Annotated in this window: 110 protein-coding genes and 1 riboswitch (2 of these 111 running past the window's edge); of the genes, 47 read left to right on the top strand and 63 right to left on the bottom strand. The window is 62.3% G+C overall.

The features are described from left to right. Window positions 1-365 carry the 3' portion of a cation:proton antiporter gene (locus FX984_RS17190; protein ID WP_027606049.1) on the top strand. 895 nt of this gene lie to the left of the window's left edge, so 365 of the gene's 1260 nt are visible here — the last part of the coding sequence; the start codon falls outside the window, past its left edge; the stop codon is at window positions 363-365. On the opposite strand, the gene FX984_RS17195 is transcribed toward FX984_RS17190, so the two are convergent. Together FX984_RS17195 and FX984_RS17200 are read right to left on the bottom strand one after the other, a co-directional pair. After that, window positions 359-1246 (bottom strand): formate/nitrite transporter family protein, encoded by an 888-nt coding sequence (locus tag FX984_RS17195; RefSeq protein ID WP_027606050.1) that lies wholly within the window; start codon window positions 1244-1246, stop codon window positions 359-361. The genes FX984_RS17190 and FX984_RS17195 overlap by 7 nt on opposite strands. A 76-nt stretch (window positions 1247-1322) precedes the next feature. Continuing rightward, window positions 1323-1727: an acyl-CoA thioesterase gene (locus tag FX984_RS17200; RefSeq protein WP_027606051.1), complete on the bottom strand. Its 405-nt coding sequence runs from the start codon at window positions 1725-1727 to the stop codon at window positions 1323-1325. Window positions 1728-1926: 199 nt separating this feature from the next. Continuing rightward, a riboswitch (S-adenosyl-L-homocysteine riboswitch) is annotated at window positions 1927-2033 on the top strand. Between the two features lie 21 nt (window positions 2034-2054). Between FX984_RS17200 and ahcY the strand changes: the two genes are divergently transcribed. From ahcY to rhlE2, 5 genes are all read left to right on the top strand, one after another. After that, window positions 2055-3464: an adenosylhomocysteinase gene (gene ahcY / locus FX984_RS17205; protein ID WP_027606052.1), complete on the top strand. Its 1410-nt coding sequence runs from the start codon at window positions 2055-2057 to the stop codon at window positions 3462-3464. 70 nt (window positions 3465-3534) lie between these two features. Then, a complete protein-coding gene (gene metF, locus FX984_RS17210; RefSeq protein ID WP_065938146.1) occupies window positions 3535-4380 on the top strand; it encodes a methylenetetrahydrofolate reductase [NAD(P)H] in 846 nt (281 codons plus the stop codon). A gap of 83 nt (window positions 4381-4463) precedes the next feature. Further along, window positions 4464-5546, top strand: a complete 1083-nt coding sequence (locus FX984_RS17215) for a hypothetical protein (protein WP_146477661.1) — start codon at window positions 4464-4466, stop codon at window positions 5544-5546. Between the two features lie 63 nt (window positions 5547-5609). After that, a complete protein-coding gene (locus tag FX984_RS17220) occupies window positions 5610-6401 on the top strand; it encodes a substrate-binding periplasmic protein (RefSeq protein WP_092355642.1) in 792 nt (263 codons plus the stop codon). Window positions 6402-6622: 221 nt separating this feature from the next. Beyond that, on the top strand, window positions 6623-8509 hold the full coding sequence (gene rhlE2, locus FX984_RS17225) for an RNA helicase RhlE2 (protein WP_027606056.1): 1887 nt from the start codon (window positions 6623-6625) through the stop codon (window positions 8507-8509). A gap of 303 nt (window positions 8510-8812) precedes the next feature. Here the strand turns inward: rhlE2 and FX984_RS17230 are convergent, their stop codons facing one another. Both FX984_RS17230 and FX984_RS17235 read right to left on the bottom strand, forming a co-directional pair. After that, a complete protein-coding gene (locus tag FX984_RS17230) occupies window positions 8813-9391 on the bottom strand; it encodes a YceI family protein (protein ID WP_027606057.1) in 579 nt (192 codons plus the stop codon). Between the two features lie 32 nt (window positions 9392-9423). Continuing rightward, complete coding sequence (locus FX984_RS17235; RefSeq protein ID WP_027606058.1) at window positions 9424-9975, bottom strand: cytochrome b; 552 nt, start codon at window positions 9973-9975, stop codon at window positions 9424-9426. A gap of 273 nt (window positions 9976-10248) precedes the next feature. Here FX984_RS17235 and FX984_RS17240 point away from each other — a divergent pair, with 273 nt between their 5' ends. Both FX984_RS17240 and FX984_RS17245 read left to right on the top strand, forming a co-directional pair. Beyond that, window positions 10249-11655: an adenosylmethionine--8-amino-7-oxononanoate transaminase gene (locus FX984_RS17240; RefSeq protein ID WP_027606059.1), complete on the top strand. Its 1407-nt coding sequence runs from the start codon at window positions 10249-10251 to the stop codon at window positions 11653-11655. Window positions 11656-11692: 37 nt separating this feature from the next. Further along, complete coding sequence (locus FX984_RS17245; RefSeq protein ID WP_027606060.1) at window positions 11693-12412, top strand: 16S rRNA (uracil(1498)-N(3))-methyltransferase; 720 nt, start codon at window positions 11693-11695, stop codon at window positions 12410-12412. A gap of 15 nt (window positions 12413-12427) precedes the next feature. Here the strand turns inward: FX984_RS17245 and FX984_RS17250 are convergent, their stop codons facing one another. The 3 genes from FX984_RS17250 to FX984_RS17260 are packed head-to-tail and all read right to left on the bottom strand — an operon-like array spanning window position 12428 to window position 14961. Further along, a complete protein-coding gene (locus FX984_RS17250; RefSeq protein WP_146477659.1) occupies window positions 12428-13327 on the bottom strand; it encodes a transporter substrate-binding domain-containing protein in 900 nt (299 codons plus the stop codon). 25 nt (window positions 13328-13352) lie between these two features. Further along, window positions 13353-13703, bottom strand: coding sequence for a RidA family protein (locus tag FX984_RS17255; protein WP_027606062.1), 351 nt, complete (start codon window positions 13701-13703; stop codon window positions 13353-13355). 10 nt (window positions 13704-13713) lie between these two features. Continuing rightward, complete coding sequence (locus FX984_RS17260; RefSeq protein WP_146477657.1) at window positions 13714-14961, bottom strand: D-amino acid dehydrogenase; 1248 nt, start codon at window positions 14959-14961, stop codon at window positions 13714-13716. A gap of 109 nt (window positions 14962-15070) precedes the next feature. Between FX984_RS17260 and FX984_RS17265 the strand changes: the two genes are divergently transcribed. Next, window positions 15071-15973, top strand: a complete 903-nt coding sequence (locus FX984_RS17265) for a LysR family transcriptional regulator (protein ID WP_027606064.1) — start codon at window positions 15071-15073, stop codon at window positions 15971-15973. Here FX984_RS17265 and trhA read toward each other — a convergent pair. Continuing rightward, window positions 15968-16585, bottom strand: coding sequence for a PAQR family membrane homeostasis protein TrhA (gene trhA, locus FX984_RS17270; RefSeq protein ID WP_027606065.1), 618 nt, complete (start codon window positions 16583-16585; stop codon window positions 15968-15970). The genes FX984_RS17265 and trhA overlap by 6 nt on opposite strands. 144 nt (window positions 16586-16729) lie before the next feature. Here trhA and FX984_RS17275 point away from each other — a divergent pair, with 144 nt between their 5' ends. Further along, a complete protein-coding gene (locus FX984_RS17275; RefSeq protein WP_027606066.1) occupies window positions 16730-17650 on the top strand; it encodes a LysR family transcriptional regulator in 921 nt (306 codons plus the stop codon). Between the two features lie 19 nt (window positions 17651-17669). Here FX984_RS17275 and madM read toward each other — a convergent pair whose 3' ends face one another. The 16 genes from madM to pilG all read right to left on the bottom strand — a co-directional run bounded on the left by madM (window position 17670) and on the right by pilG (window position 35568). Then, window positions 17670-18434, bottom strand: a complete 765-nt coding sequence (gene madM / locus FX984_RS17280) for a malonate transporter subunit MadM (RefSeq protein ID WP_027606067.1) — start codon at window positions 18432-18434, stop codon at window positions 17670-17672. 1 nt (window position 18435) lies between these two features. After that, window positions 18436-18840, bottom strand: coding sequence for a malonate transporter subunit MadL (gene madL, locus FX984_RS17285; protein WP_027606068.1), 405 nt, complete (start codon window positions 18838-18840; stop codon window positions 18436-18438). Window positions 18841-18907: 67 nt separating this feature from the next. Beyond that, on the bottom strand, window positions 18908-19807 hold the full coding sequence (mdcH, locus tag FX984_RS17290) for a malonate decarboxylase subunit epsilon (RefSeq protein ID WP_146477655.1): 900 nt from the start codon (window positions 19805-19807) through the stop codon (window positions 18908-18910). Then, window positions 19804-20400, bottom strand: a complete 597-nt coding sequence (locus tag FX984_RS17295) for a malonate decarboxylase holo-ACP synthase (RefSeq protein WP_108573374.1) — start codon at window positions 20398-20400, stop codon at window positions 19804-19806. Before FX984_RS17295 ends, mdcH begins: the two co-directional genes overlap by 4 nt. Further along, complete coding sequence (mdcE, locus tag FX984_RS17300; protein ID WP_027606071.1) at window positions 20394-21164, bottom strand: biotin-independent malonate decarboxylase subunit gamma; 771 nt, start codon at window positions 21162-21164, stop codon at window positions 20394-20396. Before mdcE ends, FX984_RS17295 begins: the two co-directional genes overlap by 7 nt. Continuing rightward, complete coding sequence (locus FX984_RS17305; RefSeq protein ID WP_027606072.1) at window positions 21161-22003, bottom strand: biotin-independent malonate decarboxylase subunit beta; 843 nt, start codon at window positions 22001-22003, stop codon at window positions 21161-21163. The genes mdcE and FX984_RS17305 overlap by 4 nt, the downstream gene beginning before the upstream one ends. Beyond that, the gene (locus FX984_RS17310; RefSeq protein ID WP_027606073.1) at window positions 21996-22295 is read right to left on the bottom strand and encodes a malonate decarboxylase subunit delta; all 300 of its coding nucleotides are present in this window, start codon (window positions 22293-22295) and stop codon (window positions 21996-21998) included. The genes FX984_RS17305 and FX984_RS17310 overlap by 8 nt, the downstream gene beginning before the upstream one ends. Then, window positions 22295-23128, bottom strand: a complete 834-nt coding sequence (locus FX984_RS17315) for a triphosphoribosyl-dephospho-CoA synthase (RefSeq protein WP_027606074.1) — start codon at window positions 23126-23128, stop codon at window positions 22295-22297. Before FX984_RS17315 ends, FX984_RS17310 begins: the two co-directional genes overlap by 1 nt. Further along, complete coding sequence (gene mdcA / locus FX984_RS17320) at window positions 23129-24799, bottom strand: malonate decarboxylase subunit alpha (RefSeq protein WP_065938129.1); 1671 nt, start codon at window positions 24797-24799, stop codon at window positions 23129-23131. Between the two features lie 275 nt (window positions 24800-25074). After that, the gene (locus FX984_RS17325) at window positions 25075-25329 is read right to left on the bottom strand and encodes a DUF6124 family protein (protein WP_092355663.1); all 255 of its coding nucleotides are present in this window, start codon (window positions 25327-25329) and stop codon (window positions 25075-25077) included. Between the two features lie 466 nt (window positions 25330-25795). Then, window positions 25796-26251 (bottom strand): chemotaxis protein CheW, encoded by a 456-nt coding sequence (locus FX984_RS17335; RefSeq protein ID WP_027606077.1) that lies wholly within the window; start codon window positions 26249-26251, stop codon window positions 25796-25798. Then, window positions 26244-32066, bottom strand: a complete 5823-nt coding sequence (locus FX984_RS17340; RefSeq protein ID WP_146477653.1) for an Hpt domain-containing protein — start codon at window positions 32064-32066, stop codon at window positions 26244-26246. The genes FX984_RS17335 and FX984_RS17340 overlap by 8 nt, the downstream gene beginning before the upstream one ends. Window positions 32067-32163: 97 nt before the next feature. Then, on the bottom strand, window positions 32164-34215 hold the full coding sequence (locus FX984_RS17345) for a methyl-accepting chemotaxis protein (RefSeq protein ID WP_027606079.1): 2052 nt from the start codon (window positions 34213-34215) through the stop codon (window positions 32164-32166). Further along, window positions 34212-34736 (bottom strand): chemotaxis protein CheW, encoded by a 525-nt coding sequence (locus tag FX984_RS17350; protein WP_027606080.1) that lies wholly within the window; start codon window positions 34734-34736, stop codon window positions 34212-34214. The genes FX984_RS17345 and FX984_RS17350 overlap by 4 nt, the downstream gene beginning before the upstream one ends. A gap of 12 nt (window positions 34737-34748) precedes the next feature. Next, window positions 34749-35114: a twitching motility response regulator PilH gene (gene pilH, locus FX984_RS17355; RefSeq protein ID WP_014720320.1), complete on the bottom strand. Its 366-nt coding sequence runs from the start codon at window positions 35112-35114 to the stop codon at window positions 34749-34751. Window positions 35115-35160: 46 nt separating this feature from the next. Further along, window positions 35161-35568: a twitching motility response regulator PilG gene (pilG, locus tag FX984_RS17360; protein WP_027606081.1), complete on the bottom strand. Its 408-nt coding sequence runs from the start codon at window positions 35566-35568 to the stop codon at window positions 35161-35163. A gap of 240 nt (window positions 35569-35808) precedes the next feature. Here pilG and gshB point away from each other — a divergent pair, with 240 nt between their 5' ends. From gshB to FX984_RS17395, 7 genes are all read left to right on the top strand, one after another. After that, the gene (gene gshB / locus FX984_RS17365) at window positions 35809-36762 is read left to right on the top strand and encodes a glutathione synthase (protein WP_027606082.1); all 954 of its coding nucleotides are present in this window, start codon (window positions 35809-35811) and stop codon (window positions 36760-36762) included. Between the two features lie 77 nt (window positions 36763-36839). Next, a complete protein-coding gene (locus FX984_RS17370; protein WP_027606083.1) occupies window positions 36840-37745 on the top strand; it encodes an energy transducer TonB in 906 nt (301 codons plus the stop codon). A gap of 88 nt (window positions 37746-37833) precedes the next feature. Beyond that, complete coding sequence (locus FX984_RS17375) at window positions 37834-38403, top strand: YqgE/AlgH family protein (protein WP_027606084.1); 570 nt, start codon at window positions 37834-37836, stop codon at window positions 38401-38403. Further along, window positions 38403-38840, top strand: coding sequence for a Holliday junction resolvase RuvX (gene ruvX, locus FX984_RS17380; RefSeq protein ID WP_005792259.1), 438 nt, complete (start codon window positions 38403-38405; stop codon window positions 38838-38840). The genes FX984_RS17375 and ruvX overlap by 1 nt, the downstream gene beginning before the upstream one ends. A gap of 83 nt (window positions 38841-38923) precedes the next feature. After that, complete coding sequence (gene pyrR / locus FX984_RS17385; protein WP_027606085.1) at window positions 38924-39430, top strand: bifunctional pyr operon transcriptional regulator/uracil phosphoribosyltransferase PyrR; 507 nt, start codon at window positions 38924-38926, stop codon at window positions 39428-39430. Window positions 39431-39454: 24 nt separating this feature from the next. Further along, on the top strand, window positions 39455-40459 hold the full coding sequence (locus FX984_RS17390; protein WP_027606086.1) for an aspartate carbamoyltransferase catalytic subunit: 1005 nt from the start codon (window positions 39455-39457) through the stop codon (window positions 40457-40459). After that, complete coding sequence (locus FX984_RS17395) at window positions 40456-41727, top strand: dihydroorotase (protein WP_027606087.1); 1272 nt, start codon at window positions 40456-40458, stop codon at window positions 41725-41727. The genes FX984_RS17390 and FX984_RS17395 overlap by 4 nt, the downstream gene beginning before the upstream one ends. Window positions 41728-41780: 53 nt before the next feature. Here FX984_RS17395 and FX984_RS17400 read toward each other — a convergent pair whose 3' ends face one another. Further along, window positions 41781-42209: an NINE protein gene (locus tag FX984_RS17400; RefSeq protein WP_027606088.1), complete on the bottom strand. Its 429-nt coding sequence runs from the start codon at window positions 42207-42209 to the stop codon at window positions 41781-41783. Window positions 42210-42459: 250 nt separating this feature from the next. Here FX984_RS17400 and FX984_RS17405 point away from each other — a divergent pair, with 250 nt between their 5' ends. Beyond that, window positions 42460-43095, top strand: a complete 636-nt coding sequence (locus FX984_RS17405; protein ID WP_027606089.1) for a C40 family peptidase — start codon at window positions 42460-42462, stop codon at window positions 43093-43095. A 138-nt stretch (window positions 43096-43233) separates the two neighbouring features. On the opposite strand, the gene FX984_RS17410 is transcribed toward FX984_RS17405, so the two are convergent. Then, complete coding sequence (locus tag FX984_RS17410) at window positions 43234-44268, bottom strand: type IV pilus twitching motility protein PilT (RefSeq protein WP_092355676.1); 1035 nt, start codon at window positions 44266-44268, stop codon at window positions 43234-43236. 57 nt (window positions 44269-44325) lie between these two features. Here FX984_RS17410 and FX984_RS17415 point away from each other — a divergent pair, with 57 nt between their 5' ends. The 9 genes from FX984_RS17415 to FX984_RS17455 all read left to right on the top strand — a co-directional run bounded on the left by FX984_RS17415 (window position 44326) and on the right by FX984_RS17455 (window position 50960). Next, on the top strand, window positions 44326-45012 hold the full coding sequence (locus tag FX984_RS17415; RefSeq protein WP_027606091.1) for a YggS family pyridoxal phosphate-dependent enzyme: 687 nt from the start codon (window positions 44326-44328) through the stop codon (window positions 45010-45012). A gap of 33 nt (window positions 45013-45045) precedes the next feature. Beyond that, entirely contained in the window at window positions 45046-45864 is an 819-nt protein-coding gene (proC, locus tag FX984_RS17420; RefSeq protein WP_027606092.1) for a pyrroline-5-carboxylate reductase, read from the top strand. Window positions 45865-45889: 25 nt separating this feature from the next. Next, complete coding sequence (locus FX984_RS17425; RefSeq protein ID WP_027606093.1) at window positions 45890-46477, top strand: YggT family protein; 588 nt, start codon at window positions 45890-45892, stop codon at window positions 46475-46477. A 125-nt stretch (window positions 46478-46602) separates the two neighbouring features. Continuing rightward, complete coding sequence (gene metX, locus FX984_RS17430) at window positions 46603-47742, top strand: homoserine O-succinyltransferase MetX (protein WP_146477650.1); 1140 nt, start codon at window positions 46603-46605, stop codon at window positions 47740-47742. Between the two features lie 7 nt (window positions 47743-47749). After that, window positions 47750-48370: a methionine biosynthesis protein MetW gene (gene metW, locus FX984_RS17435; protein ID WP_017735309.1), complete on the top strand. Its 621-nt coding sequence runs from the start codon at window positions 47750-47752 to the stop codon at window positions 48368-48370. Window positions 48371-48391: 21 nt separating this feature from the next. Further along, window positions 48392-48826 (top strand): DUF4426 domain-containing protein, encoded by a 435-nt coding sequence (locus tag FX984_RS17440; protein ID WP_027606095.1) that lies wholly within the window; start codon window positions 48392-48394, stop codon window positions 48824-48826. Further along, window positions 48823-49419 carry an RdgB/HAM1 family non-canonical purine NTP pyrophosphatase gene (gene rdgB / locus FX984_RS17445; RefSeq protein ID WP_027606096.1) on the top strand — a complete coding sequence of 199 codons (597 nt, stop codon included), beginning with the start codon at window positions 48823-48825 and terminating at the stop codon, window positions 49417-49419. The genes FX984_RS17440 and rdgB overlap by 4 nt, the downstream gene beginning before the upstream one ends. After that, window positions 49416-50618, top strand: a complete 1203-nt coding sequence (hemW, locus tag FX984_RS17450) for a radical SAM family heme chaperone HemW (RefSeq protein WP_092355683.1) — start codon at window positions 49416-49418, stop codon at window positions 50616-50618. The genes rdgB and hemW overlap by 4 nt, the downstream gene beginning before the upstream one ends. Window positions 50619-50636: 18 nt before the next feature. After that, window positions 50637-50960 (top strand): DUF3392 domain-containing protein, encoded by a 324-nt coding sequence (locus tag FX984_RS17455; RefSeq protein WP_010207241.1) that lies wholly within the window; start codon window positions 50637-50639, stop codon window positions 50958-50960. Window positions 50961-51100: 140 nt separating this feature from the next. Here the strand turns inward: FX984_RS17455 and trmB are convergent, their stop codons facing one another. The 4 genes from trmB to FX984_RS17475 form a co-directional block, all read right to left on the bottom strand. Next, on the bottom strand, window positions 51101-51826 hold the full coding sequence (trmB, locus tag FX984_RS17460; RefSeq protein WP_065923853.1) for a tRNA (guanosine(46)-N7)-methyltransferase TrmB: 726 nt from the start codon (window positions 51824-51826) through the stop codon (window positions 51101-51103). A 9-nt stretch (window positions 51827-51835) separates the two neighbouring features. Then, window positions 51836-52630, bottom strand: a complete 795-nt coding sequence (locus FX984_RS17465) for a thiazole synthase (protein WP_027606099.1) — start codon at window positions 52628-52630, stop codon at window positions 51836-51838. Between the two features lie 60 nt (window positions 52631-52690). Beyond that, a complete protein-coding gene (gene thiS / locus FX984_RS17470; protein ID WP_049711100.1) occupies window positions 52691-52891 on the bottom strand; it encodes a sulfur carrier protein ThiS in 201 nt (66 codons plus the stop codon). Window positions 52892-52962: 71 nt separating this feature from the next. Further along, window positions 52963-53343 carry a DUF423 domain-containing protein gene (locus FX984_RS17475; protein ID WP_065938111.1) on the bottom strand — a complete coding sequence of 127 codons (381 nt, stop codon included), beginning with the start codon at window positions 53341-53343 and terminating at the stop codon, window positions 52963-52965. A 74-nt stretch (window positions 53344-53417) separates the two neighbouring features. Here FX984_RS17475 and mtgA point away from each other — a divergent pair, with 74 nt between their 5' ends. Continuing rightward, the gene (mtgA, locus tag FX984_RS17480) at window positions 53418-54140 is read left to right on the top strand and encodes a monofunctional biosynthetic peptidoglycan transglycosylase (RefSeq protein ID WP_146477648.1); all 723 of its coding nucleotides are present in this window, start codon (window positions 53418-53420) and stop codon (window positions 54138-54140) included. A gap of 46 nt (window positions 54141-54186) precedes the next feature. Here the strand turns inward: mtgA and rpoH are convergent, their stop codons facing one another. The 4 genes from rpoH to ftsY all read right to left on the bottom strand — a co-directional run bounded on the left by rpoH (window position 54187) and on the right by ftsY (window position 58237). Continuing rightward, entirely contained in the window at window positions 54187-55041 is an 855-nt protein-coding gene (gene rpoH, locus FX984_RS17485; RefSeq protein WP_003176698.1) for an RNA polymerase sigma factor RpoH, read from the bottom strand. Window positions 55042-55170: 129 nt separating this feature from the next. Continuing rightward, window positions 55171-56193, bottom strand: coding sequence for a permease-like cell division protein FtsX (ftsX, locus tag FX984_RS17490; protein ID WP_065923857.1), 1023 nt, complete (start codon window positions 56191-56193; stop codon window positions 55171-55173). Continuing rightward, the gene (ftsE, locus tag FX984_RS17495) at window positions 56190-56861 is read right to left on the bottom strand and encodes a cell division ATP-binding protein FtsE (RefSeq protein WP_003213784.1); all 672 of its coding nucleotides are present in this window, start codon (window positions 56859-56861) and stop codon (window positions 56190-56192) included. The genes ftsX and ftsE overlap by 4 nt, the downstream gene beginning before the upstream one ends. Further along, window positions 56858-58237 (bottom strand): signal recognition particle-docking protein FtsY, encoded by a 1380-nt coding sequence (gene ftsY / locus FX984_RS17500; RefSeq protein WP_027606104.1) that lies wholly within the window; start codon window positions 58235-58237, stop codon window positions 56858-56860. Before ftsY ends, ftsE begins: the two co-directional genes overlap by 4 nt. A gap of 232 nt (window positions 58238-58469) precedes the next feature. Between ftsY and FX984_RS17505 the strand changes: the two genes are divergently transcribed. From FX984_RS17505 to FX984_RS17520, 4 genes are all read left to right on the top strand, one after another. Next, the gene (locus FX984_RS17505; RefSeq protein ID WP_027606105.1) at window positions 58470-59825 is read left to right on the top strand and encodes a M16 family metallopeptidase; all 1356 of its coding nucleotides are present in this window, start codon (window positions 58470-58472) and stop codon (window positions 59823-59825) included. Continuing rightward, window positions 59818-61308 (top strand): M16 family metallopeptidase, encoded by a 1491-nt coding sequence (locus tag FX984_RS17510; RefSeq protein ID WP_027606106.1) that lies wholly within the window; start codon window positions 59818-59820, stop codon window positions 61306-61308. The genes FX984_RS17505 and FX984_RS17510 overlap by 8 nt, the downstream gene beginning before the upstream one ends. Then, window positions 61308-61925 carry a 16S rRNA (guanine(966)-N(2))-methyltransferase RsmD gene (gene rsmD / locus FX984_RS17515; protein WP_146477646.1) on the top strand — a complete coding sequence of 206 codons (618 nt, stop codon included), beginning with the start codon at window positions 61308-61310 and terminating at the stop codon, window positions 61923-61925. Before FX984_RS17510 ends, rsmD begins: the two co-directional genes overlap by 1 nt. Before the next feature lie 61 nt (window positions 61926-61986). Then, window positions 61987-62982, top strand: coding sequence for a hydrolase (locus FX984_RS17520; protein WP_146477644.1), 996 nt, complete (start codon window positions 61987-61989; stop codon window positions 62980-62982). A gap of 56 nt (window positions 62983-63038) precedes the next feature. On the opposite strand, the gene FX984_RS17525 is transcribed toward FX984_RS17520, so the two are convergent. Together FX984_RS17525 and FX984_RS17530 are read right to left on the bottom strand one after the other, a co-directional pair. Further along, on the bottom strand, window positions 63039-63893 hold the full coding sequence (locus tag FX984_RS17525) for a sulfurtransferase (RefSeq protein WP_146477642.1): 855 nt from the start codon (window positions 63891-63893) through the stop codon (window positions 63039-63041). A 33-nt stretch (window positions 63894-63926) separates the two neighbouring features. Further along, window positions 63927-64598 (bottom strand): TetR/AcrR family transcriptional regulator, encoded by a 672-nt coding sequence (locus FX984_RS17530; protein ID WP_027606110.1) that lies wholly within the window; start codon window positions 64596-64598, stop codon window positions 63927-63929. Window positions 64599-64744: 146 nt separating this feature from the next. On the opposite strand from FX984_RS17530, the gene FX984_RS17535 reads away from it, so the two are divergent. From FX984_RS17535 to FX984_RS17555, 5 genes are all read left to right on the top strand, one after another. Continuing rightward, complete coding sequence (locus FX984_RS17535; protein ID WP_027606111.1) at window positions 64745-66172, top strand: coniferyl aldehyde dehydrogenase; 1428 nt, start codon at window positions 64745-64747, stop codon at window positions 66170-66172. A 28-nt stretch (window positions 66173-66200) separates the two neighbouring features. Beyond that, window positions 66201-66746 carry a twin-arginine translocation pathway signal protein gene (locus tag FX984_RS17540; RefSeq protein ID WP_092355707.1) on the top strand — a complete coding sequence of 182 codons (546 nt, stop codon included), beginning with the start codon at window positions 66201-66203 and terminating at the stop codon, window positions 66744-66746. 37 nt (window positions 66747-66783) lie between these two features. Continuing rightward, window positions 66784-68379, top strand: coding sequence for a GMC family oxidoreductase (locus tag FX984_RS17545; RefSeq protein ID WP_146477639.1), 1596 nt, complete (start codon window positions 66784-66786; stop codon window positions 68377-68379). Between the two features lie 114 nt (window positions 68380-68493). Next, a complete protein-coding gene (gene coaD / locus FX984_RS17550) occupies window positions 68494-68973 on the top strand; it encodes a pantetheine-phosphate adenylyltransferase (RefSeq protein ID WP_003176711.1) in 480 nt (159 codons plus the stop codon). Between the two features lie 114 nt (window positions 68974-69087). Further along, complete coding sequence (locus tag FX984_RS17555) at window positions 69088-69339, top strand: YfhL family 4Fe-4S dicluster ferredoxin (protein ID WP_003195146.1); 252 nt, start codon at window positions 69088-69090, stop codon at window positions 69337-69339. Window positions 69340-69462: 123 nt separating this feature from the next. Here FX984_RS17555 and mutM read toward each other — a convergent pair whose 3' ends face one another. Further along, entirely contained in the window at window positions 69463-70275 is an 813-nt protein-coding gene (mutM, locus tag FX984_RS17560) for a bifunctional DNA-formamidopyrimidine glycosylase/DNA-(apurinic or apyrimidinic site) lyase (RefSeq protein WP_027606114.1), read from the bottom strand. A gap of 21 nt (window positions 70276-70296) precedes the next feature. Next, window positions 70297-71109 carry an HDOD domain-containing protein gene (locus FX984_RS17565; protein WP_169898796.1) on the bottom strand — a complete coding sequence of 271 codons (813 nt, stop codon included), beginning with the start codon at window positions 71107-71109 and terminating at the stop codon, window positions 70297-70299. 187 nt (window positions 71110-71296) lie between these two features. Between FX984_RS17565 and FX984_RS17570 the strand changes: the two genes are divergently transcribed. Together FX984_RS17570 and FX984_RS17575 are read left to right on the top strand one after the other, a co-directional pair. Next, a complete protein-coding gene (locus FX984_RS17570) occupies window positions 71297-72493 on the top strand; it encodes a class I SAM-dependent rRNA methyltransferase (RefSeq protein ID WP_015373227.1) in 1197 nt (398 codons plus the stop codon). A 188-nt stretch (window positions 72494-72681) separates the two neighbouring features. Beyond that, on the top strand, window positions 72682-73857 hold the full coding sequence (locus FX984_RS17575; protein ID WP_027606116.1) for an MFS transporter: 1176 nt from the start codon (window positions 72682-72684) through the stop codon (window positions 73855-73857). On the opposite strand, the gene FX984_RS17580 is transcribed toward FX984_RS17575, so the two are convergent. Next, window positions 73832-75565, bottom strand: coding sequence for a DUF4153 domain-containing protein (locus FX984_RS17580; protein WP_027606117.1), 1734 nt, complete (start codon window positions 75563-75565; stop codon window positions 73832-73834). The genes FX984_RS17575 and FX984_RS17580 overlap by 26 nt on opposite strands. Window positions 75566-75842: 277 nt before the next feature. Here FX984_RS17580 and ilvD point away from each other — a divergent pair, with 277 nt between their 5' ends. Continuing rightward, complete coding sequence (ilvD, locus tag FX984_RS17585) at window positions 75843-77684, top strand: dihydroxy-acid dehydratase (protein ID WP_027606118.1); 1842 nt, start codon at window positions 75843-75845, stop codon at window positions 77682-77684. A 63-nt stretch (window positions 77685-77747) separates the two neighbouring features. Here ilvD and FX984_RS17590 read toward each other — a convergent pair whose 3' ends face one another. The 4 genes from FX984_RS17590 to FX984_RS17605 form a co-directional block, all read right to left on the bottom strand. After that, on the bottom strand, window positions 77748-80195 hold the full coding sequence (locus FX984_RS17590) for a TonB-dependent siderophore receptor (protein ID WP_146477637.1): 2448 nt from the start codon (window positions 80193-80195) through the stop codon (window positions 77748-77750). 131 nt (window positions 80196-80326) lie between these two features. Continuing rightward, window positions 80327-81283 carry a FecR family protein gene (locus tag FX984_RS17595; RefSeq protein ID WP_146477635.1) on the bottom strand — a complete coding sequence of 319 codons (957 nt, stop codon included), beginning with the start codon at window positions 81281-81283 and terminating at the stop codon, window positions 80327-80329. After that, window positions 81280-81813: an RNA polymerase sigma factor gene (locus tag FX984_RS17600; protein WP_092355721.1), complete on the bottom strand. Its 534-nt coding sequence runs from the start codon at window positions 81811-81813 to the stop codon at window positions 81280-81282. The genes FX984_RS17595 and FX984_RS17600 overlap by 4 nt, the downstream gene beginning before the upstream one ends. A 204-nt stretch (window positions 81814-82017) precedes the next feature. Next, complete coding sequence (locus FX984_RS17605) at window positions 82018-83076, bottom strand: HAD family hydrolase (protein WP_146477632.1); 1059 nt, start codon at window positions 83074-83076, stop codon at window positions 82018-82020. Window positions 83077-83318: 242 nt separating this feature from the next. Between FX984_RS17605 and FX984_RS17610 the strand changes: the two genes are divergently transcribed. After that, the gene (locus FX984_RS17610) at window positions 83319-84710 is read left to right on the top strand and encodes an L-cystine transporter (RefSeq protein WP_108573400.1); all 1392 of its coding nucleotides are present in this window, start codon (window positions 83319-83321) and stop codon (window positions 84708-84710) included. A 61-nt stretch (window positions 84711-84771) separates the two neighbouring features. Here the strand turns inward: FX984_RS17610 and FX984_RS17615 are convergent, their stop codons facing one another. Together FX984_RS17615 and FX984_RS17620 are read right to left on the bottom strand one after the other, a co-directional pair. Further along, on the bottom strand, window positions 84772-85920 hold the full coding sequence (locus tag FX984_RS17615; protein ID WP_146478394.1) for an integrase core domain-containing protein: 1149 nt from the start codon (window positions 85918-85920) through the stop codon (window positions 84772-84774). 148 nt (window positions 85921-86068) lie between these two features. Next, window positions 86069-86581 (bottom strand): dihydrofolate reductase, encoded by a 513-nt coding sequence (locus tag FX984_RS17620; RefSeq protein WP_027606124.1) that lies wholly within the window; start codon window positions 86579-86581, stop codon window positions 86069-86071. A 69-nt stretch (window positions 86582-86650) separates the two neighbouring features. On the opposite strand from FX984_RS17620, the gene FX984_RS17625 reads away from it, so the two are divergent. Next, a complete protein-coding gene (locus tag FX984_RS17625) occupies window positions 86651-88030 on the top strand; it encodes a DUF2868 domain-containing protein (RefSeq protein WP_027606125.1) in 1380 nt (459 codons plus the stop codon). Continuing rightward, complete coding sequence (locus FX984_RS17630) at window positions 88023-89390, top strand: DUF3482 domain-containing protein (protein ID WP_027606126.1); 1368 nt, start codon at window positions 88023-88025, stop codon at window positions 89388-89390. Before FX984_RS17625 ends, FX984_RS17630 begins: the two co-directional genes overlap by 8 nt. On the opposite strand, the gene FX984_RS17635 is transcribed toward FX984_RS17630, so the two are convergent. The 7 genes from FX984_RS17635 to FX984_RS17665 all read right to left on the bottom strand — a co-directional run bounded on the left by FX984_RS17635 (window position 89387) and on the right by FX984_RS17665 (window position 98396). Then, window positions 89387-89941 carry a phosphonate degradation HD-domain oxygenase gene (locus tag FX984_RS17635; RefSeq protein WP_027606127.1) on the bottom strand — a complete coding sequence of 185 codons (555 nt, stop codon included), beginning with the start codon at window positions 89939-89941 and terminating at the stop codon, window positions 89387-89389. The genes FX984_RS17630 and FX984_RS17635 overlap by 4 nt on opposite strands. Further along, window positions 89941-91074, bottom strand: a complete 1134-nt coding sequence (locus FX984_RS17640; RefSeq protein ID WP_146478341.1) for a TIGR03364 family FAD-dependent oxidoreductase — start codon at window positions 91072-91074, stop codon at window positions 89941-89943. The genes FX984_RS17635 and FX984_RS17640 overlap by 1 nt, the downstream gene beginning before the upstream one ends. 125 nt (window positions 91075-91199) lie before the next feature. Next, complete coding sequence (locus tag FX984_RS17645) at window positions 91200-92222, bottom strand: putative 2-aminoethylphosphonate ABC transporter substrate-binding protein (RefSeq protein WP_065938090.1); 1023 nt, start codon at window positions 92220-92222, stop codon at window positions 91200-91202. A 22-nt stretch (window positions 92223-92244) separates the two neighbouring features. Further along, entirely contained in the window at window positions 92245-93951 is a 1707-nt protein-coding gene (locus FX984_RS17650) for a putative 2-aminoethylphosphonate ABC transporter permease subunit (protein ID WP_146478342.1), read from the bottom strand. Between the two features lies 1 nt (window position 93952). Continuing rightward, entirely contained in the window at window positions 93953-95017 is a 1065-nt protein-coding gene (locus FX984_RS17655) for a putative 2-aminoethylphosphonate ABC transporter ATP-binding protein (protein WP_092355732.1), read from the bottom strand. 246 nt (window positions 95018-95263) lie between these two features. Next, on the bottom strand, window positions 95264-96127 hold the full coding sequence (locus FX984_RS17660) for a LysR family transcriptional regulator (RefSeq protein ID WP_027606132.1): 864 nt from the start codon (window positions 96125-96127) through the stop codon (window positions 95264-95266). Between the two features lie 16 nt (window positions 96128-96143). Next, complete coding sequence (locus FX984_RS17665) at window positions 96144-98396, bottom strand: heavy metal translocating P-type ATPase (RefSeq protein WP_146478343.1); 2253 nt, start codon at window positions 98394-98396, stop codon at window positions 96144-96146. Window positions 98397-98480: 84 nt separating this feature from the next. Between FX984_RS17665 and cadR the strand changes: the two genes are divergently transcribed. Beyond that, a complete protein-coding gene (gene cadR / locus FX984_RS17670; protein WP_027606134.1) occupies window positions 98481-98921 on the top strand; it encodes a Cd(II)/Pb(II)-responsive transcriptional regulator in 441 nt (146 codons plus the stop codon). 127 nt (window positions 98922-99048) lie between these two features. Here the strand turns inward: cadR and FX984_RS17675 are convergent, their stop codons facing one another. The 3 genes from FX984_RS17675 to FX984_RS17685 form a co-directional block, all read right to left on the bottom strand. Continuing rightward, window positions 99049-99882 carry a thymidylate synthase gene (locus FX984_RS17675; protein ID WP_015886389.1) on the bottom strand — a complete coding sequence of 278 codons (834 nt, stop codon included), beginning with the start codon at window positions 99880-99882 and terminating at the stop codon, window positions 99049-99051. Between the two features lie 52 nt (window positions 99883-99934). Further along, complete coding sequence (gene lgt / locus FX984_RS17680; RefSeq protein WP_065924346.1) at window positions 99935-100747, bottom strand: prolipoprotein diacylglyceryl transferase; 813 nt, start codon at window positions 100745-100747, stop codon at window positions 99935-99937. A gap of 65 nt (window positions 100748-100812) precedes the next feature. After that, complete coding sequence (locus FX984_RS17685) at window positions 100813-101595, bottom strand: sulfite exporter TauE/SafE family protein (RefSeq protein ID WP_027608427.1); 783 nt, start codon at window positions 101593-101595, stop codon at window positions 100813-100815. A 121-nt stretch (window positions 101596-101716) separates the two neighbouring features. On the opposite strand from FX984_RS17685, the gene FX984_RS17690 reads away from it, so the two are divergent. Then, complete coding sequence (locus tag FX984_RS17690) at window positions 101717-102463, top strand: NRDE family protein (protein WP_092355738.1); 747 nt, start codon at window positions 101717-101719, stop codon at window positions 102461-102463. An 83-nt stretch (window positions 102464-102546) separates the two neighbouring features. Here FX984_RS17690 and ptsP read toward each other — a convergent pair whose 3' ends face one another. Together ptsP and FX984_RS17700 are read right to left on the bottom strand one after the other, a co-directional pair. After that, window positions 102547-104826, bottom strand: a complete 2280-nt coding sequence (gene ptsP / locus FX984_RS17695; RefSeq protein ID WP_027608425.1) for a phosphoenolpyruvate--protein phosphotransferase — start codon at window positions 104824-104826, stop codon at window positions 102547-102549. 22 nt (window positions 104827-104848) lie between these two features. Continuing rightward, a complete protein-coding gene (locus tag FX984_RS17700; protein WP_003176750.1) occupies window positions 104849-105328 on the bottom strand; it encodes an RNA pyrophosphohydrolase in 480 nt (159 codons plus the stop codon). Window positions 105329-105471: 143 nt separating this feature from the next. On the opposite strand from FX984_RS17700, the gene FX984_RS17705 reads away from it, so the two are divergent. After that, a complete protein-coding gene (locus tag FX984_RS17705; RefSeq protein WP_027608424.1) occupies window positions 105472-106131 on the top strand; it encodes a histidinol-phosphatase in 660 nt (219 codons plus the stop codon). A 149-nt stretch (window positions 106132-106280) separates the two neighbouring features. Here the strand turns inward: FX984_RS17705 and FX984_RS17710 are convergent, their stop codons facing one another. Together FX984_RS17710 and ilvA are read right to left on the bottom strand one after the other, a co-directional pair. After that, window positions 106281-106694 (bottom strand): DUF2269 family protein, encoded by a 414-nt coding sequence (locus FX984_RS17710; RefSeq protein WP_108573408.1) that lies wholly within the window; start codon window positions 106692-106694, stop codon window positions 106281-106283. A 41-nt stretch (window positions 106695-106735) separates the two neighbouring features. Further along, window positions 106736-108250, bottom strand: coding sequence for a threonine ammonia-lyase, biosynthetic (gene ilvA / locus FX984_RS17715; protein ID WP_027608422.1), 1515 nt, complete (start codon window positions 108248-108250; stop codon window positions 106736-106738). A gap of 136 nt (window positions 108251-108386) precedes the next feature. Here ilvA and rpiA point away from each other — a divergent pair, with 136 nt between their 5' ends. Next, on the top strand, window positions 108387-109058 hold the full coding sequence (gene rpiA / locus FX984_RS17720; RefSeq protein WP_146478344.1) for a ribose-5-phosphate isomerase RpiA: 672 nt from the start codon (window positions 108387-108389) through the stop codon (window positions 109056-109058). A gap of 18 nt (window positions 109059-109076) precedes the next feature. On the opposite strand, the gene FX984_RS17725 is transcribed toward rpiA, so the two are convergent. From FX984_RS17725 to FX984_RS17740, 4 genes are all read right to left on the bottom strand, one after another. Next, window positions 109077-109991, bottom strand: coding sequence for an SdiA-regulated domain-containing protein (locus tag FX984_RS17725; RefSeq protein ID WP_027608420.1), 915 nt, complete (start codon window positions 109989-109991; stop codon window positions 109077-109079). A 121-nt stretch (window positions 109992-110112) separates the two neighbouring features. After that, entirely contained in the window at window positions 110113-111039 is a 927-nt protein-coding gene (locus tag FX984_RS17730) for an SdiA-regulated domain-containing protein (protein ID WP_027608419.1), read from the bottom strand. A gap of 169 nt (window positions 111040-111208) precedes the next feature. After that, window positions 111209-111874, bottom strand: coding sequence for a fumarylacetoacetate hydrolase family protein (locus FX984_RS17735; protein WP_027608418.1), 666 nt, complete (start codon window positions 111872-111874; stop codon window positions 111209-111211). Between the two features lie 22 nt (window positions 111875-111896). After that, window positions 111897-112519 carry the 3' portion of an FAD-binding oxidoreductase gene (locus tag FX984_RS17740; RefSeq protein ID WP_092355745.1) on the bottom strand. The gene runs 772 nt beyond the window's last position, so 623 of the gene's 1395 nt are visible here — the last part of the coding sequence; the start codon falls outside the window, past its right edge; it ends in the stop codon at window positions 111897-111899.

The following is a 112519-nucleotide window of genomic DNA, read 5'->3' on the forward strand; positions in this document are numbered from 1 at the left end:
TCGCGCTGATCGGCATGGAGCTGCTGCTGTTGCCGTTCAACTGGCTGCACGTGTTCGCGGCCAGTTTGCTGGCGGTGGCGATCCTGCTGTCGCGCCTGCTGACCGTGGCCCCGGCGATCCTGTTGCTGCGCCGCTGGCGCACAGTGCCGCGCGGCACCATCCGTATCCTGACCTGGGGCGGCCTGCGCGGCGGGGTCTCGGTGGCACTGGCGCTGGCCCTGCCACTGGGCCCGGAGCGCGATCTGCTGCTGAGCATCACCTACATCGTGGTGCTGTCGTCGATCCTGTTGCAGGGGCTGAGCATCGGCAAGCTGGTCAAGCGCGTGACCCAGGGCGAACCCCAGGCCGCACCTGACGTTCACTGATCCTTGTTGATCCGCTGCGGATGCCTCGGGTCCGCAGCGTGCTTGCCCGGCAAGCTACTCTCGCTGCGAATCTGCGCATGACTGATCAACGCAAAGATAAAGCTGCCACCGATGATATTGCCGGCCAGGGTTGGGCCAGCAAATACCAGCCAGAAATCCTTCCACGGCAACTCGCCGGCAAACACCAGGTATGACACTTCCGCCGAACCCACCACGATATGGGTGAAATCCCCCAGGGCCATCAGGTAGGTGATCAGAATGATGATCCACATCTTGGCGCTTTCCATCGACGGGATCATCCACACCATGGTCGCGATCATCCAACCGGAGACGATGCCCTTGGCAAACATCTGGCCGGCGTCGTTTTCCATGATCTTGCGCCCGATTTCGAGGAAGGCCAGGTCGGTCTTGGTGTCGAAGATCGGCAGGTGCAGCATCACGTAGGCCACCAGCAGCGTGCCGCAGAGGTTGCCCACCAGCACCACCGACCACAACCGCAACAGGCGTCCGGCATTAGCCAGGGTCGGCTTGCTCATCACCGGCAGCACGGCGGTCAGGGTGTTTTCAGTGAACAGTTGCTGGCGCGCCAGGATCACCGCGAGAAAGCCTGCGCAGTAGCCGAAGCTGGCGATCACCTTGAAGGCCTCTCCGTCCGGAAGGCGTGAATTGAGCAGCCCCATGGCCATCAATGACAGGCCCATGGTCAGGCCGGCCGCAAGTGCCGACCACCACAAGGCGGCGACGCTTCGCTCCAGCTCCTGATCGCCCTGGGTGCGGATAATTTCATGCAGCACCGCCGCGCGGGGCGGCTGGTTCTTGTCGACGTCCTGCTGCTCTTCCTGGGACAGGTTGGGGGTCTTGCCGTCTTCTTGCGTGGCCATGGTGATACCTGAACGGGGGGCGATGTTCAGGTACGACCTATGGTTGATCAAGAGCGTTCACTGGCCCGGCGCAGGTTTACTCGCTGATGCCGTCGTCCTGGAACTGATCCTTGACGTACTTGATCTCGGTACGACCATGCGGTGCCGGCAAACCGTCTTCGCCGAGGTTGACGAAGACCATCTTCTCTACAGTCAGGATGCTTTTGCGGGTGATCTTGTTACGCACTTCACAGGTGAGGGTGATGGAGGTGCGGCCAAACTCGGTAGCAGTGATCCCGAGTTCGATGATGTCGCCCTGGCGCGAGGCGCTGACAAAGTTGATTTCGGAGATGTACTTGGTCACAACACGCTGGTTGCCCAGTTGGACGATGGCGTAGATGGCTGCTTCTTCGTCGATCCAACGCAGCAGGCTACCGCCGAACAGGGTGCCGTTGGGGTTGAGGTCTTCAGGTTTTACCCATTTGCGGGTGTGGAAGTTCATGGTCACTCCAAAGCGTCTTGCCGAATGATGGGCAACATCATGGCAGAGCCTGCCCCCAAGCTCTATGCGCCATTGCCTATCAACCCCATGTGCGATCTTCATATGGCCGACAGAAAGGCTTGGGAAGTGCCGCGTACACGGCTATAATCGCCCCCGCTTCAAAACGGTCATCTTCAGTTGATACCGTTTCTCCCGCCACCTGTCCGAGGGGCGCTGCAGCAGGTTCAACCTGTCAGGCTCGGATGGGGCGTTGTCCGGCCTGGTTGCCCTGGCCTGATACTAAACGCACAACGGCGCCCATTCGCACACTACGAATGGAGGCTCTTCATGAGCGCTGTAATTACGCCTGCAGATTTCAACGACTACAAAGTCGCCGACATGTCCCTCGCTGCCTGGGGCCGTCGCGAAACCTTTATCGCCGAATCCGAAATGCCAGCCCTGATGGGCCTGCGTCGCAAGTATGCCGCCGAGCAACCGCTCAAGGGCGCGAAGATCCTCGGCTGCATCCACATGACCATCCAGACTGCCGTGCTGATCGAAACCCTGGTTGCCCTGGGTGCCGAAGTGCGTTGGTCGTCCTGCAACATCTTCTCGACGCAAGACCAGGCCGCTGCCGCCATCGCCGCTGCCGGTATCCCGGTATTCGCCTGGAAAGGCGAGACCGAAGAAGAGTACGAGTGGTGCCTGGAGCAAACCATCCTTAAAGATGGCGCGCCTTGGGATGCCAACATGATCCTCGACGACGGCGGCGACCTGACCGAGCTGCTGCACAAGAAGTACCCGCAGATCCTCGACCGCGTCCACGGCGTGACCGAAGAAACCACCACCGGCGTACACCGCCTGCTGGACATGCTGGCCAAGGGCGAGCTGAAAATCCCGGCCATCAACGTCAACGACTCGGTGACCAAGAGCAAGAACGACAACAAGTACGGCTGCCGTCACAGCCTGAACGATGCCATCAAGCGCGGCACCGACCACCTGCTGTCGGGCAAGCAAGCCCTGGTGATCGGCTACGGTGACGTGGGCAAGGGTTCGTCCCAGTCCCTGCGCCAGGAAGGCATGATCGTTAAAGTCTCCGAAGTCGACCCGATCTGCGCCATGCAAGCCTGCATGGACGGTTTCGAAGTGGTTTCGCCGTTCATCGATGGCGTCAATGACGGCACCGAAGCCAGCATCGACAAGGCCCTGCTGGGCAAGATCGACCTGATCGTGACCACCACCGGTAACGTCAACGTCTGCGATGCCAACATGCTCAAGGCCCTGAAGAAGCGCGCCGTGGTGTGCAACATCGGTCACTTCGACAACGAGATCGACACCGCTTTCATGCGCAAGAACTGGGCGTGGGAAGAAGTGAAGCCGCAGGTACACAAGGTTCACCGTACCGGCGCTGGCGATTTCGACCCACAGAACGACGACTACCTGATCCTGCTGGCTGAAGGCCGCCTGGTTAACCTGGGCAACGCCACCGGCCACCCAAGCCGCATCATGGACGGCTCGTTCGCCAACCAGGTACTGGCCCAGATCTTCCTGTTCGGCCAGAAATACGCCGACCTGTCGCCAGCCCAGAAAGCCGAGCGCCTGACCGTGGAAGTACTGCCGAAGAAACTCGACGAAGAAGTGGCCCTGGAAATGGTCCGCGGCTTCGGCGGCGTGGTGACTCAGCTGACCAAGACCCAGGCCGACTACATCGGCGTGACCGTCGAAGGTCCGTTCAAGCCGCACGCTTACCGCTACTGATCGGCTTGGCTGCCCGCCCCTTCAGGGGCGGGTTCGCCTTACAGGCTTTCGAGTTCCCAAGGGTATGACCATGTCCCAAGACCGTCGCTACAGCTTCGAGTTCTTCCCCACCAAGACCGATGCTGGGCATGAAAAACTAATGGCGACTGCCAAGCAGTTGGCCACTTACCACCCCGATTTCTTCTCCTGCACCTACGGCGCCGGCGGCTCGACCCGCGATCGTACGATCAACACCGTGTTGCAGCTTGAAAGCGAAGTCAACATTCCCGCCGCTCCGCATTTGTCCTGCGTGGGCGACAGCAAGGCCGACCTGCGCGGCCTGCTCACTCAATACAAGGCCGCCGGCATCAAGCGCATCGTTGCCCTGCGTGGCGACTTGCCGTCCGGCATGGGCATGGCCAGCGGTGAGCTGCGCTACGCCAATGACCTGGTGAGCTTCATTCGTGAAGAAAGCGGCGATCACTTCCATATCGAAGTGGCCGCTTACCCGGAGATGCACCCCCAGGCGCGCAATTTCGAAGACGATCTGCAGAATTTCGTACGCAAGGCCAACGCCGGCGCCGACAGCGCGATCACCCAGTACTTCTTCAACGCCGACAGCTACTTCTACTTCGTCGAGCGTGTACGCGCCATGGGCGTGAACATCCCGATCGTGCCGGGCATCATGCCAATCACCAACTACAGCAAGCTGGCGCGCTTCTCCGACGCCTGCGGTGCTGAGATCCCACGTTGGGTGCGCAAGCAACTGGAAGCCTATGGCGACGACGTCAAGAGCATCCAGGCGTTCGGCGAACAGGTGATCAGCAATATGTGTGAAGAATTGTTGCAAGGTGGCGCACCAGGCCTGCACTTCTATACCCTGAACCAGGCTGAACCCAGCCTCGCGATCTGGAACAACCTTAAACTGCCACGTTAGGCCGGTTTAATCGCTGTACCCGGCCCTCGTTATTACGGGGGTTTTTTTCGTCTATATATTCCCGGAAAGGAAGCCTGCAGTACATGAATACAGCGTCCCCGACTCCCCGCCCGCAGCTGGTGTACCTGGTATTCGGCGCCGAGACCTATCATCAGGAAGCCGTATTCAGCATCGCCAGCGCCCTGGCCCACCTGGGCGGTCCCCAGGACATGCCATTGGACATCCAGGTGTTCAGCGACAATCCGGCCCCCTATCGCGGCTTGCCGGTACAGGTTCACACCCTGGACGACGCCACGCGCAAACGCTGGAGCGAGCCCCACGGCTACCATTTCCGCACCAAGCACGTGCTGTTGCGCCAGGTGCTGGAAACAGCGGAACGGGCGCTGTTGATCGACACCGACACCTTTTTCCACGACTCACCCATGGCGCTGTTCGAGCGCGTCGCGCCCGGTACCGTGCTGTGCAATGCCTTCCACGCCAAATACGGCGACAACCGCGAAAGCGTGCTGTATGAAGCCCTGGCCAGGCACCTTGAAGACAAAGGCCTGGCCGACGACGACATGTGGCTGCTCAACTCCGGCGTCATGGGCCTGACCCGGCAAGATGCGCACATACTTGATCGCTCGATCGAGTTGATGGACGAGCTGTTCCCGATGGCCCACGGTGCCTACACCCTGGAAGAGTTCTGCCTGTCGGTGGCCGCTTACCGTACGCTCAATGTGCGCCAGTGCCCCGACCTGATCCACCACTACTGGAGCCGCAAGCAGTTGTTCCGGGCCAAGGTCAAGGCGTGGGTCACCAAGCACGCCGCGGACCCCATCTGCGCCCAGGCCCTGGCCGACACCCGCAATGTGTCTGCCCACCTGCCCCGCCCGCCGCGATTGCAACGCTTGATGTACAAGCTGATCACCCTGGCCTTGCCCAAACGCAAGCAGCAGTTCATCCGCGAAATTCTCTACGGCTGCTACGAGCACGAAAATGAATTCGACCAGGCGTGTGGCCCGGTTTGGTGGGACAAGGCTTTGCAGAATCAGGAAGAGCGGCAAAAAAGCCCGGTCGATGCGCACCAGCTCGAACATTGGTTCGCCAACCCAGTGGTGCGCCTGATTCTGGGCGAGCGACGTGCAGCCATCTATGAACACCTGATGACCTCACCGACAAAATAGCGTCGCCCGCAGATGGATGTGCCAGCGCTTCTCTTTAGCGCACGGGCGTCGTAACCTCGGGGCATGCCCGTCACTCTGAAGCTGTTGACCGTTGCGCTTTTTACTTGCTTGAGCCTCGCCGCTTATGGCGAGAAATTGCGCATTGTCACCGAGCCCTGGGCGCCTTATGTGTACGAAGAGCACGGCGCCATGCACGGGCTGGACTACGAAACCACGGTGATCGTGTTCCAGCGCCTGGGGGTCGAGGTGCAATGGCAGTTCCTGCCCTGGAAGCGCTGTCTGGCCATGCTCGATCAGGGTCATGCCGATGGCGCACTGGATATTTTCCACAGCCACGAACGCGACGCCCTGCTGCTGTACCCCAGCGAACCGTTGTCGGAAGTGGAATTCGTGATGTTCTACGCCAACGAACGCCCTCACCCGGTCCAAGGCCTCGACGAGCTGGACGGCCTCACTGTCGGCACGTCGCCAGGCTACCTGTACGGCGCGCCATTCAGCGACTCCACCCGGTTCAGCCGCGAGCCGGCCCCCAGCCACGAGGCCAACTTCGGTAAATTGCTGCTGGGACGCATCGACCTGCTGATCACCGACCGCCGGGTCGGCCAGCATGTGATCAAGGCCCTGGGCCTGGAAGGCAAGGTCAGCCAGGCGCCCATTGTGGTCAGCCGCCAGCAGCAATACCTCGCCGTACGCCGTGGCGCGGGGATGGACCTGCTGGTACAACGCTTTGCCGCCGAGCTCAAGCGCTTCAAACAGGAACCGGCCTACGCCGCTTTAAGCGCCAAATATGGTGGAATCCAAGCCATAACCGCGTCCGGACACACCGTTGAGCAGCAGGAAAGCGGCGCACAGTGATTGCTCTGTTATACTCCGGCCTTTCCGCCAGGCTTACGCCCGGCCGCTGAGGTCCTGAAAAAGGCACCCAACCCCGCTACTGCGCAGCTTTCAGCCCGCGCGAGCCGGTGGAGTGCCCGCCAGACGCAGCAGGACCGGACGGGATTGCGCTCCCCTAAGCGCCATTCACGCCCGGCAAGATTATCCCTCTGGGCCAAGCCCTAACTAAAACAGGATTACTCATGTCCTTTGCTTCCCTCGGTCTCTCCGAGGCTTTAGTCCGCGCCATCGAGGCAGCGGGCTATACCGAGCCTACTCCGGTGCAACAGCGGGCTATTCCCGCCGTGTTGCAAGGTCGCGACCTGATGGTTGCGGCTCAGACAGGTACGGGTAAAACCGGCGGCTTCGCCCTCCCGATTCTGGAGCGGTTGTTCCCCAACGGTCATCCGGACAAATCCCAGCGTCACGGCCCGCGCCAACCGCGCGTACTGGTCCTGACCCCTACCCGCGAACTCGCCGCCCAGGTGCACGACAGCTTCAAGCTGTATGCCCGCGACCTGAAGTTCGTCAGCGCCTGCATCTTCGGCGGCGTCGGCATGAACCCACAGGTTCAGGCCATGTCCCGTGGTGTTGACGTGCTGGTGGCGTGCCCCGGTCGTTTGCTCGACCTGTGCGGCCAAGGCAGCGTTGATTTGTCCCACGTGGAAATCCTCGTGCTGGACGAAGCCGACCGCATGCTCGACATGGGCTTTGTCCATGACGTGAAGAAGGTCCTCGCCCGCCTGCCGGCCAAACGTCAGAACCTGCTGTTCTCGGCAACGTTCTCCAACGACATCACCGCCCTGGCCGGCAAGCTGCTGCACAACCCGGAGCGCATCGAGGTCACGCCGCCGAACACCACGGTCGAGCGTATCGAGCAACGCGTATTCCGCCTGGCCGCCAGCCACAAGCGTGCGCTGCTGGCCCACCTGATCACCGCCGGCGCGTGGGAACAGGTACTGGTGTTCACCCGCACCAAGCACGGCGCCAACCGCCTGGCCGAGTACCTGGACAAGCACGGCCTCACCGCCGTCGCCATCCACGGCAACAAGAGCCAGAACGCACGCACCAAGGCGCTGGCCGACTTCAAGGCCGGTGAAGTGCGCATCCTGGTGGCCACCGATATCGCCGCCCGTGGCCTGGACATCGACCAGTTGCCACACGTGGTCAACTTCGAGCTGCCAAACGTCGACGAAGACTACGTGCACCGTATCGGCCGTACCGGCCGTGCCGGTCGTTCGGGTGAAGCCATTTCCCTGGTTGCCCCGGACGAAGAGAAACTGCTGAAAAGCATCGAACGCATGACCAAGCAGAAAATCGCCGATGGCGACCTGATGGGCTTCGATGCCAGCGCCGTTGAGGCCGAAAAGCCTGAAGTGCGCGAACGTCCGGACGTGCGCAACCCACGCAATCCACGCGGTCCGAAGGGCGATGGCCCGAACGGCGGCGGTGGTGGCGGGGGTCGTCGCGACAAGGGCAAGGACAAGGGCGGCAAGGAAAAAGCGCCAACCAACGGCCGTGGTGAACGCCCGGCCCGTGAGCAGAAGCCCCGTGAAGGCACCCCGGCCCGCGAACAGCGCCAGCCGAGCCAGCCCCCACGCGCCGCAGCCGACCGCGCCCCGGACGAATTCCTCGACGACGACGTGGATAACTTCGGTAACCGCGTGGACTACGTGCCCCAGGCCAAACCGGCCCAGGGCCGCGGCCGTCGTCCAGGTGCTCCGGCACAGGGCGCAGGCGCCGGCGCTCCACGTGGCGGCCAGCCCCAGGGCGGTCGTCAGAACGGCCCGCGCAACAGCAGCGGCGGCACGACCGGCACTCCACCGGCCAAGCGCAGCGGCCCGCGTAACGGTGCACCGCGTGACGGCCAGGCGCGTCGCGAAGATTCGCGCAGCAACAACCGCCGCCCGGCCCGTGACGACCAGCCGCGTTTGTCCGAGCCAGCCGTGCAGAACCCGCGCGGTGGCCCGGCGCCGAAGATCATCCACAAGGAGTCGAAAGCCGACCGCTTCCCGACACCCGAGCAGTTGGATCAACTGCCAGGCCGTCCGCGTGGTGAAAAACCAGCATTGCTGACCCGCAACCGCTGAGTTTCAAAGCGCCATGAAAAATGCCTCGCATCGAAAGATGCGGGGCATTTTTTATCTCCTCCCCACACGTTCCCTGGGATGAGCGAACTGGTTGTGGTGAGCGAGCTTGCTGTGGTGAGCGAGCTTGCTCGCGCTGGGCTGCGCAGCAGCCCCAACACCTGTCACCGTGTTCTGCCAGAAGAATCATGGTGTATCTGATTAGGGCCGCTTCGCGCCCCAGCGCGAGCAAGCTCGCTCACTACAGGAAATACAGGCCAAAAAAAACCGGATCCTGAGATCCGGTTTTTTGTGTGCGGACAGAAATTACTTCTGCTTGACGCCTTCCAGCGAGATGTCCAGGTCGACAGTCTGGGAAGTCGGGCCAGGGCCCTTGATGCCGAAGTCGTTCAGGTTCAGCGTGGTCTTGGCGTTGAAGCCGGCACGTTCGCCGCCCCATGGATCCTTGCCTTCACCGTTGAACGTGGCCTTGAAGGTCACAGGCTTGGTCACGCCGTGGAAGGTCAGGTCGCCGGTCACATCAGCGGTTTTCTCGCCGGTGGATTTAACCGCAGTGGAGACGAACTTGGCATCGGCGAACTTGCCGACATCCAGGAAGTCCTTGCTGGCGATGTGCTTGTCACGTTCGGCGTGGTTGGACCACAGGCTGGCGGTTTTCACGTCGACCGCGATTTTGCTGGCTTCAGGCTTGGCGGCATCCCAGCTGAACGTACCATCCCAGTCCTTGAAGGTACCGTGGATGTAGCTGTAGCCCAGGTGGCTGATTTTCCAGTCGATGAAGGCGTGCTGGCCTTCCTTGTCGATCTTGTAGTCGGCAGCCATCACCTGACCTGCAGACAGCAGCGCTGTACCGATTGCCAGAGCGGCGAGGGTCTTTTTCAACATGCTTTCTATTCCTTGTGAGTCGAGGTTGAACATCAGGCTTTGCGCCCCAGCATTCGCGTGAGGGTCGCATCACGATCGATAAAGTGGTGTTTCAACGCAGCCACGCCGTGCAGGCCGGCGAAGACTACCAACACCCAGGCGAGGTACAGGTGCACCACGCCGGCTGTGTCTGCCTGGTCCGGTAGACCGGAAACCACGGCAGGAATTTCGAACAGGCCAAACACCGGGATACCGACACCGTCTGCGGTGGAAATCAGGTAACCGGCGATCATCACGGCAAACAGCCCGAGATAAAGGAACGCGTGGCCAAACGCGGCACCGATACGGGTCAAGCGGCTGTAACTGGCCAGCGGCGGAGGCGGCGGGCTGATCAGGCGCCAGACAATACGCACCAGCATGATGGCGAACAGCGTGATGCCGATGCTCTTGTGCAGGTCCGGTGCGTCCTTGCGCCAGGCGCTGTAGTAGTCCAGACCCACCATCCACAAGCCCAGGGCGAACAGGCCGAACACCACCAGGGCCACGCCCCAGTGCAAAACCATACTGACCCAGCCATAACGGGCCGGTGAGTTACGTAGCTGCATGTACTTAATCCCGTAAGAGCTGCGCCCAAGACTAGCGATTTACCTATCGAATTAAAGCGGAAAATTTCGCTTTGAAATATCGAGAAATATGATCTTGAGGGTATGAACAGTAAATTAACCAAGGATTAAGGACTATCCAGAAGAAACGTGACAGTCCGTCCTGTGTTTACTGCCAATTCATGCGTTATGGGTTGTGACACCGCCGCCCATTGCATAGGCTTGCGCGATTGTTTTACCTGCGCCGCTCGCAGGACCGCTTCGAGGAGATCACCGATGGGCTTGAACAACCAGTGGATGCAACGCGACCTCGCGGTGCTGTGGCATCCCTGCACCCAGATGAAAGACCACCAGCAACTGCCGCTGATCCCGATCAAGCGCGGTGAAGGCGTCTGGCTGGAAGACTTCGAAGGCAAGCGCTACCTCGACGCCGTCAGCTCCTGGTGGGTCAACGTCTTCGGCCACGCCAACCCGCGCATCAACCAGCGCATCAAGGACCAGGTCGACCAGCTGGAACACGTGATCCTCGCCGGTTTCAGCCACCAGCCGGTGATCGAGCTGTCCGAGCGCCTGATCAAGATGACCCCCGAGGGCCTGACCCGCTGCTTCTATGCCGATAACGGTTCGTCGTGCATTGAAGTCGCGCTGAAGATGAGCTTTCACTATTGGCTCAACCGTGGCCTGCCAAACAAAAAACGCTTCGTCACCCTGACCAACAGCTACCACGGCGAAACCATCGCCGCGATGTCGGTGGGCGACGTGCCGCTGTTTACCGAGACCTACAAGGCGCTGCTGCTGGACACCCTCAAGGTGCCGAGCCCGGATTGCTACCTGCGCCCCGAGGGCATGAGCTGGGAAGAACACTCGCGCACGATGTTCCTGGCCATGGAACAGACCCTGGCCGAGCACCACGACACCGTCGCCGCCGTGATCGTCGAGCCGCTGATCCAGGGCGCCGGCGGCATGCGCATGTACCACCCGGTGTACCTCAAGCTGCTGCGCGAGGCCTGCGACCGCTATGGCGTGCACCTGATCCACGATGAAATCGCCGTGGGCTTCGGCCGCACCGGGACCCTGTTCGCCTGTGAACAGGCCGGCATCCGCCCGGACTTCCTGTGTTTGTCCAAGGCCCTGACCGGCGGCTACCTGCCGTTGGCCGCCGTGGTCACCACCGATGACGTCTACGACGCGTTCTACGACGACTACCCGACCCTGCGCGCCTTCCTGCACTCCCACAGCTACACCGGCAACCCGCTGGCGTGTGCGGCGGCCCTGGCGACCCTGGATATTTTCGAAGAAGACAACGTCATCGAAAACAACAAGGCCCTGGCCCGGCGCATGGCCACGGCAACGGCTCATCTGGTCGACCATCCGCATGTCTCGGAAGTACGCCAGACCGGCATGGTGCTAGCCATCGAGATGGTCCAGGACAAGGCCACCAAGACCGCTTACCCGTGGCAGGAGCGCCGTGGTCTCAAGGTGTTCGAACACGCCCTGGAACGCGGTGCGTTGTTGCGGCCGTTGGGCAGCGTGGTGTATTTCCTCCCGCCCTATGTGATTACACCGGAGCAGATCGACTTCCTCGCCGAAGTCGCCAGCGAAGGCATCGATATCGCCACCAACAGTAAAGTCAGCGTGGCGGTGCCGAAGGATTTCCACCCTGGTTTCCGCGATCCGGGTTGATTGCCGGCACACCTACACCTTTTTCCAGAGAACCGACATGAGACTGTCCCGCTTTTTCACCGACACCCCGCTGAGCCTCGGCGATCACGAACTGCCCGAAGCCCAGGCGCACTACATCAGCCGCGTGCTGCGCATGGGCGAAGGTGACGCCGTGCAATTGTTTGACGGCTCCGGCCAGGAATTCCTGGGCAGCCTGCTGGAAGTCGGGAAGAAACGCGTCACCGTGCAACTGACGGAAAGCTTCGCCGGCCAGGCCGAATCGCCGCTGCACATCCACCTCGGCCAGGGCCTGTCCCGGGGCGAGCGCATGGATTGGGCGATCCAGAAAGCCACCGAACTGGGTGTCAACGCCATCACGCCGATCTTCAGCGACCGCTGCGAAGTGCGTCTGAAGGACGAACGCGCCGACAAACGCCTGCTGCACTGGCGCCAGGTGGCGATCAGCGCGTGCGAGCAGTGCGGGCGTTCGACGGTACCGGTGATTCACCCGCCGTTGCTGCTGGCGGACTGGTTGAAGCAGGTCGAGGCGGACCTGAAACTGGTGCTGCACCCGGTGGCCGAGCCGCTGGTCAGCCATGCCAAACCTGCGAGCCTGGCGTTTCTGATCGGCCCGGAGGGCGGGCTGACCGACAACGAAGTCGACACCGCCCAAGGCGCTGGCTTCCACGCCGCCCGCCTCGGCCCGCGCGTGTTGCGCACCGAGACTGCGCCCGTCGTCGCGTTGGCGGTTGCCCAACAACTCTGGGGCGACTTCTAAATGTGGGAGGGGTGATCAGTCCACCGGATCGCTGATCGGCTTGGCAATGATCGCCTTCAACTCACTGGTCATCGGGAATTCCAGGTTCAAGCCCTTGGGCGGAATCGGCTGTTCAAACCAGCGCTGGTAAATCCCGTTGATCTCCCCCGAACGGTAAAGGTCGCCGAGGGTCTCGTTGACCACCGCAAGAAACTGCGGGTCATCCTTGCGCACCATGCAGCTGTAGATCTCCCGCGACTGCTCCTCGCCCACCACCACCCAGTTGTGTGGGTCCTTGGCCTTGGCACGTTCGCCGTAGAGCAATGCATCGTCCATATAGAACGCGGCCGCGCGGCCCGTCTCGAGCATCTTGAACGCCTCGCCGTGGTCCTTGGCGCTGATCACGAACATATTGCTCTTATGCTCGGCGTTGTAGCTCTTTAGAAAACGCTCGTTGGTGGTGCCGGCGGTAGTCACCACGTTCTTGCCCGCCAGGTCGGCGAAGCCCTTGATGCCGCTGTCCTTAGCCGTCAGCAACTGGCCTTTCACGTAAATAAACCCGTAGGAAAATGCCACCTGTTTCTGCCGCTCGGCCGTGACTCCGGTGGAGCCGCACTCCAGGTCGACGGTGCCGTTCTGCACCAGCGGAATCCGCGTTTGAGAGGTCACCAGGTTGTACTTCACCTTCAGGTCAGCCACCCCGGTTTTCTGCTGGATACGCTCGACGATCTTGCTGGCCAGGTCCACCGAATAGCCCATCGGCTTACCGGTGTGATCCCCCACGTAGGAAAACGGCACCGACGCATCGCGATAGCCCAGGGTGATGGACTGGGTGCTGGCGATCTTGCCCAGCGTACCGTCCAGCGGCGCCTGGTTGGCATGGGCGTGTACTCCCAGCAAAAGGCCGATGCAGCCGGTCAACAGGATTTTTTTCATTGTTATTCTCCGTTGGTTTTTGACGTTATTTTCGTACCGCAATCACGCTGATTTCCACCAGCACGCTCGGCCGCGCCAGCTCCGCCTGCAGGGTGGTGCGCGTAGGCGCCATCCCGGGCGATAGCCAGGCGGCCCATACCTCATTCATCGGCGCGAAACCGCTGCCGATGTCTTTCAAGTAAATGGTCGCATTGAGCAAATGATCCTTGTCACTGCCGGCCTGGGCCAGCAGCGCATCGATCCTGGCCAGCACTTCGCGGGTCTGCGTCGCCACATCCTGGCCTTCGCCGGGCACCTGGCCCGAAAGGAATACCAGATCCTTGAACGTAACGGCGCCGGACAGTCGGTCGTTGCTGCTGATTCGGTTGATGGTCATGGGTCAATCCTCACGCGGCGCGGGGCGCCAGGCCCTGCATATCTATGGAAGGTAGGTGGTGGCCGATCAGCTCGGCCAGCAATTGGCCGCTGCCGCATGCCAGGGTAAAGCCGAGGGCGCCGTGGCCCAGGTTCAGCCACAGGTTGCGATACACGCTGGGGCCAATCAGCGGCACACCGGTCGGGGTGGCGGGACGCATACCGGCCCATTCCACAGCATTGGCATAGTCGCCAGCCGTAGGAAATGTCTCGACCGCCTGGCGTTTCATCAGCGCCAGGCGCTTGGGCTCAAGGCTGGCGTCAAAGCCGACGATATCCACCATGGCCGCCACCCGCAGCTGTTCGCCGATACGCGCGTAGACCATCTTGCGGTCGTAGTCGGTGATGCTCACATTCGGCGCCTGATGCTGTGCGCCAATCGGCACGCTGAGGCTATAGCCCTTGAGTGGATACAGTGGCAGTGACACGCCGGGCAATGCCAACTCGGCGCTGCGATGGCCGGCCGCCAGCACCAGGTGTTCCACCGGCATCACTTCGTCGCCCAGCTCGATGGCTTGCACCGCGCCGTCGGCATGGCGAATCCTGGTGACCTTGCGCCCCAGCAGAAAGGTGCAGCGCCCCGACGCTTCAAGGCGTGCCGCCAGTTGTTGGCAGAAGGCATGACAGTTCGCCACTTCTTCATTGGGCGTATAGATACCACCGACAAACTCACCCGCCACCTGCGCCAGCGCCGGCTCCAGCCGCGCACAATCCAGCGCCGACAGCACCTGTTGTTGCAGGATGTCGGTGACCTTGCTGCGCGCACGCTCAAAGGTATCGGCATTGCGAAAGGTCACCAGCTTGCCGTTACGCCGCCAATTGAACGTGTCCAGGCGATCGTCGACGCGCCATTGCTGCAAGGTGTTTTGGCTCAGGCTCGCCAGGCGCAGCAAGTGCGCGGCGTTGCGCTTGTTCACCGAGCCACGGCAGGCGCAGATGAACGCGGCCATCCAGCGCCATTGTCGGGGATCCAGGCGTGGGCGCAGCTTCAGTGGCGAGTCACCGCGCAGCAACCAGCCAATCGCCTGTAGCGGCACTCCCGCATCCGCCAGCGGTGCGACGTAGCGGTAGGACAATTGCCCGCCATTGGCGAAGCTGGTTTCGCTGCCCACGGTGTCACGCGCGTCGATCACCGTCACTTCATGACCTGCACGTACCAACGCGTAGGCACTCGCCAGGCCGATAACGCCTCCACCAATGATGCAAACCTGCCTGGCCATTCAACACCCCCAGCCCTTGATCCAAGAAAGCCCCAGGGTAGGTGCAGGTGACAGGCCGCCGACAATGAATAAAGATGGGGCACCTATAAACAAAGGTTATGGACCTGCCATGCGCTTGCGTCATATCGAAATCTTCCAGGCCATCCGCCAGACCGGCTCCATCAGCGCCGCCGCGCAGTTGCTGCATGTCTCCCAACCAGCGGTGACCAAGGTGTTGCAACATGCCGAGTTACAATTGGGTTTCCCGCTGTTTTTGCGGGTACGCGGCAAATTGCAGCCCACGCCCGAAGCCCTGGCGCTGGAAAGTGAAGTCGAAAAAGTCACCGCGAGCCTGCAAGGCGTGCGGCGCCTGGCCAAGAGCCTGCGCCGCGCCCCGGGGCAAAGTGTACGGATTGGTGCAATCCCGGCATTGGCACTGTCGTTGCTGCCCCCGGCGATCCTGGAATGGAAGCGCGACTACCCGGACATCGCCTGCGAACTGTCCAGCGACCATAGCCGCGAGCTGGTGCAAAAACTGTTGATGCGCGAGATCGACCTGGCACTGACCCTCAGCTTCTCCGGCCATCCCGGGTTGACCACACAAGTGTTGGCCAACGGTGTGTTGGTGGCCCTGGCGTCGAAAAACTACTGGCCGGACGCTGAGCTGCATCAAGCCCTGCCCCTGGCAGACCTGGCGGGGGCACCGTTGATTGGCCTGTCCAGCGCCGACCCACTGGCGGCGAGGCTCGACAACTACCTGGAGAGCGTCGACCCGCCGCCTCGGGTGACGATATCGGTGCAAACCTATTCCCTGGCACGGGCGATGGTGGAGTCCGGCGCCGGATTGACGGTCATCGACCCCTTTACCGCCCTCGGCGCATCGACGGCGACCACCTGCATCCGCACGCTTACACCGCCGCTGCCGATCACCCTCTACGCCCTGACCCGTGCCGATGAACCGCCGCCGCATATGCTGGCCAATCTGCTACAGATCTTCGGCAACCGGGCTCGGGAGCTGCTGGAGCGCCTATAACACGTAGTGCATGATCGCCACGAAATGCAGCAGGCTGCCGCCGATCACAAACAAATGCCAGATCCCATGGGAATGCCGCAGGCGATCCTCCAGGGCAAAGAAGATGATGCCGACGGTGTACAGCACGCCGCCCGCCGCCAGCCAGATAAACCCGGCGGTGCCCAGCGCGGCGATCAGTGGCTTGACCGCCACCAGCACGATCCAGCCCATCACCGCGTAGATCACGATGGACAGGATGCGCGCCTCGGAGCGCGGCTTGATCTCCTGCAGGATGCCGATCACCGCCAGCCCCCACACGATGCCGAACAGCGTCCAGCCCCAAGGGCCTCTCAACGTCACCAGGCAAAACGGCGTGTAGCTGCCGGCGATCAGCAGGTAGATCGAAAAGTGATCGACCTTCTGCATGATCTCTTTTCGCCGCCCCTGTACGCTGTGGTACACGGTCGACGCGCTGTACAGCACCATCAGCGTAAAGCCATAAATCGCCACGCTGACGATCTTCCAGGGGCTGCCATCCAGGCTCGCCACCACCAACATCCACACGGCGCCAATACACGCCGCGACTGCACCGAGCAAATGGCTCCAGGCGTTGAATCGTTCCCCGTGATACATCTGTCACTGACCTCCTGTAGCCGCTGGAACTGGCTGGCAAGCGTCCAGCCTTGCGCATAAGAGTGCAAGCGACTTGTGACGTTCCGAGGACGCCGCCGGGTTTTGCGGGCACAATCGGACGCATTCGAACAAGAGCCCACGGCCATGCTGATCGACGAAGAATTCACCCTCAAGAAGCTGGAAATCTTCCTGGCATTCATGCGCACCGGCAACCTGGCCCGCGCCGCCGCCGAGCTGCAAACCAGCAATGTCAGCGTCCACCGCGCCATCCACTCGCTGGAAAATGCCTTGCGCTGCCCGCTGTTCAAACACGAGGGCCGCAACCTCACGCCGCTGGAAAGCGCCTACGTGCTGGAAGAACGCGCACAGAAACTGATCGCCGATGTGGTCGACAGCGTACGCCTGACCCGCGAAGCCGCCGGTTTCTCCGCCGAACGCTTCAAGCTCGGCTCGCTGTATTCACTGACCGTCAGGACCGTGCCGCAATTGATCATGGGCCTGAAGATCAGGCGCAGCGAACTCAATATCGACCTGATCCTCGGCTCCAATTTCGACCTGCTGTACAAGCTCAAGAACATGGAAGTCGACGCAATCCTCATCTCCCTCGACGAACACGCCAACGACCCCGACTGCGAACAGATCGAGCTGTTCTGCGACGACATCTTCCTCGCCACCCCGGCCGACTCGCCCTTCGACCGCGCCCAGGAAATCGACCTGGCCGACGTGCGCGACGCCACCTTCATCACCCTCACCCAAGGCTTCGCCACTCATCAGGATGGCAACCGGGTGTTCAAGCAGGCGGGGTTCGAGCCGAAGGTGGCGATGCAGGTCAATGACATCTTCACACTGCTGAGCATGGTCAGTTCAGGGGTGGGTTATGCGTTGCTGCCGGGAAGGATCGCGGCGGTGTACGAGAACCGCGTGAAGCTGATACCGCTGCAACCCAGGTATCGGTTGCAGCAGCATATCGGCGTGGTGTTCCTGAAGGCCAAGGAGCGTGATCCGAATTTACTGGCGTTGTTGGCGGAGTGTCGGATGTATGCCAATCGGCAGGGAACAGCCTGACACTCCGCAATCCCCAAGGTCAGCCCACCAACCCACGCACAATGAAGTACAGCAACGAAGGCCCCAGCAAACACCCAAGCCCGGTATGGAACGTCGCCGTCAACGCGCCATACGGCACCAAGCGCCGATCCGTCGCCGCCAGCCCTGCCGTCACGCCGCTCACGGTGCCGGCCAGGCCACCAAACACCATCGCCGAACGCGGGTTGTCCAAGCCCATCCAACGCGCCGCCACCGGGGTACCGACCATCACCAGGATCGCCTTGATCAACCCGGTCGCAATGGACAGCGCCATCACATCCGAAGTCGCGCCAATCGCCGCACCGGTCACCGGGCCGACGATGTAGGTCACGGCACCCGCGCCGATGGTGGTCATGCTGATAGCGTCGCGATAGCCAAACACCCAGGCCATGCTGGCGCCGACGATAAACGGCAGGATCGTGCCCAGCAGCAGCGCAATCACACCGATCATCCCGGCCTTGCGCGCTTCGGTGGCCTGTACCTCGAACGCCGTGGCAACAATGGCGAAGTCGCGCAGCATCGCGCCGCCCATCAGGCCGATGCCGGAGAACAGCGCCAGGTCGGCCAGGCCTTTTTGCCCGCCGGTAAGGGTGCCGCCGACCCAGGCCAGGACCAGGCCGATGACGATGGCAATCGCCGAGCCGTGGATGCGCCCGAACGTCAGGCGCTTGGACAGCACCACGGAAATCCACATCACCACGCCAACAAACGCAAACGCGGTGATCAGGCCGTTATGTTCCAGGCCTTTTTCGATGAGATCCCACATATCAGCGACCTCCCGCAGGCACGATCAACGGCTCTTCGGCGGGCAGAGGCTCGCCCTTGTGGGTACGGCTGATCAACGCAATGGTGCAACCGCAGACCACTACCGAACCAATCGCCGCCAGTACCGCGACCGGTCCGCCGTGCAAGGCGGTCACGACGTTTTGTTGCGCGGCCATCGCCACCACCACGGGGATATACATGGCGCCCCAAAAGCCCACGCCCATCTCGCATTCCTTGGTCATGCCGCCGCGTTTTTGCATCCACAGGCGGGCGCAGATCAGCAGGATCATGGCGATCCCCACCCCGCCCACGTTGGATTTGACGCCCAGCAACACGCCGAGCATGTCGCCCATGATCACACCTGCCAGCGTGCAGATCGCCAGCAATGCCACACCGTAAATAATCATTGTTGTTGTCCTCGAAGTGCTCGATCGAAATTGTTGTTTTTGTGCTTCGACAGCCTTGGGTGGTGCTTTATCGGTGGCGGCGCTCCTCCTCTTCCAGCAGGGCCTGCAAGGTATCCAGGCGTGCGCCTTCGCAGGCGATCACGGTGCCTTGTTCGAACACGCGGCGTGACAGGCCGGTGAGCACGGCGCCCGGGGGCAGTTCGATTTGCAGGCGCACACCGCGCTCGTAGGCGCTTTGTACGGTGCCGCGCCAGTCAACGACGCGGCACATGTTGAAGGCCAGGTCGTCGCGAAGGTGTTCGGGGTTGTGGATCGGCCGCGCGCGGGTGCTGCTCAGGTAGGTGATGCGCGGCGCCTTGAGCGGGACAAATACCTGGGCCAGGGCCTCGGCCGGCTGCGCCAGCAGCGCGCAATGGGACGGCACACTGACGGCCAGGCGTTTGGCGATGCCGTTGCCCTTGATGCGCGCGGCGACACGCTTCATGGCCTCGTCGCTGCCGGCGATCACGCTCTGGTTATCGGCGTTGATATTGGCCAGGTACACCGGGGTTTCAGGGCTGTGGATGTCGGCGAGGAGTGTTTCGACGGTGGATAACTCCACGCCGATGATCGCGGTCATGCCGTAGCCGTGTGGATAAGCGTTTTGCATCAGTTGGCCGCGCAGGCTGACCAGCTTTACCGCATCGGCAAAATCCAGGGCCCCGGCGATGACCGCAGCCGGGTAGGCGCCGATGGACAGGCCCGCCACGTAATCCGGGGTGCGCTCCAACAGGCGGGCGTGGGCGACGCCGGCGATCAACAGGCACAGTTGCACGGCGCGGGTACTGGCCAGGGCTTGCGCTGAATCGAGCCGGCGCACGTCTTCGCCCAGGGCATCGCTGGCTTCTTCCAGCACAGGTTCGGGCAGCGACTGGAGCATGCCGAGTCGCTGGGCACCCTGCCCCGGAAACACCAGGAGGCTGCTCATGCCACGGCCTGCCAGGGATCGTCGACCAGGCGCGCGCCGCTGATGGTTTTCAACAGCACGCGACGTGATCCGCCAGCCCATTCGCGCAAGGCCACGGCGCCAAACGGGGTTTGCAGTTGCAGGTCCACAGGGCACACCGCCGTGTCCAGGCTCGCCAACAGGTCCTCGGCATCGGCGCGTTCAAGGCGCTTGGGCGTGCGCAGGATCAAATCCAGATCACTCTGGGCATGCAGTGCTTCGATGCCGGTGGCCAATTCAAAGCCTGCGCTACCGCTGACGCCCCATGCCTTGTGCACCAGCACCGAACGCAATTGAGCAAGCGCTTGCAGTGCGGGTATGTCCCGTAGCGAAACCACGTCGCGCAGGGCTTCCGGTGCAACGCGCCGCTGCACCGCCGCCAGCGGCATCTCGGCGGCGAACCGCTGCTCACGCAAACGCCCGCGCACGCCGACCGCCACATGCCCCGGCGCGGCAATGGCGCGGCGCACCACCACCGGGTGGCCGGCGCCAAGCGCCTCCAGCACCCAGGCCGGTGCATCGGCGGGCGCATGCGCCGGGGTCATGCCCCAGAGCAAGTCGTGGGCGTTCACCATTGTTCCCGCAGCAGTTGGCGAACCTGGCTGGACGCTGCGCGATTGGTCGCGCCGAGGCGTCCGCGCAGATCGGCGCTGCCGACGTCCTTGATCGCATTCACCAGGCAATCGCTGACCCGCGCTACATCGTCCGCCGTGGGCTGTTCAATCTGGCAGACCGACAAGGTCTCCCACAGCAAGCCGAGGCTGGCATAGCTGTCGATGTCATAGGCCATGGGCGGCACACTGGCGGCCAGGGCTTCCAGCTCTTCGACGCTGCGCAGGGTCACTCGCGCGGCAGAGGCCTTGCCCATGGCGTGCACCATCACGCCGGGATCGCGCAGGGCAATCAGGCGGTTGGCCTGGTAGCCATGGGCCAGGAACGCACCGGACATGGCCTTGCCCACCAGCAGCGCAATCACCGGGTGCCCGGCCAGGCGCGCGCGGGCATAACTGTCGGCGGCAGCGGCCAGGGCCTGATGGATGCCGAGGGCTTCTTCACGACGGCCGTAGGCCTGGCTGGGCACGTCGACGATGGCGATGATCGGGCGCTTGTCACCCCGGGCGATGGCTTCATCGACGGCCTTGGCCAACCCCCAGCCCTCCAACAAACCGACTTCGCCATTGCGTGCCCGAGGGAAGCGGTTTTGCGCGTCGGTCACTACGGCGACAAAGCGCACCTGTTGCTCACCCAATACACCGTCGGCCACCCTCAGCGACGCCGGCAAATCGTCTACAACTGGAGCGCCGGCGCTCAATGCGTTGAACCACTGCAAGCCTCTCATGAGCGTTCTCCCTGATACAGCTCGCGCACCGTCGCCGGGTCGATTTGCGCTACGGCGTCCAACTCGGCCAAGCGTGCGAGGTAATCATCAGCCTGGCGACTGCGCTGTTGTGCGGGCACACCCTGCTGCAGCAACGCGCTGACCGTCTGCTGGATCTGCGCCACATCATCGGCCACGTAACGGTCGGCCAGGCCACTGTTAAAACGCTGTTCGCCGCCCGTGAGGCTCCAGATAAAAGGACGGTCGCGGGAGTCGTACTCTTCCAGCCCGGCCTCCTGCTCGATCACCTGCGGACCGTTCAGCCCCAGGCGCGCTTCACGGGTGACGACGAGATAACTGCACAGCCCGGCCGCGATGGACATGCCGCCGAAACAGCCAACGCTGCCCGCCACTACGCCGATCACCGGCTGGTACTGGCGCAGGTCGACAATCGCCGCGTGTATGTCGGCAATCGCTGCAAGGCCAAGGTTGGCTTCCTGCAAGCGCACGCCGCCGGTTTCCAGCAGCAGCACGGCGCGGGTCGGGATGCCCTTGCGGTTGTCTTCGGCCGCCAGTTCCAGGGCGCCGGCGATTTTCGCGCCGCCCACTTCACCGAGGCTGCCGCCCTGGAAGTTGCCTTCAATGGCCGCAATCACCACAGGCAAGTCGCCGAGGCTGCCCTTGGCGATCACCACGCCGTCATCGGCCTGGGGCACCACACCTTGGCGGCTGAGCCAAGGCGACATGACCCGCTGGAACGGGTCGATCAGTTCGCGAAAGGTGCCGGCATCCAACAAGGCCTTGGCCCGCTGCCGCGCCCCCAGTTCCACGAAGCTGTGTTTAGCCAGCAAGTCAGTCATGGTCGATCTCCTCGAAACCCTGCTCCAGGCGCAGGCGCACCACGCCGGGGGTGGCGCCGAAATCGTGGATATCAATGTTCAGGGCCGGTGGCGTCTGCTCCTGGAAGATGCGTTCGAACAGGTGCTGCCAGCGTTGTTCGGCGCCATTTACCGAGGTCTGGACCTGGATGGTCAGCGTGCCGGCCGTGCCCGGCTCCAGCAGCACTTCCAGGTCGCCCGAGCCGACGCAGCCCACCAGCGCACGGCCTTTTGGCGGCTGCCCGGCGGGGAATTCAAAGGATAAGGTTTCCATCACAACGCTCCGTCGAGGCGGTCGATAAACAGGCAGGCGGCCAACAGGTCGGCGGCGCCGCCGGGGGAGGCATTCAGGGCCAGCAGTTGGTGGTCCAGTTCATGCAATTGGCGGCGCCCGGCGAGGCTTGCGCTGCCGCCGGCGTCCAGCACGGCCTGGGCGCCGCGCTGCATGGCATGCAGGCCTTCCACGCCGGCGCGATAGAGCACGCAGGTGTCGGCCAGCTCGGTCATGATCGCGAGCAAGGCGTCCAGGCGCGCGTTCTGTTCACCAGCATTTTGCTGGCGGCTTTTGTGCAGTTGCGGCAGACCACGTTGGGTCACGGCGGGGAAGCCCAGTTGCGCTTCTTCACGGGCACCGCGTGCGCCATAACGCTGGGCGACCTGGGCGCCGTGGCTCGGGGTTTGCGGCGCGTAACGGTCGTTGAGCAGGGCCAGTCTGGCGGCGTTCAGCGTTATGGCACGCGGTTCCAGGGCAGCCGCTGCGGTCAGCAGGCCGAGGGCCCAGATCGCACCGCGATGGGTGTTCACGCCGTGGGTGGTGACGAGCATCGCCTGTTCGCCTTCGCGCCCGATACGGCCGAGCGCTTCGCGCAGCGGCAAGCCGACCTCGCCGAATTCAAGCGCCGCCTCGGCCATCGCCTTGAACATCGGCCACAGCGACAGCGCCGAAGCGTGCATCAGCCCCAGGTGCAGATCACTGTGGGCGCCGTTGCCGCGGCGATCCACCAAGGCGGGCTTGGGTGACAGGTCGGCTTCATCGATCAGCGCATCGACGGCCATATCCGCCAGGCGATCCGCGAGGCTGAGTTCGTGCAGTTTAAGGGCGCGCATTTACCAGCTCCTGAATTTGGCGGGCGGGTTGTACAGGCCACCGGACCACTCCACCAGGTCGGCCACGCTCTTGGCGGCCAACAACTCGCGGGTGGCGTCGGTACGGCGGATGCCCAAATCTTCGGGCAAGGCGATCAGGCCCTCGCGGCGCATGCGCGCGGTGTCCTTGGGGTTGTGGCGCATGCCGATGGCGGTCACCCCGGCGACGGCGGCGATCATCGCCTGGCGCTCTTCCAGGGACCGCGCCTTGTACAGGTAGGCGATGCCTTCTTCGGTGAGCAGGTGGGTGACGTCGTCACCGTAGATCATGATCGGCGCCAGGGGCATACCGCTTTTGCGCGCCACTTCCACGGCGTCGAGGGTGTCGACGAAGGTGGGCTTGCCCCCTTCCTGGAAGGTCTCGACCATCTGCACCACGAGCTTTTTGCCGCGTTCCAGCAGCGCTTCCGGCGCGTCGCCGTGGCGCATGTCCAGCCATGCCGGCGTGCCGTGACGACGACCGCGCGGGTCGTGGCCCATGTTCGGCGCCCCACCGAAACCGGCGAGGCGGCCACGGGTCACGGTGCTGGAATGACCGTCGCCGTCGACTTGCAGGGTCGCACCGATAAACAGGTCCACCGCGTATTGGCCGGCCAGCTGGCAGAACATTCGGTTGGAACGCATCGAACCGTCGCGGCCGGTGAAAAACACATCCGGGCGCGCGGCGATGTAGTTCTCCATGCCCAGTTCGGTGCCGAAGCAGTGCACGCTTTCCACCCAGCCGCTTTCGATGGCAGGGATCAGCGTGGGGTGCGGGTTGAGGGTCCAGTTACGGCAGATCTTGCCCTTCAGGCCCAGGGATTCACCGTAGGTGGGCAGGATCAATTCAATGGCGGCGGTGTTGAAGCCGATCCCATGGTTGAGGGACTGAACATTGTGTTTTTCGTAGATGCCGCGGATCGCCATCATCGCCATCAGCACATGCACCGGCTTGATATGGCGCGGGTCGCGGGTGAACAGCGGCTCGATGTAGAACGGCTTGTCGGCCACCACCACGAAATCCACCCAACTGGCAGGGATGTCGACGCGGGGCAAGTCGCTGACGTCATCCACCAACTGGTTGACCTGCACGATCACGATGCCATCGCTGAACGCGGCGGGTTCGATCAGCGCGGGAGTATCTTCGGTGCTGGCGCCGGTGTAGATATTGCCGGCACGGTCGGCCATGAAACCGGCGGACAGTACGACGTTGGGGATCAGGTCCACCACCAGCCGTGCATAGAGTTCGATGTAAGTGTGGATCGCACCGATTTCCAGCAGGCCGTCTTCGAGCAGTTGGCTGATGCGCAGGGATTGGGTGCCGGCGAAGGAAAAGTCCAGCTTGCGCGCGATGCCCTTTTCAAACAGGTCCAGGTGCTCGGACCGCCCGACGCTGGGCATGATCATGTGCAAATCGTGGAGCTTGGCCGGGTCGGCCTTGGCCAGGGAGCGCGAGAGGAAGTCGGCCTGCTTCTGGTTGTTGCCTTCCAGCACCACGCGGTCGCCGGGGAGGATCAGGGCCTCAAGCGCTTCGACAATCCTGTCACTGGGCAAAACCGCCCCGTCTGCATACTGCAAAACCCGCCCGAGCCGCCGCTGCTTCTCGTCACGCCGCCGCGTCCAGCGCGAGTCGGGGGTAGTTATTGTTGTCATGGTCGCTCCACGGGTTTGCTGTCGTGGGCTGTACCTTAGGAGTGATTCGGGGGGCCATCAATCAAGCTTAGCGGTGGATCGTTACGGTTGGAGTAATGGAGAATCAGCAAACACTGATCCGAGCCAAAAGATGATCTAAATGTGGGAGGGGCTTGCCCCCGATAGCGGAGGGTCAGCTAAGTGATGTATCAACTGACACTCAGCCATCGGGGGCAAGCCCCCTCCCACATTTGTTCAGTGATGCCTGTTAGATAGCGGTCCCAAACAGGGGCTGATCAGTCCCTGTTTGGGACCTTTTCCAGCGAAGGGCTGACCTGCTCCAGCGCCCGATCCACCAACAACTGCCCCAACTCGGCCATTTGCTGGATCCCGAGCATGATGGCGCGCTGGGAAGTGTCCAGGTCGAAGGCCAGGTTGCAGGTGAGTGCGTTGAGGGAGGACAGGGTTTCGCTGGCGTTGACCAGCAGCGTTTCGGTGGTTTGGTGGGGGTTTACGGCGAAGAGAGGCAGATTAGGGGTAGGTTTGATCATGATGAAACTCCTAAACAGTCAGTAAGGAGCGCCACCGTTCGCTTGCACGCGAATGAGGGTGGCGACCGTGCGCAGGTGTGCAAGACCGGGCCTGTTTAGGACACCCAGCAGGTCCGAAGACCTCCTGCGCGCAGCCGCCATAAAGCAGCGAGCACAAAAAACGCCCGTTGGTTGGCAGGGCGTTTGTACGCCTAAACAGTTTCGTCGGACTTGCACGTCCGTGTCACCGTTTTTTGCGATGACGGGACGAAGACTAGGCGCGCGGGCTGCACGCGACAAGTTCATGCACAGCCCAAAATCTTGCAGGAAAAATCCTAAGACCACCCGCAATCCGTCAAACACCGGCACTTTAATGTGGGAGGGGGCTTGCCCCCGATGGCAGTGGGTCAGCCACCAGATGCAGTGACTGACACACCGCCATCGGGGGCAAGCCCCCTCCCACAGGGGATCCTCACATGACTTAGATTCAGGCCAGTCCGGACTCGACCAATAAGGCTTCAAGCCCCATCAAATCCGGCACCTTAGCCACATGTTCCCCCACCTGCACCGCCGCCAGTTCCAGCGGGCACAGCGGCACGTCCACGTAGCTCAATTCGCTATCGAGCTTGTACGACCGTGGAATCCCCTGGATCACCAGCGCAATGAACTTCAACGTCGGTCGGCCGCCCAGTGCATTCAACACCACGATCCGCGAGCGTTCGCCGGTCACGCCGGCCTCGCCGCACGCCGCTTCAAAGCTGATCAACGGGATTTGTCGATCTCGCCACGTCACTTGCCGCAAATACCACGGCGGCGCATCGCTGGCCGGTTCGCCGCGCTGGAAGTCGATCAACTCGGCGATGGCGACGTTGGGCAGTATCAGGTGGCGGTCGGCCAGGGGCAGGAGCAGGCCGGTGAGTTGGCTGGTGCGGTGGTCAAGCACGGGATTTGCTCCAGTAGGCGATGCTTTCGAGCAGCACCGATTCCTGGTACGGCTTGCCCAGGTAGTCGTTGACGCCGATGGCCATGGCGCGGTCGCGGTGTTTCTGGCCGGTGCGGGAGGTGATCATGATGATCGGCAGGCGCATCAGCCGGGGGTCATTGCGCACCTGGATGGCCACTTCGAAGCCGTCCATGCGCGGCATTTCGATGTCGAGCAGCATCAGGTCGGGGGTATGTTCCTCGAGCACGGCAAGGGCGTCGATGCCGTCCTTGGCGGTGAGTACGTTCATGCCGTTGCGCTCCAACAGGCGGCTGGTGACTTTGCGCACGGTGACCGAGTCGTCCACCACCAGCACCAGCAGCGGGCGCTTTTTCAGCGGGTCGTTGAGGATCAACGGAGCATCCACCGCCTGGGCCGGCAAGGCCGGTTGCCGGGCGCGGATGTGCGCGAGCAGGTCGATGATCAACACCACGCGCCCATCCCCCAGGATGGTCGCGCCGGATAACCCCTGCACCCCGGAAAACTGCGGGCCCAGGCCCTTGACCACAATCTCCCGGGTGCCGGCCATGGCGTCCACATGCACCGCCACACGGCGCTCGTTGCACTGCACCAGCAACACCGGCACGGGTTGATACTGGCCCAGTAATTTCGGGCGACCGACGGTGTGCAGCAGGTCACCCAGGTAAAACAGCTCGTAGCGTTGGCCGGCATATTCATAACACGGCGGATCCTGCTGGTAGTGCCCCGCCAGCTCATGGGGCAGCACCCGCACCAGACCTTCGATGGTGTTGAGCGGGATCGCATATTGATCGTCCGCGCAGTGCACCATCAACGCCCGATTGACCGACACCGTAAACGGCAGGCGGATGCGAAAGTGCACGCCCTCCCCCGGTGTCGAGTCAATGAACATCGAGCCGCCGAGCTGGCGCACTTCTTCGTGCACCACGTCCATGCCCACGCCACGCCCGGAAATCTGCGTGATCTTTTCCGCCGTAGAGAACCCCGGCTGCAGAATGAACTGCAACACATCACGGTCGCTCATCTCTTGATGAGGGGCGAGCAAACCGCGCTTGATCGCCTTGCGCCGCACCGCGTCCAGAGGCACACCGGCACCGTCGTCGCGCATGTCGAAAACGATATCGCCGCCTTCGTGGGTCAGGTCCAGGGTGATGCGGCCCTTCTCCGGCTTGCCGGCCAACAGCCGCGCATCGCGGGGCTCCAGGCCATGGTCGACGGCGTTGCGCAGCATGTGTTCCAGCGGTGCCGCCATGCGCTCCAGCACATTGCGGTCCATTTCACCCTCGGCATTGCCGACGATGAACTCCACGTCCTTGCCCAACTCGCCCGCCACCTGGCGCACGATGCGCTTGAGGCGCGGCAGCATGCGCTCGAAGGGCACCATGCGCGTGCGCATCAGACCTTCCTGCAACTCGGTGTTGATGCGCGCCTGTTGCTGCAACAGGCCATGGGCGTCCTCGTTGCGGCGGTCGAGGGTGTCCTTGAGGTCGAGCAGGTCGGAGGCCGATTCCGACAGCGCCCGGGACAGCTGCTGCAACTGCGAATGACGGTCCATTTCCAGCGGATCGAATTCTTCATAGCCCAGGCGCTCGGCCTCGGCCTGTTGACGACTGAGGATTCGCCCCTGGGTTTCGGTGTCGAGGCGGCGCAGTTGGTCGCGCATGCGTTCGATAGTGGTTTCCACCTCATGCAGGGCAATGCGCGCGTCGTTGACTTGCTGCTCGATACGACCACGGAAGATCGAGGTCTCGCCGGCCAGGTTGACCAGGTCGTCCAGCAGGTCAGCGGAAATCTTCACCATGTCGGCGCCGGGATCAACCACCGCTTCGGCCTTGCCTGCGGGCAGCGCCACGGGCGTCACGGGCTCATCGCTGGGGTGCACCAGGCTCTTGATACGTTCGATAAGCTTGTCCACCGAACCCACCGGCAGCCCATCCGCCACGGCGTCGATCATCTGCGCCAGGCGGTCGTGGCAGCCCTGCAGCAACGCGAACAGTTCGGCGGACGGCGCGAGCAAACCGGCGGACAGCCCTTCGTAGAGAAATTCCAGCTCATGGGCCAGGTCACCGATCGGCCCGATCTCGACCATGCGCGCGCCGCCCTTGAGGGTGTGCAGGTCGCGCAGCAGGGTTTCGACTTCCTGGCGATTGTTCGGCTCGGCCTGCCAGCGCAGCAAGGCGCTGCCGGAGCTGTCGAGAATGTCGGCGGCTTCTTCGAGGAAGATGTCCAGCAACTCGGGGTCGGTGCCCGGCGTTTCCGCAGGTGGGGCGGCCTGTACAGCCGGCATGCCGCCCTGGCGTAGCGCGCGCAACCGGGCGACCAGTTCGGTGCTGTCGCTCAAGGGTTGATGGTGCTGCAGTTCCTCCAGTTGCAAGGCCAGTCGCTCATGGCTGGCCATCAGCACCTGCGACAACTCGCTGGAGTAGCTGTAGCGCCGATCCACCAGGCCTTCGTACAGGCATTCCAGTTCATGGGCCAGGTCGGCCACCGGTCCGATGTCGGCCATGCGCGCGCCGCCCTTGAGGGTATGCAGGTCGCGCTGCAGGGACGACAACGGCGCGGCACTGTCCGGCTCCAGCAGCCAGCGTTTCAGGGACTGCCCCGCACTGTCGAGAATATCCACGGCTTCTTCGAGGAAGATTTCCACGAGTTCATCGTCGATCCACGTTTCATCCTGCAGTTGCGCGGTGGCGGCGCCCAGTTCGGAGATGCTCAGGGCGCGGCTGCCGTCGCTTTTGATCAGGCCGGTGGCAGAAGGGTCCAGTGCATCGTCCAACAGTTCGCGCAGGGCGTGTACACGTGCCGGTGCCGGGATGATTTCCTGGCCGGCGGCCAATTGATCGAGCATGTTGATCAGCGCTTCATGGGCCTGCTCGGCCTCATGGAAAAATCGCTCGCTGACCGCCAGGCTGCTTTCTTCCACGGCGCCGTAGAGGTCGAGCAAGGCTTCGCAGAGTTCATCGATGGCGTGCAGGTCAGCGACATGGGCGCCCTCCCCCAGCGTGGTCAATTCATCCAGCAGCGCGGTGAGTTCCTGGCGTTCGCCGGGGTGCTGCTGCCAGCGGCGCAGCAGGTTTTCGGCGTCGAGCAGAATGTCCATGCCCTGGGCCAGGAAGTTGGCGATCAGTTGCGGGTCGCGCTTGATCCGCAACCCCGTGTTGGGGGCGTCGAGCAGCGCGGCCAGTTGATGGTCGAGCAGGGCCTGGGTCCGGCGGATCAAGTCATCCGCGCCCTTGATCGACACCAGGGGATCGCGGTCCAGTTGACGCAACCCACGCTGGAACAGGCCTTCGGCTTCCAGCAGCAACTCGACTTCGTCCAGGTCCAGCGGCAGGCGATGGGCCTTGTATTCGCGGGTCAGGTGATCCAGTGGGCGCACCAGCTCGGCGATCGGCAACACGCCGGCCATGTAGGCGCTGCCCTTGAGGGTGTGCAGGGCGCGTTGCAGTTCATCGCTGACTTGCAGCGGCACATGCTCGGCGGCCTGCTGCAGGAAGTGGTTGAGGCTGTCCAGATGGCTCTGGGCTTCGTTGCGGAAGATCTCCAGCAGCATCGGATCGTGGGGTTCGCCGACCGACGCTGGGGCGCCGTTGGCCCAGGCGTGGGCGCGGGCGGCCAGGGCGTCGACCTCATCGCGCTGGTGTTGCTCGCCCGTCGCGAAGTCGGCGATCAATGCCGGCAGCAGGGCCACGGCGTCATCCAGCACCTGTTGGATCTCGGGGCCGAGGGCCACGCTGCGCTCGAGCACACGGTTCAACAGGTTTTCCACGGCCCAGGCCAGCTCCGCCAGCACCAGGGCGCGCACCATGCGGCCGCTGCCTTTCAGGGTGTGGAAGGCGCGGCGCATTTCGCCCTGGGCGGTTTTGTCCGCGCTGTTGGGCAGGTGACGGTGCAGCACCTCAAGGACTTCCTCGGTTTCTTCGAGGAAGACGTCGCGCAGTTCATCGTCGATGGGCGCTTCATCGGCCGGCGGCGGCAGCAGGCTACCGGGGCGTTGCAAGGCCGGCGGATTGAGGCCCGAAGTGGGGTTGGCCAATGCGTCGAACTGGGACTGGCTGGGCGCAACCTCGCTCGACAGCGCGCCATCGGGTGCTGCCAGCGCCTGGCGCCAGGGTTTTTCGGCGGGCAGGTAACCCAGCGCAGCCAGGCTTTGGGTGGCCAGTTCCAACACCCGCTCACCGGCGGCGTCCGGGTCCTGGAGCATGCGTTCGAGGTAATACTCCAGGCTGCTGATCACGTCAGCGAAATGCCCCAGTTGCAGCTCCGACGGCGGGCTGTCGTTGACCATCAACTGTTCGTCGACGTAATCGGTGCAACCGCGCATCAGGCTGGCCGCGCGGGGCAAGGGGATCATCGCCAGCGCGCCGCGCACCTGGCTCAGCAGTTCCGGCAGGGATTCCAGGCGCTGGCGGTCCCAATCGGCTTCGATACAGTCGATCACCAGCTCCTTGGCTTGCTGCAGGCACTGGCAGGATTCGCGGATGACCAACTGGTGGATCTGGGTCAGGTCGGTGGTGGGCAGGCGGCTTTCTTCGTGGCCTTCCGGCTCGACGGTGCCGACCATTCCCGCCAGCGTGGCTTCCACATAGAGCAACGCACCGGCGACGTCCATCAACACCGCATCGTTGGGCTCGCGATGCCCCTGGGCCAGGCTCAATACCACGGCCAGCTGGTCGATGATGACTTTGCGCGGCTGGCCAAACCCCAGCACCGCGAGGGTATCGGCAATCTGTCGCAGGGGAGCCAGCAGCGCGTCGAGGTCGCTCGTGTGCTGGCGGTCGCTGCGCACGAACAGGTCGAGGCGCTCTTTGACCCGCACCAACTCTTCACACAACGCACCGAGCACCGAGCCCATGGCGTTGCGATCCGGCCCGGCAAGGCGCGCGCGTTCGGCGTCCACCACCGTGCTGTCGGGCAAGGCCTCATCCAGGCTGTAGCGCTCTTTCAGACTCTGCATGCGCGGGGTCGGCCGGGTGACTTTGGCGACGTAAAACAACAGGCTCTTGAGCAGTTCATCCGGTGCGGGCTGGTTGATCCCGCCGATGCCCTGCGCCAGCAGGCGCTTGAGCTGCTTGTCGCTGGCCTTGAGCAGGCTGCGCAGCGCCGGGCTGTTGGCGACCACGCCGGTGAGCATGCCCTCGACCAGCGCCGACGCCACTTGCCATAGCGGCAACAGCGGCGCGCCCTGGCACAGCGCCTCAAGGCGCGCGAACACCCGCGCCATGTCTTCCAGGTTGCTCGGCCCGTGGTCTTCACGCAGCAGCCCGGCGAGGGCTTGCTGCAACAGTTGATGCCACTGGCGCAGTTGCGCCTGGAGGTCGGCCGGCGCGCGTTGGGCCAGGGCGTCCTCGGCAAGCGGCGCAATCGACAGCAGTTGCGGGCTGAACAAGCTGGTTTCCGACAGCAGGCTTTCGCCGTGGGCACTGCGCAGGTCGTTGAGCAGCGGCAGCACCACCAGCGGTAAATCACGGCGAGCGCTGTGCACCCGGTCAAGGTACAACGGCAGTTGGCCCAAGGCCTGTTGCAGCAGGCGGATACTTTCCTCGCGCTGGCCGACATGCCCGGCCTGGAGCGCCAGGGCCAGTTCCTCGATCTCTTCGGCCAGCAGCGCCGCGCCGTAGAACTCGACCATTTGCAGCGCACCATGCACCTGATGGATAGCGTCCAGGCACTGGCTGATCACGCCATCGTCGTGGGTCTCGACAAATGCATCCAGCGCCGAACGGGCCTGCTTCAGGGTTTCGGCAATGTCGCCCTTGACCCATTCAAGGGCCACGTAGTCGTGCCGATCAACCATAACTGCTCCGCTTAGAATTCGTGGGTTGCCTGGATCTCAAAGCCAATAGAGATCTAGTGTGGGAGGGGGCAAGCCCCTCCCACATTTGGATCGCATTTCAATCATCAACCTGTTTGGCCGCAGGCAAGGTGAAACCCGACACCGACCTGCGCAACTGGCTGGCCATCTTCGCCAAGTTGCCGATGCTTTCGGCGGTAGCGGTGGAGCCCGATGACGTCTGCGTGGTGATCTGCTGGATCACGTTCATGGTCAGGGAGATCTGCCCCGCCGATGAGGTCTGTTGCTGCGCCGCGTTGGAGATGCTCTGGATCAGCGCGGCCAGGGTTTTCGATACGCCTTCGATCTCTTCCAGCGCCACCCCGGCGTCCTGGGCCAGCCGTGCACCGCGCACCACTTCGGTGGTGGTCTGCTCCATGGAAATGACGGCTTCGTTGGTGTCGGCCTGGATCGCGCGCACCAGGGTTTCAATCTGCCGGGTGGCCGCCGACGAACGTTCGGCCAGCCGCTGCACTTCATCGGCCACCACCGCAAAGCCGCGCCCGGCATCCCCGGCCATGCTCGCCTGGATCGCGGCGTTGAGGGCGAGGATGTTGGTCTGGTCGGCAATGTCGTCGATCAGGCTGACGATGTCGCCAATCTCCTGGGACGACTCGCCCAGGCGCTTGATGCGCTTGGCGGTGTCCTGGATCTGTTCGCGGATGTTGTCCATGCCGTGGATGGTGTTGTGCACCACCTCGTTGCCTTTGTTGGCGATTTCCACCGAACGTTCCGCCACCGCCGAGGACTCGGCCGCGTTGGCCGACACCTGGTCGATGGACTGGGCCATCTGGTTGATCGCGGTGGAGGCTTCGGCGATCTGCTGGGCCTGATGCTCGGAGGCCTGGGCCAGGTGCATGGCGGTGGCCTGGGTCTCTTGCACGGCGCCCGCCACTTGCCCGGCGGTGAGATTGATGGTGGCCACCAGGTCGCGCAGCTGGTCCACGGAATAGTTGATGGAGTCGGCGATGGTGCCGGTGAAGTCTTCAGTCACCGAGGCGGTCACGGTGAGGTCGCCGTCGGCCAGGTCTTCGATTTCATCGAGCAGGCGCATGATCGCGTTCTGGTTGCGCTCGTTCTTCTCGGCGGTCTCGTGCAGTTGGCGGTTGGTTTCGCGCACCATCACCAGGCCGATCAGGATGATCGAGGCCAGCGCCAACAGGCCCAGCACATAGCCGCCGATGGTGTCGAAGCTGCGTCCGCTGGCGAGGTTTTCAAAACCGGTGGCCAGGTGCGAGGCTTCATCGAGCAGGGTTTGCGACAGGTTGAAAATATTGCTCGCCGAGGCGCGGACCTGGAACAGCTGGGGCGAGGTTTCGAGAATTTCATCCACGGAGCCGGAGACAAACTCGAACAGCTCGGCGATTTCCGCCAGCCGCGCGCGGGCATCGCGGTCTTCTACCTGAGTGATGCGCAGCCCGGGGTTGCCGTTGAGCATGCCATTGAGCACCTGCCCGAAGCGATTGGCATCGCGGCCAAAGGTGTCGGCGGCCTGGACGGCGGTTTCGTCACCGGCCAGCACCGTGTTGACCGCGCCCAGGATACGCTCGGCCAGCAGCGACTGGCGCTGGGCCAAGGCCACCTGGCTGGCCGGCGCGCCGCGTTGCAGCAGGATGTCGACGACCTTTTCCGACTCCATCTGCAATTGCGGTACGGTTTCGGCGAGGGTCGCGGCCACTTGGTGCAGGGACAGCACGGTCTGTTCGCTGGCGAGGATCGCGTCGGTGTTTTTCAGCAGCGCCTCCCAGTCGGTCTGCACCGCGCGCATTTCGGCACGGACCGCACTGGGCGCAGCGGGCAGGCCGGTTTCCGGGTCGCCTTTTTTCAGGTAGCCCCAGCGTCGGGCAAAGTCGTTGCGCGCATCGCCCAACAGCTTGAATGCGGCGGCCTTGCCGGCGGCGGCCTCGGTAGCGTTCTTGGCAATGCGTTGGGACAGCACGCGCAGTTCACCGGCGTGGCCGATGTACTGCTTGTCATAGGTGGACTGGGTGTTGAGGTAAGCGAAGTTGGCGAACAGCAGCATGATGAATACGATCAGCGCGATAAACAGCACGATGATCTGTGAACGGCTGCGTGAGCCGGCCTGGGGTTTGGGCGTAGTAGCGGTGGTCATGCGGCGACATCCATGAAGCCAGGGGCCTGGGCCAGGGCGAAGGGGCTGAAGACCTGCCACAGCGGCTCGCCGTCGAATTGGCCCTGGATAAATGGCGCGCCGGGGCTGGGGCTCACCAGCAAGGCGTCTTGTGCAAAATGCTGCATCCCCACCACCTCGTCTACCAGCAGCCCGACAAACAGATCGTTGTATTCCACCACCAGCACCCGCCGTTGCTTGCGCGCCTTGGACAGCTCAAGGCCAAGGAAGCCGCCGAGGTCCATCACCGGCAGCAAACGCCCGCGCAGGTTAGCAACACCCTTGACCCAGGCCTTGACCCCGGGCATTAAAGTGCAGCGCGGCTCATGCAGGACTTCGGCGACTTCGCCCATGGGCGCGACATACCAATGCTGCCCCAGGCGAAAGCCAATCCCGCTCCAGCGTTGCAGGCGGGTTTCCTGGGATGGCAGGTCGGCGGCCAGCAGGCGGCAGCGGCGGTCGATGTCCAGCAGCAACTCGAAGGCGGTTTGCGACTCGGTCATGATGGCGTGCCGTCAGCCGGCCAGCACCTTGTTCAGGGTGGCAATCAGGGTTTCCTCGTCCACAGGCTTGGTCAGGTAATCCTTGGCACCCTGGCGTGCGCCCCAGATCTTGTCGGTCTCCTGATCCTTGGTGGTGATGATGATGATCGGGATGCCGTTGGTTTCCGGCTCCTTGGACAGCTGGCGGGTGGCCTGGAAGCCATTGAGGCCCGGCATCACGATGTCCATCAGCACGGCGTCGGGCTTTTCCTGGCGGGCCAGGGCCACGCCGTCGGCGCCGTTCTCGGCCTTGAGGACCTGGTGGCCGTGCTTTTCCAGCATGCCGGTCAGTTTGTACATTTCGGTCGGCGAATCGTCGACGATCAGAACACGTGCCATGGTTTTCCCCACTACATTGGTCGGCGCCGGCCCTTGTGAGGCGGCGTCAGTGTGCTTGTTCCACTGCGGCGAACCCGGGCACATAGGCCTTGATCGCACTCAGCAGTTCTTCCTTGCTGAAAGGCTTGGTCAAAAACTGATCGACACCCACGATGCGCCCCTTGGCCTTGTCGAACAGACCGTCCTTGGAGGACAGCATGATCACCGGGATCGACTTGAACACCGGGTTGTTCTTCACCAGGGCGCAGGTCTGATAGCCATCCAGGCGCGGCATCATGATGTCGACAAAGATAATGTGCGGGTGATGATCCACAATCCGGGCCAGGGCATCGAAACCGTCGATGGCCGTGATGACATCGCAGCCCACGTTCTTCAACAGCGTCTCGGCGGTGCGGCGGATCGTCTTCGAATCGTCGATCACCATCACTCTCAAGGCGTTGGAATGCTGTTCCATATCTGCTCTACCATCGCCACAGCGAATCGGTTTTCGGTGTGTACTGCCTGATGTTGCACAGGATGAGCGCCGCAGGCCTTGGAATTCAAGGGCTGCTGCGCCGTGGCAGTCTTTTTAGCACAGTCTCGGGGAGCAATCTATCGAGGCACCCGCCCGGTGGTTTTTCCTTGACCCACAACAGCCGCAGCGCCACTCTGACGCCACTTTTATGCGCCCCAATTTTGCTAGAGGAAATCCCCCATGAGCGTTCGCGTCGGCATTGTCATGGACCCTATCGCCAGCATTTCCTATAAAAAGGACAGCTCGCTGGCCATGCTCCTGGCCGCCCAGGCCCGCGGCTGGAGCCTGTTCTATATGGAGCAGCGCGACCTTTACCAGGGCGACGGCGAGGCCCGTGCACGCATGCGCCCGCTGCAGGTGTTTGCCAACCCCGAGAAGTGGTTCGAACTGCAGGACGAAATCGACAGCCCCCTGAGCGACCTCGACGTGATCCTGATGCGCAAGGACCCGCCGTTCGACATGGAGTTCGTCTACTCCACCTACCTGCTGGAGCAGGCCGAGCGTGCCGGCGTGCTGATCGTCAACAAGCCGCAAAGCCTGCGCGACTGCAATGAAAAGCTGTTCGCCACGTTGTTCCCGCAGTGCACGCCGCCCACCGTGGTCAGCCGTCGTGCCGACGTGCTGCGTGAATTTGCCGCCAAACACGGTGATGTGATCCTCAAGCCGCTGGACGGCATGGGAGGCACCTCGATCTTCCGTCACCGCGCCGGCGACCCGAACCTGTCGGTGATCCTCGAAACCCTGACCGCCCTGGGCACCCAGCAGATCATGGGCCAGGCCTACCTGCCGGCGATCAAGGACGGCGACAAACGCATCCTGATGATCGACGGCGAGCCGGTGGATTACTGCCTGGCGCGTATTCCGGCGGCAGGCGAGACCCGTGGCAACCTGGCAGCAGGCGGTCGAGGCGAAGCGCGGCCGTTGTCCGACAAGGACCGCTGGATCGCCAGCCAGGTTGGCCCGACCCTGCGGGAAAAGGGTTTGCTGTTTGTAGGCCTTGACGTAATTGGGGAAAATCTTACCGAAATCAATGTCACCAGCCCGACCTGCATTCGCGAGATCGATAACGCATTTGGCACGAACATCGGCGAAATGTTGATGGCCGCCATCGAACGCAAGCTGCAGGCCAACTGATATAGAACAGCCGGACACATACCAACATTGCGCTATCATGCCCGACCTGTGAAACGCGCGATGTTGGTTTTCTTGTCATGACACTCCCGTCCGATCTGCCCTCCGAACTCTCCCACAGCGGCGTGCGCCCGGCTGATCGGCTCGGATTTACCCTGTTTCTCGCGGCATTGATTCACCTGGCCTTGATCCTCGGCGTGGGTTTCACCATGGTCGAGCCCAAGCAGATCACCAAGACCCTGGAAATCACCCTCGCCACGTTCAAGAGCGAAAAGAAGCCCGAGAAGGCCGACTTTCTCGCCCAGGACAACCAGCAGGGCAGTGGCACCCTGGACAAGAAGGCGATCCCCAAGACCACCGAAGTGGCGCCCTTCCAGGACAACAAGGTCAATAAGGTCACACCGCCGCCGGCGCCCAAGCCTGAAGTCAAACAGGCCACGCCCAAGCCCACGGTGACCACCGTCGCACCCAAGCCGCAAAAAGCCCCAGTCCAGCGCGAGAAAACCAAGACCGAACCGCAACCCGAGCCCGTGAAGCCGGCGCCGACGTTCGACAGTTCGACACTGTCCGACGAAATCTCCAGCCTGGAAGCCGAACTGGCCCATGAACAACAGCTGTACGCCAAGCGCCCACGCATTTACCGCCTGAACGCCGCCTCGACCATGCGCGACAAGGGCGCCTGGTATAAGGACGAGTGGCGTAAGAAGGTCGAGCGCATCGGTAACCTCAACTACCCGGAAGAGGCACGGCGCCAGCAGATCTACGGCAATTTGCGTCTTTTGGTGTCGATCAACCGCGACGGCACCTTATATGAAGTGCAGGTGCTGGAATCGTCCGGTCAGCCGCTGCTGGACCAGGCGGCCCAACGCATCGTGCGCCTGGCCGCGCCCTTTGCCCCGTTTACCGGGGACTTGAACGATGTGGACCGCCTGGAAATCATCCGCACCTGGAAGTTTGCCAAGGGTGATCGCCTTTCCAGCAACTGAACGCGCCGTCCTACAGAAAAGCCGACAGCACGGTATTCGGGTCACGTCCAGCTTGTCAGTTCGCCCCTCCAACGCCACACTAGCGGACATGAAAAATGTCAGCCCGACCTACCTCAAGCACCAATTCCTGATCGCCATGCCCCATATGGCCGACCCGAACTTTGCGCAGACCTTGACCTACATCGTCGAGCACACGGCCAATGGTGCCATGGGGTTGGTGGTGAACCGCCCGCAGGCGCTGAACCTGGCCGATATCCTTGAACAACTGCGTCCGGAGGTCGACCCGCCGGCCCGTTGCCAGGGCGTGCCGATCTACATCGGCGGGCCGGTGCAGACCGATCGCGGCTTTGTGCTGCACCCCACCGGGCCGAAGTTCCAGGCCACGGTTGACCTGGACGGAGTCTCGCTGTCCACCTCCCAGGACGTGTTGTTCGCCATCGCCGACGGCGTGGGCCCTGAGCAAAGTGTGATCACCCTGGGTTACGCCGGCTGGGAAGCCGGACAGCTGGAAGCCGAACTGGCCAGCAATGCCTGGCTGACCTGCCCGTTCGATGCCGACATCCTGTTCAACACCGCAAGCGAATTGCGCCTGGAAGCCGCCGCGGCCAAGCTGCGGGTCAACCTCAGCCTGCTGACCAGCCAGGCGGGGCACGCCTGATGGCCTTGCGTTTGATCCTCGGCTTTGACTACGGCACCAAGCAGATCGGCGTAGCGGTCGGCCAGGTCATCACCGGCCAGGCCCGCGAGCTGTGCACCCTCAAGGCCCAGAACGGCATACCGGACTGGAACCAGGTCGAAGCCCTGATCAAAGAGTGGAAGCCCGATGCCGTAGTGGTCGGCCTGCCCCTGAACATGGACGGCACCCCCAGCGACATGTGCCTGCGCGCCGAAAAGTTCGCCCGCCGTCTTAATGGCCGCTACAACCTGCCCTTCTATACCCACGATGAACGCCTGACCACCTTTGAAGCCAAGGGCGAGCGCCGTGACCGTGGCGGCCAGAAAGGCAGCTACCGCGACAACCCGGTGGACGCCATCGCCGCCGCCTTGCTGTTACAGGGCTGGCTGGACGAAAACACTGCTTTATTTGAATCCTGACTGACGCGGCTTGCCGCGTCTTCTTACGTTTGAGCCCGGACCTTGTCGTCGCCCCCGCCGCGCAAGGCCTTGAAGGAGCCACCATGAGCCTGCCAAACCCCGCCGAACTGATCCGCCAGATGGCGGTTAGCCTCAAGACGCACCTGGAACACCGTGGCATCAGCGAACCGCGCTTTATCGGCATTCGCACCGGTGGTGTGTGGGTCGCCCAGGCGTTGCTGGACGAACTGGGCAGCGACTCACCCTTGGGTACCCTGGACGTGTCCTTCTACCGCGACGACTTCAGCCAGAACGGCCTGCACCCGCAAGTGCGCCCGTCCGCCCTGCCGTTCGAGATTGAAGGCCAGCACCTGGTGCTGATCGACGATGTACTGATGAGCGGCCGTACCATCCGCGCCGCCATGAATGAATTGTTCGATTACGGGCGCCCGGCCAGCATCACCCTGGTCTGCCTGCTGGACCTGGAGGCAGGCGAACTGCCCATCAGCCCGGACGTGGTTGGCGCCACGCTGTCCCTTGAGGCCAGCCAGCGAGTAAAATTGTCCGGTCCCACGCCGCTCGAACTCGAACTGCAAGACCTTGCCCTTTAAACCGCCTTGTAAAGAGTCCCCGCGATGACGCCTCTAGATGCCAAGCGCCCGCTGCAGCTCAATGCTCAGGGCCAGTTGCAACACTTCTTGTCCCTCGACGGTTTGCCCCGCGAACTGCTCACCGAAATCCTCGACACCGCCGACTCGTTCCTCGAGGTTGGCGGCCGGGCGGTGAAGAAAGTCCCGCTGCTGCGCGGCAAGACCATCTGCAACGTGTTCTTCGAGAACTCCACCCGTACACGGACCACCTTTGAACTGGCGGCCCAACGGCTGTCGGCCGACGTGATCACGCTGAACGTGTCCACCTCGTCGGCGAGCAAGGGCGAGACCCTGCTCGACACCCTGCGCAACCTGGAAGCGATGGCCGCCGACATGTTCGTGGTGCGCCACGGCGACTCCGGTGCCGCCCACTTCATTGCCGAGCACGTGTGCCCGCAGGTGGCGATCATCAACGGCGGCGACGGCCGTCACGCCCACCCGACCCAGGGCATGCTCGACATGCTCACCATACGCCGGCACAAGGGCAGCTTTGAAAACCTCTCGGTGGCCATCGTCGGCGACATCCTGCACTCGCGGGTGGCACGCTCGAACATGCTGGCCCTGAAAACCCTGGGTTGCCCGGACATCCGCGTGATCGCACCGAAAACCCTGCTGCCCATCGGCATCGAGCAATACGGCGTGAAGGTCTACACCGACATGACCGAAGGCCTCAAGGATGTGGACGTGGTGATCATGCTGCGCCTGCAACGCGAACGCATGTCGGGTGGCCTGCTGCCGAGCGAAGGCGAGTTCTACCGTCTGTTCGGCCTGACCACCGCACGCCTGGCCGGCGCCAAGCCGGACGCCATCGTGATGCACCCGGGGCCGATCAACCGAGGCGTGGAGATTGAGTCGGCGGTGGCCGACGGCAGCCAGTCGGTGATTCTCAACCAGGTCACGTATGGCATCGCCGTGCGCATGGCGGTGTTGTCCATGGCCATGAGCGGACAAACCGCGCAACGTCAATTCGAGCAGGAGAAGGCCCAGTGAAGCTCAGCATTCTCGGCGCCCGAGTCATCGATCCGGCCAGTGGCCTGGATCACGTTACCGATCTGCACCTGGAGGCCGGCCGGATCATCGCCATCGGTGCCGCGCCCGGTGCTTTCAGCCCCAGCGAGACCATCGACGCCAAAGGCCTGGTGGCCGCGCCCGGCCTGGTGGACCTGAACGTAGCCCTGCGCGAGCCGGGCTTCAGCCGCAAAGGCAATATCACCAGCGAGACCCGCGCGGCCGCAGCCGGTGGCGTCACCAGCCTGTGCTGCCCACCGCACACCAAGCCGGTGCTCGACACGTCGGCCGTGACCGAGCTGATCCTCGACCGTGCCCGTGAAGCCGGCAATTGCAAAGTGTTCCCCATCGGCGCCCTGAGCAAAGGCCTGGAAGGCGAACAACTCGCCGAACTGATCGCCCTGCGCGATGCCGGTTGCGTGGCGTTCGGCAACGGCCTGGAGAGTTTCCGCAGCACCCGCACCCTGTGCCGCGCCCTGGAATACGCGGCCACCTTCGACTTGACGGTGATCTTCCACTCCCAGGACCGCGACCTGGCCGAAGGCGGCCTGGCCCATGAAGGTGCGGTCGCCAGCTTCCTCGGCTTGCCGGGCATTCCGGAAACCGCTGAAACCGTAGCCCTGGCCCGTGACCTGCTGCTGGTGGAACAAAGCGGCGTGCGTGCGCACTTCAGCCAGTTGACCAGTGCCCGGGGCGTGGCCCTGATCGCCCAGGCCCAGGCCCGTGGCCTGCCGGTGACGGCAGACGTGGCGTTGTATCAGTTGCTGCTGACGGATGAGGCGCTGATTGACTTCTCCAGCCTTTACCACGTGCAACCGCCGCTGCGCACACTGGCCGATCGTGACGGTTTGCGTGCGGCAGTCAAATCCGGTGTGATCTCGGCGATTTCCAGCCACCACCAGCCCCATGAGCGCGATGCCAAGCTGGCGCCGTTCGGCGCGACGGAGCCGGGCATCAGCAGCGTGGAGCTGTTGCTGCCGCTGGCGATGACGTTGGTGGAAGACGGTTTGCTGGACCTGCCGACACTGCTGGCGCGCCTGAGCGCAGGCCCGGCCGAGGCCTTGCGCCTGCCGGCGGGCAAGCTGGCGGTGGGGTCGGCGGCGGATCTGGTGCTGTTTGACCCGGCCGGCTCCACGGTTGCGGGCGAGCACTGGCTGTCCAAGGGTGAGAACTGCCCGTTCATCGGCCATAGCCTGCCGGCGAGCGTGCGCTACACCTTGGTGGATGGGCGCATCAGCTACCAGGCTTGAGCCATTAAAAACTGTAGGAGCGAGCTTGCTCGCTTCTACAGGTTATTTATGATCTACCGGCCGCCGTTGCGCTCGGCATTGCGGATCGAAACCTGGGTATTCAAGGTCCAGAAGTCATACAGCACCCCCACCAGGAACAAGCCGCCGGTCAGCAGGTAGATCAGGCCGGTGATCCATTTGCCCTGGTACATGCGGTGCACGCCGAACACCCCCAGGAACGCCAACAGAATCCACGCCACGTTGTATTCGATTGGCCCAGCGGTAAAACGCAGGTCCGCTTCACGGTCCATGGCCGGAATCAGGAACAGGTCGATCAGCCAGCCGATCCCCAGCAAGCCGAGGGTGAAAAACCAGATCGTTCCAGTGACCGGTTTGCCGTAATAGAAACGATGGGCCCCGGTAAACCCGAAAATCCAGAGCAGGTAACCGATCACCTTGCTGTGGGTGTCTTGCTGCGGACCAACCTGTTGATAGGTGTTCATGGCGTACCTCTTTTGCTTCGATAGATAAATTTTTTCACTTTCTTTGTGACTTTTTTACAGGCGCCCGACGTACGGCAAATGGTATCTTCCCTCCCCTGAAAGCCTTATGCCACCTGACTTGTGTAGGACAATCGCGGCGAATCGTCGCGTTTTTCCTGAGTTTGACCCCAAGGTTCAGTCGACAAACGGCCTGAGAACGACACAAAAAGCTGTTATAAAGTTGCGCGCAAACCCATAAGAGCCACGCCTGATGCGACCATTTTTAAAGACATGGCTAACCATTTGCCTATTAATGCCACTGGCCGCCCACGCCACCAATCGTGAGCAACGACTTCCGAACGTCAACGGTTTCACCCCTAAAGTCCACAGCGCGCCCAGCACTGCCAAATCGGCAAAGCCAACCGTCAGCCGCCCGACTCAACTGAGCAAGGCCCACGGTAAAGCAGTTCCAGGCCTGATGGCAGTCAACACCAGGCAAAGCAGCACCGTCCTCAGCCGCGCCGTAAACGTGCTCGGTACGCCTTATCGTTGGGGCGGCAGCAGCCCAAGTAAAGGGTTTGACTGCAGCGGCCTGGTGAAATATGCGTTTAACGACGTAGCGGCCGTGGATCTGCCGCGCACCTCCAACGCCATGGCCGCCGGTCATGGGCAGAAGGTTGAGCGCAAGGACCTGAAACCGGGTGACCTGTTGTTCTTCAAACTGAAGAGCCGCCAGGTGAACCACGTAGCCATCTACCTGGGCAACGACCGCTTCATCCACGCACCGCGTCGTGGCAAGTCGGTCAGCATCGACACGCTGAAAAAGCCGTTCTGGGACAAGAACTACGTGATTGCCAAGCGGGTTCTGCCGAAAGAGCAGAACACCTTGCGGGTAGTACAACGCTGATCTGAAGCTGGAATGCAGTAGTACATGTGGGAGGGGGCTTGCTCCCGATAGCAGTGGGCCAGGTACAGATAAGCTGACTGATCCACCGCTATCGGGGCAAGCCCCCTCCCACATTTGATGTGTGTCGTTCACAACCCCTCAGATATCCCCAGGCACCCTCGCCTTCTCCCGCGCCTCTTCCCGGCTGATCACGCCTTCCGTGACCAACGCCTTCAAGCTCATATCCAGCGTTTTCATACCCAGCGCACCGCCGGTCTGAATCGCCGAGACGATCTGCGCCACCTTGTCCTCGCGGATCAAGTTACGAATAGCCGGCGTGCCCAGCATGATTTCATGGGCCGCCACCCGCCCGCCGCCAACCTTCTTGACCAGCACCTGGGACACTACCGCCTGCAACGATTCCGACAGCATCGAGCGGACCATGGCCTTTTCCCCCGCCGGGAACACGTCCACCAGCCTGTCCACGGTCTTTGCCGCCGAGGTGGTGTGCAGGGTGCCAAATACCAGATGCCCGGTCTCAGCCGCCGTCAGGGCCAGGCGGATGGTTTCCAGGTCGCGCAGTTCGCCCACCAGGATCACATCAGGGTCTTCGCGCAGCGCCGAACGCAAGGCCAGCGAGAAACTGTGGGTGTCGCGATGCACCTGGCGCTGGTTGATCAGGGCGGTTTTCGGCGTGTGGATAAACTCGATGGGGTCTTCCAGCGTGAGGATGTGCTGGCGCCGATGCTGGTTGAGGTAATCGATCATCGCCGCCAGGGTAGTGGACTTGCCGGAGCCGGTGGGGCCCGTCACCAGCACCAGGCCGCGCGCAAGCTGGGCGATACGCTGGAACACTTCCCCCAGGCCGAGGTTTTCCAGGCTCTGGACCTCGGCCGGGATGGTGCGAAACACCGCGCCCATGCCGCGATCCTGCTGGAATACGTTCGCCCGGAACCGCGCCACGCCCGGCAACTCGAAGGCAAAATCCGTTTCAAGAGATGTTTCGAAATCCTTTTGTTGGTAGCGGTTGAGCAACGGGCTCAATAAATCCGCTACTTGCGGGGGTGAAAGCACCGGCCAATCCAACGGCCAGACCTCACCATCAATACGCAGCATGGGCGCCATACCGGCCGACAGATGCAGGTCGGAAGCGCCGCGACGCACGCCGGCCTCCAGTAATTCAGTGATATCCATAGGGCTTTCCATTTCCAGTAGAATGCCGCGGACTCCATATCCACGGGCGCATCTTGAATGTCGACGATAGCAGACAACATCGGCCAGGTTAGCCAGCGCATCCGCGCCGCAGCCGACGCCGTGCAACGTGACGCAAACAGTATCCACCTGCTGGCCGTGAGCAAGACCAAACCTGCCCAAGCCGTGCGTGAAGCCTATGCCGCCGGGGTGCGTGATTTTGGCGAAAACTACCTGCAGGAAGCCCTGGGCAAGCAGGCCGAATTAACCGACCTGCCCTTGAGTTGGCACTTCATCGGCCCCATTCAATCGAACAAGACTCGCGCCATCGCCGAGAATTTCGCCTGGGTGCATTCCGTGGACCGTCTCAAAATTGCACAACGCCTGTCCGAGCAACGCCCGGCCGACCTGCCACCGCTGAATATCTGCATCCAGGTCAATGTCAGTGGCGAGGCCAGCAAGTCCGGCTGCACCTCCGCCGACCTGCCGGCGCTGGCCAACGCCATCAGCGCCCTGCCGCGCTTGAAGCTGCGGGGCCTGATGGCGATTCCCGAGCCGACGGACGATCGGGCCGAACAAGACGCCGCGTTTTCCAGCGTGCGCGACCTGCAAAACAGCCTGAACCTGCCGCTCGACACACTTTCCATGGGCATGAGCCACGACCTTGAGTCGGCCATCGCCCAGGGCGCCACCTGGGTGCGGATCGGTACCGCCCTGTTTGGCGCCCGCGACTACGGCCAGCCATGAAATGGCTGACATCCATCTAAGTAAGGACCTGTCATGAGCAACACGCGTATTGCCTTTATCGGCGCCGGCAACATGGCGGCCAGCCTGATCGGCGGCCTGCGGGCCAAGGGCCTGGAAGCGGCGCAGATCCGCGCCAGCGATCCGGGCGCCGAGACCCGTGCCCGCGTCAGCGCCGAGCACGGTATCGAAACCTTCGCCGATAACGCCGAAGCCATCCAAGGTGTCGATGTGATCGTGCTGGCGGTCAAGCCACAGGCCATGAAGGCCGTGTGCGAAAGCCTGCGCCCAAGCCTGCAGCCGCACCAACTGGTGGTGTCGATCGCCGCCGGCATCACCTGCGCCAGCATGAACAACTGGCTCGGCGCGCAACCGATCGTGCGTTGCATGCCCAACACCCCGGCGCTGCTGCGCCAGGGTGTGAGCGGTTTGTACGCCACCCACGAGGTGACCGCCGAGCAACGTGACCAGGCCCAGGAACTGCTGTCCGCCGTGGGCATCGCCCTGTGGCTGGAACAGGAGCAGCAACTGGACGCGGTCACCGCCGTGTCGGGCAGCGGCCCGGCTTACTTCTTCCTGCTGATCGAGGCCATGACCGCCGCCGGCGTGAAACTGGGCCTGCCGCAGCAAGTCGCCGAGCAACTGGCCGAGCAAACCGCCCTGGGCGCCGCGAAAATGGCTGTCTCCAGTGAGGTGGACGCTGCCGAGTTGCGCCGCCGCGTCACTTCCCCCGGCGGCACGACGCAGGCTGCCATCGAATCGTTCCAGGCCGGGGGCTTTGAAGCCCTGGTGGAAAAAGCACTGGGTGCCGCAGCACATCGGTCGGCTGAAATGGCCGAGCAGCTGGGCAAATAGTCGTCCCCCTACGAAGGAATAAATGATGCTTGGACTCAATGACGCCGTCATCTTCATCATCCAGACCTTGGGCAGCCTGTACCTGCTGATCGTGCTGATGCGTTTTATCCTGCAACTGGTGCGGGCGAACTTCTACAACCCGCTGTGCCAATTCGTGGTGAAGGCCACCCAACCGCTGCTCAAGCCCCTGCGCCGGGTGGTCCCGAGCATGTTCGGCCTGGACATGTCGTCGCTGGTGCTGGCGCTGCTGCTGCAGATCCTGCTGTTCGCGCTGGTCCTGATGCTCAAGGGCTACCTGCCTTACACCGTGCTGCTGTTGCCGTGGGCACTGATCGGGATCTTCTCGTTGTTTTTGAAGATCATCTTCTGGTCGATGATCATCAGCGTGATCCTGTCCTGGGTCGCGCCGGGTAGCCGCAGCCCAGGTGCCGAGCTGGTGTCTCAGATCACCGAGCCGGTGCTCGCGCCGTTCCGCCGCTGGGTGCCCAACCTGGGCGGCCTGGATATTTCGCCGATCTTCGCGTTTATCGCGATCCAGCTGATACAAGGCTGGGGCATCCCGTACCTGGCTGACTTCGCGAACATGCCGAAGGAACTGTTCGGACTGATCTGACAGGCAGAGCAAATGCAGGAGGGGCGGGGCGACGATTCGACTTGCCCCTCCCACATTTGGCCTTTGCTTGCCGCTGGGTGCATCGGTCTTTAGACTTACGCCTCATTTAAACGAGAGCAGGGTCGATGCCAACTGCCTTCCCCCCCGATTCTGTTGGACTGGTCGTGCCCCAAGTGGCGCACTTCAGCGAACCACTGGCCCTGGCCTGCGGCCGTTCGTTGCCCGCCTACGACCTGATCTATGAAACCTACGGCCAACTGAACGCCACGGCGAGCAACGCCGTGCTGATCTGCCACGCCCTCTCCGGCCATCATCACGCCGCTGGCTTCCACAGCGTTGACGAGCGCAAGCCTGGCTGGTGGGACAGTTGCATCGGCCCCGGCAAGCCCATCGACACCAACAAGTTCTTTGTCGTCAGCCTGAACAACCTCGGCGGCTGCAACGGTTCCACCGGCCCCAGCAGCCTCAACCCGGAAACCGGCAGGCCGTTCGGCGCCGACTTCCCGGTACTCACCGTGGAAGACTGGGTGCACAGCCAGGCGCGCCTCGCCGACCTGCTGGATATCCGACAATGGGCCGCCGTGATCGGCGGCAGCCTGGGCGGCATGCAGGCCCTGCAATGGACCATCACGTATCCGGATCGCGTGCGCCATTGCCTGGCCATCGCCTCGGCACCAAAATTGTCGGCGCAGAACATCGCCTTCAACGAAGTAGCACGCCAGGCCATCCTCACCGACCCCGAGTTCCACGGCGGTTCGTTCCAGGAAGCCGGTGTGATCCCCAAGCGCGGCTTGATGCTGGCGCGAATGGTCGGACACATCACCTACCTGTCCGATGACTCCATGGGCGAGAAATTCGGCCGTGGCCTCAAGAGCGAGAAGCTCAACTACGACTTCCACAGCGTCGAGTTCCAGGTGGAAAGCTACCTGCGTTATCAGGGCGAGGAGTTCTCCGGGCGTTTCGACGCCAACACCTACCTGCTGATGACCAAGGCCCTGGACTACTTCGACCCGGCAGCCAACCACGACGATGACCTGGCGAAAACCTTCGAGGGCGCCACGGCGAAGTTCTGCGTCATGTCGTTCACCACCGACTGGCGCTTCTCGCCGGCCCGCTCCCGAGAGCTGGTGGATGCGCTGATGGCGGCCAAGAAAGACGTCTGCTACCTGGAGATCGATGCACCGCAAGGCCATGACGCCTTCCTGATTCCGATCCCGCGCTACCTCCAGGCTTTCAGCAACTACATGAACCGCATTACTTTGTGAGAACGCCATGAGAGCCGACCTGGACATCATCCAAGACTGGATCCCCGCCGGCAGCCGCGTGCTCGACCTGGGCTGCGGCGATGGCGAACTGCTGAGCTGGCTGCGCGACAACAAGCAAGTCACCGGCTACGGCCTGGAAAACGACCCGGACAACATCGCCCAGTGCGTGGCCAAGGGCATCAACGTGATCGAGCAGGACCTGGACAAGGGCCTGGGCAACTTCGCCAGCAACAGCTTCGATATCGTGGTGATGACCCAGGCCCTGCAAGCGGTGCACTACCCGGACCGCATCCTCGACGAAATGCTGCGCGTGGGCCGCCAGTGCATCATCACCTTCCCCAACTTCGGGCACTGGCGCTGCCGCTGGTACCTGGCGACCAAGGGCCGCATGCCGGTCTCGGATTTCCTGCCGTACACCTGGTACAACACGCCGAACATCCACTTCTGCACCTTCGAAGACTTCGAAGCCCTGTGTGGCGAGCGTGAAGCCAAGGTGATCAACCGCCTGGCCGTCGATCAACAGCATCGTCACGGCTGGGCAAGCAAGCTATGGCCCAATCTGTTGGGCGAAATTGGTATCTACCGGGTCAGCAGCCCTGGCCTGACGGATCACAAGATTGCCGTCTAATCATTTTCAAGAGGGACGATCATGAGTCGCTTGGCTATTTTTCTACTGACTGCATGCCTGGGCGCCAGCGCCATGGCGGCGGACACTATCGACGCTAATCGCAAGAAAGACTTCGGTGATATCACCGTTCATTACAACACCTTCACCTCCAGCTTCCTGCAGCCGGAAACCGCCCAGAAAGTCGGCGTGGTGCGCAGCAAGGAGAAGGGCTTGATCAATGTGACCGTGATCAAGGGCGTAACCCCGGTGGCAGCGCAGGTGACAGGCACCATCAAGGACCTGGGCGGCAAGAGCGAGATCCTGACGTTCAAGCAAATCGACGAGAAAGGCGGGATCAATTACCTCGCGCCGTACTCCGTGACGCAGCGGGAATACAAGACGTTTACCATCAATGTGGAAACCGGCGGCAAAGCCCATAGCTTCCAATTCAACCAGGAACTGTTTCCGGCGGAATGATGAACCTTACTCAACTCGTACTGGCCAGCCATAACGCCGGCAAGCTCAAAGAACTCCAGGCCATGCTCGGCGAGTCCGTGCAACTGCGCTCGATTGGCGAGTTCAGCCAGGTGGAGCCGGAAGAGACCGGCCTGTCGTTCGTCGAGAACGCCATCCTCAAGGCGCGCAATGCCGCACGGATCTCGGGCCTTCCGGCGCTGGCGGATGACTCTGGCCTGGCGGTGGACTTCCTCGGCGGCGCGCCGGGTATCTATTCGGCGCGTTATGCCGACGGCAAGGGCGACGCGGCCAACAACGCCAAGTTGCTGGACGCGCTCAAGGACGTGCCGGACGCGATGCGCGGCGCGCAGTTCGTCTGTGTGCTGGCCTTGGTACGGCATGCCGATGACCCGCTGCCGATCCTCTGCGAAGGCCTGTGGCACGGGCGCATCCTGCACGCTGCCAGCGGTGAGCACGGTTTTGGCTATGACCCGTTGTTCTGGGTGCCGGAGCGCAATGTCTCCAGCGCCGAATTGAGCCCGGCCGACAAGAACCAGATCAGCCACCGCGCCCGCGCAATGGATTTGCTGCGCCAGCGCCTGGGCTTGAAATGACCCGGAACACCTCCGCGCAGCCGCTGATCCACGGTGGCGCGCAAACACCTCGGGCGGCGCTACCGGTGCTGCCGCCCTTGGCGCTGTACATCCACATCCCGTGGTGCGTGCGCAAATGCCCTTATTGCGACTTCAACTCCCACACCGCCAGCAAGGTGCTGCCGGAAGAAGAGTATGTGGACGCCTTGCTGGCCGACCTCGATCAGGACCTGCACGCGGTGTATGGGCGCGAACTGAGTTCTATCTTCTTCGGCGGCGGCACGCCAAGCCTGTTCAGCGCTGCGGCGCTGGGCCGATTGCTCAAAGGCGTGGAAGCACGCATCCCGTTTGCCGGTGACATCGAGATCACCCTGGAAGCCAACCCCGGCACGTTCGAGCAAGAGAAGTTCATCGCCTACCGCGCGCTGGGGATCAACCGGCTGTCCATCGGCATCCAGAGCTTCCAGCAGGCAAAGCTTGAGGCCCTGGGCCGCATCCACAACGGCGACGAAGCCGTACGCGCCGCCGGGATGGCGCGCCAGGCCGGATTCGACAACTTCAACCTGGACCTGATGCACGGCCTGCCCGATCAGTCCCTGGACGATGCGTTGAGTGACCTGCGCCAGGCTATCGCGCTCAAACCTACACACCTGTCCTGGTACCAGTTGACCCTGGAACCCAACACCGTGTTCTGGAACCAGCCGCCCGCGCTGCCGGAAGACGATACCCTGTGGGACATCCAGGAAGCGGGCCAGGCGCTGCTGGCCGAGCACGGTTACGCACAATACGAAGTGTCGGCCTACGCCCAGCCCGGGCGCCCGGCGCGGCATAACCTCAACTACTGGAGTTTCGGCGACTTTATCGGCATCGGCGCCGGCGCCCACGGCAAGCTCAGCCATCCGGACGGGCGCATTGTGCGCACCTGGAAGACCCGCGCGCCGAAGGACTACCTCAACCCGGCCAAAAGCTTCCAGGCCGGGGCGAAGGCGCTGACCAACGAAGAGTTGCCGTTCGAGTTCCTGATGAACGCCCTGCGCCTCACCGAGGGCGTCGACGCCACGCTCTACGCCGAACGCACCGGCCTCGACCTGGCGAGCCTCGACGAGGCGCGGCGCGAGGCAGAACAAAGTGGCTTAATGCAGGTCGAACCGTCACGCCTGGCGGCCACCGACCGCGGGCAACTCTTTCTCAATGACCTGTTGCAGAAGTTTTTGAGCTGATCGCTCTAAGGAAATCGAATGGATCTGGTACTCGACCTGCTCGCCACCGTATCCCGCTGGAGCCGCAGCAACCTATCGGAAATCTCCCTGGCCCTTGTGGGCTGTTTGCTGGTGCTGTTTGGCGCCGACATCAAGGGCTGGGTCGAAGCACGCCTGGGCAGCGTTGCCGGCGCGTTGCGCGTACCGTTGATGGCCCTGCTGTGCATGATCGGCAGTGGTGCGGCGCTGATCTATGCGACGCCGTGGATTGTGCGTGGCTTGAGCCAGTTCAATAACTACAGCCTGGCGCCGGTGCTGGTGGTGGTGCTGGTGTTGATTGGCGTCGTCGCCGATCGCCGCTGACCTCAAATCCAACACAAAACAACTGTGGGAGGGGGCTTATCCCCGATAGCTGAGGGTCAGTCGACATCAAAGTGACTGATCCACCGCTATCGGGGGCAAGCCCCCTCCCACATTGAATTGCATTTCAAGTCAGTGGCGAGTTACGCCAGCTTCTCGAACTTCAAATCCCAAACCCCATGCCCCAGCCGCTCACCACGCCGCTCGAACTTGGTGATCGGGCGTTCGGCCGGGCGTGGTACGCATTTGCCGTCTTGCGCCAGGTTGCGGTAGCCAGGGGCAACGTCCATCACTTCCAGCATGTATTCGGCATAGGGTTCCCAGTCGGTAGCCATATGCAGGACACCGCCGACTTTCAGCTTGCTGCGCACCAGTTCCGCGAAGGAAGCCTGGACGATGCGGCGCTTGTGGTGACGGCTCTTGTGCCAAGGGTCCGGGAAAAACAGCATCAGGCGGTCGAGGCTGTTGTCGGCGATGCAGCGGTTGAGCACTTCGATCGCGTCGCAGTCATAGACCCGCAGGTTGGTCAGGCCTTGAGTCAGCACGCCATTAAGCAGCGCACCGACACCTGGGCGGTGGACTTCCACACCGATGAAATCCTGTTCCGGCGAGGCTGCGGCCATTTCCAGCAGGGAGTGACCCATGCCGAAACCGATTTCCAGGGAACGCGGGGCCGAACGGCCGAACACCTGGTCATAGTCCACCGGCGCGTCGGCCAGGGGCAGGACGAACAGCGGCGTACCTTGCTCCAGGCCCTTTTGCTGGCCCTCGGTCATGCGGCCGGCGCGCATCACAAAACTCTTGATGCGGCGGTGCTTGGACTCGTCGCCTTCTTCCACAGTGTTCGGCGTTTCGTTTGATTCAGTCATCAATGGCTCTTACTTGATCAGACCATCCAGCGGCGAAGAGGCGCTGGCGTAGAGTTTTTTTGGCATGCGCCCGGCGAGGTAGGCCAGGCGGCCGGCGACGATGGCGTGTTTCATGGCTTCGGCCATCAGCACCGGTTGCTGGGCGTGGGCGATGGCCGAGTTCATCAGCACCGCGTCACAGCCCAGTTCCATGGCGATGGTGGCGTCGGAGGCGGTACCGACACCGGCGTCCACCAAGACCGGGATCTTGGCTTCTTCGAGGATGATCTGCAGGTTGTACGGATTGCAGATACCCAGCCCGGAACCGATCAGGCCGGCCAGCGGCATCACGGCGATACAGCCGATTTCGGCCAGTTGGCGGGCGATGATCGGGTCATCGCTGGTGTAGACCATCACGTCAAAACCTTCCTTGACCAGCGTTTCTGCGGCCTTGAGGGTTTCGATCACGTTGGGGAACAGGGTTTTCTGGTCGGCCAGCACTTCCAGCTTGACCAGGTTGTGGCCGTCGAGCAGTTCACGGGCCAGGCGGCAGGTGCGCACGGCTTCGATGGCGTCGTAGCACCCGGCGGTGTTCGGCAGGAAGGTGTAGCGATCCGGCGACAGCACGTCGAGCAGGTTCGGCTCGCCTTCGATCTGGCCGAGGTTGGTACGGCGCACGGCGAAGGTCACGATCTCGGCGCCCGAGGCTTCGATGGCCTGGCGGGTTTCTTCCATGTCGCGGTACTTGCCGGTGCCGACCAGCAGACGGGACTGGTAGGTACGACCGGCCAGGACGAAGGGCTTGTCGCTACGAACGATGCTCATGGGAAATCCTCGAAATGGGGTGAGGTTCTGCAGAATCCGGGGCTACATAAAAGCGCGGGACTAGCCGCCGCCGATGGCGTGGACCACCTCGACCTGGTCACCCTCGGTGAGCGTGGTCTCGGCGTGCTGGCTACGCGGGACGATATCCAGGTTGAGTTCCACTGCGACGCGACGCCCGGTCAGGTCCAGGCGGGTCAGCAGGGCCGCAACGGTTTCGCCGTCGGGCAGTTCAAGGGATTCGCCGTTCAACTGAATGCGCATGCCACGGGCCGCCATCGATTTTAGGGGCCAGCATTCTAGCCCGATTGGCACCTGAAGGTCAGCTCCAAGCGTCAAGCGGTCAGTTGCATGCGCCAGGCAGCCAGGCCCAGGAAGAACCAACCCAGCAGGAACGCCAACCCGCCGAAGGGCGTAATGATGCCGAGTTTGCTGATCCCCGTGGTGGTCAGCACGTACAGGCTGCCGGAGAACAGCAGGATACCGACGACAAAGGACACGCCCGCCCACGTCACCAGGCGCCCCGGAATATGCGCCAGCAGCAGCGCCACGCCGAACAGCGCCAGAGTGTGCACCAACTGATAAGTCACGCCGGTGTGAAAGATCGCCAGGTACTCGGCGCTCAGGCGGCTTTTCAGGCCATGGGCGGCGAACGCACCGAGGGCGACACCGGTGAAGCCGAAAAAGGCAGCCAGCATCAGAAAGCTACGCAGCATGAGGAACTCCAGTCAGACTCATTGGGCAGGGTCTGTATAATGGCCCGCTCAACGGGTTCGGCCAAGCCATCTCTATGCTGCGTGTCCTCTTCAAACGCCTTCTCACCGTCGTGAAATGGTTTGCCATCGGCAGTGTTCTGCTGGTGCTGCTGTTCCGTGTCGTCCCGCCGCCCTTCACCGCGCTGATGGTGGAGCGCAAGGTCGAATCCTGGTTCGACGGCGAACCCATTGACCTGCAACGCACCTGGGTGCCGTGGGACGAGATCTCCGACGACCTGAAAGTGGCGGTGATGGCCGGTGAAGACCAACGTTTCCCGCAGCACTGGGGCTTTGATTTCGGCGCGATCCAGGCGGCGCTCCTGCACAACGAGCGCGGCGGTTCGATCCGGGGCGCGAGCACGCTGAGCCAGCAGGTGTCGAAAAACCTGTTCCTGTGGGCGGGTCGCAGTTATTTGCGCAAAGGCCTGGAAGCCTGGTTTACCGGGCTGATCGAGGTGTTCTGGCCCAAGCAGCGGATTCTTGAGGTGTACCTCAACAGCGTGGAATGGGATGAAGGCGTGTTTGGCGCGGAAGCGGCGGCGCGACATCACTTTGGGGTGAGTGCCAAGGGGTTGTCCCGGCAGCAGGCCAGCTACCTGGCGGCGGTGTTGCCTAATCCACGGGTATGGAGTGCCAGCCATCCGACCGCGTATGTGGCGCGGCGGGCAGCCTGGATTCGCCAGCAGATGAGCCAGCTGGGCGGAGAGGGTTACCTGGTGGAACTGAACAATTCCCGCAAAGCGCCTTGGTCCGACTGATACAACACAAAACAAATGTGGGAGGGGCTTACCCCCTCCCACATGTTCAGGCGGCGATCGACAACTTCAGCTTGTTCATCGCGCTTTTCTCAAGCTGACGAATGCGCTCGGCCGACACGTTGTACTTCTGCGCCAGGTCGTGCAGCGTGGCTTTTTCTTCCGCCAGCCAGCGCTGGTAGAGGATGTCACGGCTACGGTCGTCCAGCACTTCCAGCGCTTCGTGCAGGTTGTGGTTGGAGTTGTCGCTCCAGTCGGCGTCTTCCAGTTGACGCGCCGGGTCGTACCGGTGGTCTTCCAGGTAGTTGGCCGGCGATTGGAAAGCACTGTCGTCGTCCGCTTCGGCGGCCGGGTCGAAGGCCATGTCATGGCCGGTCAGGCGGCTTTCCATCTCGCGCACTTCACGGGGCTCCACGCCGAGGCTTTCGGCCACGCGGTGGACTTCCTCGTTGTTCAGCCACGCCAGGCGTTTTTTCTGGCTGCGCAGGTTGAAGAACAGCTTGCGCTGGGCCTTGGTGGTCGCGACTTTCACGATGCGCCAGTTGCGCAGGATGAACTCGTGGATTTCCGCCTTGATCCAGTGCACGGCAAACGACACCAGGCGCACGCCCATCTCAGGGTTGAAGCGCTTTACAGCCTTCATCAGGCCGACGTTGCCTTCCTGGATCAGGTCAGCCTGGGCCAGGCCGTAGCCGCTATAGCTACGGGCGATATGTACGACAAAACGCAGGTGGGCGAGCACCATCTGCCGAGCCGCCCCCAAATCCTGCTCATAGTAGAGACTCTCGGCCAGTTCACGCTCCTGCTCGGGCGTCAGCAATGGAATGCTGTTGACCGTGTGCACATAGGCTTCCAGGTTCGCACCCGGGACCAAGGCATAAGCAGGTTGCAAAGAAGTGGTCATACGAAAAAACCTCCGACTCACATAACTCGTGCAGTTCAGCACTGCGAAAATTGACCGGGAACCGTAGGACAAGTTCCCTAAACCACTGATACGGTCAATACAAACGAAACCACATTACCCTGACATTAACTACTTCGGTGCCAGCTCGCGTAAATGCCGTGCGACCGCAATCCAGGCACCGATATAACCCAACAATACCGCGCCAAGCAAGAGCGACAGACCATCGGCAACCGGCACCCCGGCCAGGGCAAAATCGCTGCCGTACAAGCCGGCAAGCCCGACAACCGCGTCGTTCAGCCAGTTCAGGCCGAACGCCAGCACGCCCCAGGACAAAATCCCCGCACCCAGGCCATAAAGCGCGCCCATGTACAGAAAAGGCCGACGCACATAGCTGTCCGTGCCGCCGACCAGTTTAATCACTTCTATCTCGGTGCGACGGTTTTCAATATGAAGACGAATGGTATTACCTATCACCAAAAGTAATGCAGACACCAACAGCACCGTCAGGCCGAACACAAAGCGGTCGCCCAGCTTGAGGATCGCCGCCAGGCGCTCCACCCAGACTAGATCAAGTTGCGCCTGTTGCACCTTCGGCATCTCTGCGAGTTTTTGTCGCAGGGCTTCAAGGCCCGCCTTGTCGACTTCATTCGGCGTCACCAGCACCACGCCCGGCAGCGGGTTCTGCGGCAGCTCTTTCAGCGCCTCGCCCAGGCCGGACTGTTGCTGGAACTCCTCAAGGGCCTGATCGCGGCTGACGTACTCGGCGTCCGCGACGCCCGGCATGTTCTTGATATCGTCCCGTAGTGCTTCGCCTTCCTTGGTGCTGGCATCGAGGTTCAGGTACAGGGAAATCTGTGCCGCACGCTGCCAGGAACCGCCCAGGCGCTCGACATTATTAAGCAGCAGCGACAAGCCCATCGGCAGGCTCAGGGCCACGGCCATCACCAGGCAGGTAAAAAAGCTGCCGATCGGCTGCTTGCCCAGGCGACGCAGGCTGTCCAGCAGGCTGGCGCGATGGCTTTCGATCCAGGCGCGCAGCAGGGTGCTGAAGTCGGGGCCATCGTCATCGTCGTGTTTTTTCTTTTTCGGTTGCGGATCGGCCGGTTTCGGCGCCACGCGCTCGGAAACCTTGGGGCTACGTGTTGCACTCATACGCCAGCCTCCCCGTCACCGATCAGGCGACCGCGTTGCAGGGTCAGCATGCGATGGCGCATACGGGCGATCAGCGCCAGGTCATGGCTGGCGATCAGTACGCTGGTGCCCAGACGATTGATGTCTTCGAATACCCCCATGATCTCGGCCGCCAGGCGCGGGTCGAGGTTACCGGTGGGTTCGTCCGCCAGCAGCAAGGCCGGGCGGTGAACGATGGCGCGGGCAATGCCGACGCGCTGTTGCTGGCCGGTGGACAGGTCGCCGGGATAGAGGTCGGTCTTGTCCGACAGCGCCACGCGCTCCAGGGCCGAATCCACACGCTTGACGATTTCGGCCTTGGACAGCCCAAGAATCTGCAACGGCAGGGCAATGTTGTTGAACACCGTGCGATCGAACAGCAACTGGTGGTTCTGGAACACCACGCCGATCTGGCGGCGCAGGAACGGGATCTGCGCATTGCTGATGGTAGCCAGGTCCTGGCCCGCCAGCAGCAACTTGCCCGTGGTCGGGCGTTCCATGGCCAGCAGCAGGCGCAACAGCGTACTTTTGCCGGCCCCCGAGTGACCGGTGACAAACAAGAACTCGCCGCGGCGCACTCGAAAGCTCAGCTCATGCAAGCCCACATGCCCGTTGGCATAGCGTTTACCGACCTGTTCGAATCGAATCATGAACGCTCCCGCTCGGCAAACAGTGCCTGGACAAAGGGTTCGGCTTCAAAGGTGCGCAGGTCGTCGATGCCTTCACCGACGCCGATATAACGAATCGGCAACCCGAACTGCTTGGCCAGGGCGAAGATCACGCCACCTTTGGCCGTGCCGTCGAGCTTAGTCAAGGCCAGGCCGGTCAGCTGGACCGTCTGGTTGAATTGCTTGGCCTGGCTGATGGCGTTCTGCCCGGTACCGGCGTCGAGCACCAGCAGCACTTCGTGCGGGGCGTCTGCATCGAGCTTGCCGATCACGCGGCGGACTTTCTTCAGCTCTTCCATCAGGTTGTCTTTGGTGTGCAGGCGACCGGCGGTATCCGCGATCAGCACGTCGATGTTACGAGCCTTGGCGGCTTGCACGGCGTCGAAGATCACCGAGGCGGAATCGGCACCGGTGTGCTGGGCGATGACCGGGATCTTGTTGCGCTCCCCCCAGACCTGCAATTGCTCGACGGCAGCGGCGCGGAAGGTGTCGCCGGCGGCGAGCATGACTTTCTTGCCTTCCGACTGCAGCTTCTTGGCCAGTTTGCCGATGGTGGTGGTCTTGCCGGCGCCGTTGACACCCACGACCAGGATCACGAACGGCTTGTTCGGGGTGATCACCAGCGGCGCCTCAACGGGCTTGAGCATCGCAGCCAGTTCGGCCTGCAAGGATTTGTAGAGGGCGTCGGCATCGGTCAACTGCTTGCGCGCGACCTTCTGGGTCAAGCTCTGGATGATCACGGCGGTGGCTTCGACGCCCACGTCGGCGGTCAGCAGGCGGGTTTCGATGTCTTCCAGCAGCTCATCGTCGATGACTTTCTTGCCGAGGAACAGGCTGGCCATGCCTTCGCCGATGCTGGCGCTGGTCTTGCTCAGGCCTTGCTTGAGGCGGGCGAAGAAGCCGGTCTTGCTGGTTTCGGTGGAGGCGACGGGCGCTTCGACGACGGCGGGAGCGGCAACCACTGGCTCGACGAGCGCGGGCACGGGGGCGGGAGCTTCGACAACGACCGGCTGTGGCTCAACGGTCACCGGAATCGGCGGCACCACATGCTCGGCCTGCACATCTTCAACCAGCGCCACAGGCTCTTCGGGCACCGGCAGCTCAGGCCACGGCTTGTGTTCGGGCTCAGGCTCCACCTCGGCCACCGGCTGCAACACCGGCTCAGCCATCGGCAACACCACCGGCGCCGGCGCTTCGGCAACGGGCTCGGCTTCTACTATAGGCTCGGGGATCGGCTCAGCTTGAACCTGTGGCTGTTCAGCGACGGTTTCCTGCGGCTTTTTGCGCAGCCATCCGAACAGGCCTTTCTTCTCGCCAGCCGCAGCTGGGGTCTTCTTGTCGTCGTTGGAACCAAACATGGAGACGGCTATCTCAAGGTAGCGACGCGCCAAGGGGCACATCGGTAAATAAAATTCGATGCGTAACAGACTGTTTTTTAGCCAGCTCGTTCATGCGCAACATTTTGTAAGGCCTAAATAGGGCCTTAACAAGACAGCCATAGTGGCCGTCCCTAGGTCGGATCAGTATCCTAGCACCTCCTCGCCCGCCGACGCTAAGACCAAGCGGGCAGCCCAACAGGTTTAAAAACGAATGAATGCTCTAGCCCGCCACGCCGCAGGCCTGCTGTTCAGCACAGTTTGTCTGCCCCTTTCAGCCTTGGCTGCCGACCCACAACCCACCCATGAATTCACCCTGGATAACGGCCTCAAGGTGGTCGTGCGCGAAGACCATCGCGCGCCGGTGGTGGTTTCCCAGGTCTGGTACAAGGTCGGTTCGAGCTACGAAACCCCGGGCCAGACCGGTTTGTCCCACGCCCTGGAGCACATGATGTTCAAGGGCAGCGCCAAGGTCGGCCCCGGCGAAGCCTCGCTGATCCTGCGTGACCTGGGCGCCGAAGAAAACGCCTTCACCAGCGATGACTACACCGCCTACTACCAGGTGCTGGCCCGTGACCGCCTGGGCGTTGCCTTTGAGCTGGAAGCCGACCGCATGGCCAGCCTGCGCCTGCCGGCCGACGAGTTCAGCCGCGAAATCGAGGTAATCAAGGAAGAACGCCGCCTGCGCACCGACGACAACCCGATGTCCAAGGCCTTCGAGCGCTTCAAGGCGATGGCCTTCCCGGCCAGCGGCTATCACACCCCGACCATCGGCTGGATGGCCGACCTCGACCGCATGAAGGTCGAGGAGCTGCGCCACTGGTACCAGTCCTGGTATGTACCGAACAACGCCACGTTGGTGGTGGTCGGCGACGTCACCCCGGACGAGGTAAAAAACCTGGCCCAGCGCTACTTCGGCCCGATCCCCAAGCGTGACGTACCGCCCGCCAAGGTTCCGATGGAGCTGGCCGAGCCCGGCGAGCGCCTGCTGACCATGCATGTGCAGACCCAATTGCCGAGCGTGATCCTGGGCTTCAACGTACCTGGCCTGGCCACCGCCGAAGACAAGCGTTCGGTCCAGGCCCTGCGCCTGATCTCGGCCCTGCTGGACGGCGGCTACAGTGCACGGATCTCCGAGCAACTGGAGCGTGGCGAAGAGCTGGTATCCGCCGCGTCCACCAACTACGACGCCTACACCCGGGGCGACAGCCTGTTCACCCTCTCGGCCACCCCGAACCAGCAGAAGAAAAAGACCGTTGCCCAAGCCGAAGCCGGCCTGTGGCGCCTGCTGGAAGAGTTGAAGGCCAAGCCACCGACCGCCGAAGAACTGGAACGCATCCGTGCCCAGGTCATTGCCGGCCTGGTGTACCAACGCGATTCCATCACCAGCCAGGCCACGGCCATCGGCTCCCTGGAAACCGTGGGCCTGTCCTGGAAACTCATGGACACCGAACTGGCCGACCTGCAAAGCGTGACCCCGGAAGATATCCAGAAGGCCGCGCGCACCTATTTCACCCGCGAACGTCTGAGCGTCGCCCATGTTTTGCCTGAGGAGACCGCTCATGAGTGATCGCAAAAGCAGCCGCCTGATCCTGCCGGGCCTGATCGTCGTCACGTTGATCGCGGCGAGCGCCGTGTACTTCCTGCGCCCGAGTGACTCCGTCGCCAGCCAGGCATTGGACAAGGCTCAATCGACCAACAAACTGCAATCCCTGGCGGAACTGGACGGCAAGGCGCCGACCAACCGCAAGCTCGACGTGCAAACCTGGACCACCGCCGAAGGCGCCAAGGTGCTGTTCGTCGAAGCCCATGAGTTGCCGATGTTCGACATGCGCATCCTGTTCGCCGCCGGCAGCAGCCAGGACGGCAACGTGCCGGGCCTGGCGCTGATGACCAACGCCATGCTCAACGAAGGCGTACCGGGCAAGGATGTGAGCCAGATTGCCAGTGGTTTTGAAGGCCTGGGCGCCGACTTTGGCAATGGCGCTTATCGCGATATGGCGCTGGTGTCCCTGCGCAGCCTCAGCGACAGCGCTAAACGCGACGCCGCCCTGGCGCTGTTTGACGAGGTGATCGGCAAGCCGACCTTCCCCGCCGACTCCCTGGCGCGGATCAAGAACCAGATCCTCGCCGGCTTTGAATACCAGAAGCAGAATCCCGGTAAGCTGGCGAGCCTGGAGCTGTTCAAGCGCCTGTACGGCGATCACCCCTATGCTCACCCGAGTGAAGGCACGCCGCAAAGCGTTCCGAAGATTACCCTCGCGCAGTTGCAGGCGTTCCACGCCAAGGCTTATGCGGCGGGTAATGCGGTGATTGCCGTGGTCGGCGACTTGACCCGCGCCGAAGCCGAAGCGATGACCGCCAAAGTGTCGGCCGCGCTGCCCAAGGGCCCGGCCATGGCGAAGATCGCCCAGCCGACCGAGCCCAAGGCCGGCCTGAGCCATATCGAGTTCCCGTCCAAACAGACTCACCTGCTGTTCGCCCAATTGGGCATCGACCGCGCCGACCCGGACTACGCAGCCCTGTCCCTGGGCAACCAGATTCTCGGCGGCGGCGGCTTCGGAACCCGCTTGATGAGCGAAGTGCGCGAGAAACGTGGCCTGACCTATGGGGTGTATTCCGGTTTCTCGCCGATGCAAGTGCGTGGCCCGTTCATGATCAACCTGCAGACCCGCGCCGAAATGAGCGGCGGCACCCTGCGCCTGGTCGAAGACGTGCTCGCCGACTACCTCAAGACCGGCCCGACGCAAAAGGAACTGGATGACGCCAAGCGCGAGCTGGCCGGCAGCTTCCCGCTGTCCACCGCAAGCAACGCCGATATCGTCGGACAGCTGGGCGCCATGGGTTTCTACAACCTGCCGCTGAGCTATCTGGAAGATTTCATGAAACAATCCCAGGCCCTGACCGTAGAGCAGGTCAAGGCTGCCTTGAACAAACACTTGAGCGCCGACAAGATGGTCATCGTGACCGCCGGCCCAACGACTGCGCAAAAGCCACTACCGCCCCCCACTGATAAACCTGCCGAGCAGCCGCTCGGGGTTCCGGAGCATTAATGGCCAGTTCATCTCGCCCGAAAAAACCTGTCCACAACGTGCATAACGGTGTGGGCCAACTGCGCATCATTGGCGGCGAATGGGGCAGCCGCAAGCTGAGCTTCCCCGACGTCGTGGGCCTGCGCCCGACGCCGGACCGCGTACGTGAAACCCTGTTCAACTGGCTGGCGCCGTACATTGCCGGCGCCAAGGTGCTGGACCCGTTCGCCGGCAGTGGCGCGCTGTTCCTGGAGGCGCTGTCCCGTGGCGCGGCCCAGGCCCAGGCGCTGGATGCCAGCAATGTCGCGGTGTCCAGCCTCAAGGAACACCTGGGCACCCTGCGCTGCACCAATGGCCAGGTGCAGACCGCCGACGCCCTGCGCTACCTGGAAACCCAGGCGCCCAGCGCCTACGACGTGGTGTTCCTCGACCCACCGTTCAACCAGAACCTGTTGCCGACCGTGTGCGCCTTGCTCGAAGAGCGCCAATGGCTGGCACTGGACGCGTGGATCTACACTGAAAGCGAGACCGCGCCGTCTACCCTGGGCTTGCCGGGCGCCTGGCGCCTGCACCGGGAGCAGAAATCCGGTCGTGTGTATTACGCGCTGTGGCATCGATTGGTCGAAAGCGTCGCTTAAAATCTGTGGTGAGCAAGCCTGCTCACCACAGACAGTGAGTCAGCTCAAAACTGAGAGTGTCATGACACCGTCCTCCGACCAGTTCATCCCCGCCTTCGGCCTCGGCAACCCTCACCTGCAAACCCTGTGGGGGCCGCTGTGGCGGCCGACTACCCATATCGAACGCCAACGCGAACGCCTGTGGCTGGAAGACGGCGACTTTCTCGACCTCGACTGGCATGGCCCCCATGACGCGCAGGCGCCGTTGGTGCTGGTGCTGCACGGGCTGACCGGCTCATCCAATTCCCCCTATGTGGCCGGCCTGCAAAAAGTCCTCGGCGCCCAAGGCTGGGCCAGTGCGGCCTTGAACTGGCGCGGCTGCTCGGGCGAGCCCAACCTGCTGGCGCGCAGCTATCACTCAGGCGCCAGCGAAGACCTCGCCGCCGCGATTGCGCACCTGCGCGCCAAGCGGCCGTTGGCGCCGCTGTATGCGGTGGGTTATTCGCTGGGGGGCAATGTGCTGCTCAAGCACCTGGGGGAAACCGGCGAGGCGTCCGGGCTGCAAGGCGCAGCGGCGGTGTCGGTGCCGTTTCGCCTGGATCAGTGTGCAGACCGGATCGGGATAGGTTTCTCGCGGATTTATCAAAAGCACTTCATGGGTGAAATGCTCGCGTATATCCGCGTCAAACAACGCCGTTTTTTACAGGATGGCCGCGCGGACGGGCTGAAAACCCTGGAAGCGCTTGGCTCGCTGGAGAAGATGCGCACCTTCTGGGACTTCGACGGCCGGGTCACCGCGCCGCTGCATGGGTTCTTGAGTGCCGAGGACTATTACCGTCGCGCGTCGAGTCGCTACTACCTGGGCGCGATCCGCACGCCGACGCTGATTATCCAGGCGGCCGACGACCCGTTCGTATTCGCCCACAGCTTGCCCGAGGCCAGCGAGCTGTCGGCGTGCACCGAGTTTGAGCTGACGACCAAGGGTGGGCACGTGGGCTTCGTCGATGGCTCGCTGAAACGCCCAGGCTACTACCTGGAGCGGCGCATCCCACAATGGTTATTGGCACGACACGGTTAAACATGTGGGAGGGATAAGCCCCTCCCATATTAGGATTGGGTTTACACGGCCGGAACTCAGTCACCCGTAGCGATTTTCCGCGTCGGATCGGTAATCCACTCGCTCCACGACCCCGCATACAACTTGCCCAACGGGTAACCCGCCAGGCTCAGGGCGAACAGGTTGTGGCAGGCCGTCACGCCCGAACCGCAATACGCCACCAGTTCCTCCGGCGAGCGCCCCTGCAACTGCGCGGCGAAGCGCTGCTTGAGTTGCTCGGCCGGGAGGAAACGCCCGTCACTGCCCAGGTTTTCGTTGAACGCCGCACATTGCGCACCGGGGATATGCCCGGCAATCGGATCAATGGGCTCAACTTCACCGCGAAAGCGCGGTTGGGCGCGGGCATCGATCAGGGTCAGGCCGGGTTGGCCCAGGCGTTTTTGCAGGTGTTCGGCATCCAGCAGCAGGTGATTGTCCGGCGCGCCATCGAAAGTCCCACGCTCGGTTACCGGCGCGTCCAGGCTCAACGGGAAACCCGCGGCATGCCAGGCCTTGAGGCCGCCGTCCAGGATAAACACACCGTCACGCTTGCCCAGCCAGGCCAGCAGCCACCAGGCACGAGCCGCATAGGCGCCAGGGCCGTCGTCATACAGCACGATATCGGTGTCAGCATGGATGCCCCATGTCCGCAGTTGCTCGGCGAAGGTGCCCGCCGCCGGTAACGGGTGACGACCGGTCACACCTTTGATCACCGACCCGCTGAGATGGCGCTCCAGGTCGGCATATTGCGCACCCTCGATATGCCCTTCGGCGTAGCTGCAACGCCCGTAATCCGGGTCTTCCAGGGCAAAACGGCAATCCAGGATCACCAGCCCCGCCGACGTCTGGCGCTCGGCCAATTGCTGGGGGCTGATCAGTTGGGCAAGCGGCATGATGGACTCCTGTGAACAGATTCGGGAAAGGTCCTACTTCACGTCTTCCAGTGCCTGGTTCAACGGCACGTAAAACTCTTTGAACAGTGCATCCACCGCTTCTTTCGCCTGGGGCGTAACGAAACCCGCCTCCAGCACCAGCACCTGATACACACCGCGCTTGATGGCTTCGGCACTCAGGTGGGCGGAGTTTTCATTGGTGGTGCACAGGAAACGCACCCAGGAGGTGAGGATGATCCAGGCATTGAGGGTCAGGGCTTCGGTTTGCACCGGGTCCATGTTCAGGATGCCTGCATCGACAAACCCCTGGTAGATGGCGCCGCCCTGGATCAGGCAACGCTGGGAAAAACGCCGATAGCCGGTGGCCAGCTCCGGGTCGCTCTCCAGCAGGTGTTCAAGGTCGCGGTGCAGAAAACGGTAGCGCCACATGCCGGCCAGTACGGCCTGGAGATAAAAGCGCTTGTCCTCCACGACCATTGCACGCCCCTGGGGCGGACGCAGGAAACTGTCCACCAACGCTTCATATTCGCGAAACAGCACGGAGATGATCGCTTGCTTGTTGGGGAAGTGGTAGTACAGGTTGCCCGGCGAAATTTCCATATGGGCGGCGATATGGTTGGTGCTGATACTGCGCTCGCCCTGCTGGTTAAAAAGCTCCAGGCTGGTTTGCACAATACGCTCGCTGGTCTTTACTCGTGGTGCCATAGGGGAATCAGCTTCTGTACACGTGATAGGGCATCTTACGGCCTATCCTTGCCAGGATAAATCTGCATGTTGCTGCAATGTCATTTGACAATTTAGAGCAATGACTCTAAAAATCCACGCAGACCAATAACAATCGGTGCTGCGCCATGTCTGCCAACGTTGCCTACCTGCAAGATGCCCAGGCGCTGGATCAACTCCAGGACCTGTTCGACGCCCAACGCCGCGCCTACGCCGCCAACCCGATGCCGCCAGCTGCACAGCGCCAACAGTGGCTGAAGGCCTTGCGGGATGTGCTCAGTGACGAGCGCCAGGCACTGATCCATGCGATCAGCCAGGATTTCAGCCAGCGCAGCGCCGACGAAACCCTGTTCGCCGAACTGATGCCCAGCCTGCATGGCATTCACTACGCCAGCAAACACCTAAAAGGCTGGATGAAACCTTCCCGCCGCGCTGTAGGCCTGGCCTTCCAACCTGCGTCAGCCAAAGTCATTTACCAACCCCTGGGCGTGGTCGGCGTGATCGTGCCGTGGAACTACCCGCTGTACCTGGCCATCGGCCCACTGGTCGGTGCGTTGGCCGCAGGCAACCGGGTGATGCTCAAGCTCAGCGAATCCACGCCTGCTACCGGCGAACTGCTCAAGGCGTTACTGGCGAGGATTTTCCCCGAGGACCTGGTGTGCGTGGTGCTCGGAGAGGCCGAGGTGGGCATGGCGTTTTCCAAGCTGCGCTTCGATCACCTGCTGTTTACCGGCGCGACCAGTATTGGCAAGCACGTGATGCGCGCCGCTGCCGAACACCTCACGCCGGTCACCCTGGAACTGGGCGGCAAGTCGCCGGCCATTGTCTCCGCCGACGTACCGCTCAAGGACGCCGCCGAACGCATCGCCTTCGGTAAAGCCTTGAACGCCGGGCAAACCTGCGTGGCCCCGGACTACGTGCTGGTGCCGGAGGACCGCGTGGAGGGTTTCGTCGAGGCCTACAGCAAGGCGGTTCGCGGGTTTTATCCGACGCTGGCCGACAACCCGGACTACACCGCCATCATCAATGAGCGTCAATTGGCCCGGCTCAATGCCTACGTCAAGGACGCCACCGACAAGGGCGCCACCCTGATCCCGCTGTACGACCAGGGCCAGGCACGGCGCATGGCCCATAGCCTGCTGCTGAATGTCAGCGATGACATGACCGTGATGCAGGACGAAATCTTCGGCCCGGTGCTGCCGATCGTGCCTTATCGCGGCATCGACCAAGCCTTTGCCTACATCAACCAGCGCCCTCGCCCGCTGGCCCTGTATTACTTCGGCTACAACAAGCGCGAGCAGGACCGGGTCCTCCACGAGACCCATTCCGGCGGTGTCTGCCTGAACGACACCCTCCTGCACGTGGCCCAGGACGACATGCCCTTTGGCGGCATCGGCCCCTCGGGCATGGGCCACTACCACGGCCATGAAGGGTTCCTGACGTTCAGCAAGGCCAAGGGTGTGCTGGTGAAACAGCGCCTGAACGCGGCGAAATTGATCTACCCGCCCTACGGCAAATCGATCCAGAAACTGATCCAGAAGCTGTTTGTCCGCTGACACCGCCACCCACGGGATAACAATAACAATGAACCCTAGCCTCATTGATTCACCCGCGCTGTCGCGGCGCGGCGTCTTGAAAATCGGTCTGTGTGCCAGCGCTTTCCTGGCCACGGCCGGGCTGGGCGCCAGCCTCAGCGGCTGCTCCAGCAGCACCCCGGCCAGCGGCTTTGCCATGTTGCGCAGCAGTGACCTGCCGTTCCTGCGCGCGGTGATCCCGGTGCTGCTCGAAGGCGTGGCCAGCGCTCAGGATGTGGTCGCCGGGATTGAAGACACGTTGAAAAAACTCGACTACAGCCTGCAACACCTGTCGCCGGAGATGTTCAAGCTCACCCAGCAGCTGTTCGATGTGCTCGGCATGGGCATTACGCGCGGCCCGTTGACCGGCATCTGGGGCAGTTGGGAAAACGCCAGCGCGGAGCAGATCCGCAACTTCCTGCACCGCTGGGAAAACAGCTACCTGAACCTGCTGCGCATGGGCCAGGGCTCGCTGCTCAAGCTGGTGATCATGGCCTGGTACTTCCGGCCCGCCGCCTGGGCGCATTGCGGCTACCCCGGCCCGCCGAAGATCTGATTTGCCTCCCTCACAATAAAAACAAGAGACGCCCCTGATGCCCGTACCCGATCTGTTCCGCGACGGCCTGGCCCGCGGCTGGAAAACCCACGATGGCGCCGCCCTCGACCGCGACCTGACCCTGGAGGCCGACGTGGCCATCATCGGCAGCGGCGCCGGTGGCGGCACCACTGCCGAGATCCTCAGCGCCGCCGGCTACAAAGTACTGTTGATCGAAGAAGGCCCGCTCAAGACCAGCAGCGACTTCAAGCTGCTGGAGGACGAGGCCTACGCCAGCCTGTATCAGGAAGGCATCGGCCGCATGAGCAAGGACGGCGCCATCACCATCCTGCAAGGCCGCGCGGTGGGCGGTACCACGCTGATCAACTGGACCTCCAGCTTCCGTACCCCGGACGCCACCCTCGGCCATTGGGCCAGCGAGTACGCGGTAAAAGGCCACAGCAGTGCAGAGATGGCACCGTGGTTCGAAAAGATGGAGCAGCGCCTGGGCATCGCACCATGGGCCATCCCCCCGAATGCCAACAATGATGTGATCCGCAAAGGCTGCGAAAAGCTCGGCTACAGCTGGCATGTGATCCCGCGCAACGTACGTGGCTGCTTCAACCTGGGTTATTGCGGCATGGGCTGCCCGGTCAACGCCAAGCAGTCGATGCTGGTGACCACCATCCCGTCCACCCTGGAAAAAGGCGGCGAGCTGCTGTACCTGGCCCGCGCCGAGCAGCTCAAATACAGCGGCGACACCATCAGCAGCCTGGAATGCGTAGCGATGGACGCGCGCTGCGTGGCGCCTACCGGGCGCAAGATCACAGTGAAGGCCAAGCATTACGTGCTGTCGGGCGGCGGCATCAATAGCCCGGCGCTGCTGATGCGCTCGGGTGCCCCCGACCCGCATTCGCGGCTGGGCAAGCGGACCTTTTTGCACTTGGTGAACTTCTCCGCCGCATTGTTCGACGAGGTGATCAACCCGTTCTACGGCGCGCCGCAGTCGATCTACTCCGACCATTTCCAGTGGCAGGACGGCACCACCGGCAAAATGTCCTACAAGCTTGAAGCGCCGCCCTTGCATCCAGCATTGGCCAGCACCTTGTTCGGCGGCTATGGCACGCAGAACGCCCTGGACATGGGCCAATTGCCCCATACCCACGCCATGCTCGCGCTGTTGCGTGACGGCTTTCACCCCGACAGCCAGGGCGGCAGCGTGGATTTACGCGGTGACGGTACGCCGGTGCTCGACTATCAGGTTTCGCCCTACGCCTGGGATGGCCTGCGCCGGGCCTTCCACAGCATGGCCGAAATCCAGTTCGCGGCGGGCGCCAAGTCGGTCAAGCCCATGCACCATGACGCACGGTTCGTGAACACCTTGGCCGAGGCACGCAGCGTCATTGAGGGTTTGAATCTGGAATTGCACCGGACAACCCTGGGCAGCGCCCATGTGATGGGCGGCTGTGCCATGGGCGAAGATCCCAAAAATGCGGTGGCTGACAGCCTCGGTCGCCATCACCAATTGCGCAACCTGTCGATCCACGACGGTTCGCTATTCCCCACCAGTATTGGGGCCAACCCGCAATTATCGGTGTACGGATTAACCGCTCAACTGGCGACAGCCTTGGCCGAACGTCTGAAAACAGCGTGAAAAAACACGCTATTCACGGTGTCTATACGGCTTTCTTATGCATAAGTTGACTTGGCCGACCGGGATGGCTGCGATACCATCCGGTTCCCCAACGGACTCCGCCAGGACGACGCGATGAACCGAGTGTTGTACCCAGGTACCTTCGACCCGATTACCAAAGGCCATGGCGATCTGGTCGAACGCGCCTCTCGTTTGTTCGACCATGTGATCATCGCAGTCGCGGCCAGCCCCAAGAAAAACCCGCTGTTTCCCCTGGAACAGCGCGTGGAGCTGGCGCGTGAGGTCACCAAGCACCTGCCCAACGTGGAAGTGGTGGGCTTTTCCACGTTGCTCGCGCATTTCGCCAAGGAGCAGAACGCCAATGTGTTCCTGCGTGGCCTGCGCGCGGTGTCGGACTTCGAATACGAATTCCAGCTGGCCAACATGAACCGCCAACTGGCGCCGGACGTGGAAAGCCTATTCCTCACGCCGTCGGAACGTTACTCGTTCATTTCCTCGACGTTGGTCCGTGAAATTGCCGCTTTGGGCGGGGATATCACCAAGTTCGTGCATCCGGCCGTGGCTGATGCGCTGACGCTGCGCTTCAAGAAGTAATGTGGTGAGCGGGCTTGCCCCGCTCACCACAGCTCGCACTGCGGGCGCCAATGCGGCACAATTGCGCGCATTAGTTTTCAGATGCCTTGGCTGACAGCCCTGGCAGGAGTTTCCATGTCCCTGATCATCACCGACGATTGCATCAATTGCGACGTCTGCGAACCCGAGTGCCCGAACGCCGCCATCTCCCAGGGCGAAGAGATCTACGTGATCGACCCCAACCTGTGCACCCAGTGCGTCGGTCACTACGACGAGCCGCAGTGCCAGCAGGTGTGTCCGGTGGATTGCATTCCGCTGGATGAAGCCCATCCGGAGACGGAAGAGCAGTTGATGGAGAAGTACCGGAAGATTACCGGTAAGGCTTGAGCTTCTTCAGCGCCTATCAGGGCCTCATCGGGGGCAAGCCCCCTCCCACATTTGAATTCATTCGCAAGTCAAAAAGTGGGAGGGGGCTTGCCCCCGATAGCGATATCAACCACTACACAGCAATCAGCTCTGGCACCTGGGGCAAAACACACTCGCCCGCTGCCCCAGCACCATATTGCGCAGCTCAGTCCCGCAGACCTTGCACGCCTCGCCACCGCGGCCGTAGACGAACAACTCCTGCTGGAAATACCCCGGCTGCCCATCGCCACCGATAAAGTCCCGCAACGTGGTGCCGCCACGCTCGATTGCCGCCGCCAGAATGCGCTTGATCTCGACTGCCAGCTTCAAATAACGCCCGCGTGAAATGCCGCCGGCCGCGCGACGTGGATCAATCCCCGCCGCAAACAACGCCTCAGTCGCATAGATGTTACCTACGCCCACCACCACCGCGTTGTCCATGATGAACGGTTTCACCGCCATCGACTTGCCGCGGGACAGCTGGAACAACCGCTCACCGTCAAACAGCTCGGTCAACGGCTCCGGCCCCAGGCGAATCAGCAGTTCATGGTTGTGCGGGTCCTGGCTCCAGAGCATCGCGCCGAAACGCCGAGGGTCGGTGTAGCGCAGGGCCAGGCCGGATTCCAACTCGATATCCACATGTTCATGCTTGGCCGCCGGCATGCCGACCTCGACCAGGCGCAAGTTGCCCGACATGCCCAGGTGGCTGATCAAAGTGCCCACTTCGGCATTGATCAACAGATACTTGGCGCGCCGCTCCACCAGCACGATGCGCTGGCCGGACAGGCGCACATCCAGGTCTTCCGGGATCGGCCAGCGCAGGCGCCGCTCACGCACCACCACGCGGCTGACCCGCTGGCCTTCCAGGTGCGGCGCAATCCCACGCCGGGTGGTTTCGACTTCTGGTAACTCGGGCATGTGTACCTCGTGAGGGGGGGATCAGTGCGCGCCCAGTTCGCGGATCGACAACTTCAGGCTTTCGAAGTCGTAGTCCGACAGGCCCACATAGTCCAGCACCAGGTGGCCGATGGCATTCCACTCATGGTCCACCGACTGGTTGCCCAGCACGCGGCAGGACGAGCAGATGTGCTCGGCCATCTTCAGGATCGCCAGCAGGTTTTTCAGCTGCGGATTGCGCGACGTCTCATCGCTGAAGATCGCCAGGGCATTGTGGTGGTTGGCGATGGCGTCGGTCACATGCTCCGGCAGGCGCCAGGACTTGGCGGTGTAGTAGCCGACCACCGCATGGTTGGTGTTGAACGCATTGTTTTCGGTGTCGACCACGCGGCAGTCGGGGCCGGCGTTGGCGTAGGCCTCTTCGAGCACCGTCATGTAGTTGGGGAAACGCTTGAGCATCAGCGGCACGCCGCAGTCGTGGAACAGCCCCAGGGCATAGGCCTCGTCCACCGCCTGGGCGCCGGTGCGCTTGGCCAGGGTGAGGCAGGTCATGGCCACGTCCTGGGCGGTGTCCCAGAAGCGGTTGAGGGTGACGATGGTGTCGTCGCTCATCTCGCCCCTGATCGACAGGGCGTTGATCAGGTTGATGATCGAGCGGCTGCCCAGCAGGTTCACCGCGCGCTGGATCGAGGCGATCTTGTTGCTCAGGCCGTAATAGGACGAGTTGACGATCTTCAGCAGCGCGCCGGACAGGCCCGGGTCCTGGGAGATCAACCGCGCGATCACTTCCAGGTCCGGGTCGGGCATGTACTGCTCCATCTGCAAATCCACCATGATTTGCGGCTGAGGCGGCACGCTGATGCCTTGGAGGGCCTGCTGGATCTGTTCGGCGGAAAGCTCTTGGGACATAAGTACACACTCTGGGCTAGGTGGGGATTCTAACCCTTATCAACCCTCGGCTGACACCTCCCCGCACATCCGGCAGCCCGGCCATTTCCTACATAACAAGGTATACTCCCGCTCTTTTTTCCGGAGCGACGTCATGTCCCTGCCAAGCCTGCGTCTCAAAGCCAACGCCGATCGTCGTTTGCGCAACGGCCACCTGTGGGTCTACAGCAACGAAATCGACGTGGCCGCCACCCCTCTGCACGGCTTCCAGGCGGGCGACCAGGCCATCCTGGAAGCGGCCGGCGGCAAGACCCTGGGCATCGTGGCCATGAGCCCGAACAACCTGATCTGCGCACGCCTGCTGTCGCGCGACATCAAGTTGCCACTGGACAAGTCGCTGCTGGTGCACCGCCTGAACGTCGCCCTGTCCCTGCGTGATCGCCTGTTCGACAAGCCGTTCTACCGCCTGGTCTACGGCGATTCCGACCTGCTGCCGGGCCTGGTGGTCGACCGTTTCGGCGACATCCTGGTGGTGCAGATCGCCTCGGCGACCATGGAAGCCCATAAAGACGACGTGATCGCCGCCCTGACCCAAGTGCTCAAGCCGAGCGGCATCCTGTTCAAGAACGACTCCGCCGCGCGCGACGCCGAAGGCCTCAACCGCTACGTCGAAACCGTGTTCGGCCTGGTGCCGGAGTGGGTGGCGCTGGAAGAAAACGGCGTGAAATTCGAAGCCCCGGTGATCCAGGGCCAGAAAACCGGTTGGTTCTACGACCACCGCATGAACCGCGCGCGCCTGGCCCCGTATGCCAAAGGCAAACGCGTACTCGACCTGTACAGCTACATCGGCGGCTGGGGCGTGCAAGCCGCGGCCTTCGGCGCCAGTGAAGTGTTCTGCGTCGACGCCTCGGCCTTCGCCCTCGATGGCGTGGAGCGCAACGCCGCGCTGAACGGCGTTGCCGAGAAGATGACCTGCATCGAAGGTGACGTCTTCGAAGCCCTCAAGGAATTGAAAGCCAGCGAAGAACGCTTCGACGTGATCGTCGCCGACCCACCGGCCTTCATCAAACGCAAGAAAGACATGAAGAACGGCGAAGGCGCCTATCGCCGCCTGAACGAGCAAGCCATGCGCCTGCTCAGCAAGGACGGCATCCTGGTCAGCGCCTCGTGCTCCATGCACCTGCCGGAAGACGACCTGCAGAATATCCTGCTGACCAGCGCCCGCCATCTGGACCGCAATATCCAGATGCTGGAACGTGGCGGGCAGGGCCCGGATCATCCGGTGCATCCGGCGATTGTCGAGACGCGGTATATCAAGAGCATTACGTGCCGGTTGTTGCCAAACAGCTAAAGCCAAGCACAGATAAAAATGTGGGAGTGGGCTTGCCACCTCCCACATTTGTTTTGTGGTTGCCGTGAAAACTTTTCCTACCCAAGCAAGCCACGTCCATTCAGGAAGTTTCTCTCAACACTTTTGATTGAATTCCACTTTTCGCAGACTAGTATCGGTTTCTGGCTTTACTCCGGAAAACAAAAACAATGTCTGGGCCCACCCTCTCCCGCTTCATCCTCATCACCTGCATCTCACTGATCAGCTTTTTCCCGATCAATATCCTGCTCCCGTCGTTCCCCGCCCTGTCCGCCCGGTTCGACACGCCCAGCGCAGACATCGCACTGTCCATCAGCCTGTTCACCCTGGTCTTTTCCATCTCCCAACTGCTCGCCGGTCCGCTTTCGGATAAATGGGGGCGCAAGGAAGTCCTGCTCGGCTGTATCACGCTGTCGATCCTCGGGGCGATAGGTTGCGCCATGGCACCGGATTACCTGACCTTCCTGCTGTTCCGCACGGTCCAGGCCATGGGCTGCGGCTTCTTCGTACTGGGCCATGCACTGGTGGAAGACCTGTTCGACGAACAGGACCGAGCCCGGGTGCGCCTCTATTACATGACCCTGAGCGGCTCGTTTGTCGCGCTGTCGCCGCTGATCGGCTCCTGGCTGCAAACCACCTTCGACTGGCAAGGGAGCTTCTATGGGTTTGCGCTGATGGCATCGGGCATGTTGATCCAGGCGCTCTGTATCCTGCCGTCGAAGTCCTCCAGCCCGCACCGCGAACCGGTATCCATCATCGGCACACTCAAGGCCGTGGCGCGCAATCGGGACTTTCTGCGCTATTGGTGGATCGCCGCCCTGGTGTTTGCCTGCTACTTCGCCCTGATCAGCGTGACGCCGCTGATTTTCATGGATGCGCTGAAGCTGTCCGAATACCAATATGCGCTGGTGCTGATGGTGTACGGCCTGGCCTACCTGCTCGGCGGCGTTGCTGCCTCGTACCTGCAAAAACGCATGGCGCTGTCCCGGCAAATCAATATCGGTCTTGGCTTGCTGCTCGTCGCAGGCGCGCTGTTAACGCTGATCGTCAGCATTGAAGCCATGACCACTGTGACCTTGTTGATCCCGATGCTGATCAGCGCCCTGGCCGTCACCCTGGTCAGGCCCGCCGCGATTTCCGCAGCAATGCTGTTGTTCTCCAGCAGCGCGGGCACGGCGGCGTCGGCGGGCAATAGCATCATGTTTCTCACTGCCGCTGTCGGCAGCGCGGCACTGGCCCAGGCCGGCGATCATCTATTGATGAGCATCGCCCTCAGTTTTATCGGATTCAGCCTCTGGGGGCTGGTGACCAATCGGCGGACTACGGTTCACGAACCACCGGCGTGAGCAACATGTCACTGGACTGCAACTGCCGGTAACGAGGCTTGACCAACGAGATCTTGCCCTCACGGATATCGTGGATCAGGGTCTCGGTGTCCACATAGCCGTCGGGCAGTTGCGTCCATACGAGAGGGCCGCGATCGTCCCATTCGCCCTTATCGTCCAGGACAAAAATGCGCGGCGGCTTGAAGTCATGGCGATAACTGGTGCGGGGTATCGCAAGCACTTCGGGCTGCCCGTCCTGATCGAAGTCCACCGCCCACAACACACAGCCGGGCTCGCACCCAGAGTCAGTGTTCAGGCTGAGCTCGGCAAACTGCTCGCTGCCCTTGGGCTCGGGGCCGATCCATTCCAGCTCGGGCTTGGGCCGGCGGGCACGCTCTTTTTCATACTGTTCACTGAAACTCAGCGAGGTGTCTTCCATCCGCTCACGCAAGGCACGGCGCGATTCCGGGTCCAGAATGCGCTCCTGGTCCAGGTCGACCTGCAACTTGGCATACGCCGCCTCCCCAGCCTTCTCCAGGCCAAAACGCAGGTAGTGCGCGTCAAACTCTTCAGCCTTGGTACGCCCGTCGAGCAAACGCCGGACCTGATCGTCGACGCTCAGGCGCACCGGATCGAGGATCGGCGTGTTGACCAACACCACCAGCCCACAAAACAGCAGCGCCAAGGCCGGGTTGGTAACACGCAGGTTGGCCAGCCAGACCGGCGAACGCAACACCACCGCCCACACGGCAGCCAGGCCATACAAACCACAGAGTAACGCCGCCGCCAGTGCAATGAAGCGCTGTGGCGATAAGGCATATTGCTCGACCCGCAACCAGCTCGAATAAAACGCCAGGGCGGCGAGAATCGGCAGGCACAGCAGGCTCAATTCGATAAACCGCGTTAACCATTTGGGGTACGGTGGAGGTTGAACGCCCTCCTGAAAAACACCATTGAGCAAGAACAGCTGCGCCCCCGCCAGCACCAGCAGAATCGGCGTGGAATAACCCGTCGCCCAAATCCGACCGAGCCCGGTGAACGGCAAGGTCAGGGTAAACAGCAGGCTGATCAGGGCGATCAACGGCAACAACAAGCCACAGGCGCTGAACAGCATGCCGCGCATCTGGCCGATGACTTTCTCGCTGCGCGCCGCCAGGTACATGCCCAAGGCGAACACCAACGGCAAGCTGATGCACAGGAATAGCTGGCTCCAGAAGTGGCGCTCAAAAAATTCGATGCCCAGCATCAGGAACAGTCGGCCCCATAGCTTGAGCAGCAACATGAACACCCCCACCAGGATCAGGGCATACAGCACGATGAATACGCTGTTCCAGGCCTGCTGGAACAGGTCTTCATAACGCCAGCGTTGCCCTTTTTCGGCGGGCCAGGCGAACAGAAACGTGGCACAGACATAGCTCAACACCACCACGCTGATAAACCAGGAATTGATCGCCCAGCGGTTATTGCCGACATGGTCGAGGCCGTAGCAGACCCACAGCGTCATGCCACCCATCAACAGGGTGAATGCCAGCGTAGGCAGTAACGACCGCCACTGTCGGGCTTTTTCCCCCAGCAGTTGCAAGGTGGTACCGCCCACCAACACCACGGTGTAGGTGACAAAAAACACGGTTTCGCTCAAGCGATAGAGCTGATCGGAGTAATAGAAGACGATTCCCTGGATCAGACCGATCAGCAGGTAGAACCCAAGAAAACGATGGATACCGGGCATTCCAATTCCTTTGGAGAGGGGTAGGGGCAAAGGGCCGCCAGTCTAAACAAAGCCAGCGGCCCTGAGTATCCCGTTCCCTCCAGCCGCCAGCGGTGTAGAATCGGCCCTATTCATCGCCAGTCATCCCCCGGCGGGTTTATGAGCTCAAGGCCACTGCGCGCGGCGATCCCGCAGCGTTTGAGGCAACCTCCGGACACACGGCTATTTCTGAGTGCTCCAGACGTCAATAGAAGCTCACTCCCCTGTTTAGTACTTGATTAGCCGCCCGGAGTGCTCCATGCCAGATTACCGCTCGAAAACATCCACCCACGGCCGCAACATGGCCGGCGCCCGCGCACTGTGGCGTGCCACGGGGATGAAAGATGACGACTTCAAGAAGCCGATCATCGCCATTGCCAACTCCTTTACCCAGTTCGTACCCGGCCACGTGCACCTCAAGGACCTGGGCCAACTAGTCGCCCGCGAGATCGAACGCGCTGGCGGCGTGGCAAAAGAATTCAACACCATCGCCGTGGACGACGGCATCGCCATGGGCCATGACGGCATGCTGTATTCCCTGCCGAGCCGCGAGATCATCGCCGACTCCGTGGAGTACATGGTCAACGCCCACTGCGCCGACGCCATCGTGTGCATCTCGAACTGCGACAAGATCACCCCCGGCATGCTGATGGCCGCCCTGCGCCTGAACATCCCGGTGATCTTCGTCTCCGGCGGCCCGATGGAAGCCGGCAAGACCAAACTCGCCTCCCATGGCCTGGACCTGGTCGACGCCATGGTCATCGCCGCCGATTCCAGCGCTTCTGACGAGAAGGTCGCGGAATACGAGCGCAGCGCCTGCCCGACCTGCGGGTCGTGCTCCGGCATGTTCACCGCCAACTCGATGAACTGCCTGGTCGAAGCCCTCGGCTTGGCATTACCGGGCAACGGTTCGACCCTGGCCACCCACAGCGACCGCGAGCAACTGTTCCTGCAGGCCGGCCGCACCATCGTCGAGCTGTGCAAGCGCTACTACGGCGAGAACGATGAGTCGGTGTTGCCGCGCAATATCGCCAACTTCAAGGCGTTCGAAAACGCCATGACCCTGGACATCGCCATGGGCGGCTCCACCAACACCATCCTGCACTTGCTGGCTGCGGCCCAGGAAGCCGAGATCGATTTCGACCTGCGCGACATCGACCGCCTGTCCCGCCATGTGCCGCAACTGTGCAAGGTCGCGCCGAACATCCAGAAGTACCATATGGAAGACGTGCACCGCGCCGGCGGGATCTTCTCGATCTTAGGCTCCCTGGCCCGTGGCGGCCTGCTGCACACCGACCTGCCGACCGTGCACAGCAAATCCCTGGCCGAAGGCATCGCCAAGTGGGACATCACCCTGACTGACGACGAAGCCGTGCACACCTTCTTCAAGGCTGGCCCGGCCGGTATCCCGACCCAGACCGCGTTCAGCCAGTCGACCCGTTGGGACACCCTGGACGCCGACCGTGAAAACGGCTGCATCCGCAGTGTCGAGCACGCCTACTCCAAGGAAGGCGGCCTGGCCGTGCTGTACGGCAACATTGCCCTCGACGGCTGCGTGGTGAAAACCGCCGGCGTGGATGAATCCATCCACGTCTTCGAAGGCCGCGCCAAGATCTACGAAAGCCAGGACAGCTCGGTACGCGGCATCCTCGCCGACGAAGTCAAGGAAGGCGACATCGTGATCATCCGCTACGAAGGCCCGAAAGGCGGCCCGGGTATGCAAGAGATGCTCTACCCGACGTCGTACCTGAAGTCCAAGGGCCTGGGCAAAGCCTGCGCCCTGCTCACCGACGGCCGTTTCTCCGGCGGCACCTCGGGCCTGTCCATCGGCCACGCGTCACCTGAAGCCGCTGCCGGCGGTGCGATTGGCCTGGTGCAGGACGGCGACAAGGTCCTGATCGACATTCCGAACCGCTCGATCAACCTGTTGATCAGCGATGAAGAGCTGGCAGCGCGCCGGGTCGAGCAGGACAAGAAAGGTTGGAAGCCGGTGGAGAAGCGTCCGCGCAAAGTCACGACCGCGTTGAAGGCCTATGCCTTGTTGGCGACCAGTGCCGACAAGGGTGCGGTACGTAACAAGGCAATGCTGGATGGGCTGTAAGGGCTAACCGCCACACATGAAAATGCCCCGCCAAATGCGGGGCATTTTTATATCCGGATGTAATCAGAACTGCGGCGTGTAGGTCATCGTAAACATCACATTACGCGGATCACCGTAGTAGTTGCTGCCCCAGTTCGCGTTGTAGGCAGGGATGTAATACTTCTTGTCGAACATGTTGTACAGGTTCGCCGCGACGGTGAACTCCTGGTTGATCTTGTAGGCCACCCGCGAATCCCACAGTGCATTGCCCGGCACACTGAAGGTGCGGTCGTAGGCCACGGTACTGCTTTGCGCGGTCACCCCGGCGCCGACGCTGACTTTATTCCAGTCCCCCGGCAATTGGTAATCGCCCCAGACCTTGAGCAAGTGCTTGGGCGTCCAGGTACTGAAGACCTTGCCTTCGTAGGTGTCGTCCTTGAGGAATTTGGTCGTGTTGTAGGTGTAACTGGAGACCAGTTGCAAACCCGGCAGCACTTCGCCGCCTAACGTGGCTTCAAAACCCTGGCTGCGGACTTTGCCCGAGGCGACCGAGCAGTACCAGCCATCGCAGTTCATCGGCCCTTGAAGGTCTTGGACGCCGCGATTTTCCTGATCATAACGGAAGATCGCGAACGAGGTATTGAGACGACCATCCGCCAACTCACCCTTGAGACCCAGCTCGTAGTTCTTGCCCTCGATAGGCTTGAGCAAGGAGCCGGAAGTTGTCCGGTTGGTTTGTGGTTCGAACGCATCGGCGTAACTGGCATAGGCAGACCATTGGTCATTGAGGGCATATACCAGGCCCGCATACGGCGTGACCTTGCCATTCGTCTGAGTGGCGCTTCCGGACGGACTGCCGTACACCCCCCTGGAACCACTCTGGTCGATGTAGGAATAGTCATACCAACTGGTACGTGCACCAACGATCAAGGTCAGCGGATCGAGCACTTTCACGCGCCAGGTGCCGTAGATACCTTTCTGACGAATGTCGTACCAGCTCCTCGACGCATTTCCTGCCTGAAACAGCTGGTACTTATCGCGCTGCGGACGGTTGTGGTCGATGTTGAAAATATCGGCGCCAGCCGTCGCCGCACGGGCCCATTGGTCGTCTGTGGTGAGCTTGGAATAGTTGGCGCCCAACACCATCTCCTGTTGGAAACCCAGCCCTTCAAACTCGCCGTTGACATACACATCCGCGCCGCGACTTTTGGTATTGAAGTCGGTAACCCAGTCCACATAGCGCACGTTACCGGTGTCGCCGGGGTTGGGGATGGCGTCCCACGTCGCTTGGTAGGTCGCGTCGTTATGTTCGTCCATCGCCACGAGGGCGGCTTTCACTTTCCAGTCGTCGTTGAAGCGATGCTCGATGTCGGCGAACACCTGGGTCTGGTTGTTGACGGCGCGGTTCCAGCTGGCACCGACGAAGGTGGAGCGTGACAGGCCAATATCGTTGCCGTTGGCGTAACGGGGCAGCGACATGAAGTTGGGGCGTGAATGGCCTTTCTGGTTGCTGATACCAACACCCACGGTGGTGTCAGGCGTGAAGTCGTAGTCCACCGCCCCGTAGACCGTCTGATTCCAGCCGCCGGCATAGTCGACAAAGGAATCGGTGGTGTCGTAATCCGCCACAAAGCGGCCGCGCAACGTGCCTTCGGCGTTCAGCGGCCCCCCCGCATCCACCTGGGTGCCATAGTGATCCCACGAACCGGCCTTGGCGGTGACGGTCACCGTAGGCGCCTGCTGGCCGCGCTTGCGCACCAGGTTCATGGTGCCGCCGGGGCTGTTGGCGCCTTGCAGCAAAGCGGCCGGACCGCGCAAGGTTTCGACGCGGTCGTAGATCGCCATGTTTTCGGTAAGGTAGCTGCCCAGCGCGTAGGTGTTACGCGGGATGCCGACGCCGTCGTATTGCAGGGTGCCGATCTCGAAGCCACGGGAGAAGATGAACATGCCGGGGCCCGGGGATTTGGTCGCGGTCAGGCCGGGCGTGCGCTTGACCACTTCGGAGAGCTTGGTGGTGTTCTGGTCGTCCATCTGCTTGCGGGTCATGACGCTGACCGATTGCGGGATGTCCTTGAGTTTCTGTTCGCCCTTGCCCAGGGTCACTGCGCCGGTGGTGTAGGAGCCGCTGCCTTCGGTGGTGGCGCCCAAGTGTTCGGCGCTGATGGTGGTGGCGCCGACTTCGATGGCGGAGCCTGTGTCCATGCGCTTTTCCAGGGTCACGGTGTCCGCGTTGATAAACGCCGCACTCAGCCCGGTACCGCCGAGCAGTTGCCCCAAGGCTTCGCGCTGGCCGAGGCTGCCTTTGACACCCGGCGACAGCACGCCCTGGGTCAACTCACCCGACACCAGCACCTGAACTCGCGTCACCGCCGAAAACGCCGCCAGCGCACCGTCCAGGCTTTGCCCTGCAATATCGAAACGGTAGGTCTGGGCCTGGGTGGTTTCGGCGGCCTGCAAATACAGCGGCGCAGTGCCACAGGCCATGGAAATGGCCAGTGCCAACAAGGACCGTGCGGCGAATCGATGTGCCATGGATGGTGCTCCCCGGTGCAAAAAGTCTGTGATCGGCGCCGCACTACTTGAGAGTGCTTACTATTTACGCCTCAGTGATCAAGGACGAGTGCCTGGGGAGAAACCCTGAAAGTTTTTTCAAAAAGTTGCGATTACGATGCCTTGCCTTCGCGCAACACCAGTAAATACGGGGTGTAGTGCTCGGCACGCAGGTTGAGGGTGTACTCCAGCGCTTTGATCACGGCTTCGGGCTTGTCGATTTCAAACACACCCGACACCACGCGGTTGCGCAGCGCATCACCGAGCACCAGAGTCTTGCCGGGCCAATAGCGATTCAACTCGCTCACCACTTCCGACAGCGGCTGCTGGCGGAACACCAGTTGCCGTTGGCGCCAGGCAAAGCCGCTGGCCGGGTCGAAAGCATGCACCTCGGCCAGGCGCTGGCCTTGATATTCCACGGCCCGCCCTGGCTCCAGGTACACCGGTTCACCGCTGCCGGCACTGACCTGCACCTTGCCCTGCGCCACCTGCACCCGCGTCTGCGCATCGCGCCGCGCAACGCTGAACTGCGTCCCGACCACCTTCACCCAGCCGTCGCCGGACTGCACCACGAACGGCCGTGTCGGATCCTTGGTGACGTCGAAAAAGCCTTCGCCACGCAGCAAACGGATTTGCCGTTCGCCCCCGCTCAAGCGGATCTGCACCGCGCTGTCGGTGTTGAGTTGCAGGTGCGAGCCGTCGGCCAGTTCGATGCTGCGCGACTCGCCGGTGCCGGTGGCGTAGTCCGCGCGCAGGCGATCGAGCCATGGCGTGTTCTGCACGGTAAGCCCCACGGCCAGCAACACCGCCGCAGCACACGCGCAACGCTGCCAGGCTCGCGCCGGTTCGCGCCAGGCGGCCTGTTCGGCGCGGCGAATCACCCGCGCCGGTTCGCGCAGGCCGCCGAGCATCGCCTGCACTTCCCGCCAGGCGTCATCCTGGGCCGGGCCTTGCCCCAGCCAGGCGGCAAAAGCGTCCATGTCAGCCGGCGTTACGTCCTCGGCCTGCAGGCGGAAGTACCAGCCAGACGCTTCGTCGAACAACACGTCGGCAGTGGAGGTGGCGGTCATGAGCGACGTCCTTGTTCATCGCAGGCAAGCCGCGTCTTGATGTACGCGCGGCATTCAATCAAGGCGCGACGCAGTTGGTATTCCACACTGCGTGCCGTGATCGACAGACGTTCGCCAATCTCGCGGTAGGAAAGTTCGTCGACATGATAAAGCAGGAAGATCTGCCGAGTCGCTGGGGGCAACGCCAGGATCGCATCCTGCATCAGTTGTTCCTGTTGGTAGGCGGCTAATTGCTCGTCGGCACCCGGATTGCTGCACGGCAGCTCTTCGCTGGGCTCGCCGGCGTCCAGGCGCTCACGGCGGATGGCCTGGCGCTGGTGATCGCGCACCAGGTTGCTGGCGATGGTGAAGAGGAAGGCTGGAAGGTTGTCGATCTTTTCGCCGCAGTCCATGCGAGCCAGGCGCAGGAACGACTCCTGAGTCAGGTCGGCGGCCACCTGGGCGCTGCCGGTGCGGCGAGTGACGAAGGCTTCGAGGGCTTTCTTCTGCTCCGCGAACAGGCGCGCGATCTGCGAATTCCAGGAGGGCACAGCACTACCTTGAGAAGAACGGAGGGTTCAGGAAGTGCGCACGCTAGCAGAGGATGAGATTGGTTCGCAATTGATATCTATTTTAGGCTGGATTTTGTGGTGCCCTTGAGTCCGCCATCGGGGGCAAGCCCCCTCCCACCTTTTGATGTGTGAACACATTAAAAATGTGGGAGCTGGCTTGCCTGGGATGCAGGCGACCCGGTGTTACTGAATCTCGTCAGGCTTGACGATCACCCAGTTCTTGTCCGCCGTCACCGGCAACCCTTCCTTGGCTTGCGCCTCGGCATGCTTGGCGATCATGCCGTTGAGTTGGGTCATGTATTTGTCCTTGCGGTTGATCCACAGGTGGATACCGCCCTTGGCCACGTCCACATCGTGGAACAGCATGTAACCGTCGCTGGTCGGCGTATCGCCGCCGACGATCACCGGTTTTTTCCATTCATCGATGTAGGTGAGGATCGCCGCGTGCTTGCCGGCCATCCAGGTGGCAGGGGTCCACAGGTAGGGGGTCAGCTCCAGGCCGAGGTTGGCTTTTTCGTCGTATTTACCGGCGGCGATCTGTTTACGTGCGGTGGTCAGTTCGCCCGTGTTGCGGTCCTTGAGCAAGGTCGTTACGCCAATGACATTCTCGGGTTTGACGTTGTAGCCGTACTTCGGATCGGCGGCGACCATGCGCACCAGCTCTTCCGACGCGGCGGTCATCACGTACACCTCGATGCCGTTTTCCATCAGCTTGTTGTACAGCTCGGCCTGGCCGGTGAAGACCTTCGGCGGCTGTACCTCGGACTGCTTGACCACGTCGCCTTCGAAATAGCTGACCGGCACCGGTTTGCCGGAGGCCATCAGTTCATCCACCTGGACCTTGAGTTCCTTGAGGGTGAAGCCGGAAAACACCTGCGCAACCCACGGGTAGCAGACCATGTCGTCGACTTCGCAAAGGCGGTAGTAGTAACTGAACAGACTTTCCTTATGGTCGGCGGTGTCTTTGAACGGCATCAGCTTGAGCGACGGGTCGAGGCTGTCGCGGGTGATCAGGCCCTTGTTTTCCATGTAGGGCAGCAGGGATTCTTCGAGGTCGTAGCGGTAGCTGGTGTTGTCCATGTCGAACACCGCGAAGTTACCCTTGTTGGCGTTGGCGGCGATCATCTCGTTCAGTTGTTTGGCGGCGGGTGCCGGCCAGTGTTTCAACTCGGTGGCGGCGAACGCCTGGCTGGCGAGTCCGAGGCAGAATGCGGCGGCTAGTAATTTCGGCGCGAGCTTCATAGGCGTTGTCTCCCTGAGTGAAAGACATGGACGCTAACAAATCCCTGTGACAGTTCCCAACGCGAGCACGACGGTGTGCGTCCTGATTCCGTCATGGGCATACGCCGGAGCGTCAGCAGCTTATTCCAAAAACGACAGTCGCCATTCCATATTGGTATTAAATCAATATATTTCAAGCTGTTAGGATTTCCGGTTCGCAATCGCAGGCTCACGCGATTGGCTGCCTTCTCAACGGAGCTTCAATGAATCTGCCCCTGATTCTCAACTTGCTGGTGTTCGTGGCCCTGTTGCTGGGCCTGGCACAAACCCGTCGCACCCACTGGAGCCTCGCCAAGAAGGTTCTGTTCGCCCTGGTCCTCGGTGTAGCGTTCGGTACGGCCTTGCACGCCATTTACGGCGACGGCAACCCCGTGCTCAAAGCCTCCATTGGCTGGTTCGACCTGGTCGGCAACGGCTACGTGCAACTGTTGCAAATGATCGTGATCCCGCTGGTATTCGCCTCGATCCTCAGTGCCGTGGCGCGCCTGCATAACGCCTCGTCCCTGGGCAAGATCAGCTTCCTGACCATTGGTACGCTGCTGTTCACCACCGCAATTGCCGCGCTGATCGGTATCGGCCTGACCAACCTGTTCGGCCTCACCGCCGAAGGCCTGGTGGCCGGCACCCAGGAAATGGCACGCCTGCAAGTGATCCAGAGCGATTACGCCGGCAAGGTCGCCGACCTGAATATCCCGCAGTTGCTGCTCTCGTTCGTGCCGGCCAACCCGTTCGCCGACCTGGCCCGGGCCAAGCCGACGTCGATCATCAGCGTGGTGATTTTCGCCGCCTTCCTTGGGGTTGCCGCGCTGCAACTGCTCAAGGATGACGTGGAAAAAGGCCAGAAGGTGCTCAACGCCATCGACACCCTGCAAGCCTGGGTGATGCGCCTGGTGCGCCTGGTGATGAAGCTGACGCCGTACGGTGTGCTGGCGCTGATGACCAAGGTCGTCGCCGGTTCCAACCTGCAGGACATCATCAAGCTCGGCAGTTTTGTGGTGGTGTCGTACCTGGCCCTGGGCCTGATGTTCGTGGTGCACGGCCTGCTGCTGTCGTTGGCCGGGATCAACCCGCTGCGCTTCTTCCGCAAGGTCTGGCCGGTACTGACCTTTGCCTTCACCAGCCGCTCCAGCGCGGCGGCCATCCCGCTGAGCATTGAAGCGCAGACCCGCCGCCTGGGCATCCCGCACTCCATCGCCGGCTTCGCCGCCTCATTTGGCGCGACCATCGGCCAGAACGGTTGCGCCGGTCTCTACCCTGCCATGTTGGCGGTGATGGTAGCGCCGACCGTGGGCATCAACCCGCTGGACCCGCTGTGGATCGCGACCCTGGTAGCGATTGTGACCCTCAGTTCGGCCGGTGTGGCGGGGGTGGGCGGCGGCGCGACCTTCGCCGCGTTGATCGTGCTCCCGGCCATGGGCTTGCCGGTGTCACTGGTGGCGCTGCTGATTTCCGTGGAGCCGCTGATCGACATGGGCCGTACGGCGCTGAACGTGAATGGTTCGATGACGGCGGGGGCAATTACCAGCCAGATCATGGGGCAGACGGATAAAGCGTTGTTGGATGCGGATGAGCATGCGGAGTTAGCGCAGGCCTGATAGGCCGCCATCGGGGTGTAGAACCGTAGACATCGTTTACATCTGAAACCGGGGACATCGTTTACACATTTGAGGCCTGGACGCGGGTCATACCTCGTCCAAGCCTCCCCAAGGGATAATCACACAGGTACAAATCCCAAGCATCATCTTCAGCTTCTTTGAGCCCTATCCTTTCCCCGGACAGCGCCTCGCTGATAAATACCAACTTGCCGTTCCACTTGATCGATCCGTCCTGCCTGACGCTTCGAACTTTCATTTCTGCCGGATATTCCACATCGGGCAAGCACCCTGGATAAATTCGGGTGGACGGCACATACAAGTCTCCCGGACTTTTCATGCCGAGCGCTTCGTGAGGGCGTACGTAATTAAACTCATGCCTGAAATGCTCCAGCAAAAGCTGCTGCTCGACTAAGTTTTTCCCTAAGGGCAACTCAAGTTTCAAGCTACGGTGCATTCGTTCATGGCGACCATTCTGGGCGGGCCTTCCCGGCATGGTTCGCTCGGGATAAATACCCAGCCGAATCCACCAAACTGCCAGTGTGGATATTCTTGCCAGGCCAGGAGAGGCGAACGGTACCCCGTTGTCCGAACGGATAACTTCCGGCATGCCGTACTCCTGAAAAAGCCTCTCAAAGGCCTGTTTTACAGGCTGGGTCATGATCTTGGGATGGGCCCTGCACGCTAAAATCAGCCGCGACGCATGGTCTGTGACGGTCAAAGGGAAGCACATCTGAGCATTAAGCATCTTGAACTGCCCTTTGTAGTCAGCACACCACGTCTTGTTAGGTTCGTCGGCCTTTCGCATTTGTGCGTGGGAAATGCTGTGTCGGCGTTTGAAGCGCCGCTTTTTGACGAGCCCAAGTCGGTCAAGCCATTGACCGGCCGTACTTGGAGAGGGCCAGGTGACGGAGGGATCTTCCAGCCGTAATAGCTCGAGAAGCTTTTTCGGCCCCCATTTATCGTGAGCCTCCTTCATCGCGACTACACGGGCCAAAATCTCGTCGTCGGTTTTATTTGGGCTGTTGTGAGGTCGCCGGGACAGTTCGGATAAAGACCTCAAATCGCCGTCGTGCCGGGTAATCCACTTATCGACGGTAGGTCGGCTAACGTCAAAGCGGCGTGCCAACTGGCTTTTAGTGAAGTTGCCAGAAAGCCAATCAGCTACCAGCTTGATTCTTTGATTCATGGGGGACTCTTGGTTCCAGGGCATGATCAGTTACCTCCTGATCATGCGTATTAGCCTGTAAACCATGTCCCCGGTTAGAAATGTAAACGATGTCCCCGGTTTGTACCGGGGCAAGCCCCCTCCCACAGTTGGAATGCACTTCAATGTGGGAGGGGGCTTGCCCCCGATGCTTTTAGGCTTTTTCCCAGACTTCGAAGTTGTAAGCCGGCTTATCACCTTCGGCTGGGTTCGGCAGATTGGAAACCAACTTCCACTGGCTCGCATCAAACGCCGGAAACCACGCATCCCCTTCCGGGCTCAGCGCCACGCGTGTCAGGTACAGGCGATCCGCCTGTTCCAGCCCCTGCGCATACAACTGCGCACCGCCGATCAGCATCAGCTCATCCGCGCCCTGCTCCAGCGCCCAGGCTTCAGCCCGCGCCACGGCGGCATCGAGTGACGGAAAAACTTCCGCACCTTCCAGCGCCAGGTCGGTCTGACGGCTGACCACAATGTTCAAGCGCCCCGGCAGCGGTCGGCCCAGGGAGTCCCAGGTCTTGCGCCCCATGATGATCGGCTTGCCGAGCGTGGTGGCCTTGAAGTATTTGAAATCCCCCGGCAAATGCCAGGGCATGCTGTTGTCGACGCCGATCACGCGGTTTTCACCGAGGGCTGCGATCAGGCTTAAAGGGAGAGTTTTTTTCATGGCGACGAGAATACCAGAGCCACGAACCAGCGGTTATGCTCCAAGCTCACTTGCACGACAGGAAGACGCGTGACCGCACTGACCCCCCTGCACAAACTCTGGCTGACGGAAACCGTGCGCCTGCGTGAAGAACACGCCGGCCCCCTGGAAGACCAGGAAGCCAATCGCCTCGCCCGCACCGCGGGCGGCGACCTGCCGACGCGCATCCAGCAGCGCGCCCTGCACCTGGCCGAGCGCGATGGCCTGACCGCCGCCCTCACGCGCTGGCTGCAAGGCGCACGCCTGGCGCTGGTGCTGCTGGCGGTGGTGGCCGTCATCAGCGGCGCGGGCCTGGCCTTTGCTGCGCTGGGCAACGGCTTGACCCCGGTGAATGTGTTCTGGGCCCTGGGCAGCCTGCTCGGCCTGAACCTGATCCTGCTGTTGAGCTGGGCGTTGGGGCTGTTGTTTGCCGGCGAGCACGGCGCCAGCCTCGGGCGCTTGTGGTTGTGGCTCAGTGAAAAACTGGCGCGCGATGCCAAGGCTGCCCAACTGGCCCCGGCGTTGCTGCTGTTGCTGCAACGGCAGAAACTCAATCGCTGGGCGGTCGGTGTGCTGGTCAACAGCCTGTGGTTGCTGGCGCTGCTCAGCGCGCTGGTGATTCTGCTGACGCTGCTCGCCACCCGCCGTTACGGCTTTGTGTGGGAAACCACCATCCTCGGCGCCGACACCTTCGTCGCCGTGACCCAGGCCCTCGGCACCCTGCCCGCCCTGCTGGGCTTCAACGTACCGACCGTCGAGATGATCCGCGCCAGCGGCGATTCCGCCCTGAACATCGAAAGCGCCCGCCAGGCCTGGGCCGCCTGGCTGGTCGGCGTCTTGCTGGTCTACGGCCTGCTGCCCCGCTTGATCCTCGCCCTGCTGTGCCTCTGGCGCTGGAAACGCGGGCGCGCCGCCTTGCATCTCGACCTCAACCTGCCCGGCTACAGCCCACTGCGCGAACGCCTGATGCCCAGCAGCGAGCGCCTTGGCGTCAACGACGCCGCGCCGGAACAACTGCACCACGTCACCGGAGGCGTCAGTGAGCTGGACAGCGACGGCGCCTTGCTCGTCGCCATCGAACTGGACGATCAACATCCCTGGCCGCCCAAGTTGCCGGCGAAGGTTAAGAACGCCGGCATCCTCGACAGCCGCGAATCGCGCAACAAGCTCCTGGAGCAACTCAGCCGCTTCCCGCCCGCGCGCCTGGCCATCGTCTGCGACCCGCGCCGCTCGCCGGACCGTGGCAGCCTGGCACTGATCGCCGAACTTGCACGCAGCGCCGCCGACACCCGTGTCTGGCTGCTGCAAGCCCCGCCCGGCCAGGCGCTGGATGCCGAGCGCCTGGGCGACTGGCACAGCGCGCTGCAACAACTGGAGCTGCCGTTCGCCGACTGCGCGCCGTTGAACTGGCTGGAGACCGGTCATGACTAAGCCACTGAAACTCGCGGTGGTCGGCCACACCAACGTCGGCAAGACCTCGTTGCTGCGCACCCTCACCCGTGACGTCGGGTTCGGTGAAGTCTCCCATCGCCCCAGCACCACGCGGCATGTCGAAGGCGCGCGCTTGTCGGTCGACGGCGAAGCCTTGCTCGATCTCTATGACACCCCCGGCCTGGAAGATGCCATCGCCCTGCTCGACTACCTGGAACGCCTGGATCGCCCCGGTGAACGCTTGGACGGCCCGGCCCGTCTGGCGCGGTTCCTGGAAGGCAGCGAAGCCCGCCAGCGCTTTGAACAGGAAGCCAAGGTGCTGCGCCAACTGCTGGCCTCGGACGCCGGCCTGTATGTGATCGACGCTCGCGAACCGGTGCTGGCCAAGTACCGTGATGAGCTGCAAGTGCTGGCCAGTTGTGGCAAACCGTTGCTGCCGGTGCTCAACTTCGTCAGCAGCAGCGACCACCGCGAGCCGGACTGGCGTGAAGCCCTGGCACGCCTGGGCCTGCATGCGCTGGTGCGTTTCGACAGCGTCGCGCCGCCGGAAGACGGCGAACGTCGCCTGTATGAAAGTCTCGCCCTGCTGCTGGAAAACGCCCGACCGCAGTTGCAGCGCCTGATCCTCGACCAGGAAGCCCAACGCCAGGCCCGTCAACAGAGTGCCGCGCGGTTGATTGCCGAATTGCTGATCGACTGCGCCGCGTGCCGACGCAGCGTGGTGACTGAAGATGAGCAACAAGCCATCAGCGATTTGCGCAAGGCGGTGCGTCAGCGCGAACAAAAATGCGTGGAGGCCCTGCTCAAGCTGTTCGGCTTCCGCCCGCAGGACGCCGCCGCCAGCGACTTGCCGTTGCTCGACGGCCGTTGGGGGGATGACCTGTTCAACCCGGAAACCCTCAAGCAACTCGGCGTGCGCGTCGGTGGTGGCATCGCTGCAGGCGCAGCGGCCGGAGCCGGTGTGGACCTGCTGGTCGGCGGGCTGACCCTCGGCGCCGCCGCCCTGGCGGGCGCCATCGCCGGTGGCGCGTTGCAGACTGCACGCAGCTACGGCAGCCGCCTGCTGGGCAAGATCAAGGGCCAACGCGAGCTGACCGTGGACGACAGCGTGCTGCGCCTGCTCGCCCTGCGCCAGCGCCAGTTGCTCAAGGCCCTGAACCTGCGCGGCCATGCGGCGATGCACAGCATCAAGGTCGATACGCCCCAGGACAAGACCTGGCGCGAAGGCAAATTGCCGGACGCGTTGCACAAGGCCCGCGCCCACCCGCAATGGTCGTCCCTCAACCCCCAGGCCAGACTGAGCCAGGCCGAACGCCAGGAACAGGTCGAAGCCCTGGCCCAGCGCCTCGACGAGACTTAAGCCGCCAGCAGCTGCCGGGCCTTGGCCTTGAGCACTTGCAGGTCGAGCACCGGCACGTGCATTTGCTTGGCCTGTTCGTCCCAGTGGCGCAGGCGCAGGCTGACCTGGTACAGCGGGTCTTGTTCAAAGGCGCGGGCCTCCTCGGCCGTCATCACGCCGCCCTGGTAACCGAGGGTGCGGCGGCTGGCTTCGCTCAAGCGTGCGTAGTAGTCCGGCTGGCTGAACGTCAGATAGCGCTTGGCCTGGACGTGGTACTCCACCAGCCTGGCCAGGCGCTCACTGAAGCCTGCACGACGCAAATAATCCGCGCCCAACCGCTCATGGCTGACCACGCCATAACCGCCCATGTTCTCGCCACCCTGGCCGCACAGATGGCCGATATCGTGGAAAAACGCCGCCAGAACCACTTCATCATCGAAGCCTTCGGCCATGGCCAACTGCGCGGCCTGGGACATGTGCTCGATCTGCGACACCGGCTCGCCGATGTAATCCGCCGCGCCGTGCTGCTCGTACAAAGCGAAGATTGTGGCAATCGCCTGTTCCGGGCTCATCACGCCGGCCCCCACAGGGTTGTGATATTGCGCTCGGCCATCGCCGGCCCCACGCTCATGCCCACACCGGTGTGCATCAAGGCGGCGCTCACGCCAGGTGCGGCCTGCACAAATGAAAACGGCGCCGGGCCCCGGGCGCCGTAGACGCCCTGCCAGCGTTCCATTACCTGGATCTTGCAACCCAAGGTCTGTTCGGCCAACTCGATCATCCAGTCATCCACCTGCTCGGCATTGAACGGCGAGGCATCGCTGCCGTAGTCGTGGGAGTCGCCGATGATCAGTTCGCCATGGGGCGTCGGGCTGATCAGCAGGTGAATCCCGTGCTCGTGCAAGTGCGGCGCATCGCGCAGGATTTGTGCCTGTACCGGCGCGGCTTCAGGCAGGTCGGCAAAAGCGCCGTAGTGCACGCAACTGAGGCCGGTGAGCAAGGCGTGTTGCAGGTTGAGGTAGAGTGCAGGCCGGGCGCGCAGCATTTGCAGGCGGCAGATCTGCGGGTTGAGTTCGGCGATGGCCTCGGCCAACAGGGTTTGATAATCGTGGCCGGAACAGACGATGACCTGCTCGCCACGAAAGCTGCCCGCCGTGCTGTGCACCTGGCCCGGTTCGACATCGCGCACCAGGGTGGAGAAGTAAAACTCCACACCCAGTTGCTGGCTCAGGTAGTGGATCAGCGCCGGTATCGCCTCGCGCGAATACAGTTGCTGGTCGTCCAGGCCATGCAGCGCGGCGCGGTGATGGCGGAACTGGCCGCCATACAGATCCTTCAGCGCCGCGCCTTGCAACAGGTCGACGTTATAGCCGTGTTCACGCGCGCGGCCGGCGCAGAAGGCTTCCAGCAGATGCTCTTCGGCTTCGGTGCGGGCGAATAGATACGAGCCGTTGCGCTTCAATTGAAGGTCCGCCTCCTGTGCCCAATGCCCCCAGATTTCACGGCTTTGCCGCGCCAGGTCGAGCATCGGCCCCGGCGGCTGCCCGGTGACCAGGGCCTGGCCGAAGTTGCGTACCGAGGCCCCCAGGGGTGTGGCGCTACGCTCGAACACCTTGACCTTGAGCCCGCGCCTGGCGGCGGCGTAGGCGTGGGACAGGCCGAGGATGCCGGCGCCGATGATGAGCAGGTCGCTGTGGTGTGTCATTTAGTGATGTCCTGTTTTCAAGACCGCTATCGGGGGCAAGCCCCCTCCCACATTTCGATTTGTGAATGCAGTCAAGTGTGGGAAGGGGCTTGCTCCCGATGAGGCAAGTAGCCCTGACGAAAACCTTACTGCCCCGCCACCTTCTCCGACTTCCCGTCATAGCGCTTGCGCCACTCAGCCAGGATGCTGTCGCGGTTTTTCGAGGCCCAGCCGAAGTCGTTCTTGATCAACCGCTGCTCGTAGTCGGCCGGCAATTCGGTCTGCGGCTTGGCGATCCCCGGCTGGGCGAGCACGGCGAAGTTGTCCTTGTACAGGTCCATCGCCGCTGTACTGGCGGAGAAGTCGGCGAGCTTTCTGGCGGCGTCCGCATGGGCCGTGCCCTTGATCACGGCAGTGGCTTCGATATCCCAGCCCAGGCCTTCCTTCGGCAGGATGATGTCCAGCGGCGCGCCCTGGCGCTTCAGCTGCACGGCCGGATACTCAAAGGAAATACCAATCGGGAACTCACCGGAAGCCGCCAGCTTGCACGGCTTGGAACCGGAGTGAACGTACTGGCCGATGTTCTGGTGCAAGTCGTCCATGTACTGCCAGCCCTGCTTCTCGCCGAAGGTTTGCAGCCAGGCGCTCACATCCAGGAAGCCGGTGCCGGACGAGGCCGGGTTGGGCATCACGATCTTGCCCTTGTACTCGGGCTTGGTCAGGTCTTGCCAGCTCACCGGCTTGGTCAGGCCCTGCTTTTCGGCTTCGACCGTGTTGAAGCAAATGGTTGCCGCCCACACATCCATGCCGACCCAGGCCGGTGGGTTAGCGGCGTCACGGTAGTTTTTGCCGATCTTGTCCAGGTCCTTCGGCGCGTAGTTATCGAGCATGCCCTGCTGATCGAGGATCGCCAGGCTCGACGCGGCCAGGCCCCAGACCACATCGGCCTGCGGGCGGTCTTTTTCAGCCAGCAGCTTGGCGGTGATGATGCCGGTGGAGTCGCGGACCCATTTGATCTCGACGTCGGGGTTGGCCTGTTCGAAGGCTTTTTTGTAGGTCTTCAACTGCTCGGCTTCAAGGGCCGTGTACACGGTCAACTCGGTCTTGGCGAAGGCATTCAGGCTGAATGCAGTGAGTACAGCAGCGACCAGCGCCAGGGGCTTGAACATGGAGCACCTCCTTCAGGGATGGTTATTGGCCGGGCGCGGTCTGGCGCCAGGCTTGGGAGCGGCGCAAGGCGCCACGTGAAGCCCACGCCAGCAGCAGCGAAACGCTGCCTGAGGTGAACAGGATCAGGGTGGACATGGCCGCCGCGCCGCCCACATTGCCGGCGTCGTCCATGTTCAACACGGCGACGGCGGCGAGGATGGTGTCGGGGCTGTAGAGGAAGATCGCGGCGGACACGGTGGTCATCGCCGACACAAACAGGTAGCGCACGATGTCCAGCAGCGCCGGCAGGCAGATCGGCACCGTGACTTTCAAGTAATGGCGATACAGCGGCGCCTTGAGCGACAGCGCCGCCGCTTCGAACTCGGCGTCCAGCTGGCGCAGCGCGGTGGTGGCGGTCATCTGCGCGGTGGTCAGGTAGTGAGCAATGGTGCACACCACCAGCAGGGTCATGGTGCCGTAGAACACATGCAGCGGGTTGCCGCTCAGGTTGAAAAAGAACACGTAGCCCAGGCCCAGCACCAACCCCGGCACGGCCATCGGCACAAAGCTGAGCATGCGCAGCGCCAGGTTCAGGCCCTGCTGGCCCTTGGTCTTTTCCATCAGGTAGGCGCCGGTAAAGATCAATACGCTGCCGATCAATGCCGTGCACAACGCCAGGGTCAAGCTGTTGCGATAGGCCAGCCAACCGCCGCCGGCCGTGTCTTCGAACTGGTAGTGGCTGAGCGACAGCGACAGGTTGTACGGCCAGAACTTCACCAGCGAGGAGTACACCGCCATGCCGAACACCAGCAGCAACACGGCACTGATGAGCAGCACGATGAGCAGGTAGCAGCCATCCCGTAAACGCGACGGCGCCGGCTGGAAGACCTGGGCGCGGCCACTCATGGCCTCGCCATGGCGACGGCGCAACCAGGCGTCGACGCCAAAGCTGAACAGCGCCGGCAGCAGCAACACCATGCCGATCAACGCACCGCGACCGAACTGTTGCTGGCCGACCACCGCCTTGTAGGCTTCCAGCGCCAGCACCTGGTAATCCCCGCCCACCACCACGGGCACGCCGAAATCCGTGATGGTCAAGGTGAACACCAGGCAAAACGCGGCAAATACCGCCTGGCGCGTGGCCGGCCAGGTGATGCTGCGAAACGCCCGGGCAGGACTGGCGCCCATGCTCGAGGCCGCATCGAACAAGCGCGCATCGGCCAACGACAGCGCCGACAGCAAAATCATCAGGGCATGTGGGAAGGTGTAGATCACTTCACCGAGGACAATGCCCCAGAAGCCGTAGATGTTGTCCGAGAGCAGCCCGCGCAACAGGCCCTGGTTACCGAACAGGTAGACCAGTGCAATCCCCGGCAGCATCGACGGCGCCATCAGCGGCAGCAGCGACATACCGCGCCAGATGGCCTTGCCGGGAATCAACGTGCGTTGCAGGGCGTAGGCAAACAGGTAGGCCAGCGGTACGACAATGGCCGCCACGCTGAGGGAGACTTTCAGGCTATTGCCCAGCAGCCAGTGGAAGTTGGCGCTGGTGACCAACTCCCGTGCGGCGACCAGGCCACCGCCCTGACCGGCCTCGCTGCTGAAACCGCGCCAGAAGATCGCCAGCAGTGGCAGTAATACGGCGATGCCCAGCAGCACCAGCCAGAGCAGTTTGCCGCCGACCACGAAAATACGGTCGCCGGTTTCGGCGCGTGACGCTTGACGCGCCAGAGTCAAGACAGCGGCCATCTCAGGCAAACACCTGCAGGCTGCGCGGCGGCAAGGCCACCCAGATGTCCTGGGCGCCCAGGCGCGGCATGGATTCCGGGGCCAGTTCGGCAAGCAGCGGATGGCCGGGCAGCTGCTCCAGCTCAAAGCTCATGCGGCAGCGGTTGCCGAGGAAAGTGATCTCGCGGACCTTGGCCGGGAACAGGTTCTCCTCATGCACCGACGGGTTGACGCTGATCGCTTCCGGGCGGCAGAACAGCCGGCCGGACCTGGCCACGCCGGCGTCCTCGGCCAGGCGCATGTTCATCCCGCCGACCTGGGCATGGCTGGCACTGTTGCGACTGAACGGCAGCCAGTTGCCCTGGCCGACAAACTCCGCCACAAACGGCGTGGCCGGGCGGTCGTAGATTTCCTGGGGCGTAGCGTATTGCTCGACCTTGCCGTTGTTCATCACGGCAATGCGGTCGGCCATCAACATGGCTTCGTCCTGGTTGTGGGTGACCATCAGGGTGGTGATACCGAGGCGCCGCTGCAGCTGGCGCAGCTCGGTGCACAGATGCTCGCGCACGCGGGCGTCGAGGGCCGACATCGGCTCATCCAGCAACAGCAATGACGGCGCCGGTGCCAGGGCACGGGCCAGGGCGACCCGCTGCTGTTGGCCGCCGGAGAGTTGGCCGGGGTATTTCTTTTCACTGCCAAGCAGCCCCACCAGCTCAAGCATCTGGCCGACGCGCTGGCGCACTTCATCGCGACCGCTGCCGGTGAGGCCGTAGCCGATGTTCGCTTCGACGGTGAGATTGGGAAACAGCGCGTAGGACTGGAACAGAATGCCGTAGTCGCGAGCCTGGGGTGGCAGCAGGGAAACATCGCGATCACCCAGGTAAAGTTCGCCGCTGTCCTGGCGTTCCAGGCCGGCAATGCAGCGCAGCAACGTGGTCTTGCCGCAGCCGGAAGGGCCGAGCAGGCACACCAGCTCGCCAGCAGCCACGTCCAGTGACACGTTGTCCAACGCCGTAAAGGCGCCGAAGCGTTTCTGGATACCGCGCACTTGCATCGGCGCGCCGGGTTGGGTCAGGGCTGTGTTCATGGTGGCACCTCATCAAACTGATGAAGGCCATGCTAGGCAGGCAATGCGTCGCTCTTATGGCAGGAAGGCAAAAGGCGGCGATAGTGGTATTCGCAGATTTGTGTAGGACGCTTAGCGGTGGGCTGCCTGGTCTACCGCAGTCGGGAGCAAGCCCCCTCCCACACTTGACCGAGTTCCAACATGGAAATGCAGTCACCTGTGGGAGGGGGCTTGCTCCCGATTGGTCCCCAAAGCCACTACAAGGCTTTAGATCGGCGACATTTCCTGCGCCAACCCCAGAAACGCCGCCGGCAGACGAGCGCCTTTTCTTTCCTTGAGGCAGTACAGGTACTCGGGAATCTGCGGCGCATGCTCGAGGGTCAGCACCTTCAGCTGCGGGTCATGGGGCACTTCCTGGCGGGCGATGATGCTGATGCCGATATTGCGCAGCACCGCTTCACGGATCGATTCACGGCTGCCGATTTCCAGCAGCGGCCCGTAACTGACGCCCGCACCCTGCAGCATCTCTTCCGTCAGCCGTCGCGTGGTGGAGCCCGCTTCACGCATCAACAACGTATGCCCGGCCAAGGCACTGAGGGGCACATGGTCGAGCTTGGCCAGTGGATGGTTGCGGTGTACCGCCAGCACCAACGGGTCGGTGCCCAGTACACGACGGATCAGACGCGGGTCTTCGAGCAACTGTGAGGACGCAGCGACATCGACGCGGTAGTCATCCAAGGCTTCAAGCACCTGCTGGGAGTTGCCGATTTCCACCGACACCTCCACCTGCGGCAGGCGTTCGCGAAAGGCTTTGACCAGGTCGAGGATGTAGTACGGCGCCGTGGCGGCAATCCTCAGTGCGCCCTGGACCTGGCCGCTGTTGCGCAGGAAAAACTCGATATCCGCCTCCTGCTGCAACAGCGTCTTGACCATCGGCAGCAGGCGCGCGCCTTCGTCGCTGACGGTAAGGCGGCGCCCGCCACGGTAGAACAGCTCGACGCCGTACTGGCTTTCCAGGTTGCGAATCTGGGTGGTGACCGTGGGCTGGCTCAGGCCGAGTTTTTTCGCCGCCTGGGTGATGCTGCCCAGGCGGGCGACCATAAAAAACGCCTTCAACTCGGCACTCAGCACACCACCCTCTCATCCTCTATTTGCGCAACAGGCGCAGGCCATTGAACACCACCAGCAGGGCCACGCCCATGTCGGCGAACACCGCCATCCACATGGTCGCCATGCCCAGGAACGTGACCACCAGGAAGATCGCCTTGATCACCAGGGCCAGGGTGATGTTCTGCTTGAGGATACTCGACGTTTGCCGCGACAAACGAATGAATGCCGGAATCTTGCGCAAATCATCGTCCATCAAGGCCACGTCGGCCGTCTCGATAGCGGTGTCGGTACCTGCCGCAGCCATCGCAAAGCCAATCTCGGCGCGGGCCAGGGCCGGGGCGTCGTTGATGCCATCGCCGACCATGCCCACCCGGTGGCCTTGGCCGTAGAGGGTTTCGATGGCGTGCAGCTTGTCGGTGGGCAACAGGTCGCCCTGGGCCTGATCGATGCCGACCTGGGCCGCAATCGCCTGGGCGGTGTGGGTGTTGTCGCCGGTGAGCATCAAGGTCTTGATGCCCAGCTCATGCAGTTGCTGGATGGCTTCGCGGCTGCTGTCCTTGACCGTATCGGCCACGGCGAACAGCGCCAGCGGGCCGGACTTGTCGAGCAACAGCACCACGGACTTGCCCTGTTTTTCCAGGGCGAACAGCTTTTCTTCCAGCTCCGGCGAACACAGGCCAAGGTCTTCCACCAGGCGGTGGTTGCCCAAGTGGTAGGTCTGGCCATTGATATCGCCGCGCACACCGCGCCCGGCCAGGGCTTCGAAGTTATCCACAACGTGCACCGGCAGGTTTTTATCCACAGCCGCGTTGGCAATCGCCAGGGACACCGGGTGATCGGAGCGCGCGGCCAAACTGGCGGCCAGGGCCGGGGCGCTGTCTTCGACAGTGGTGAACAGTGCCAGGTAATCGGTTTGCACCGGCTTGCCGTGGGTGATGGTGCCGGTCTTGTCGAGGGCCAGGTAGTCAAGCTTGTAACCGCCCTCCAGGTACACACCGCCCTTGATCAGGATGCCTTTGCGCGCCGCAGCCGCCAGGCCGCTGACAATGGTCACCGGGGTGGAGATCACCAGCGCGCACGGGCACGCCACTACCAGCAGCACCAGGGCGCGGTAGATCCAGTCGAACCAGGCGCCGGCCATGAACAGCGGCGGGATTACGGCCACGCCCAAGGCGAACAGGAACACGGCCGGGGTGTAGATTTTCGAGAAGCTGTCGACGAACCGCTGGGTCGGTGCCCGCGCGCCCTGGGCCTGCTCCACCGCATGGATGATGCGGGCCAGGGTGGAGTTGTTGGCAGCCGCCGTGACCTTGTACTCCAGGGAACCGGCCTGGTTGATGGTGCCGGCGAAGACCTTATCGCCGACGGTCTTTTCAATCGGCAGGCTTTCACCGGTGATCGGCGCCTGGTCGATGGTGGACTGGCCGGCGGTGACCTCACCGTCAAGGCCGATACGCTCGCCGGGTTTTACCCGCACGATTGCGTCCAGCTCAATGCTCTTGACCTCCATTTCAACCCAGCTTCCATCAGCCTGCCGAACCGTGGCCTGTTCCGGTGTCATCTGCATCAAGCCACTGATGGCATTGCGCGCACGGTCCAGGGACTTGGCCTCGATCAGCTCGGCCACGGTAAACAGGAACATCACCATGGCCGCTTCCGGCCACTGGCCGATCAGGACCGCGCCAGTGACCGCGATGCTCATCAGGGCGTTGATGTTCAGGTTGAGGTTTTTCAGGGCGATCCAGCCCTTCTTGTAAGTGGTGAGGCCGCCGCTGAGGATCGACACCAGCGCTACCAGCGCAATCACCCAAGTGGGCGCGGCATTGCTGAAGTGCAGTACTTCGGCGCCCAACGCGCCCACACCGGACAACGCCAGCGGCCACCAATGCTTCTTGGCGGGCAGCTCGGCGGCCGGGGTGCCCTCCACGATCGGATCGGCCTGCATACCCAGGGATTTGATCGCTTCGATGATCGGCGCGGTACTCGGCAGGTCATGGGTAACGCCGAGGATGCGGTTGATCAGGTTGAATTCCAGCTGCTGCACACCGGCCAGCTTGCCCAGTTTGTTCTGGATCAGCGTCTGCTCGGTGGGGCAGTCCATGGCTTCGATGCGGAAGGTACTCAGGCGCGAGCCGGCGGTGGGCGCCTCGCTCAACTGCACCAACGCAGGCGCGGGCGTGCCGGAACAGCAGGAACCGCCATGGCCGTGATCGTGCACGGGGGTGAGTTTCTTCGGCCCATGATGGTGGTCATGGTCGTGTTTGTGCGGGGTGTGAAGGGAGTCGCTCATCAGGTCGCGTCCGTAAGGTGCCTGTTGCCAAGTAAAGACCCTGTAGCCACTATAGGGTCAAGCACCCATTTGGAGATTGCTGTAATGAAGATCGGCGAACTGGCCAAACTGACCGACTGTCCGGTGGAAACCATCCGTTATTACGAGAAGGAAGGCCTGCTGCCACCCCCGGCACGCACCGAAGCCAACTACCGCGTGTACACCCAGGCGCACACCGAGCGGCTGATCTTCATCCGCAACTGCCGCAGCCTCGACATGACCCTGGAAGAGATCCGCAGCCTGCTCGGGCTACGGGACAGCCCCCAGGACCAGTGTGAAAACGTGAATGCGTTGATCGACGAGCATATCCACCATGTAAAAGCGCGGATTGACGGGCTGCTGGCGTTGCAGGAGCAGTTGCTGGACCTGCGCCAACGCTGTGGCGGTGGGGACCACTGTGGGATTTTGCAGCGACTGGAGGTCAACGGCGGTGTGGCCGCCAGCGAGGCCGAGCCCTCACATGTGGGCAGAAGCCACGGGCATTAACTCAAGCGAACACGGTTTAAATGTGGGAGGGGGCTTGCCCCCGATGGCGGTGTGTCAGTCATTTTTCACTTAACTGATCCACCGCTATCGGGGGCAAGCCCCCTCCCACATTGGACAGCGTCAGGCTCTAGATGGCGACATCGGCCTTGATGCTTGGATCGGCGTCATAACCCACGATTTCAAAGTCTTCGAACTTGTAATCGTAGATCGACGCCGGCTTACGCTTGATCACCAGTTCCGGCAGCTTCTTCGGCGTGCGCGCCAGCTGGGTGCGAATCTGCTCCATATGGTTGCTGTAGGCGTGGGTGTCGCCGGTGGTGACGATGATCTCGTGGGGGATCAGGTCGCATTGCTGGGCCAGCATATGGGTCAGCAGCGCCAGGGCGGCGGTGTTGTACGGCAGGCCGAGGAATACGTCGGAGCTGCGGATGTACAACTGCATCGACAGATGGCCGTCATGCACGAACGCCTGGTACAGCAGGTGGCACGGTGGCAGGGCTTGCTTGCCGTTGCGCGCGTTTTCCTGGGGGCTTTTGGTTTCGTCCGGCAGGTATTCGACGTTCCAGCCGTGGAACAGGATGCGACGGCTGTTAGGGTTGGTCTTGAGCGTGTGCACCATGTAGTCGATCTGGTTGATCGTGCCGCCATCCTTGGTCGGCCAGGCGGTCCACTGCTCGCCATACACCGGGCCCAGGTCACCGTCTTCGGTGGCCCACTCGTCCCAGATTTTCACACCGTTTTCGTTCAGCCACTTGATGTTGGTGTTGCCGCTCAACATCCAGATCAGCTCATTGGCGATGCTTTTGAAGTGAAGCTTCTTGGTGGTCAGCAGCGGGAAGCCGTCGGCCAAATTATGCCGATACTGACGGGCGAACACGGCCTTGGTGCCGGTGCCGGTACGGTCGCCTTTGGTCAGGCCATTGGTCACGACATCGTTCAGTAGTTCGAGATATTGCTTCATGTCATTACCCGTATCGTTGAAGCCGAGACCTCGCGGGCCTCGGCATTCGAATTTAAAGCGCGGTGTGCTTCAGCGGTTGCGGGCGATTGTACGCCCACCACAGCAGGCCCAGGCCGACCAGGATCATCGGAATGCTGAGCACTTGTCCCATGGTCAGCCAGCCCCATGCCAGGTAACCCAGCTGGGCATCCGGCACGCGCACGAACTCGACGATGAAACGGAAGATCCCGTAGAACAGCGCGAACATGCCGGAAACGGCCATGGTCGGGCGCGGTTTGCGCGAAAAGAGGTACAGGATAAGGAACAGTGCCACGCCTTCCAACGCGAACTGGTACAGCTGCGACGGATGGCGCGGCAGTTGCGCCGGGTCGCTGAACGGCGGGAACACCATGGCCCACGGCACGTCGGTCGGCTTGCCCCACAACTCGGCGTTGATGAAGTTGCCGATGCGCCCGGCGCCCAGGCCGATCGGCACCAGCGGCGCGACGAAGTCCATCAGTTGGAAGAACGACTTGCCGTTGCGCCGGCCAAACCACCAGGCCGCGATCATCACGCCGATAAAGCCACCGTGGAATGCCATGCCGCCTTTCCACACTTCGAAGATCAGCGTCGGGTTGGCGATGTAGGCCGAGAGATCGTAAAACAGCACATACCCCAGGCGCCCGCCGACGATCACCCCCATCGACAACCAGAACACCATGTCGGAGAGCTTCTCCTTGGTCCAGGTCGGGTCGAAACGGTTCAGGCGCCGGGAGGCCAGCAGCCATGCACCGCCGATGCCGATCAGGTACATCAACCCGTACCAGTGGATTTTCAGCGGACCGATGGCCAGGGCCACCGGGTCGATCTGCGGGTAAGGCAGCATTGCGACTCCTCGTTAAATCATTCGTTATGGCGACCGGACCATGCCCGGGCGCGATTAAGCCTGCGTTACAGCAAAAAATTCAAACCGACACAAAACAGCAAGCCGGCGAACAACCGCTTGAGCAAGCGCGGCGACAACCGGTGCGCCAGGCGTGCACCGAAACGGGCAAACACCATGCTGGTCAGGGCAATGCCCAGCAGCGCCGGCAAATACACGAACCCTAGACTATGAGCGGGCAACAGCGGGTCATGCCAGCCCAGAATCATGAAACTTAACGCACTGGCCAGGGCAATCGGCAGGCCACAGGCGGACGAGGTGGCCACCGCCTGTTGCATCGGCACGCTGCGCCAGGTCAAAAACGGCACGGTCAGCGAGCCGCCGCCGATGCCGAAAATCGCCGAAGCCCAGCCGATCATGGTACCGGCCACCGTCAGGCCGAGCTTGCCCGGTACCGTGCGGCTGGCCTTGGGCTTGACCTCCAGGGCCAGTTGCACGGCGATGATCAGGGCGAATACGCCGATGACCTTCTGCAAGTGGGGGCCGGAAATCGCCTCGGCGGTCAGCGCACCAAAGCCGGCGCCGAGCAGGATGCCCACGGTCATCCAGACAAAGATCGGCCAACGCACCGCGCCACGTCGGTGGTGCTCACGCACGGCATTGACCGAGGTAAAGATGATCGTCGCCAGGGAGGTGCCCACGGCCAGGTGGGTCAGCACCTGCGGGTCGAAGCCCTGCAAGGTGAAGCTGAACACCAGCACCGGCACGATGATGATCCCGCCGCCCACGCCAAACAGCCCGGCGAGCACGCCCGCGCACGCGCCCAGCAGCAAATACAGCAGAAATTCCATGGGAGCCCCCAAACCAGGTCCGGCATGTTAACGGATGGAAGGCATGCGACCCAACTGGATACGATGGAACGCCGCTGCCGGTGTGGGTAGAGTGGCAAAAAACACAAACGGGAATCGCCTGATGTGCCTGATTGTTTTTGCCTGGCGGCCGGGCCATGCCCAGCCGCTGATCGTCGCGGCCAACCGTGACGAGTTCTACGCCCGCCCCAGCCTGCCGCTGGCGCAGTGGCCGGATGCACCCGAGGTCTACGCCGGCCGCGACCAGGAAGCGGGCGGCACCTGGCTGGGCGTGAATACCGATGGGCGGTTTGCGGCCCTGACTAATATCCGTGATCCGCACCAGCCGCCGGCACGCAAGTCCCGCGGGGAGCTGGTGGCACGGTTTCTCAGTGGTTCGCTGCCGATTGACCAGTATTTGGCCGACGTTAATGGCCGTTCGATTGAATATGCCGGGTTTAACCTGCTGGTGGGGACGCGGGAAGAGTTGTGGCATTACAACGCCAATCACACCGAGCCGACGCAGTTGAAAGCGGGCGTGTATGGGTTATCCAATGCAGGGCTGGATACACCTTGGCCAAAACTGCTTAAGGCCAAAGCCGCGCTGAGTGAGTTGCTGAACGATCCCCGGCCCGAAGCGCTACTGGAGATTCTGAGCGATCCGCAGATTGCACCGTTTGCCGAGCTGCCGGATACCGGCGTGGGGTTGGCGACGGAGAGTTTGCTGTCGAGTGTGTTTATCGCCAGCCCCAGTTATGGGACACGGGCGAGCACGGCGTTGATTGTGAATGCCGATGGCACGCGGCGGATGGTGGAGCGCAGCTTTGGACCGCATGGTGGACGGCTCGGAGAGGTAGAACTCAAGTTCTGACGCTGATGCCGTCTTACCCAGCAGCGCGCCCTACGCAGCCTCGCGCGCTCGACAGCTGCTACGGGCGGGGCTGCGTATCGCCATTAAAGGGTCTTGGCAGACGCCGGGTTGATCATCCGCGTCAGCCCCAGGTTTTTCAGCGCCAATTGCAGCGAGCTGTGGATAACCTGCGGGTTGTCGATGGTCATCAACTCCGCCAGCAGATCCTTGGCCATGCTCAGTTCAACCTGGCGCAGCATCCACTTCACCTTCGGCAGGTTGGTGGCGTTCATCGACAGGCTGTCAAAGCCCATCGCCATCAACAGCACCGCTGCCGCCGGGTCACCGGCCATTTCACCGCAGATGCTCACCGGCTTGCCTTCGGCATGGGCGTCGCGCACCACGTGTTGCAGGGCTTGCAGCACCGCCGGATGCAGGTAGTCGTAAAGATCGGCCACCCGTGGGTTGTTACGGTCCACGGCCAGCAGGTACTGGGTCAGGTCGTTGGAGCCCACGGACAGGAAGTCCACCTGCCGCGCCAGTTCCTTGGCCTGATACACCGCCGCCGGGATTTCGATCATCACGCCAATCGGCGGCATCGGTACGTCGGCGCCTTCGTCGCGCACTTCGCCCCAGGCACGGTGGATCAGGTGCAAGGCTTCTTCCAGTTCATGGGTGCCGGAGATCATCGGCAGCAGGATGCGCAGGTTGTTCAGGCCTTCGCTGGCCTTGAGCATGGCACGGGTCTGCACCAGGAAGATTTCAGGGTGGTCGAGGGTAACGCGAATACCGCGCCAGCCGAGGAAGGGGTTGTCTTCCTTGATCGGGAAATACGACAGTGACTTGTCGCCGCCAATGTCCAGGCTGCGCATGGTCACCGGCAACGGGTGGAAGGCGGACAGTTGCTCGCGATAAATCGCCAGTTGCTCCTTCTCACTCGGGAACCGCTGGTTGATCATGAACGGCACTTCAGTGCGGTACAGCCCCACCCCTTCGGCACCGCGCTGTTGCGCGCGTGCCACATCGGCCAGCAGGCCGGTGTTGACCAGCAGCGGTACACGGTGACCGTCGAGGGTCACGCACGGCAGTTCGCGCAAGGAATCGAGCCCGAGCGCCAGTTGCTTCTCTTCTTCCACCACCTCGGCGTATTGCTTGCGCAGGACTTCGCTGGGGTTGGTAAACACCTCGCCGCGATGGCCATCGACGATCATGTCGATACCGTCGACCTTGGAGTACGGCAGGTCCACCAGGCCCATCACCGTCGGAATGCCCATGGCCCGGGCCAGGATCGCGACGTGGGAGTTACCCGAACCCAGGACCGAGACCAGGCCCACCAACTTGCCTTCAGGCACTTCGCCGAGCATGGTGGCGGTCAGTTCTTCACTGATCAGGATGGTGTTGTCGGGGTAGACCAGGTTGGTGCTGCGGTCTTCCTGCAGGTAGGCCAGCAGGCGGCGGCCGAGGTCACGCACATCCGAGGCCCGCTCGCGCAGGTAGGCGTCGTCCATCAATTCGAAACGGTTGACGTGATCGGTGACCACCTGGCGCAGCGCGCCCTGGGCCCACTGGCCGGTCTTGATCACGGTCTTGACTTCGTTCCCGAGGGACGCGTCGTCGAGCATCATCTGGTACACGTCGAACAACGCGCGCTCTTCGGGGCGCAGCTGGGTGGCCAGCTTGGTCGACAGGTTGCGCATGTCGGCGCGCACGCCTTCCAGGGCCGTCTTGAACAGTTTGATTTCAGCGTCGATGTCGTCGACGTGCTTGTCCGGCACCACATCGAGGTCGGCCGGCGGCAACATGACCACGGCAGTACCGACCGCCGCCCCCGGTGAACCCGGTACACCGACGAACTTGGCTTCCTGGATCCCCTTGCCCTGGCCGCCCAGGCCGCGAATCGAGCCGGTGGCTTCGGCGTGGGCGATAACCCCGGCGAGCTGCGCGCTCATGGTCACGAGGAAGGCTTCTTCGCCCTCGTCGAACTGGCGACGTTCTTTTTGCTGGATGACCAATACGCCGACGACGCGGCGGTGGTGAATGATCGGTGCGCCGAGGAACGAGGCGTAGCGCTCTTCGCCGGTTTCGGCAAAGTAGCGATAACGCGGGTGATCGGCCGCGTTTTCAAGGTTCAGGGGTTCTTCACGCGTCCCCACCAAGCCCACCAGACCTTCATTGGGCGCCATGCTGACCTTGCCGATGGAGCGCTTGTTCAAGCCCTCGGTGGCCATCAGCACAAAACGGTTGGTCTCTGGGTCCAGCAGGTAAACCGAGCAGACCTGGCTGCCCATGGCTTCCTTGACGCGCAACACAATAATCCCCAACGCCGCCTTGAGATCCTTGGCGGAGTTAACTTCCTGGACGATCTTGCGCAGCGTATTGAGCATGGCTCGGGGTCGAACTCCGTCGTCAGTCGCGCGCTAAAAGGCGCGGGGCAAGCTCTTTGAGAGCGCGACGATAAACCTCGCGCTTGAATGTCACCACCTGGCCCAACGGGTACCAATAACTGACCCAACGCCAGCCATCGAACTCCGGTTTACCGGTCAAATCCATCCGCACCCGCTGCTCGTTGGAGATCAGGCGCAGGAGAAACCATTTCTGCTTCTGGCCGATGCACAGCGGTTGGCTGTGGGTACGCACCAGGCGTTGCGGCAAACGATAGCGCAACCAGCCCCGGGTACAGGCCAAAATCTGCACATCTTCACGCTCAAGGCCGACTTCTTCATTCAACTCACGGTACAAGGCGTCTTCAGGGGTTTCGTCGGGGTTGATTCCGCCTTGAGGAAACTGCCAGGCATCTTGGTTGATTCGGCGAGCCCATAGCACCTGTCCGGCATCATTCGTAAGAATAATCCCGACATTAGGACGGAAACCATCGGGGTCGATCACGGCAACAACCTCGCAAACGCATGTCGCCGCATTGTTCCACAAAGGTTGTTCCAGCGGCAACGAGGCTTCTTACCTTATGTGCACTCTTGTGAAAAGACCGTATTCTGGACGCCTTTTTACAGACTTTTCAGCGAGTAACTGCAATGCGCCTGGCTTTATTCGACTTGGACAACACCCTTCTCGGCGGTGACAGCGACCACGCCTGGGGCGATTACCTCTGCGAGCGGGGGATTCTCGACGCGGTCGCCTACAAAGCCCGCAACGACGAGTTCTACCAGGACTACCTGGCCGGCAAGCTGGACAACGCCGCCTACCTGAACTTCTGCCTGGAAATCCTCGGCCGCACCGAGATGGCCCAGCTGGACGAATGGCATAACGACTATATGCGCGACTGCATCGAGCCGATCATGCTGCCCCTGGCCGCTGAACTGCTGGCCAAGCACCGCGCCGCTGGCGACAAGCTGGTGATCATCACCGCCACCAACCGTTTCGTCACCGCGCCAATTGCCGCACGCCTGGGCGTCGAGACGCTGATCGCCACCGAGTGCGAGATGGAAAATGGCCGCTACACCGGGCGCAGCACTGATGTGCCGTGCTTTCGTGAAGGCAAGGTGACGCGCTTGAATCGGTGGTTGGAAGAAACCGGGCACAGCCTGGAAGACAGTTACTTCTACAGCGACTCGATGAATGACCTGCCGCTGTTGGAGCAGGTGACGCATCCGGTGGCGGTGGATCCGGATCCGAATCTGCGCGCTGAAGCCGAGAAACGGGGTTGGCCGGTGATTACCCTGCGTAGCGAGTAACCGTGGTGAGCGGGCTTGCCCCGCGCTGGGCTGCGAAGCAGCCCCAAAACCTGCCAACCGGTCTCATCAGGAAAAATGCGGGCCTTTGTCGGGGCTGCTTCGCAGCCCAGCGCGGGGCAAGCCCGCTCACCACAGAAGCCCTCACCGCATTAAACCGGCTTGGCGCCCATGAGCCCGGCAATCGCCACAAACCCCACCAGGCTTACCACGGCCAGCACCAGGGTGAAATTCAGGCTGCCACCCTCGCCTTTGCGCAGCCGGTTAAGCCGTGCCACCAGCCAGAACCAGGCCAGCGCCGCCACGGTGTAGAGGATGCTGGAACCCAGGATCCAGGCCTGCCCCAGCGGCCAGCCGACCAGGTGCACCAGCCACCAGCCGGTAAACGGCATGCTGACCATGCAAACGCCCATCAGTAACCACACGAACGCCCACGGGCGCTGCACGGTCACGGCCGGGCCGGCGCTGCGCTTGCGCCAGGCCAGCAGCGCCAGGCCTAGGCCGCTGAGCAGCAGCAACACCGTGGCGGCTACGTGGATAACTTTGAGGGTGGTAAGGGTTTCCATCTGTCGTTTTCCTTAAAGGCCGCCCCAATCAGCGTAGTCGCTCAACCGAGAAACAGTTTGTAGGCCGGGTTATCGCTTTCATCCCAATACGGGTAGCCAATGGCTTCCAGGGCCGCCGGGACCAGGTGACGCTCGTTCGCCGGCACTTGCAGGCCGGCGACCACACGGCCGTCAGCGGCACCGTGGTTGCGATAGTGGAACATCGAGATGTTCCAGCGCCCGCCCAATTTATTAAGAAAGTTGAACAAGGCCCCCGGACGCTCCGGGAATTCGAAGCGAAACACCACTTCATCACTGACCTGGGCCGCATGCCCACCCACCATATGGCGGATGTGCAACTTGGCCAGTTCGTTCTCGGTCAGGTCCAGCACCGGGAAACCCTGGCTGGTGAGGCTGGCGATCAGCGCACTGCGCGGGTCGTTTTCCGGGTGGGTCTGCACGCCGACAAAGATGTGCGCTTCGCTGCCGGAGTGGTAGCGGTAGTTGAACTCGGTGATCTGGCGCTTGCCCACCGCCTCGCAGAACGCCTTGAAGCTGCCCGGTTTCTCAGGGATGGTCACGGCAATAATGGCTTCGCGACCTTCACCCAGCTCGGCGCGCTCGGCCACATGGCGCAGGCGGTCGAAGTTGACGTTGGCGCCGGAGTCGATGGCCACCAGGGTCTGGCCGGTGACGCCACGGGTCTCCACGTATTTCTTGATGCCTGCTACGCCGAGCGCGCCGGCCGGCTCGGTGATGGAACGGGTGTCGTCGTAGATGTCCTTGATCGCGGCACAGATTTCATCGGTGCTGACGGTGATCACTTCATCCACATAGTGTTTGCAGATGTCGAAGGTGTGCTGGCCGATCTGCGCCACCGCCACGCCATCGGCAAAAATGCCCACGGTGGGCAGCACCACGCGCTCGCCGGCGGCCATGGCAGCTTGCAGGCAGTTGGAGTCGTCCGGTTCGACGCCGATGATCCTGATCTCCGGGCGCAGGTATTTCACGTACGCCGCAATGCCCGCGATCAGCCCGCCGCCGCCCACCGGTACGAAAATCGCGTCCAGGGGCCCCGGGTGCTGGCGCAGGATCTCCATCGCCACGGTGCCCTGCCCGGCAATGGTGTGCGGATCATCGTAGGGGTGAATGTAGACGTAGCCTTTTTCGTCGACCAGCTTCAGCGAGTAGGCCAGGGCTTCCGGGAAGGAATCGCCGTGCAGCACCACTTTGCCGCCACGGGAGCGCACGCCTTCGACCTTGATCTCCGGAGTCGTCTTGGGCATCACGATCGTGGCCTTGACCCCCAGCACCTTGGCCGCCAGGGCCAGGCCCTGGGCATGGTTGCCCGCCGAGGCCGTGACCACGCCGCGCGCGCGCTCTTCAGCCGTCAATTGAGTCAGCTTGTTGTACGCGCCGCGAATCTTGAACGAGAACACCGGCTGCAAGTCTTCACGCTTGAGCCAGACCTTGTTGCCCAGCCGCTCGGAGAGCTGGCGGGCGGTCTGCAGCGGGGTTTCTACGGCAACGTCATAGACGCGCGAGGTGAGGATCTTTTTGACGTACTGTTCAAGCATCGGCGGAAATCACTGGGCGGGTTGGGCAGGGCCAAGGAGTCTAACCCAGCGTTTGGCCGGGCGACCACACGAATCCGGAGGTTTTGTTGGGTTATACTCGCGCCCCTCTTTACTCCCCGCCCGTTCCGGAGCCCGCATGACCCAGGATCAACTCAAACAGGCAGTGGCCCAGGCCGCCGTCGATTTAATCCTTCCCAAACTCGACGACAAGAGCATCGTCGGTGTCGGCACCGGCTCCACCGCCAACTGCTTTATCGATGCGCTGGCCCGGCACAAAGGCGCGTTCGACGGCGCCGTTGCCAGTTCCGAAGCCACCGCCGCGCGCCTCAAGGGCCATGGCATTCCGGTGTACGAGCTCAACACCGTGAGCGACCTGGAGTTCTACGTCGACGGCGCCGATGAAAGCGACGAACACCTGAACCTGATCAAGGGCGGCGGTGCAGCCCTGACCCGCGAGAAAATCGTCGCGGCGGTGGCCAAGACCTTTATCTGCATCGCCGACGCCAGCAAGCTGGTACCGGTGCTCGGCGCGTTCCCGCTGCCGGTGGAAGTCATCCCGATGGCCCGCAGCCACGTGGCTCGCGAGATGGTGAAGCTGGGTGGCGATCCGGTGTACCGCGAAGGCGTGTTGACCGACAACGGCAACATCATCCTCGACGTGTTCAATATGCAGATCACCAACCCAGTGGAGCTTGAGACCCAGATCAACGCCATCGTCGGCGTGGTCACCAACGGCCTGTTCGCGGCGCGTCCGGCGGATGTGCTGCTGCTGGGCACTTCCGAAGGCGTGAAAACCCTTAAAGCCTGATGCAAAACCCAATGTGTCTCAGGGATTGGGTTTCTTGAACACGTAGAACAGGTTCGGCTCGCTGACCAGATACAACGTGCCCTCGTCATCCATGGCGATCCCTTCGGCCTGGGGCACCCGTTTTTTCAGGCCATGGCGCCCATTGAGCAGAGACAGGCTGCTCAATGGGCGACCGTCGATATCCAGCTCCAGCACCAGGAACGACTCATCCGACAGCGCCAGCAAATGACCGCTGCGCTCGTCGTATTGCAGGCTCGACAGGTCGCGCACAAACAGCCCGGCATCGCGCTTGGGGTTGTTGATCACGTGCACCGAGTAGGTTTTTTCCGGTTTGAAATGGGGAAAGCCGTGGACCTCGTAGATCAGCATCGGGTCGCGTTCCTTGGCCACGAACAGGCGCTTGCCCACCGAGTCATAGGCCAACCCCTCAAACCCCTTGTTGCCCCCGACGTGCAGGCCCAGGGTCATCTGTTCCGCATCGGCGGCGTCGAGGAACTGGGTATCGTCGTCCACATGCACCTTGATCAGCCGCTGCTGGCGCTCGTCGGTGATGACATAGATGTTGTCGCTGATAAATTCCACCGCCTCGGCATCACCAAACCCCACCAACGGGATGCGTCGCAGGATCTTGCCCTCAAGGGACAGCTCGATCAGCTCGGCATTTTTATTGGTGACCGTAAACAGGCTCTTGCGTACCGGGTCGTAGGTGAGGGCCGAGACATCGTCGTCGAGCCCTTCGATAACCTGGGCCTCAAGGGTCACTCGGTAATCCGCCAGGCCGATGGAGCGCTCGTCCGCCGGCTGACGCCAGGCCTGCCAGTTGAACCAGGCGCGCTCGAACAGGCGAAAATGCTGCGCAACCGCCCCGGCGCTGACCAGGGCGATCAACACCAGCATAAAAAGAATGGGTTTGGGGCGGGCAAATCGACGCATCGGGCGGTGCTCAAAGTCAAAAGTGGCGAATGAATATCACGCCTGTCTGAATTTAAACTTAAACGCACCCTGGTGTCTGGCGAATGCCGCTAATAGAGAAATATCCGACGTGATTCGTCTGTTATTTCTGCTTTTCGAAACGATAGAACAGGTTTGGCTCACTGACCATATAGAGCGTGCCGTCCTCATCCATGGTGACCCCTTCTGCGCGGGGGATGGTGTTCTTGAGGCCGTTGAAGCCACCAAGCAGGGTCATGAAGCTGACTTGTTCACCCTTCTCGTCCAACTCCAGCAACAAGTGGGAGTCGGCCGATAACACCAGCAGATGGCCGGTGCGCGGGTCGATGGCCAGGGCCGAAAGGTTGCGCATGTCCAGCTCTTTGCTGGCCAGTTTCTGTTTATCGCCGACCAGGGTCTGGCTGCCGTCGCTTTTCCAGGTGAACAACGCCGGCGGCCGCTCTTCACCCAGCACAAATTGCTGATTGCGCTTGTCCCAGGTAAGCCCCTCGAACGCTTTGTTCTGATCCTTGGACGGGCCCAGGTCATAGCTCGGGAAGTCGGCCTTGTTCAATTGCTGGGTGGCAGCGTCGATCTTGACGATGGTCAGGTTGTGCTGGCGTTCGTCGACCACGGCCATCAGGCCATTTTCCATCACGGTCAAGCCTTCCGGGTTGTCCCAGCCATTGAGCGGCATCTTGCGCAATACGTCGCCTTGCAGGCTCAGCTCGACCAGGAACGGGTTTTTACCCATGACGGAAAACAGGGTTTTGGTCTGCGGGTTATAGGAGACGTCCGAGGCTTCGTCTTTCTCCATGCCCGGCAAAACCTTGGCGTCGATGACAACGTGATAGTCAGGCAACCACACACTTTCGCTGCGCTCGGCGGGCGTTTCAAAGCCCTCCAACAGCCACAGCACGCCGCGATCGTCCCAATGCATGGCCCAGGAAATGCCGTACACGATGGCACCCGCCAGAAATAGCCAGGAATACCAGCGCAAGGCAAAGCGAGAGCGCGGCTTGGGTGTGGCGGAAGGCAGGGACACGGCCATGGGGTGCTTTTCCGGAAAGTCAGCGGTAGGTGATAGCACAGGATCAATGGACCCGCGCGCAGGAGGCTGAGGATTATCCGGATGGGGTGTGAAAAAAATGCAAAAGCCGATGCACGAGATGGATTCGGACCCAATGTGGAAGGGGCAAGCCCCCTCCCACATCAGGTGCTTATCGAACGCTGCTTTCGAAGCGGTTTACGCCGGTCAATTCCAACACCAGGTCATCACCCACATTCAACGGGCCCACGCCGGCCGGGGTGCCGGTGAGGATCACGTCGCCGGCCTGCAGCGAGAAGCAGCCGGCCATGTACTGGATCATCGGCACGATCGGGTTGAGCATGCTCGCGCTGTTGCCGTCCTGGCGCACTTCGCCATTGATGGTCAGGCGAATGCCAATATCGGTCACGTCCGCGAAGGTGCTGCCGACCACGAACGGTGCAATCACCGCCGCGCCGTCGAAGGACTTGGCGATTTCCCACGGCAGGCCCTTGGCTTTCAGCTCGGATTGTTTGTCGCGCAGGGTCAGATCCAGGGCCGGGGCGAAGCCGGAGATGGCGTCCAGCACTTCTTCACGGCTGGGCTTGTTCGACAGCGGCTTGCCGATCAGCACCGCGATTTCCGCCTCGTAGTGCACCGAACCGCGCTCGGTCGGAATGCTGAAACCGCCTTCCAGCGGGACGACGCAACTGCCCGGCTTGATGAACAGCAACGGCTCGGTCGGCACCGGGTTATCCAGTTCCTTGGCATGTTCGGCGTAGTTACGCCCAATACACACCACTTTACCGACAGGAAAGTGGATATTGGTGCCGTCGACATACTTGTGCTGGTAGCTCATGAAACGACTCCTTCGGGGGCGGTTAAACAGCGAAGATCTTGCCAGGGTTCATGATCCCGTTCGGGTCGAACACTGCCTTCACTGCTTTCATGTATTCGATCTCAACCGGCGAGCGGCTGTAGGTCAGGTAATCACGCTTGGTCATGCCCACGCCGTGTTCGGCGGAAATCGAACCGTTGTACTTCTGAACGGTTTCGAACACCCACTTGTTCACGGTGGCGCACTTGGCGAAGAACTCATCCTTGCTCAGGTTTTCCGGCTTGAGGATGTTCAGGTGCAGGTTGCCGTCGCCGATATGGCCGAACCAGACGATTTCGAAGTCCGGGTAGTGTTCGCCGACGATCGCATCAATTTCCTTCAAGAACCCTGGTACTTTGGAGACGGTGACCGAAATATCGTTCTTGTAAGGCGTCCAGTGGGAAATGGTCTCGGAGATGTACTCGCGCAGTTTCCACAGGTTGTGCAACTGGGTTTCGCTCTGGCTCATCACGCCGTCCAGCACCCAGCCCTGCTCGACGCAGTGCTCGAAGGTTTCCAGGGCGTGGTTGGCGACTTCTTCGGTGGTGGCTTCGAATTCCAGCAGCGCGTAGAACGGGCACTCGGTCTCGAACGGCGCCGGCACATCGCCACGGCCGAGGACTTTGG

Source organism: Pseudomonas marginalis, from assembly GCF_008692035.1.
Taxonomy (GTDB): Bacteria; Pseudomonadota; Gammaproteobacteria; order Pseudomonadales; family Pseudomonadaceae; genus Aquipseudomonas; species Aquipseudomonas marginalis.

Excerpts from the sequence above, each read along its gene's own strand:
- FX984_RS17195 (WP_027606050.1), bottom strand. The coding sequence starts at position 1,246 with ATGGCCACGCAAGAAGACGGCAAGACCCCCAACCTGTCCCAGGAAGAG.
- FX984_RS17200 (WP_027606051.1), bottom strand. The coding sequence starts at position 1,727 with ATGAACTTCCACACCCGCAAATGGGTAAAACCTGAAGACCTCAACCCC.
- ahcY (WP_027606052.1), top strand. The coding sequence starts at position 2,055 with ATGAGCGCTGTAATTACGCCTGCAGATTTCAACGACTACAAAGTCGCC.
- metF (WP_065938146.1), top strand. The coding sequence starts at position 3,535 with ATGTCCCAAGACCGTCGCTACAGCTTCGAGTTCTTCCCCACCAAGACC.
- FX984_RS17215 (WP_146477661.1), top strand. The coding sequence starts at position 4,464 with ATGAATACAGCGTCCCCGACTCCCCGCCCGCAGCTGGTGTACCTGGTA.
- FX984_RS17220 (WP_092355642.1), top strand. The coding sequence starts at position 5,610 with ATGCCCGTCACTCTGAAGCTGTTGACCGTTGCGCTTTTTACTTGCTTG.
- rhlE2 (WP_027606056.1), top strand. The coding sequence starts at position 6,623 with ATGTCCTTTGCTTCCCTCGGTCTCTCCGAGGCTTTAGTCCGCGCCATC.
- FX984_RS17230 (WP_027606057.1), bottom strand. The coding sequence starts at position 9,391 with ATGTTGAAAAAGACCCTCGCCGCTCTGGCAATCGGTACAGCGCTGCTG.
- FX984_RS17235 (WP_027606058.1), bottom strand. The coding sequence starts at position 9,975 with ATGCAGCTACGTAACTCACCGGCCCGTTATGGCTGGGTCAGTATGGTT.
- FX984_RS17240 (WP_027606059.1), top strand. The coding sequence starts at position 10,249 with ATGGGCTTGAACAACCAGTGGATGCAACGCGACCTCGCGGTGCTGTGG.
- FX984_RS17245 (WP_027606060.1), top strand. The coding sequence starts at position 11,693 with ATGAGACTGTCCCGCTTTTTCACCGACACCCCGCTGAGCCTCGGCGAT.
- FX984_RS17250 (WP_146477659.1), bottom strand. The coding sequence starts at position 13,327 with ATGAAAAAAATCCTGTTGACCGGCTGCATCGGCCTTTTGCTGGGAGTA.
- FX984_RS17255 (WP_027606062.1), bottom strand. The coding sequence starts at position 13,703 with ATGACCATCAACCGAATCAGCAGCAACGACCGACTGTCCGGCGCCGTT.
- FX984_RS17260 (WP_146477657.1), bottom strand. The coding sequence starts at position 14,961 with ATGGCCAGGCAGGTTTGCATCATTGGTGGAGGCGTTATCGGCCTGGCG.
- FX984_RS17265 (WP_027606064.1), top strand. The coding sequence starts at position 15,071 with ATGCGCTTGCGTCATATCGAAATCTTCCAGGCCATCCGCCAGACCGGC.
- trhA (WP_027606065.1), bottom strand. The coding sequence starts at position 16,585 with ATGTATCACGGGGAACGATTCAACGCCTGGAGCCATTTGCTCGGTGCA.
- FX984_RS17275 (WP_027606066.1), top strand. The coding sequence starts at position 16,730 with ATGCTGATCGACGAAGAATTCACCCTCAAGAAGCTGGAAATCTTCCTG.
- madM (WP_027606067.1), bottom strand. The coding sequence starts at position 18,434 with ATGTGGGATCTCATCGAAAAAGGCCTGGAACATAACGGCCTGATCACC.
- madL (WP_027606068.1), bottom strand. The coding sequence starts at position 18,840 with ATGATTATTTACGGTGTGGCATTGCTGGCGATCTGCACGCTGGCAGGT.
- mdcH (WP_146477655.1), bottom strand. The coding sequence starts at position 19,807 with ATGAGCAGCCTCCTGGTGTTTCCGGGGCAGGGTGCCCAGCGACTCGGC.
- FX984_RS17295 (WP_108573374.1), bottom strand. The coding sequence starts at position 20,400 with ATGGTGAACGCCCACGACTTGCTCTGGGGCATGACCCCGGCGCATGCG.
- mdcE (WP_027606071.1), bottom strand. The coding sequence starts at position 21,164 with ATGAGAGGCTTGCAGTGGTTCAACGCATTGAGCGCCGGCGCTCCAGTT.
- FX984_RS17305 (WP_027606072.1), bottom strand. The coding sequence starts at position 22,003 with ATGACTGACTTGCTGGCTAAACACAGCTTCGTGGAACTGGGGGCGCGG.
- FX984_RS17310 (WP_027606073.1), bottom strand. The coding sequence starts at position 22,295 with ATGGAAACCTTATCCTTTGAATTCCCCGCCGGGCAGCCGCCAAAAGGC.
- FX984_RS17315 (WP_027606074.1), bottom strand. The coding sequence starts at position 23,128 with ATGCGCGCCCTTAAACTGCACGAACTCAGCCTCGCGGATCGCCTGGCG.
- mdcA (WP_065938129.1), bottom strand. The coding sequence starts at position 24,799 with ATGACAACAATAACTACCCCCGACTCGCGCTGGACGCGGCGGCGTGAC.
- FX984_RS17325 (WP_092355663.1), bottom strand. The coding sequence starts at position 25,329 with ATGATCAAACCTACCCCTAATCTGCCTCTCTTCGCCGTAAACCCCCAC.
- FX984_RS17340 (WP_146477653.1), bottom strand. The coding sequence starts at position 32,066 with ATGGTTGATCGGCACGACTACGTGGCCCTTGAATGGGTCAAGGGCGAC.
- FX984_RS17345 (WP_027606079.1), bottom strand. The coding sequence starts at position 34,215 with ATGACCACCGCTACTACGCCCAAACCCCAGGCCGGCTCACGCAGCCGT.
- FX984_RS17350 (WP_027606080.1), bottom strand. The coding sequence starts at position 34,736 with ATGACCGAGTCGCAAACCGCCTTCGAGTTGCTGCTGGACATCGACCGC.
- pilH (WP_014720320.1), bottom strand. The coding sequence starts at position 35,114 with ATGGCACGTGTTCTGATCGTCGACGATTCGCCGACCGAAATGTACAAA.
- pilG (WP_027606081.1), bottom strand. The coding sequence starts at position 35,568 with ATGGAACAGCATTCCAACGCCTTGAGAGTGATGGTGATCGACGATTCG.
- gshB (WP_027606082.1), top strand. The coding sequence starts at position 35,809 with ATGAGCGTTCGCGTCGGCATTGTCATGGACCCTATCGCCAGCATTTCC.
- FX984_RS17370 (WP_027606083.1), top strand. The coding sequence starts at position 36,840 with ATGACACTCCCGTCCGATCTGCCCTCCGAACTCTCCCACAGCGGCGTG.
- FX984_RS17375 (WP_027606084.1), top strand. The coding sequence starts at position 37,834 with ATGAAAAATGTCAGCCCGACCTACCTCAAGCACCAATTCCTGATCGCC.
- ruvX (WP_005792259.1), top strand. The coding sequence starts at position 38,403 with ATGGCCTTGCGTTTGATCCTCGGCTTTGACTACGGCACCAAGCAGATC.
- pyrR (WP_027606085.1), top strand. The coding sequence starts at position 38,924 with ATGAGCCTGCCAAACCCCGCCGAACTGATCCGCCAGATGGCGGTTAGC.
- FX984_RS17390 (WP_027606086.1), top strand. The coding sequence starts at position 39,455 with ATGACGCCTCTAGATGCCAAGCGCCCGCTGCAGCTCAATGCTCAGGGC.
- FX984_RS17400 (WP_027606088.1), bottom strand. The coding sequence starts at position 42,209 with ATGAACACCTATCAACAGGTTGGTCCGCAGCAAGACACCCACAGCAAG.
- FX984_RS17405 (WP_027606089.1), top strand. The coding sequence starts at position 42,460 with ATGCGACCATTTTTAAAGACATGGCTAACCATTTGCCTATTAATGCCA.
- FX984_RS17410 (WP_092355676.1), bottom strand. The coding sequence starts at position 44,268 with ATGGATATCACTGAATTACTGGAGGCCGGCGTGCGTCGCGGCGCTTCC.
- FX984_RS17415 (WP_027606091.1), top strand. The coding sequence starts at position 44,326 with ATGTCGACGATAGCAGACAACATCGGCCAGGTTAGCCAGCGCATCCGC.
- proC (WP_027606092.1), top strand. The coding sequence starts at position 45,046 with ATGAGCAACACGCGTATTGCCTTTATCGGCGCCGGCAACATGGCGGCC.
- FX984_RS17425 (WP_027606093.1), top strand. The coding sequence starts at position 45,890 with ATGCTTGGACTCAATGACGCCGTCATCTTCATCATCCAGACCTTGGGC.
- metX (WP_146477650.1), top strand. The coding sequence starts at position 46,603 with ATGCCAACTGCCTTCCCCCCCGATTCTGTTGGACTGGTCGTGCCCCAA.
- metW (WP_017735309.1), top strand. The coding sequence starts at position 47,750 with ATGAGAGCCGACCTGGACATCATCCAAGACTGGATCCCCGCCGGCAGC.
- FX984_RS17440 (WP_027606095.1), top strand. The coding sequence starts at position 48,392 with ATGAGTCGCTTGGCTATTTTTCTACTGACTGCATGCCTGGGCGCCAGC.
- rdgB (WP_027606096.1), top strand. The coding sequence starts at position 48,823 with ATGATGAACCTTACTCAACTCGTACTGGCCAGCCATAACGCCGGCAAG.
- hemW (WP_092355683.1), top strand. The coding sequence starts at position 49,416 with ATGACCCGGAACACCTCCGCGCAGCCGCTGATCCACGGTGGCGCGCAA.
- FX984_RS17455 (WP_010207241.1), top strand. The coding sequence starts at position 50,637 with ATGGATCTGGTACTCGACCTGCTCGCCACCGTATCCCGCTGGAGCCGC.
- trmB (WP_065923853.1), bottom strand. The coding sequence starts at position 51,826 with ATGACTGAATCAAACGAAACGCCGAACACTGTGGAAGAAGGCGACGAG.
- FX984_RS17465 (WP_027606099.1), bottom strand. The coding sequence starts at position 52,630 with ATGAGCATCGTTCGTAGCGACAAGCCCTTCGTCCTGGCCGGTCGTACC.
- thiS (WP_049711100.1), bottom strand. The coding sequence starts at position 52,891 with ATGCGCATTCAGTTGAACGGCGAATCCCTTGAACTGCCCGACGGCGAA.
- FX984_RS17475 (WP_065938111.1), bottom strand. The coding sequence starts at position 53,343 with ATGCTGCGTAGCTTTCTGATGCTGGCTGCCTTTTTCGGCTTCACCGGT.
- mtgA (WP_146477648.1), top strand. The coding sequence starts at position 53,418 with ATGCTGCGTGTCCTCTTCAAACGCCTTCTCACCGTCGTGAAATGGTTT.
- rpoH (WP_003176698.1), bottom strand. The coding sequence starts at position 55,041 with ATGACCACTTCTTTGCAACCTGCTTATGCCTTGGTCCCGGGTGCGAAC.
- ftsX (WP_065923857.1), bottom strand. The coding sequence starts at position 56,193 with ATGAGTGCAACACGTAGCCCCAAGGTTTCCGAGCGCGTGGCGCCGAAA.
- ftsE (WP_003213784.1), bottom strand. The coding sequence starts at position 56,861 with ATGATTCGATTCGAACAGGTCGGTAAACGCTATGCCAACGGGCATGTG.
- ftsY (WP_027606104.1), bottom strand. The coding sequence starts at position 58,237 with ATGTTTGGTTCCAACGACGACAAGAAGACCCCAGCTGCGGCTGGCGAG.
- FX984_RS17505 (WP_027606105.1), top strand. The coding sequence starts at position 58,470 with ATGAATGCTCTAGCCCGCCACGCCGCAGGCCTGCTGTTCAGCACAGTT.
- FX984_RS17510 (WP_027606106.1), top strand. The coding sequence starts at position 59,818 with ATGAGTGATCGCAAAAGCAGCCGCCTGATCCTGCCGGGCCTGATCGTC.
- rsmD (WP_146477646.1), top strand. The coding sequence starts at position 61,308 with ATGGCCAGTTCATCTCGCCCGAAAAAACCTGTCCACAACGTGCATAAC.
- FX984_RS17520 (WP_146477644.1), top strand. The coding sequence starts at position 61,987 with ATGACACCGTCCTCCGACCAGTTCATCCCCGCCTTCGGCCTCGGCAAC.
- FX984_RS17525 (WP_146477642.1), bottom strand. The coding sequence starts at position 63,893 with ATGCCGCTTGCCCAACTGATCAGCCCCCAGCAATTGGCCGAGCGCCAG.
- FX984_RS17530 (WP_027606110.1), bottom strand. The coding sequence starts at position 64,598 with ATGGCACCACGAGTAAAGACCAGCGAGCGTATTGTGCAAACCAGCCTG.
- FX984_RS17535 (WP_027606111.1), top strand. The coding sequence starts at position 64,745 with ATGTCTGCCAACGTTGCCTACCTGCAAGATGCCCAGGCGCTGGATCAA.
- FX984_RS17540 (WP_092355707.1), top strand. The coding sequence starts at position 66,201 with ATGAACCCTAGCCTCATTGATTCACCCGCGCTGTCGCGGCGCGGCGTC.
- FX984_RS17545 (WP_146477639.1), top strand. The coding sequence starts at position 66,784 with ATGCCCGTACCCGATCTGTTCCGCGACGGCCTGGCCCGCGGCTGGAAA.
- coaD (WP_003176711.1), top strand. The coding sequence starts at position 68,494 with ATGAACCGAGTGTTGTACCCAGGTACCTTCGACCCGATTACCAAAGGC.
- FX984_RS17555 (WP_003195146.1), top strand. The coding sequence starts at position 69,088 with ATGTCCCTGATCATCACCGACGATTGCATCAATTGCGACGTCTGCGAA.
- mutM (WP_027606114.1), bottom strand. The coding sequence starts at position 70,275 with ATGCCCGAGTTACCAGAAGTCGAAACCACCCGGCGTGGGATTGCGCCG.
- FX984_RS17570 (WP_015373227.1), top strand. The coding sequence starts at position 71,297 with ATGTCCCTGCCAAGCCTGCGTCTCAAAGCCAACGCCGATCGTCGTTTG.
- FX984_RS17575 (WP_027606116.1), top strand. The coding sequence starts at position 72,682 with ATGTCTGGGCCCACCCTCTCCCGCTTCATCCTCATCACCTGCATCTCA.
- FX984_RS17580 (WP_027606117.1), bottom strand. The coding sequence starts at position 75,565 with ATGCCCGGTATCCATCGTTTTCTTGGGTTCTACCTGCTGATCGGTCTG.
- ilvD (WP_027606118.1), top strand. The coding sequence starts at position 75,843 with ATGCCAGATTACCGCTCGAAAACATCCACCCACGGCCGCAACATGGCC.
- FX984_RS17590 (WP_146477637.1), bottom strand. The coding sequence starts at position 80,195 with ATGGCACATCGATTCGCCGCACGGTCCTTGTTGGCACTGGCCATTTCC.
- FX984_RS17595 (WP_146477635.1), bottom strand. The coding sequence starts at position 81,283 with ATGACCGCCACCTCCACTGCCGACGTGTTGTTCGACGAAGCGTCTGGC.
- FX984_RS17605 (WP_146477632.1), bottom strand. The coding sequence starts at position 83,076 with ATGAAGCTCGCGCCGAAATTACTAGCCGCCGCATTCTGCCTCGGACTC.
- FX984_RS17610 (WP_108573400.1), top strand. The coding sequence starts at position 83,319 with ATGAATCTGCCCCTGATTCTCAACTTGCTGGTGTTCGTGGCCCTGTTG.
- FX984_RS17615 (WP_146478394.1), bottom strand. The coding sequence starts at position 85,920 with ATGCCCTGGAACCAAGAGTCCCCCATGAATCAAAGAATCAAGCTGGTA.
- FX984_RS17620 (WP_027606124.1), bottom strand. The coding sequence starts at position 86,581 with ATGAAAAAAACTCTCCCTTTAAGCCTGATCGCAGCCCTCGGTGAAAAC.
- FX984_RS17630 (WP_027606126.1), top strand. The coding sequence starts at position 88,023 with ATGACTAAGCCACTGAAACTCGCGGTGGTCGGCCACACCAACGTCGGC.
- FX984_RS17635 (WP_027606127.1), bottom strand. The coding sequence starts at position 89,941 with ATGAGCCCGGAACAGGCGATTGCCACAATCTTCGCTTTGTACGAGCAG.
- FX984_RS17640 (WP_146478341.1), bottom strand. The coding sequence starts at position 91,074 with ATGACACACCACAGCGACCTGCTCATCATCGGCGCCGGCATCCTCGGC.
- FX984_RS17645 (WP_065938090.1), bottom strand. The coding sequence starts at position 92,222 with ATGTTCAAGCCCCTGGCGCTGGTCGCTGCTGTACTCACTGCATTCAGC.
- FX984_RS17650 (WP_146478342.1), bottom strand. The coding sequence starts at position 93,951 with ATGGCCGCTGTCTTGACTCTGGCGCGTCAAGCGTCACGCGCCGAAACC.
- FX984_RS17655 (WP_092355732.1), bottom strand. The coding sequence starts at position 95,017 with ATGAACACAGCCCTGACCCAACCCGGCGCGCCGATGCAAGTGCGCGGT.
- FX984_RS17665 (WP_146478343.1), bottom strand. The coding sequence starts at position 98,396 with ATGAGCGACTCCCTTCACACCCCGCACAAACACGACCATGACCACCAT.
- cadR (WP_027606134.1), top strand. The coding sequence starts at position 98,481 with ATGAAGATCGGCGAACTGGCCAAACTGACCGACTGTCCGGTGGAAACC.
- FX984_RS17675 (WP_015886389.1), bottom strand. The coding sequence starts at position 99,882 with ATGAAGCAATATCTCGAACTACTGAACGATGTCGTGACCAATGGCCTG.
- lgt (WP_065924346.1), bottom strand. The coding sequence starts at position 100,747 with ATGCTGCCTTACCCGCAGATCGACCCGGTGGCCCTGGCCATCGGTCCG.
- FX984_RS17685 (WP_027608427.1), bottom strand. The coding sequence starts at position 101,595 with ATGGAATTTCTGCTGTATTTGCTGCTGGGCGCGTGCGCGGGCGTGCTC.
- FX984_RS17690 (WP_092355738.1), top strand. The coding sequence starts at position 101,717 with ATGTGCCTGATTGTTTTTGCCTGGCGGCCGGGCCATGCCCAGCCGCTG.
- ptsP (WP_027608425.1), bottom strand. The coding sequence starts at position 104,826 with ATGCTCAATACGCTGCGCAAGATCGTCCAGGAAGTTAACTCCGCCAAG.
- FX984_RS17705 (WP_027608424.1), top strand. The coding sequence starts at position 105,472 with ATGCGCCTGGCTTTATTCGACTTGGACAACACCCTTCTCGGCGGTGAC.
- FX984_RS17710 (WP_108573408.1), bottom strand. The coding sequence starts at position 106,694 with ATGGAAACCCTTACCACCCTCAAAGTTATCCACGTAGCCGCCACGGTG.
- ilvA (WP_027608422.1), bottom strand. The coding sequence starts at position 108,250 with ATGCTTGAACAGTACGTCAAAAAGATCCTCACCTCGCGCGTCTATGAC.
- rpiA (WP_146478344.1), top strand. The coding sequence starts at position 108,387 with ATGACCCAGGATCAACTCAAACAGGCAGTGGCCCAGGCCGCCGTCGAT.
- FX984_RS17725 (WP_027608420.1), bottom strand. The coding sequence starts at position 109,991 with ATGCGTCGATTTGCCCGCCCCAAACCCATTCTTTTTATGCTGGTGTTG.
- FX984_RS17730 (WP_027608419.1), bottom strand. The coding sequence starts at position 111,039 with ATGGCCGTGTCCCTGCCTTCCGCCACACCCAAGCCGCGCTCTCGCTTT.
- FX984_RS17735 (WP_027608418.1), bottom strand. The coding sequence starts at position 111,874 with ATGAGCTACCAGCACAAGTATGTCGACGGCACCAATATCCACTTTCCT.